This is a genomic window from Luteibacter sp. UNCMF331Sha3.1, from assembly GCF_900109915.1.
Classification (GTDB): domain Bacteria; phylum Pseudomonadota; class Gammaproteobacteria; order Xanthomonadales; family Rhodanobacteraceae; genus Luteibacter.
On record NZ_FOBU01000001.1, the window covers coordinates 408,976 to 523,328 of the forward strand.

The 114,353-nt window shown below is 66.9% G+C and carries 103 protein-coding genes and 1 tRNA gene (2 of these 104 only partly in view); 40 read left to right on the forward strand and 64 right to left on the reverse strand.

The genetic code is table 11. The annotated features are described in order from the left end of the window. A protein-coding gene (locus BMX32_RS01695; protein ID WP_089974088.1) for a hypothetical protein crosses the window boundary here: on the forward strand, positions 1-370 show its 3' portion. The gene continues 71 nt to the left of window position 1, outside the view; the window shows 370 of its 441 coding nt (coding positions 72-441); the start codon falls outside the window, past its left edge; its stop codon occupies positions 368-370. Between the two features lie 16 nt (positions 371-386). Here BMX32_RS01695 and BMX32_RS01700 read toward each other — a convergent pair whose 3' ends face one another. Together BMX32_RS01700 and BMX32_RS01705 are read right to left on the reverse strand one after the other, a co-directional pair. Continuing rightward, on the reverse strand, positions 387-614 hold the full coding sequence (locus tag BMX32_RS01700; RefSeq protein ID WP_089974089.1) for a hypothetical protein: 228 nt from the start codon (positions 612-614) through the stop codon (positions 387-389). After that, positions 611-799, reverse strand: a complete 189-nt coding sequence (locus BMX32_RS01705; protein WP_089974090.1) for a DUF3606 domain-containing protein — start codon at positions 797-799, stop codon at positions 611-613. Before BMX32_RS01705 ends, BMX32_RS01700 begins: the two co-directional genes overlap by 4 nt. A 199-nt stretch (positions 800-998) precedes the next feature. On the opposite strand from BMX32_RS01705, the gene BMX32_RS01710 reads away from it, so the two are divergent. Then, a complete protein-coding gene (locus BMX32_RS01710) occupies positions 999-1,664 on the forward strand; it encodes a hypothetical protein (RefSeq protein ID WP_139206652.1) in 666 nt (221 codons plus the stop codon). A 153-nt stretch (positions 1,665-1,817) separates the two neighbouring features. Here the strand turns inward: BMX32_RS01710 and BMX32_RS01715 are convergent, their stop codons facing one another. The 7 genes from BMX32_RS01715 to murJ form a co-directional block, all read right to left on the reverse strand. Next, on the reverse strand, positions 1,818-2,309 hold the full coding sequence (locus tag BMX32_RS01715) for an Hsp20 family protein (protein WP_343123845.1): 492 nt from the start codon (positions 2,307-2,309) through the stop codon (positions 1,818-1,820). A gap of 315 nt (positions 2,310-2,624) precedes the next feature. After that, positions 2,625-2,700: transfer RNA gene (locus tag BMX32_RS01720), tRNA-Thr, on the reverse strand. A 50-nt stretch (positions 2,701-2,750) separates the two neighbouring features. After that, positions 2,751-3,692 (reverse strand): 4-hydroxy-3-methylbut-2-enyl diphosphate reductase, encoded by a 942-nt coding sequence (gene ispH / locus BMX32_RS01725; RefSeq protein WP_089974092.1) that lies wholly within the window; start codon positions 3,690-3,692, stop codon positions 2,751-2,753. 94 nt (positions 3,693-3,786) lie between these two features. Then, on the reverse strand, positions 3,787-4,287 hold the full coding sequence (gene lspA, locus BMX32_RS01730; RefSeq protein WP_089974093.1) for a signal peptidase II: 501 nt from the start codon (positions 4,285-4,287) through the stop codon (positions 3,787-3,789). 76 nt (positions 4,288-4,363) lie between these two features. Next, positions 4,364-7,222: an isoleucine--tRNA ligase gene (gene ileS, locus BMX32_RS01735; RefSeq protein WP_089974094.1), complete on the reverse strand. Its 2,859-nt coding sequence runs from the start codon at positions 7,220-7,222 to the stop codon at positions 4,364-4,366. A 49-nt stretch (positions 7,223-7,271) separates the two neighbouring features. After that, positions 7,272-8,228 carry a bifunctional riboflavin kinase/FAD synthetase gene (locus BMX32_RS01740; RefSeq protein ID WP_089974095.1) on the reverse strand — a complete coding sequence of 319 codons (957 nt, stop codon included), beginning with the start codon at positions 8,226-8,228 and terminating at the stop codon, positions 7,272-7,274. Positions 8,229-8,316: 88 nt separating this feature from the next. Then, entirely contained in the window at positions 8,317-9,924 is a 1,608-nt protein-coding gene (gene murJ, locus BMX32_RS01745) for a murein biosynthesis integral membrane protein MurJ (protein ID WP_089974096.1), read from the reverse strand. A 230-nt stretch (positions 9,925-10,154) separates the two neighbouring features. Here murJ and rpsT point away from each other — a divergent pair, with 230 nt between their 5' ends. Further along, on the forward strand, positions 10,155-10,418 hold the full coding sequence (gene rpsT, locus BMX32_RS01750) for a 30S ribosomal protein S20 (protein ID WP_089974097.1): 264 nt from the start codon (positions 10,155-10,157) through the stop codon (positions 10,416-10,418). A 138-nt stretch (positions 10,419-10,556) separates the two neighbouring features. Here the strand turns inward: rpsT and cgtA are convergent, their stop codons facing one another. The 4 genes from cgtA to BMX32_RS01770 form a co-directional block, all read right to left on the reverse strand. Continuing rightward, positions 10,557-11,624, reverse strand: a complete 1,068-nt coding sequence (gene cgtA / locus BMX32_RS01755; RefSeq protein ID WP_089974098.1) for an Obg family GTPase CgtA — start codon at positions 11,622-11,624, stop codon at positions 10,557-10,559. An 87-nt stretch (positions 11,625-11,711) separates the two neighbouring features. Next, a complete protein-coding gene (rpmA, locus tag BMX32_RS01760; protein ID WP_072321611.1) occupies positions 11,712-11,969 on the reverse strand; it encodes a 50S ribosomal protein L27 in 258 nt (85 codons plus the stop codon). A gap of 20 nt (positions 11,970-11,989) precedes the next feature. After that, positions 11,990-12,304, reverse strand: a complete 315-nt coding sequence (gene rplU, locus BMX32_RS01765; RefSeq protein WP_089974099.1) for a 50S ribosomal protein L21 — start codon at positions 12,302-12,304, stop codon at positions 11,990-11,992. 302 nt (positions 12,305-12,606) lie between these two features. Continuing rightward, positions 12,607-13,116, reverse strand: coding sequence for a DUF2059 domain-containing protein (locus BMX32_RS01770; protein WP_089974100.1), 510 nt, complete (start codon positions 13,114-13,116; stop codon positions 12,607-12,609). 177 nt (positions 13,117-13,293) lie between these two features. Between BMX32_RS01770 and uvrA the strand changes: the two genes are divergently transcribed. From uvrA to BMX32_RS01790, 4 genes are all read left to right on the forward strand, one after another. Then, positions 13,294-16,242, forward strand: coding sequence for an excinuclease ABC subunit UvrA (gene uvrA, locus BMX32_RS01775; RefSeq protein WP_089974101.1), 2,949 nt, complete (start codon positions 13,294-13,296; stop codon positions 16,240-16,242). Further along, entirely contained in the window at positions 16,239-16,673 is a 435-nt protein-coding gene (locus tag BMX32_RS01780) for an acyl-CoA thioesterase (RefSeq protein WP_343123846.1), read from the forward strand. The genes uvrA and BMX32_RS01780 overlap by 4 nt, the downstream gene beginning before the upstream one ends. A 152-nt stretch (positions 16,674-16,825) precedes the next feature. After that, on the forward strand, positions 16,826-18,289 hold the full coding sequence (locus tag BMX32_RS01785) for a DUF4139 domain-containing protein (protein WP_244511369.1): 1,464 nt from the start codon (positions 16,826-16,828) through the stop codon (positions 18,287-18,289). A gap of 145 nt (positions 18,290-18,434) precedes the next feature. Then, the gene (locus tag BMX32_RS01790) at positions 18,435-19,193 is read left to right on the forward strand and encodes an enoyl-CoA hydratase/isomerase family protein (protein ID WP_089974104.1); all 759 of its coding nucleotides are present in this window, start codon (positions 18,435-18,437) and stop codon (positions 19,191-19,193) included. Positions 19,194-19,308: 115 nt separating this feature from the next. On the opposite strand, the gene BMX32_RS01795 is transcribed toward BMX32_RS01790, so the two are convergent. From BMX32_RS01795 to BMX32_RS18990, 3 genes are all read right to left on the reverse strand, one after another. Then, complete coding sequence (locus tag BMX32_RS01795; RefSeq protein ID WP_089974105.1) at positions 19,309-20,235, reverse strand: Nudix family hydrolase; 927 nt, start codon at positions 20,233-20,235, stop codon at positions 19,309-19,311. Then, complete coding sequence (locus BMX32_RS01800; RefSeq protein ID WP_089974106.1) at positions 20,235-20,723, reverse strand: dihydrofolate reductase; 489 nt, start codon at positions 20,721-20,723, stop codon at positions 20,235-20,237. The genes BMX32_RS01795 and BMX32_RS01800 overlap by 1 nt, the downstream gene beginning before the upstream one ends. A 123-nt stretch (positions 20,724-20,846) precedes the next feature. Continuing rightward, positions 20,847-20,975, reverse strand: a complete 129-nt coding sequence (locus BMX32_RS18990; protein ID WP_280140805.1) for a hypothetical protein — start codon at positions 20,973-20,975, stop codon at positions 20,847-20,849. A gap of 178 nt (positions 20,976-21,153) precedes the next feature. On the opposite strand from BMX32_RS18990, the gene BMX32_RS01810 reads away from it, so the two are divergent. Next, positions 21,154-21,714, forward strand: a complete 561-nt coding sequence (locus BMX32_RS01810) for a DUF4142 domain-containing protein (protein ID WP_170843537.1) — start codon at positions 21,154-21,156, stop codon at positions 21,712-21,714. Between the two features lie 55 nt (positions 21,715-21,769). On the opposite strand, the gene BMX32_RS01815 is transcribed toward BMX32_RS01810, so the two are convergent. Together BMX32_RS01815 and BMX32_RS01820 are read right to left on the reverse strand one after the other, a co-directional pair. Beyond that, positions 21,770-21,982, reverse strand: coding sequence for a hypervirulence associated TUDOR domain-containing protein (locus BMX32_RS01815; protein WP_089974109.1), 213 nt, complete (start codon positions 21,980-21,982; stop codon positions 21,770-21,772). 83 nt (positions 21,983-22,065) lie between these two features. Further along, entirely contained in the window at positions 22,066-22,638 is a 573-nt protein-coding gene (locus tag BMX32_RS01820) for a TetR/AcrR family transcriptional regulator (protein WP_089974110.1), read from the reverse strand. Positions 22,639-22,766: 128 nt separating this feature from the next. Here BMX32_RS01820 and BMX32_RS01825 point away from each other — a divergent pair, with 128 nt between their 5' ends. Continuing rightward, the gene (locus BMX32_RS01825; protein ID WP_089974111.1) at positions 22,767-23,303 is read left to right on the forward strand and encodes a hypothetical protein; all 537 of its coding nucleotides are present in this window, start codon (positions 22,767-22,769) and stop codon (positions 23,301-23,303) included. Between the two features lies 1 nt (position 23,304). Here BMX32_RS01825 and BMX32_RS01830 read toward each other — a convergent pair whose 3' ends face one another. Then, the gene (locus tag BMX32_RS01830) at positions 23,305-24,099 is read right to left on the reverse strand and encodes a thymidylate synthase (RefSeq protein WP_089974112.1); all 795 of its coding nucleotides are present in this window, start codon (positions 24,097-24,099) and stop codon (positions 23,305-23,307) included. A gap of 14 nt (positions 24,100-24,113) precedes the next feature. Beyond that, complete coding sequence (gene lgt / locus BMX32_RS01835; protein WP_089974113.1) at positions 24,114-24,941, reverse strand: prolipoprotein diacylglyceryl transferase; 828 nt, start codon at positions 24,939-24,941, stop codon at positions 24,114-24,116. Positions 24,942-25,094: 153 nt separating this feature from the next. Here lgt and BMX32_RS01840 point away from each other — a divergent pair, with 153 nt between their 5' ends. After that, positions 25,095-27,071 (forward strand): alpha/beta hydrolase family protein, encoded by a 1,977-nt coding sequence (locus BMX32_RS01840; RefSeq protein WP_089974114.1) that lies wholly within the window; start codon positions 25,095-25,097, stop codon positions 27,069-27,071. 138 nt (positions 27,072-27,209) lie between these two features. Then, the gene (locus BMX32_RS01845; RefSeq protein ID WP_244511371.1) at positions 27,210-30,077 is read left to right on the forward strand and encodes a TonB-dependent receptor plug domain-containing protein; all 2,868 of its coding nucleotides are present in this window, start codon (positions 27,210-27,212) and stop codon (positions 30,075-30,077) included. A gap of 94 nt (positions 30,078-30,171) precedes the next feature. Here BMX32_RS01845 and BMX32_RS01850 read toward each other — a convergent pair whose 3' ends face one another. The 4 genes from BMX32_RS01850 to BMX32_RS01865 form a co-directional block, all read right to left on the reverse strand. Next, on the reverse strand, positions 30,172-30,672 hold the full coding sequence (locus BMX32_RS01850) for a TPM domain-containing protein (RefSeq protein WP_343123847.1): 501 nt from the start codon (positions 30,670-30,672) through the stop codon (positions 30,172-30,174). After that, positions 30,672-31,562, reverse strand: a complete 891-nt coding sequence (locus BMX32_RS01855; RefSeq protein ID WP_089974117.1) for a TPM domain-containing protein — start codon at positions 31,560-31,562, stop codon at positions 30,672-30,674. The genes BMX32_RS01850 and BMX32_RS01855 overlap by 1 nt, the downstream gene beginning before the upstream one ends. Then, on the reverse strand, positions 31,562-32,185 hold the full coding sequence (locus tag BMX32_RS01860) for a LemA family protein (RefSeq protein ID WP_089974118.1): 624 nt from the start codon (positions 32,183-32,185) through the stop codon (positions 31,562-31,564). The genes BMX32_RS01855 and BMX32_RS01860 overlap by 1 nt, the downstream gene beginning before the upstream one ends. A 66-nt stretch (positions 32,186-32,251) precedes the next feature. Then, a complete protein-coding gene (locus BMX32_RS01865) occupies positions 32,252-32,626 on the reverse strand; it encodes a diacylglycerol kinase (RefSeq protein ID WP_029213619.1) in 375 nt (124 codons plus the stop codon). A gap of 316 nt (positions 32,627-32,942) precedes the next feature. On the opposite strand from BMX32_RS01865, the gene BMX32_RS01870 reads away from it, so the two are divergent. From BMX32_RS01870 to BMX32_RS01890, 5 genes are read left to right on the forward strand one after another with little or no spacing between them, the layout of a single operon-like run. Further along, the gene (locus BMX32_RS01870; RefSeq protein ID WP_089974119.1) at positions 32,943-34,478 is read left to right on the forward strand and encodes a peptide MFS transporter; all 1,536 of its coding nucleotides are present in this window, start codon (positions 32,943-32,945) and stop codon (positions 34,476-34,478) included. 53 nt (positions 34,479-34,531) lie between these two features. Then, entirely contained in the window at positions 34,532-35,812 is a 1,281-nt protein-coding gene (locus BMX32_RS01875; RefSeq protein ID WP_244511372.1) for an ATP-binding protein, read from the forward strand. Further along, positions 35,809-36,387, forward strand: a complete 579-nt coding sequence (locus tag BMX32_RS01880) for a response regulator transcription factor (protein ID WP_089974120.1) — start codon at positions 35,809-35,811, stop codon at positions 36,385-36,387. The genes BMX32_RS01875 and BMX32_RS01880 overlap by 4 nt, the downstream gene beginning before the upstream one ends. Before the next feature lie 2 nt (positions 36,388-36,389). After that, positions 36,390-37,589: a sialidase family protein gene (locus tag BMX32_RS01885; RefSeq protein WP_089974121.1), complete on the forward strand. Its 1,200-nt coding sequence runs from the start codon at positions 36,390-36,392 to the stop codon at positions 37,587-37,589. A gap of 17 nt (positions 37,590-37,606) precedes the next feature. Continuing rightward, positions 37,607-38,068 carry a TlpA family protein disulfide reductase gene (locus tag BMX32_RS01890; RefSeq protein WP_244511374.1) on the forward strand — a complete coding sequence of 154 codons (462 nt, stop codon included), beginning with the start codon at positions 37,607-37,609 and terminating at the stop codon, positions 38,066-38,068. A gap of 38 nt (positions 38,069-38,106) precedes the next feature. On the opposite strand, the gene BMX32_RS01895 is transcribed toward BMX32_RS01890, so the two are convergent. The 3 genes from BMX32_RS01895 to BMX32_RS01905 form a co-directional block, all read right to left on the reverse strand. After that, positions 38,107-39,099 carry a sensor histidine kinase gene (locus BMX32_RS01895; RefSeq protein WP_089974122.1) on the reverse strand — a complete coding sequence of 331 codons (993 nt, stop codon included), beginning with the start codon at positions 39,097-39,099 and terminating at the stop codon, positions 38,107-38,109. 26 nt (positions 39,100-39,125) lie between these two features. After that, on the reverse strand, positions 39,126-39,854 hold the full coding sequence (locus tag BMX32_RS01900) for a response regulator transcription factor (protein WP_029213612.1): 729 nt from the start codon (positions 39,852-39,854) through the stop codon (positions 39,126-39,128). A gap of 119 nt (positions 39,855-39,973) precedes the next feature. Further along, positions 39,974-40,525, reverse strand: coding sequence for an arylesterase (locus BMX32_RS01905; RefSeq protein ID WP_280140806.1), 552 nt, complete (start codon positions 40,523-40,525; stop codon positions 39,974-39,976). Between the two features lie 61 nt (positions 40,526-40,586). Here BMX32_RS01905 and BMX32_RS01910 point away from each other — a divergent pair, with 61 nt between their 5' ends. Together BMX32_RS01910 and BMX32_RS01915 are read left to right on the forward strand one after the other, a co-directional pair. After that, positions 40,587-41,273 (forward strand): ABC transporter ATP-binding protein, encoded by a 687-nt coding sequence (locus BMX32_RS01910; RefSeq protein WP_029213610.1) that lies wholly within the window; start codon positions 40,587-40,589, stop codon positions 41,271-41,273. After that, on the forward strand, positions 41,270-43,753 hold the full coding sequence (locus tag BMX32_RS01915; RefSeq protein WP_089974123.1) for an ABC transporter permease: 2,484 nt from the start codon (positions 41,270-41,272) through the stop codon (positions 43,751-43,753). The genes BMX32_RS01910 and BMX32_RS01915 overlap by 4 nt, the downstream gene beginning before the upstream one ends. Positions 43,754-43,832: 79 nt before the next feature. Here BMX32_RS01915 and rimI read toward each other — a convergent pair whose 3' ends face one another. Genes rimI through pssA form a run of 3 tightly spaced genes read right to left on the reverse strand, consistent with a single transcriptional unit; the run spans position 43,833 to position 45,565 of the window. Further along, positions 43,833-44,306, reverse strand: coding sequence for a ribosomal protein S18-alanine N-acetyltransferase (gene rimI, locus BMX32_RS01920; protein ID WP_029213608.1), 474 nt, complete (start codon positions 44,304-44,306; stop codon positions 43,833-43,835). 4 nt (positions 44,307-44,310) lie between these two features. After that, positions 44,311-44,775: a hypothetical protein gene (locus BMX32_RS01925; protein WP_029213607.1), complete on the reverse strand. Its 465-nt coding sequence runs from the start codon at positions 44,773-44,775 to the stop codon at positions 44,311-44,313. 4 nt (positions 44,776-44,779) lie between these two features. Further along, positions 44,780-45,565 (reverse strand): CDP-diacylglycerol--serine O-phosphatidyltransferase, encoded by a 786-nt coding sequence (gene pssA / locus BMX32_RS01930; RefSeq protein WP_029213606.1) that lies wholly within the window; start codon positions 45,563-45,565, stop codon positions 44,780-44,782. A gap of 176 nt (positions 45,566-45,741) precedes the next feature. On the opposite strand from pssA, the gene BMX32_RS01935 reads away from it, so the two are divergent. The 3 genes from BMX32_RS01935 (at position 45,742) to BMX32_RS01945 (ending at position 48,547) form a co-directional block, all read left to right on the forward strand. Further along, a complete protein-coding gene (locus tag BMX32_RS01935; RefSeq protein WP_029213605.1) occupies positions 45,742-46,161 on the forward strand; it encodes a DUF4124 domain-containing protein in 420 nt (139 codons plus the stop codon). A 73-nt stretch (positions 46,162-46,234) separates the two neighbouring features. After that, on the forward strand, positions 46,235-47,932 hold the full coding sequence (locus tag BMX32_RS01940) for a proline--tRNA ligase (protein ID WP_089974124.1): 1,698 nt from the start codon (positions 46,235-46,237) through the stop codon (positions 47,930-47,932). Between the two features lie 291 nt (positions 47,933-48,223). Then, on the forward strand, positions 48,224-48,547 hold the full coding sequence (locus BMX32_RS01945; RefSeq protein WP_089974125.1) for an H-NS histone family protein: 324 nt from the start codon (positions 48,224-48,226) through the stop codon (positions 48,545-48,547). Between the two features lie 45 nt (positions 48,548-48,592). On the opposite strand, the gene BMX32_RS01950 is transcribed toward BMX32_RS01945, so the two are convergent. From BMX32_RS01950 to BMX32_RS02010, 13 genes are all read right to left on the reverse strand, one after another. Further along, complete coding sequence (locus tag BMX32_RS01950; RefSeq protein ID WP_089974126.1) at positions 48,593-49,876, reverse strand: threonine/serine exporter family protein; 1,284 nt, start codon at positions 49,874-49,876, stop codon at positions 48,593-48,595. Then, a complete protein-coding gene (locus BMX32_RS01955; protein WP_089974127.1) occupies positions 49,869-50,321 on the reverse strand; it encodes an NfeD family protein in 453 nt (150 codons plus the stop codon). The genes BMX32_RS01950 and BMX32_RS01955 overlap by 8 nt, the downstream gene beginning before the upstream one ends. 4 nt (positions 50,322-50,325) lie before the next feature. Further along, complete coding sequence (locus tag BMX32_RS01960; RefSeq protein WP_029213600.1) at positions 50,326-51,288, reverse strand: SPFH domain-containing protein; 963 nt, start codon at positions 51,286-51,288, stop codon at positions 50,326-50,328. Positions 51,289-51,336: 48 nt separating this feature from the next. Then, positions 51,337-52,728, reverse strand: a complete 1,392-nt coding sequence (locus tag BMX32_RS01965) for a sensor histidine kinase (protein WP_029213599.1) — start codon at positions 52,726-52,728, stop codon at positions 51,337-51,339. Between the two features lie 13 nt (positions 52,729-52,741). Beyond that, on the reverse strand, positions 52,742-54,076 hold the full coding sequence (locus BMX32_RS01970; RefSeq protein WP_089974128.1) for a sigma-54-dependent transcriptional regulator: 1,335 nt from the start codon (positions 54,074-54,076) through the stop codon (positions 52,742-52,744). A 75-nt stretch (positions 54,077-54,151) separates the two neighbouring features. Continuing rightward, complete coding sequence (locus tag BMX32_RS01975; protein WP_089976818.1) at positions 54,152-55,363, reverse strand: ABC transporter permease; 1,212 nt, start codon at positions 55,361-55,363, stop codon at positions 54,152-54,154. Between the two features lie 5 nt (positions 55,364-55,368). Continuing rightward, entirely contained in the window at positions 55,369-56,673 is a 1,305-nt protein-coding gene (locus BMX32_RS01980; protein WP_089974129.1) for an ABC transporter permease, read from the reverse strand. Positions 56,674-56,683: 10 nt separating this feature from the next. Further along, complete coding sequence (locus BMX32_RS01985) at positions 56,684-57,898, reverse strand: ABC transporter permease (protein ID WP_170843539.1); 1,215 nt, start codon at positions 57,896-57,898, stop codon at positions 56,684-56,686. Between the two features lie 9 nt (positions 57,899-57,907). After that, on the reverse strand, positions 57,908-59,215 hold the full coding sequence (locus tag BMX32_RS01990; RefSeq protein ID WP_089974130.1) for an ABC transporter permease: 1,308 nt from the start codon (positions 59,213-59,215) through the stop codon (positions 57,908-57,910). Positions 59,216-59,243: 28 nt separating this feature from the next. Next, positions 59,244-59,954 carry an ABC transporter ATP-binding protein gene (locus BMX32_RS01995; protein WP_029213593.1) on the reverse strand — a complete coding sequence of 237 codons (711 nt, stop codon included), beginning with the start codon at positions 59,952-59,954 and terminating at the stop codon, positions 59,244-59,246. Between the two features lie 34 nt (positions 59,955-59,988). Next, positions 59,989-61,260, reverse strand: coding sequence for an efflux RND transporter periplasmic adaptor subunit (locus BMX32_RS02000; protein ID WP_029213592.1), 1,272 nt, complete (start codon positions 61,258-61,260; stop codon positions 59,989-59,991). Between the two features lie 323 nt (positions 61,261-61,583). Further along, positions 61,584-62,147 (reverse strand): hypothetical protein, encoded by a 564-nt coding sequence (locus BMX32_RS02005; protein ID WP_049808665.1) that lies wholly within the window; start codon positions 62,145-62,147, stop codon positions 61,584-61,586. Between the two features lie 90 nt (positions 62,148-62,237). Further along, entirely contained in the window at positions 62,238-62,435 is a 198-nt protein-coding gene (locus tag BMX32_RS02010) for a hemin uptake protein HemP (RefSeq protein WP_049808664.1), read from the reverse strand. A 277-nt stretch (positions 62,436-62,712) separates the two neighbouring features. On the opposite strand from BMX32_RS02010, the gene BMX32_RS02015 reads away from it, so the two are divergent. From BMX32_RS02015 to BMX32_RS02030, 5 genes are read left to right on the forward strand one after another with little or no spacing between them, the layout of a single operon-like run. Beyond that, complete coding sequence (locus BMX32_RS02015) at positions 62,713-64,521, forward strand: type IV secretory system conjugative DNA transfer family protein (protein WP_089974131.1); 1,809 nt, start codon at positions 62,713-62,715, stop codon at positions 64,519-64,521. A 17-nt stretch (positions 64,522-64,538) separates the two neighbouring features. Then, complete coding sequence (locus BMX32_RS02020) at positions 64,539-65,231, forward strand: hypothetical protein (RefSeq protein ID WP_089974132.1); 693 nt, start codon at positions 64,539-64,541, stop codon at positions 65,229-65,231. 56 nt (positions 65,232-65,287) lie between these two features. Beyond that, positions 65,288-65,998, forward strand: coding sequence for a hypothetical protein (locus BMX32_RS18380; protein WP_139206653.1), 711 nt, complete (start codon positions 65,288-65,290; stop codon positions 65,996-65,998). A gap of 24 nt (positions 65,999-66,022) precedes the next feature. After that, entirely contained in the window at positions 66,023-67,258 is a 1,236-nt protein-coding gene (locus tag BMX32_RS02025; protein ID WP_089974133.1) for a Tle-like phospholipase domain-containing protein, read from the forward strand. After that, complete coding sequence (locus BMX32_RS02030; protein WP_089974134.1) at positions 67,255-68,139, forward strand: hypothetical protein; 885 nt, start codon at positions 67,255-67,257, stop codon at positions 68,137-68,139. The genes BMX32_RS02025 and BMX32_RS02030 overlap by 4 nt, the downstream gene beginning before the upstream one ends. Before the next feature lie 12 nt (positions 68,140-68,151). Here the strand turns inward: BMX32_RS02030 and BMX32_RS02035 are convergent, their stop codons facing one another. The 7 genes from BMX32_RS02035 to pilG all read right to left on the reverse strand — a co-directional run bounded on the left by BMX32_RS02035 (position 68,152) and on the right by pilG (position 80,393). After that, positions 68,152-68,622 carry a chemotaxis protein CheW gene (locus tag BMX32_RS02035; RefSeq protein WP_089974135.1) on the reverse strand — a complete coding sequence of 157 codons (471 nt, stop codon included), beginning with the start codon at positions 68,620-68,622 and terminating at the stop codon, positions 68,152-68,154. Beyond that, positions 68,619-70,328 carry a chemotaxis protein CheB gene (locus BMX32_RS02040; protein ID WP_089974136.1) on the reverse strand — a complete coding sequence of 570 codons (1,710 nt, stop codon included), beginning with the start codon at positions 70,326-70,328 and terminating at the stop codon, positions 68,619-68,621. Before BMX32_RS02040 ends, BMX32_RS02035 begins: the two co-directional genes overlap by 4 nt. Beyond that, entirely contained in the window at positions 70,321-76,806 is a 6,486-nt protein-coding gene (locus BMX32_RS02045; protein WP_089974137.1) for an Hpt domain-containing protein, read from the reverse strand. Before BMX32_RS02045 ends, BMX32_RS02040 begins: the two co-directional genes overlap by 8 nt. Before the next feature lie 4 nt (positions 76,807-76,810). After that, complete coding sequence (locus BMX32_RS02050; protein WP_029213770.1) at positions 76,811-78,850, reverse strand: methyl-accepting chemotaxis protein; 2,040 nt, start codon at positions 78,848-78,850, stop codon at positions 76,811-76,813. Positions 78,851-79,025: 175 nt separating this feature from the next. Further along, the gene (locus BMX32_RS02055; protein WP_029213771.1) at positions 79,026-79,571 is read right to left on the reverse strand and encodes a chemotaxis protein CheW; all 546 of its coding nucleotides are present in this window, start codon (positions 79,569-79,571) and stop codon (positions 79,026-79,028) included. 10 nt (positions 79,572-79,581) lie between these two features. Next, positions 79,582-79,956 (reverse strand): response regulator, encoded by a 375-nt coding sequence (locus tag BMX32_RS02060; protein WP_029213772.1) that lies wholly within the window; start codon positions 79,954-79,956, stop codon positions 79,582-79,584. Between the two features lie 35 nt (positions 79,957-79,991). Then, on the reverse strand, positions 79,992-80,393 hold the full coding sequence (gene pilG, locus BMX32_RS02065) for a twitching motility response regulator PilG (protein WP_029213773.1): 402 nt from the start codon (positions 80,391-80,393) through the stop codon (positions 79,992-79,994). Between the two features lie 260 nt (positions 80,394-80,653). Here pilG and gshB point away from each other — a divergent pair, with 260 nt between their 5' ends. Together gshB and BMX32_RS02075 are read left to right on the forward strand one after the other, a co-directional pair. After that, positions 80,654-81,595 carry a glutathione synthase gene (gshB, locus tag BMX32_RS02070; RefSeq protein WP_029213774.1) on the forward strand — a complete coding sequence of 314 codons (942 nt, stop codon included), beginning with the start codon at positions 80,654-80,656 and terminating at the stop codon, positions 81,593-81,595. After that, on the forward strand, positions 81,592-82,452 hold the full coding sequence (locus BMX32_RS02075; RefSeq protein ID WP_089974138.1) for an energy transducer TonB: 861 nt from the start codon (positions 81,592-81,594) through the stop codon (positions 82,450-82,452). The genes gshB and BMX32_RS02075 overlap by 4 nt, the downstream gene beginning before the upstream one ends. A 122-nt stretch (positions 82,453-82,574) precedes the next feature. Here BMX32_RS02075 and BMX32_RS02080 read toward each other — a convergent pair whose 3' ends face one another. Next, positions 82,575-82,898 (reverse strand): hypothetical protein, encoded by a 324-nt coding sequence (locus tag BMX32_RS02080; protein ID WP_211664165.1) that lies wholly within the window; start codon positions 82,896-82,898, stop codon positions 82,575-82,577. 91 nt (positions 82,899-82,989) lie between these two features. Between BMX32_RS02080 and BMX32_RS02085 the strand changes: the two genes are divergently transcribed. The 3 genes from BMX32_RS02085 (at position 82,990) to BMX32_RS02095 (ending at position 84,987) form a co-directional block, all read left to right on the forward strand. Next, complete coding sequence (locus BMX32_RS02085) at positions 82,990-83,556, forward strand: YqgE/AlgH family protein (RefSeq protein WP_089974139.1); 567 nt, start codon at positions 82,990-82,992, stop codon at positions 83,554-83,556. Positions 83,557-83,570: 14 nt separating this feature from the next. Continuing rightward, the gene (ruvX, locus tag BMX32_RS02090) at positions 83,571-83,990 is read left to right on the forward strand and encodes a Holliday junction resolvase RuvX (RefSeq protein ID WP_089974140.1); all 420 of its coding nucleotides are present in this window, start codon (positions 83,571-83,573) and stop codon (positions 83,988-83,990) included. Between the two features lie 70 nt (positions 83,991-84,060). Then, positions 84,061-84,987 carry an aspartate carbamoyltransferase catalytic subunit gene (locus BMX32_RS02095; protein WP_089974141.1) on the forward strand — a complete coding sequence of 309 codons (927 nt, stop codon included), beginning with the start codon at positions 84,061-84,063 and terminating at the stop codon, positions 84,985-84,987. Positions 84,988-85,015: 28 nt separating this feature from the next. Here BMX32_RS02095 and BMX32_RS02100 read toward each other — a convergent pair whose 3' ends face one another. Then, the gene (locus tag BMX32_RS02100; RefSeq protein ID WP_089974142.1) at positions 85,016-85,519 is read right to left on the reverse strand and encodes a hypothetical protein; all 504 of its coding nucleotides are present in this window, start codon (positions 85,517-85,519) and stop codon (positions 85,016-85,018) included. Positions 85,520-85,588: 69 nt separating this feature from the next. Next, positions 85,589-86,623, reverse strand: a complete 1,035-nt coding sequence (locus BMX32_RS02105) for a hypothetical protein (protein WP_089974143.1) — start codon at positions 86,621-86,623, stop codon at positions 85,589-85,591. A gap of 300 nt (positions 86,624-86,923) precedes the next feature. On the opposite strand from BMX32_RS02105, the gene BMX32_RS02110 reads away from it, so the two are divergent. Both BMX32_RS02110 and BMX32_RS02115 read left to right on the forward strand, forming a co-directional pair. Beyond that, positions 86,924-88,684: a hypothetical protein gene (locus BMX32_RS02110; RefSeq protein ID WP_244511376.1), complete on the forward strand. Its 1,761-nt coding sequence runs from the start codon at positions 86,924-86,926 to the stop codon at positions 88,682-88,684. Between the two features lie 226 nt (positions 88,685-88,910). After that, entirely contained in the window at positions 88,911-89,282 is a 372-nt protein-coding gene (locus BMX32_RS02115) for a BON domain-containing protein (protein WP_089974144.1), read from the forward strand. A gap of 115 nt (positions 89,283-89,397) precedes the next feature. Here BMX32_RS02115 and BMX32_RS02120 read toward each other — a convergent pair whose 3' ends face one another. Both BMX32_RS02120 and BMX32_RS02125 read right to left on the reverse strand, forming a co-directional pair. Continuing rightward, a complete protein-coding gene (locus BMX32_RS02120; protein WP_089974145.1) occupies positions 89,398-90,561 on the reverse strand; it encodes a PilT/PilU family type 4a pilus ATPase in 1,164 nt (387 codons plus the stop codon). Between the two features lie 205 nt (positions 90,562-90,766). Further along, positions 90,767-91,804, reverse strand: coding sequence for a type IV pilus twitching motility protein PilT (locus BMX32_RS02125; protein ID WP_089974146.1), 1,038 nt, complete (start codon positions 91,802-91,804; stop codon positions 90,767-90,769). A gap of 116 nt (positions 91,805-91,920) precedes the next feature. Between BMX32_RS02125 and proC the strand changes: the two genes are divergently transcribed. Both proC and BMX32_RS02135 read left to right on the forward strand, forming a co-directional pair. Continuing rightward, complete coding sequence (gene proC, locus BMX32_RS02130) at positions 91,921-92,745, forward strand: pyrroline-5-carboxylate reductase (RefSeq protein WP_089974147.1); 825 nt, start codon at positions 91,921-91,923, stop codon at positions 92,743-92,745. Continuing rightward, positions 92,742-93,317: a YggT family protein gene (locus BMX32_RS02135; RefSeq protein ID WP_089974148.1), complete on the forward strand. Its 576-nt coding sequence runs from the start codon at positions 92,742-92,744 to the stop codon at positions 93,315-93,317. Before proC ends, BMX32_RS02135 begins: the two co-directional genes overlap by 4 nt. 59 nt (positions 93,318-93,376) lie before the next feature. Here BMX32_RS02135 and BMX32_RS02140 read toward each other — a convergent pair whose 3' ends face one another. Beyond that, positions 93,377-95,482, reverse strand: a complete 2,106-nt coding sequence (locus BMX32_RS02140) for a bifunctional (p)ppGpp synthetase/guanosine-3',5'-bis(diphosphate) 3'-pyrophosphohydrolase (RefSeq protein WP_089974149.1) — start codon at positions 95,480-95,482, stop codon at positions 93,377-93,379. 19 nt (positions 95,483-95,501) lie between these two features. Then, entirely contained in the window at positions 95,502-99,518 is a 4,017-nt protein-coding gene (hrpA, locus tag BMX32_RS02145; RefSeq protein ID WP_089974150.1) for an ATP-dependent RNA helicase HrpA, read from the reverse strand. 120 nt (positions 99,519-99,638) lie between these two features. Between hrpA and BMX32_RS02150 the strand changes: the two genes are divergently transcribed. From BMX32_RS02150 to BMX32_RS02165, 4 genes are all read left to right on the forward strand, one after another. Then, positions 99,639-100,106 (forward strand): Dps family protein, encoded by a 468-nt coding sequence (locus tag BMX32_RS02150; RefSeq protein WP_089974151.1) that lies wholly within the window; start codon positions 99,639-99,641, stop codon positions 100,104-100,106. 253 nt (positions 100,107-100,359) lie between these two features. Then, entirely contained in the window at positions 100,360-102,966 is a 2,607-nt protein-coding gene (locus tag BMX32_RS02155) for a glycosyltransferase (RefSeq protein WP_170843600.1), read from the forward strand. A gap of 332 nt (positions 102,967-103,298) precedes the next feature. Continuing rightward, positions 103,299-105,065: an autotransporter assembly complex protein TamA gene (locus BMX32_RS02160; RefSeq protein WP_089974153.1), complete on the forward strand. Its 1,767-nt coding sequence runs from the start codon at positions 103,299-103,301 to the stop codon at positions 105,063-105,065. 11 nt (positions 105,066-105,076) lie between these two features. Beyond that, on the forward strand, positions 105,077-108,823 hold the full coding sequence (locus BMX32_RS02165; RefSeq protein WP_089974154.1) for a translocation/assembly module TamB domain-containing protein: 3,747 nt from the start codon (positions 105,077-105,079) through the stop codon (positions 108,821-108,823). A gap of 51 nt (positions 108,824-108,874) precedes the next feature. Here the strand turns inward: BMX32_RS02165 and BMX32_RS02170 are convergent, their stop codons facing one another. Further along, entirely contained in the window at positions 108,875-110,107 is a 1,233-nt protein-coding gene (locus BMX32_RS02170) for a M35 family metallo-endopeptidase (protein WP_170843540.1), read from the reverse strand. Between the two features lie 169 nt (positions 110,108-110,276). After that, complete coding sequence (locus BMX32_RS02175) at positions 110,277-110,693, reverse strand: hypothetical protein (RefSeq protein ID WP_089974156.1); 417 nt, start codon at positions 110,691-110,693, stop codon at positions 110,277-110,279. Between the two features lie 65 nt (positions 110,694-110,758). Between BMX32_RS02175 and BMX32_RS02180 the strand changes: the two genes are divergently transcribed. Next, on the forward strand, positions 110,759-111,676 hold the full coding sequence (locus tag BMX32_RS02180; protein WP_089974157.1) for a TMEM175 family protein: 918 nt from the start codon (positions 110,759-110,761) through the stop codon (positions 111,674-111,676). Between the two features lie 31 nt (positions 111,677-111,707). Here BMX32_RS02180 and BMX32_RS02185 read toward each other — a convergent pair whose 3' ends face one another. The 5 genes from BMX32_RS02185 to BMX32_RS02205 all read right to left on the reverse strand — a co-directional run. Then, positions 111,708-112,268 (reverse strand): VOC family protein, encoded by a 561-nt coding sequence (locus tag BMX32_RS02185; RefSeq protein ID WP_089974158.1) that lies wholly within the window; start codon positions 112,266-112,268, stop codon positions 111,708-111,710. Positions 112,269-112,416: 148 nt separating this feature from the next. Further along, complete coding sequence (locus tag BMX32_RS02190; protein WP_139206654.1) at positions 112,417-112,824, reverse strand: DUF2802 domain-containing protein; 408 nt, start codon at positions 112,822-112,824, stop codon at positions 112,417-112,419. Between the two features lie 83 nt (positions 112,825-112,907). After that, positions 112,908-113,348, reverse strand: a complete 441-nt coding sequence (locus tag BMX32_RS02195) for a chemotaxis protein CheW (RefSeq protein ID WP_244511377.1) — start codon at positions 113,346-113,348, stop codon at positions 112,908-112,910. After that, a complete protein-coding gene (locus tag BMX32_RS02200) occupies positions 113,345-113,917 on the reverse strand; it encodes a hypothetical protein (RefSeq protein WP_089974160.1) in 573 nt (190 codons plus the stop codon). The genes BMX32_RS02195 and BMX32_RS02200 overlap by 4 nt, the downstream gene beginning before the upstream one ends. Next, on the reverse strand, positions 113,914-114,353 hold the 3' portion of the coding sequence (locus BMX32_RS02205) for a ParA family protein (RefSeq protein WP_089974161.1). The gene runs 349 nt beyond the window's last position; the window shows 440 of its 789 coding nt (coding positions 350-789); the start codon falls outside the window, past its right edge — the gene reads right to left on this strand; it ends in the stop codon at positions 113,914-113,916. Before BMX32_RS02205 ends, BMX32_RS02200 begins: the two co-directional genes overlap by 4 nt.

The window sequence follows — 114,353 nt, forward strand, 5'->3', positions numbered from 1 at the left end:
GTGGGAGCGCGCGCAGTCGACGGGCGTCGACCTCGTCTGGCGTCAGTGCGACACCTTCGACCAGCTAAGCCGGTGCCTTGCGACCCCGGACGACGACGCGGAACTCATCATGCTCGACGTGGATGCCGCGCGGATTCCCTCGTCCCAGGTCGACCCGATGCGCGAGGCGCTGTCGGCGTTGCCGATGCCCTACATCGAGATGCACGCGGACAGCGACGCCGTCGACGCGTCGACGCTCGCCCCCGGGCATCCGTCGGTCGTGAGCGTCGTCGTTCCCGGCAATGCGATGGTCAGCTACGACATGGCGCTGTCGATCGGACTGCGGCTACTGCGGAACCGCCCGGCCACCGGAATCAGACTCGCCGCGTGAGGCCGGCGGCCGGCCGTCAGGAGGTGGGCACGCGCACCGGCAGCCACCCGCCGGATACGGTTTCCTGCACGATCTCCACCATGCGCGAGCCGCCACCTTTCGCGGCGCAGGCCAGCGCGAATTCGACCGCCCGGCCCTCCGAGACGAAGGACTCGGTATTGCCCTGCCAGAGGACGCGCCACAAGCGCTCGTTGATCGCCGGATAGAAGATGAAGACCCGGCGGGGACGCCACTGCTCGGTCACGTTCTGCGCAGCCGGCGAATTTCCGCGCGGACATTCCACGACGAATCGCCGACGCTCATCACCGCCTTCCTCAGCGTGATTTCACTGACGCCGAGGACGCGAGTCCAGTAGCGCATGTCGGAGCGGAGGCAGATGTTCACCTTCGTCATGTCCGCAGGGGCGGACACGAGATGTTCGGCGGTCATGGCGGATGCCTCGGGGAGAAGATTCACCTATCGCACACGCTCGGTTACGCGCCCGTGAGTGTCCCGGCACTACGCGGTCGGCTCCAGCGCGGCGTTTCCGGGGTGCCCGCGGCGCGCCTCTCGTGGCACGATGCGCCGAAGTCGGCCGGGAGACGGGGCCCGGCCTTGCGTCGTCTACCTGGGGGCCACCATGGACTTCATGCGCATCCTGCAATCGCTGGAGGAATTCCTCTACGAAGCGATGAGCTGGATCGTGTTCTATCCGCGCGCGATCCTGCGGACGGTGCGACACCCGGTAGCCGTCGCCGTCTACACCCGCGAGCAACTGAAGCAGCCACGCGAACTACAGTTTACCGAACTCGTCAGCCCTCCCCTCCTGCTGATCCTCACGGTCGTCGTCGCGCACTTCATCGAACTCACGAGCCCGGGCGGCATGACCGCCGTGCATTCCGCGCTCGGCCGCGAAGTCTTCAGCAGCGAGCAGGGCGTGATCGCGACGCGCAGCCTCGCGTACTGCCTCTTCGCGCTGCTTGGCGCGTTCACGTGGCTTCGGCACGAGCGCAAGCCCATCGATCGCGACACGCTGCGCGAACCGTTCTACATCCATTGTTACCTGCTCGCCCCCTTCGCGCTCGGCCTCTCCACGTCGGTCACCGTGGCGACGAGCGTCGCCGCACCATGGAGCGCACTCGCCCTGCCCCTCGGACTCGTGAGCTGCCTCTGGTACGCCGTGGCGCAGACCGCCATCTACGCGAGGCTGCTCCGCGTGTCCCGCACGCGCGCGTTCTTCCTGGCGTGTCGGGCGAACCTGGCGGCCACGCTCGCGATGATCGGCGTGGCGATCGTCGTGTTCGGTACGCCGTGACGGCGAGGCATTCTCGCCAGCCGTAGGAGCGGTCCGCTTCCTCGGCTTACCGAGGGCATGCCGTGCCTGCTGCTCGCCGCCGCTGCGGAAACAGGCTCGCGGCCTTGCAGCCGCGAGCCAAAGGTCACCGAAAACCGACCTGCATCGGGCGGTTTATGCCGCCTCGGTGTGGATCTGCTTCACCGTGGAGGCGATACCTTCATCGCCGTTGATCGAGATCCTCCGGGGCTTCATGGCCTCGGGAACCTCCCGCTTGAGATCGATGGAAAGCAGTCCGTTCGCCAGACGCGCGCCGGTGACATAGATATGCTCCGCCAGTTCGAAACGGCGGTTGAAAGCCCGGCTCGCGATGCCACGATGCAGGAACTCGCCTTCCGGCTCGACCTTGTGCTCGCCGCTGACGAGCAACAGATTGCCCTGCGCCGAAATCGTCAGCTCGTCCTGGGTGAATCCCGCGACAGCCATCGTGATCCGGTAGGAATCGTCACCGAGCTTGATGGAGTCGAACGGCGGGTAGTTATCGGTCTGCTGCGTGCGCGCAGCCGATTCCAGCAGATCGAAGACGCGATCGAAACCGATGCTCGAGCGGTGAAGTGGCGAAAAATCGAAAAGAGTACGCATGGCCATATTCTCCTTAAGCAACATGGGAATGGGTTCTCTGGGCCGCCGATCTCGGACGGCCAGGCTGGTCCCGAAGCGACCAGCAACGCGAAAATAGGGTGTCCGCTGCGGCTTTCAAGCGGCGCGATTTAGCGATCGTTTATCCGTCGATGACCGGCTGCCGGAACGAAGCGGCTGCAGGTAGCGCCGGACATGCGCCGCTTCAGGGAGCCGGCTTTCGCGCTGACGAGTACAGCGTTGCGCACGCGCCACCCCAAATGCGCAGGCACAAAAAAACCCGCTCTTCAGCGGGTTTCAATGTGTCTCATGGACTCATGTTGACGTCTTCAAACAGGGATCTGGTGCCGGAAATAGGAATCGAACCTACGACCTCATCATTACGAATGACGCGCTCTACCAACTGAGCTATTCCGGCGAGAAGCGGAATTCTAGGGAACCTTGGGTCCGGGCGCAACCCTTTGGCGATCAGCCCGCGAGACGGAGTTCCTTCGGCAGGGCGAAGGTGATGTTTTCGGCCTCGCCATCCAGTTCGCGCACCGTGCCCGCGCCCCACGACTGCAGGCGGGCGATGACCTCCTGCACGAGCTTTTCGGGCGCGGAGGCGCCGGCGGTGACGCCGATGCGGTCCTTGCCGTCGAGCCAGGCGCGGTCGATGTGTTCCGCGCCGTCGATGAGGTACGACGTGACGCCCTGCTTTTCCGCGAGCTCTTTCAGCCGGTTGGAGTTGGAGCTGTTCACCGAGCCCACCACGAGCACGAGGTCGACCGCGTCGGCCAGGCGCCGCACCGCGTCCTGACGGTTCTGCGTGGCGTAGCAGATGTCGTCCTTGCGCGGCCCTTCGATCGTGGCGAACTTCGCACGGAGGGCGCCGATGATGGCGATGGTGTCGTCGACCGAGAGCGTCGTCTGCGTGACGAAAGCGAGCTTGTCGGGCTGTGCGGGGTTCAGTGCCTCGACATCGTCCACCGATTCCACGAGGTAGATGTTGCCGCTGTTGGCCGGGTTCCACTGACCCATGGTGCCTTCGACTTCGGGATGGCCGGCATGGCCGATCAGCACGACGTCATGACCCGCGCGGCCGAGGCGCGCGACTTCCATGTGCACCTTGGTGACCAGCGGGCACGTGGCGTCGAACACGTTGAGGCGACGGCGGTCGGCCTCTTCCCGCACGGCTTTCGGCACGCCGTGGGCGCTGAAGATCACCGTGGCGCCATCGGGCACGTCGTCGAGTTCTTCGACGAACACGGCGCCGTCGGCGCGCAGGCGCTCGACGACGTAGCGATTGTGCACGACCTCGTGGCGCACGTAGATCGGGGCGCCATAGGACTCGAGCGCGCGTTCGACGATGGCGATGGCGCGGTCGACGCCGGCGCAGAATCCACGGGGGTTGGCGAGGAGGATATCCAAGGGGACCTCGGGGGAAAGGGGTCGGCGGCGGACCGCCGGAGCAGCCGCATTATCGCACGGCGGCGGATCGGGCCGCTGGCCCTTACCTGGCCTGTCAGGCCGGCTTCTTCTCGCCGCTGAACAGGCTGAACACGATGAGCGCCACGGCGCCGACGCTGATGGCCGAATCGGCGACGTTGAAGACCGGAAACGGGTAGCTACCCAGGAAGACCTGGATGAAGTCGGTGACCCTGGCCGCGTGGAGGCGGTCGATGACGTTGCCCAGCGCGCCGCCGAGGATCAGCGCCAGCGGCGCGGCGGTGCGCCAATCGTGACGGGGGGTGCGCGAGAGCCAGACGCCGAGCGTGGCGCTGACGCCCACGGCGAGCACGACGAAGAACCAGCGCTGCCAACCGGCGCTGTCCGCCAGGAAGCTGAACGCGGCGCCCGTGTTGAAGGTGAGCGTCCAGTTGAGGATGCCGGGAATCACCGGGTGCGGCGTTTCGGCCGGCTGCAGCGCCGTGAGCGCCCACCATTTGCTGAGCTGGTCGAGCGCGATCATGGCGGCGGCGAGCCACAACCAGGAAAGCGCGTTGGGTTTGGGGCGTGCGGTCATTCGTGGTGGCGCCATGCGATTGCGGGGATCCGCGCCGCCGGCCGGCGGCGCGGAAGGGGTGGCGGACGTCGCCGGATCAGAACCAGCGGCGATCCTCGCCCTGCCCCGTCACGTTCTCGACGCAGCGGCCGCAGATTTCGGGGTGGGCCGGATCCACGCCGACATCGGGACGATGGTGCCAGCAACGAATGCACTTCACGTCGTCGCTGACGGCGGCCGACACGTAGACCTCGGCGCCGTCGATCTCGACGCGCTCCGCATCGGCGGGACGGCCTTCGAGCGGCGCCAGCGTCACCTCGGAGGTGATGAAGAAGAAGCGCAGCTCGCGTGCCGATTCCGCCAGCGCCGACTGGGTCGGCAGATCCGCGTGGATCGTGAGCGTCGCGTCGAGCGACGCGCCGATCTGCCCAGCCTTGCGCATGCCTTCCAGCACGCGGGACGCCGTTTCGCGAATGGCGATCAGCTGGCCCCACCAGCCGCGCGTGTCGCCGTCCTGGCGCACGTCGAGACCGTCGTAGAACGTATCGAACAGCACGGACTCGCTGCGCGAACCCGGCATGCGCTCCCAGGCCTCCTCGGCCGTGAACGTGACGATCGGGGCGAGCCAGCGAAGCAGCGACTCGAGGATCCGGTACATCGCGCTCTGCGCGCTGCGACGGCCGCGGCTGTCCGTCGGCATCGTGTACAGGCGGTCCTTCGTGATGTCGAGGTACAGCGCGCCGAGCTCGTTCGTGCAGAAGTTCTGGATGCGCTGGACGATCTCGGGGAAGTCGTAGCGCTCGTACGCCGCCACGATCGCCGCCTGGGTGTCGGCCGTCTGCTGCACCGCCCAGCGGTCGAGGTCGAGGCAGGCCTCCGTGGCAAGCAGGTGCTTGTCCGGATCGAAGCCGTCGAGGTTGCCGAGCAGGAAACGCGCGGTATTGCGGATGCGGCGATACGTATCGGCGACGCGCTTCAGGATTTCGTCCGACAGCGACATCTCGTTACGGTAATCGGTGGAGCAGATCCACAGGCGCAGGATGTCCGCGCCGAGGGTCTTCATGATGTCCTGCGGCTCGATGCCGTTACCCAGCGACTTCGACATCTTGCGGCCCTGCGCATCCACGGTGAAGCCGTGGGTCAGCACGTGGTCGTAAGGCGCGCGGCCGTTGATCGCCGCCGACGTGAGCAGCGACGACTGGAACCAGCCGCGATGCTGGTCGGAGCCTTCGAGATACATCACCTTGTATTCGCTGGCGTTGCCGGCCTGCAGCTCGGGACGCGCGCCCACCACCGCGAAGTGGCTGACGCCCGAGTCGAACCACACGTCGAGCACGTCGGTGACTTTCTCGTACTTGTCGGCGTCGTCACCGAGCAGCTCGCGCGCGTCGAGCGTGAACCAGCAATCGATGCCTTCGAGCGCGACCTTCGCGGCGATCTTTTCCATCAGCTCGACGGAATCGGGATGCGGCTCGTGCGTGGTCTTGTCGATGAACAGGGTGATCGGCACGCCCCAGGTGCGCTGGCGCGAGATGCACCAGTCGGGACGCCCGTCGACCATGCCGGCGATGCGTTCTTCGCCCCAGCCCGGCACCCAGCGCACGCCCTTGATGGACGTGAGCGCGGTGCGGCGCAGGTCGGCCTGCTCCATGCCGATGAACCACTGCGGCGTGGCGCGGAAGATCACCGGCGTCTTGTGGCGCCAGCAATGCGGGTAGCTGTGCGTGAGCTTCGCCGAGGCGAGCAAGACGCCGCGGTCGCGCAGCAGGTCGACGATCTGGTCGTTGGCCTTCCAGATGTGCACGCCAGCGAACGACACGTCGCCGGCCAGCGGCAATTCGGGGCGGTACACACCACGGCCGTCCACGTAGTTGAGCGTGCCGATGCCGTAGTGCTGGCCGACCGTGAAGTCTTCGGCGCCGTGATCGGGCGCGGTGTGCACGGCGCCGGTGCCGTCTTCGTCGGACACGTGGTCGCCGAGGATCACCGGCACGTGCCTGTCGTAGAACGGATGACGCAGCGGCTGGTTTTCCAGCACGGCGCCCTGAACGCGGCCCAGCACATCGACGGTGTCGACGCCGTAGCGCGCCAGCGCCTTTTCGGCGAGCGCCGCGGCGATCACCAGCAGCACGCGCTTGCCGCCGCGGGACGGACCGTCGACGAGCACGTAGTCGATCTCGCCACCGAGCGACACCGCCTGGCTGGACGGCAGCGTCCACGGCGTGGTGGTCCAGATGGGCACGGCGATGATGGCGTCGCCCGCGGCCACGCCGAACAGCGCGCCGAACGACACCGGGTCGGCGGCGTCGTAGGCGACGTCGACGGCCGGCGAGGTCTTGTCGGCGTATTCGATCTCGGCTTCGGCCAGCGCCGAGCCGCAGTCGAAGCACCAGTAGACGGGCTTCGCGCCGCGCACGACATGGCCGTTCGCGACGATGCGCGCCAGCGCGCGGATCATGTCCGCCTCGTAGGTGAAGTCGAGCGTGCGGTACGGCCGCTCCCAGTCGCCAAGCACGCCCAGGCGCTTGAAGTCGACGCGCTGCAGGTCGATCTGCGCGAGCGCGTACTCGCGGCACTTCTGGCGGAAGGCCGCGGCGTCGAGCTTGTCGCCCGCCTTGCCGAACTTCTTCTCGATCGCGATCTCGATCGGCAGGCCGTGGCAGTCCCATCCCGGCACGTAAGGCGCGCGGTAGCCGGCCATCAGCTTCGACTTGACGACGACGTCCTTCAGCACCTTGTTGACCGCGTGGCCCAGGTGGATGGCGCCATTCGCGTACGGCGGGCCGTCGTGCAGCACGAACACCTTGTCGCGGTCCGCGGTTTTCTCCTGGATCTGCGCGTAGCGGCCCACACGCTCCCACGTCGCCAGCCAGGTCGGCTCGCGCTTGGGCAGGTCGCCACGCATCGGGAAATCCGTCTGCGGCAGGTTGATGGTGTTCTTGTAATCCTGGGTCATCGCTTCGAACCGTGGGTTTTTCGGGCGTGACGCGCCGTCGGCGCGTCCGTCATGAATCGACAAGTATGGGGTTCATCCCAAGGGCCTGCCGGGCGGCGATCTCGTCCTTGCGCATCTGCGCGGTCAGGGCGTCGAGGCCGTCGAACTTTTCTTCGTCGCGCAGTTTCCGCACGAACTCCACGCCGATCCGCTGGCCGTAGAGGTCGCCGGAGAAATCGAACAGGTGGGCCTCCAGCAGGGGCTCCTGCACCGCGTTCACCGTCGGCCGGAAGCCGAGGCTAGCCACGCCCGGCCAGCTGCACGGACCGTCGCCGATCCCGATGCGCACGGCGAAGATCCCCTGGACCGGACTCACCCGTTCACTGAGATGGACATTCGCGGTGGGATAACCAAGGGTGCGGCCGAGCTGCTGCCCGTGCTCCACATGGCCGTCGATCACGAAGGGGCGCCCGAGCAGGCGCGTGGCACCGGCGAAATCGCCCTCGGCCAGCAGCGTGCGCACGCGCGACGACGACACGCGCTCGCCATCCACCAGCACCGCCTGCACGGCGTGCGCGGTGAAGCCGAGCCCGGCACCCATCGACTGCAGCAGCGCGAAATCGCCGCCACGGCGATGCCCGAAGCGGAAGTCCTCCCCGACCCAGACTTCGCGGGCGGCGAGCCGGCCCACGATGACGCGGCGGACGAAATCCTCGGCGGACATCTCGGTCAGCGCCTTGTCGAAGCGCAGCGAGAGCAATTCGCGGATACCGGCGGCGGTCATGCCCTCCGCCTTCTCGCGCATGCCGGACAGCCGCGGCACCGGCTCCTTCGAGAAGAACGCGCGCGGCAGCGGCTCGAAGCTGATCACCGCCGGCGCCAGGCCGCGGTCATCCGCGCGCCGGCGCACTTCGGAAAGAATCGCCTGATGACCCAGGTGAAGCCCGTCGAACGCGCCGATGGCGACGACGCTGCCGCCGGGGGCGAGACACGGGCCATCGACGTCGCGATGCAGTCGCAGCGTCATGCCGGGGTGTCCTCGAATCGAAGCGGAATAAAAGCCATCGGGCCAGTATAGCCGCCCCATTGCGCCGCACAATGCGGCGCCACGCCCGTTACCGGGCGCGCAGCTCGCGAAGGCGGAACCCCATCGCGAAGAGGGCGACGACGTACGTGCCGCCACCGGCGCCTACGAGCACGGCGAGGCGGCCGACCCGCTGCCACTTCTCCACGTCGCTCCAGTCCGGCCAGATCGCGAGGCCACCGACGAGCACCGCCACCATCGCGGCACAGGCCACGCCGAGGCGAACCAGGTGGCGCGACCACCCGGGCTGCCGCGTGTACACGCCGGCCTTGCCCAGCCAGCGCCAGAGCAGCAGCAGGTTGAGATAGCTGGCCAGCGCGCTGGCCATGCCCAGTGCCATGTGCAGGCCGGGGATCGTGGCGATCGCGTCCAGCCACGATCCGGCCTTCTGCGCCGGCGTGGCCCAGAGGAAGAACAGTACTGCAAGAAAGGCGACGTTGAAGACCATGTTGGCCACGAGCGACGCGACGCCCGCGCGCACCGGCGTCTTCGTGTCCTTGCGGGCGTAGAACGCCGGCAGCACGACCTTGACCAGCGCGAACGCCGGGAGGCCGAAGCTCAGCGCGGAAATCGACAGCGAGGCCATCTTCGTATCGAAGGCGGTGAAGCGGCCGTGCTGGAAGATCGTCGCCACCAGCGGCACCGACAGGATCATCAGGGCGAACATCGCCGGCACGGCGATAAGCAGCGTCGTGCGCAGGCCCCAGTCGAGCGCACGCGAGAAGCCATCCTTGTCGGTGGCGACGTGGTGGCGCGACAGCGATGGCAGGATCACCGTGCCCAGTGCCACGCCGAAAACGCCCAGGGGCAACTCGAGGAACCGGTCCGCCTGCGACAGCCAGCTCTGCGAGCCGGCGATCAGCAGCGACGCGATCACGGTGTCGAGCAGCAGGTTGATCTGGGCGACCGACGAGCCGAACAGCGTCGGCACCATCAGCGTCATGATCCGGCGCACGTCCGGCGAATTCCAGCCCCAGCGCGGCAGCGTCAGCAGGTCCAGCTGGCGCAGCGCGGGCAGCTGGAACGCGAGCTGCAGGATGCCCGCCACGAGGATCGCCCAGCCCATCGCCATGATCGGCGTCTGCAGCTTCGGCGCCAGCCACAGGGCGCCAGCGATCATGCACAGGTTGAGGATCACCGGCGTCAGGGCCGGCAGCCCGAAGCGGTGGAAGCTATTCAGCGCCCCGCCGCTCAGCGCCGTGAGCGAGACGAACAGAAGGAACGGGAACGTCAGTCGCAGCAGGTCGACCGTGAGGCCGAACTTTTCGGGGGTCTCGACGGCGCCGGGCGAGAACAGCGCCGTGACCTGCGGAGCGAAGATGATCCCGAGTGCGACGACCACGAGCAGGATGCCGCCGAGGGTCCCGGCGGTGAGCGACATCAGGCGCTTCAGGTCGGCATGGGGACGGATCTCCTTCACCTCGGTGAACACCGGCACGAACGCCGTCGAGAACGAACCCTCGGCGAAGAGGCGGCGCATGAAGTTCGGGATGCGGAACGCAACCCAGAAGGCGTCGGTGGCGGCGTTGGCGCCGAAAGAGGCGTTGATCGCCATGTCGCGGACCAGGCCGAGGACGCGCGACACCATGGTCATGCTGCTGAAGCTGAGCATGCCGCGAAGGAGGCTGGGGGTTTTCATCCGGTCGAGGGCTGCCTTGGGACGATCGGGGGCGGTTCGGGGGCCGCCGCAAACCCCTAGTTTGACAGCGCGGCCGGGGCGGAGGACAGTCCACCTTCTGGATTTGTGCGGGCGATGCCGCCCTGCCCGCCTCGCGGCCCTCGCGAGGCGCCCTAAGCTATTGACGCGCCCCGGCTTTGGCATCAGAATGGGCGTCTTTTTTAAAACCAACCGAACTCTGGAGCTTTACCTTGGCCAACATCAAGTCCGCGAAGAAGCGTGCGCGTCAGTCGGAGCAGCGCCGTCTGCGCAACGTCAGCGCGCGTTCCATGGTGCGTTCCGCACTGAAGAAGGTCGTCAAGGCGATCGACGCCAAAGATAAGGCTGCCGCTACCAGCGCCTACGCCATCGCCGTGCCGGTGATGGATCGCTACGCTGCCCGTGGCCTGATCCACAAGAACAAGGCTGCCCGTCACAAGAGCCGCCTGAACGCGAAGATCCGCGACCTGGCGTAAGCCTGCGCGACATCGCCGTTCTAAGAAAAAAGCCGGCGAAAGCCGGCTTTTTTTGTGCTTCGAAGCCCGAGGCTCGACGGGACGAGCTTTTTTTGGTGGGAGCCAGCAGGCTGGCTCCCACCAAACCGGCTACGCCGCTTACTCGCCGCGCATCCGTACGTCGTCGAGCGCCTCGGTGTGCTCTTTACGCTTGGCGCGTTCGGCGTCGAAGAACTGCTGCACCTTGAGGCAGACGTCCCATGTACCGACCTCGCCCGCCGCCGAAACGACGAACCACGGAGCGGTCCAGCCCAGGCGAGCGATGATGTCGTCGACCACCTGCTTCAGCTCGTGCTCGTCGTCGATCACGTCGGACTTGTTGATCACGAGCCAGCGCGGCCGCTCGACGAGCTCCTCGTCGAACTGCTGCAGCTCGGATTCGATGGCGCGCACCTGCTCCACCGGGTCGGACCCGTCGATCGGGCAGATGTCCACCACATGCAGCAGCAGGCTCGTGCGCGATACGTGGCGCAGGAACTGGATACCCAGACCCGCACCCTCGGCGGCGCCCTCGATGATGCCAGGGATATCGGCGATCACGAAGCTCTGGTCGGTGCCGATGCGCACGACGCCCAGGTTCGGGTGGAGCGTGGTGAACGGGTAGTCCGCCACGCGCGGCGTCGCGGCGGATACCGCGCGGATGAAAGTGCTCTTGCCGGCGTTCGGAAAGCCCAGCAGGCCGACGTCGGCCAGCAGACGAAGCTCGAACTTGAGGTCGCGCACTTCGCCCGGCGTGCCCGGCGTGAACTTGCGCGGCGCCCGGTTGACCGAGCTCTTGAAATGGATGTTGCCCAGACCGCCGCGACCGCCCTGCGCCACCTTCAGGCGCTGGCCGTGGGCGGTCAGGTCGCCGATCACCTCATCGGTGTCGACATTGGTCACCACGGTGCCGACCGGCACGCGGATTTCGATGTCCTCGCCACCCTTGCCGTACATCTGGCTGCCCATGCCGGCCTGCCCACGCTTCGCCTTGAAGGCGCGCATGTGACGGAAGTCGACCAGCGTGTTCAGGCCCTCGTCCGCGACGAGCCATACCGAGCCGCCGTTACCGCCGTCGCCGCCATCCGGGCCGCCGAACGGAATGAATTTCTCGCGACGGAAGCTGACGCAACCGTTGCCGCCGTCACCGGCCGAGACCCTGATTTGCGCTTCGTCGACGAATTTCATGGAGAGAACCTGGAAGAAAGATGATGCCGCGTTACAAACGAAAAGCCCCGCCTAGGGCGGGGCCTTCGCTATCGCGTCGGGCGAGGCTTACGCCTGGACGACGTCGACGAACTTGCGGCCCTTGTCGCCGCGGGTCTTGAACGACACGGTGCCGTCGACCAGCGCGAACAGGGTGTGGTCGCGGCCGAGGCCGACGCCCACGCCAGCGTGGAACTTGGTGCCACGCTGACGAACGATGATGTTACCGGCTTCGACAGCCTGGCCACCGTAGATCTTCACGCCGAGGTACTTCGGGTTCGAATCGCGGCCGTTACGGCTGGAACCTACGCCTTTTTTATGTGCCATGACTTATATCCTCCGGCGACTCAGGCGTTGATGCCCGTGATCTCGATTTCGGTGTAATGCTGACGGTGTCCCTGCGTGCGCTTGTAGTGCTTGCGACGACGGAACTTGACGATGCGGATCTTATCGGCGCGGCCGTGGGCGCGAACCTTCGCGCTGACGGTGGCACCGGCGACCAGCGGGGCGCCGACGGTGATCGATTCGCCTTCGCCAACGAGGAGAACCTCGTCGAAGGTGATCGTGGCGTCGACGTCGGCGGGGAGCAGCTCGACGCGCAGGACTTCGCCTGCCATCACGCGATACTGCTTGCCACCGGTCTTGATGACTGCGTAGCTCATGGTGATTTCCTGTTACTGATTATGTAGTTCTTTTTAGGGTCGTACGGGTGTTGCGAACTGCGAATTATAGCGGGACCCAAAAGGCAAGGTCAATCAGGCGGTTAAGCGCGGCGCCGCTCGCTCCGCCGGACCGCGAACCCCGATGAATCAATGACTTGCCTACCTTTGGGTGGGAGCGCGCTCGCGCGCGATGGGGCTTGTCGCGAGCACCCATCGCGCGCGAGCGCGCTCCCACCGGGGGCATCGGCCCTGAGCCCGGTGGGTCGGAAGAAGCATGACCCCGGACCCGACCGGGGCGGCGCTTACTTCTTCGGCGCCGGTGCGGGGGCCGGTTTCGCCGCGCCGCCCGTCGCCGGGCACTGGCCCTGCGGGTTGAGCGTGCCCTGGCTCTGCAGCTGCGAGATCATCTGCTTGCCACGCTCCTGGCCCCACTGCTTGCCGATCTGCATGCCCTCGGCCATGGTCGCGGGCATCTGCGTGATGACCTTCTGGCCCAGTGGCGAGCGGTAGAACTTCAGCAGGCCGTCGACGTCCTCGGCCGTGAAATGACGCTGGTACACCGGCACCATGCGACCGATCAGCTGGTTGGTGGCGTTGGCGTCCACGAAGCCCTGCCAGTAACTCGCCGGCACGCACGGCAGCGCGCCGGCCATCACGCCCGCCATCTGGCTGTTCATCTGGCTGAGCATCTTGCCCATGCCCACGGCCTCCATCAGCTGGCGCACCTGCTGCTCGCTCGGCTGCGCGGCCATCGCCTGGCCTGCGCTACACGCCAGCACCAGGCCGGCCGCGATCCCTGTCCACTTACGCATGCGTCGTCTTCCTCTTCGGATGAGTGGCTCCCCTCCCCGGGGCCGGGCCATGGTAGCCCGTGGCGAAGCATGCGTCCGCCCCGTCACGACAAATGTGATGAACGGTCAAAAGTCGACGCGGAATGAAGCCGGAAAACCCTTGGTATAGTCGGGGGCTTCCCCCATCTACGTCGGCACATGGACAGCATTCGCATCCGCGGCGCCCGCACACACAATCTCAAGAATATCGACCTCGACCTGCCCCGCGATCGCCTGATCGTGATCACCGGGCTATCCGGGTCCGGCAAGTCCTCGCTCGCCTTCGACACGATCTACGCCGAAGGCCAGCGACGCTACGTCGAGTCGCTGTCGGCCTATGCCCGCCAGTTCCTCTCGATGATGGAAAAGCCGGACGTGGATACGATCGAAGGGCTCTCGCCAGCCATTTCGATCGAGCAGAAGTCGACGTCCCATAACCCCCGCTCCACCGTCGGTACCATCACCGAGGTGTACGACTACCTGCGCCTGCTCTATGCGCGCGTCGGCACGCCCCGCTGCCCGAACCACGGCATTCCGCTAGAGGCCCAGACGGTCAGCCAGATGGTGGACACGGCGCTGGCGCTCGACGCCGACAAGCGCTGGATGTTGCTGGCACCCGTGATCCGCGAGCGCAAGGGCGAACACGTGCAGGTGTTCGACCAGCTGCGCGCTCAGGGTTTCGTGCGCGCCCGCGTGGACGGCGAGGTGTACGACCTCGACGCCGTGCCCCCGCTGACGCTGCGGCAGAAACACACCATCGAGGCGGTCATCGATCGCTTCCGTCCGCGCGACGACATCAAGCAGCGCCTGGCCGAATCGTTCGAGACCGCGCTCCGTCTCGGCGACGGCATCGTGGTCCTCGTCGACATGGACGACGCGAAGGCGCCCGAGCAGCTGTTCTCGTCGCGCTTCTCGTGCCCGATGTGCGATTACTCGCTGCCCGAGCTCGAGCCGCGCCTGTTCTCGTTCAATTCGCCGGTGGGCGCCTGCCCGACCTGCGATGGCCTCGGCGTGACCCAGGTGTTCGATCCGGCGCGCGTCGTCGGCCACCCGGAACTCAGCCTCGCCGGTGGCGCGATCCGTGGATGGGACCGCCGCAACGCCTACTACTACCAGATGATCATCTCGCTGGCGAAGCACTACGGCTTCGATCCCGAGACGCCGTGGCGCGAACTGACGAAATCGGCGCAGAACGCCGTGCTCAACGGCTCCGGCAAGGAAGTGATCCCGTTCCGCTACATCACGGATCGCGGCGGCAAGGTGACGCGCGAACACAAGTTCGAAGGCATCCTGCCGAACCTCGAACGCCGTTATCGCGAGACCGAGTCGACCGCCGTCCGCGAGGAACTGGCGCGCTACATCTCGGACCATCCGTGCCCGGATTGCGGCGGGCAGCGACTCAATCCATCGGCGCGCAACGTGTTCGTGGCCGATCGCGCGATCCCCGAGCTGACCTCGCTCGCGATCGACAACGCCCTCGCCTTCTTCGAGACGCTGGCCCTTCCGGGCTGGCGCGGCGAGATCGCGGTGAAGATCGTCAAGGAGATCCGTGAGCGCCTGACGTTCCTCAACGACGTCGGCCTGAACTACCTCACGCTCGATCGCCAGGCCGACTCGCTCTCCGGCGGCGAAGCCCAGCGCATCCGTCTGGCGAGCCAGATCGGCGCCGGTCTCGTCGGCGTGATGTACGTGCTCGACGAGCCGTCCATCGGACTGCACCAGCGTGACAACGAGCGTCTGCTCGGCACGCTGACCCGCCTGCGCGACCTCGGCAACACCGTGATCGTGGTAGAGCACGACGAGGATGCCATCCGCGCCGCCGATCACATCCTCGATATCGGTCCCGGCGCCGGCGTGCACGGCGGCGACATCGTCGCCGAAGGCACGCTGGAACAGGTGCTCGCCTCGCCGCGATCCGTCACGGCGAAGTACCTCACGGGCGAGCGCGGCATCCGCGTGCCCGAGACGCGCCGCCAGCCACGCGACGACAAGTGGATCGAGATCAGGGGTGCCAGCGGCAACAACCTGAAGGACGTCGACGTGCGCATCCCGGTGGGCGTGTTCACGGCCGTCACCGGCGTGTCGGGCTCCGGCAAGTCGACGCTGATCAACGACACGTTCTATCGCCTCGCCGCGATGGAGCTCAACGGCGCGAGCGAACAGCCCGCCCCGTACGAATCCATCGAAGGACTCGAGCTGTTCGACAAGGTGGTCGACATCGACCAGTCGCCGATCGGGCGCACGCCGCGCTCGAACCCGGCGACGTACACGGGCCTGTTCACGCCGCTGCGCGAGCTCTACGCGCAGGTGCCGGAGTCGCGCCAGCGCGGGTACACGCCGGGACGTTTCAGTTTCAACGTGCGCGGCGGACGCTGCGAGGCGTGCGAAGGCGACGGCATGATCAAGGTCGAGATGCACTTCCTCCCGGACGTGTACGTGCCCTGCGACGTCTGCCACGGCAAGCGCTACAACCGCGAGACGCTCGAGGTGCTCTACAAGGGCCACACCATCGCCGACGTGCTCGACATGACGGTGGAGGACGCGTTCCGCCTGTTCGAGAACGTGCCGGTCATCGCGCGTAAGCTCGAGACGTTGCGCGCCGTCGGCCTCGATTACATCAAACTCGGCCAGAGCGCGACCACGCTGTCGGGCGGCGAAGCGCAGCGCGTGAAGCTGTCGAAGGAACTGTCCAAGCGCGACACGGGCAGCACCCTCTACATCCTCGACGAACCGACCACCGGCCTGCACTTCCACGACATCGAGCAGCTGCTCGACGTGCTGCATCGCCTGGTCGACCACGGCAACACCGTGGTCGTCATCGAGCACAATCTGGACGTCATCAAGACCGCCGACTGGCTCGTCGATCTCGGGCCCGAGGGCGGCTCCGGTGGCGGGCGCATCCTGGTCAGCGGCACGCCGGAAACGGTGGCCGCGACGAAGGCGTCGCATACCGGCCGCTTCCTGCTGCCTCACCTGACGCCCGCCGCGCCGGCGGCGAAGGCACCGGCGAAGTCCGCGGCAAAGGCATCGACGAAGTCCATCACGAAATCCGCCACCACCAAGGCGGCCGCGAAGAAAACGGCCGCAAAGAAGAAAAAGACCGCATGAGCACCGAAGCCAGCCTGACGCCGAGCCCCGCGCCGATCTTCATCACGCCGATGGACGTTCGGTGGCAGGACCTCGACGCCTACAACCACGTCAACAACGCCAACTACCTGGTCTATCTCCAGGAGGCTCGACTGAAGTGGCTCAAGGAGCTGCCCGGCGACTGGTACAGCCCGTCGGCGGCGCCGGTCATGGCGCACAGCGAACTCAACTACCGCCTGCCCATCGAATGGCCGGCCGACATCGAGATCGAGCTGTTCGTCAATCGCATGGGCAACAGCTCGATGACGATCGGCCATCGCATCGTCGACGCCAACGATGCCACGCGCATCCACTGCGACGGCAGCATCACGATGGTCTGGATCGACACGAAGACCGGCCGCCCCGTCCCGCTGCCGCAGGTCATCCGCGACGCGGTGGCGGGGCAGATATAACGAGCGCCCCGGTGGGAGCCAGCCTGCTGGCGATGGGTACGCGCCGCGACCGCCCATCGCCAGCAGGCTCGCTCCTAAAAGAGGTACCGCAAGAGAACGCGGACGTTCATTTCTCCCCGGTATGATCCGCGAGGATCTTCATGGAGAGCATCATGCAACGTACCCTCGTTCTTGCCATCGCCTGCGCCGTCGCCTTTCCCGCGTTCGCCGCCGACGAGCGCACCGCGCTCACGCTCTATCGTGCCGACAGCGATGCGCTGTTCTCCACCGGCGGCGACGCCGTTTCGGGCGATGGCTATGCGGTGGTGCACGAGCGCCGCACCTTCGCTCTGAAAGGCGGCACGCAGGATCTCGCCATCGACGGCCTCCCCTCCGCGCTCGACAGCGAGGCGCTCTCGCTGCGCTTTCCCGGCAAGGACACCCGCCTCGTCTCCCAGCGCCTGCTCCTCGGCCAGGGCTTCGACGGCGCGGTGGCCGGCCTCGTCGGCCGCAACGTCGAGGTCCTCGGCGACGGTGGCCAGCCGCTCGCGAGCGGCACGCTGATCCGTGGCGGCGACGCACTCGTGGTGCGCGAATCAAGCGGTCGCGCCACGCTCGTCCGTCAGTACGCGGCGCTCCGGGCCGCCGACGGTTCGGACTTCGCGCGCGGCTCGACGCTGCAGGTCCGCGTCACCGGCGGCAGCGCCGGGTCGACGAACGCCAACCTCGACTACCCCACGTCCGGCCTCGGGTGGCGCGGCGCCTATGTCGCCACGCTGGCACCGGGCCAAGCCTGCCGCATGACGTTCGACGCGGCGGCGAGCATCGCCAACCGTAGCGGACGCGACTGGAAGGATGTCTCGCTGAAGCTGGTGGCCGGCGACGCACGGCGGGCGAAAGCGCCGCCGCAGCCGAAGATGTTCATGGCCCGCGCCGCGCCGGCCCCCGCCGCGATGGACGCCGTCGCCAGTGCGCCGGAACAGGCGACGCTCGGAGACCTGCGCACCTACACCCTGCCTGCCGCCGTCGACCTGCCCGACGGCAGCGTCACGCAGACGCCGCTCTACGATCGCCATACGCTCGACTGCGAGCGCGAGGCCCTCTACGACGCACAGGGCGGCGGCTGGTTCCCGCCGCGTCCGAACCTCGAGCGCCAGATGAACGCGCCGACCGCGGGCACGCCCATCGTGTCCAACCTGCGCTTCAGGGCGTTCGACAGCCTGCCCGCAGGCTACGTTCGCGTGCTGACCACCGACCGCGATGGCAACGCCGAACTGCTGGGCGAAGGCCGGATCGATGACACGCCGAAGAACAAGGACACGACCGTATCGCTCGGCAACGCGTTCGACCTCTCGGCCACGCGCGAGCAGACAGCGTTCACCGCCGACGCGAACGCGCATCGCATCGACGAGAGCATCCGCATCGTCCTCGCCAACGCCGGCGCCACGGCACGCACGATCACCGTCCGGGAGCACCCGAACCGCTGGCGCGCATGGGCGATCACCTCGTCCTCGGTCAAGCCGGCGAAGGTGTCGCCCGAGCTCGCCGAATTCCGCGTCGAGGTGCCGGCCAACGGCAGCGCCACGCTGGACTACGCGGTGCGCTACACCTGGGTGGACGCCGACCTGCCGCAGTAAGCGGAGAGTCGCCAGCAGGCTGGCTCCCGCCTGCCTCTGGTGGGAGCCAGCCTGCTGGCGATCCCGCGGCAGCGGGCACAATGCCGACGACGCCGCACCTCCGGGCACGCCATAATCCACACAACTCACCGACGGACTAGCGACCATGCTCGATATCCTTCCGCACGACGGCGGCATCCACGAGATCCGCATGGCCCGTGGGTCCGTGAACGCGCTCGACATGGGCCTGGTCGAGGCACTGCGCGAGGCGATCGTCGACGCTCCGGCCAACGGCGCCCGGGGCATCGTGCTGTCGGGCGCGCAGGGTATGTTCTCGGCCGGCGTCGACGTACCCGCCCTGCTCCAGCACGACCGCGCGGGCGTCGAGGCGTTCTGGCACGCATTCTTCGGGCTCTGCGGCGCGATCGCCGCGTCGCCGGTACCCACCGTGGCGGCCATCACGGGTCATAGCCCGGCGGGTGGCGCGGTGCTGTCGCTGTTCTGCGATTACCGCATCATGGCGCACGGCATGTACAAGATCGGCCTCAACGAAGTGCAGGTCGGGCTCTCGGTGCCCGAGCCGATCCAGTTCGCGATGCGCCGCATTCTCGGCAACTACCGCGCCGAGCGCCTGCTGGTCGCCGGCGCCATGGTCGACGCCGAACAGGCGCACGCCATCGGTCTCGTCGACGAACTGGCAACGGTGGAACAGGTCGTCACGCGCGCCGCCGCGTGGCTCGCCGACCTGCTGAAGCTCCCGCCGAAGGCGATGCTACGCACGCGCGAGATCGCGCGCGCCGATCTCGTCGCGGTCTGGGGAGACACCACCCACCTCCTCGATCCCGGCTTCATCGACGACTTCTTCGGCGAGGAAACCCAGCGCGTACTGCACGCGCTCGTCGCACGGCTCAAGTCGAAGGGCTGACCGCACCACGGCGAGCAACCTTCGCCAGCAGAGCGGCTCCCCTCCCGACACAGCCGCTGATGGTGGGAGCCCGCCGGCCGGCGACCCCGCACCCGCGGGAACGACGGCCCGCGTTTCAGCCTGTGCCGAACGCGCCAGCGACACCCTGCGCGGCATGCATGCGCGCCTCGGCCAGTTCGTCGGGCCCCACGCCGCCTCCCGCGTAGACGGGCAGCGAGGCCGCTTCCGTCAGTCGGGCGAAGCGAGGCCAGCCGAGGGGCTCGGCGTCGGGGCGATCCCTGCTCGGCAACACCGGGGATAGCGTCGCGAAATCGCAGCCAACAGCCGAGGCTCGTTCAAGGTCGTCGGCGTCATGGCACGACGCTCCCACGGCGAGTGTCGACGGCAGCGGTCGTTCCGTCAGCCCGCGCAATTGCGCCGGGGCGAGATGAACCCCGATACCGAGCGCCAGCGCTCCGGCGATGTCGCGGTCCAGCAGGAGCGTCGCGCCACATGCCTGGATCTCGGCGAGCACGGACGCGGCCGCCTCTCGAACGACGTCGGGCTCTCCACCCGTCGTGCGCAACCGGAGCAGCCGCTCGCCACGAGCCAACGTCGCGCGCACGACATCGGCCGTCGCCGCCGGCGTCGCCTCCGGAGCGATCGTGACGTAGCGGGCGGGAAGCCGCACCGCCGCGAGTATCGGCCGATCGGCCGGCGCGAGGATGGCGGGATCGATGTCCTGCGGCGGATGCCACGCGATGGCCGCCGCGTCGAGCGCTTGCGGCCTGCCCGTCCAGCCGCGCACGAGCATGGCTTCGAGCAGCATCGACCGCTCCCCGTAACGCCATGGCACACGGATACATGCTTCGAAGGACGCGGGGTCGACCCGGATGCCCAGCTCTTCGTCGAGCTCGCGCTCCAGTGCGACGACCGCGGATTCACCGGACTCGAGCTTGCCGCCGGGGAACTCCCACATACCCGCCAGATGCTTGCCGGCCGGACGTTGCGCGATGAGGATGCGACCTTGTTCGTCGACGAGTACGCCGGCGACGACGTGCATCAGACGTTCCGGACGTATTCGACCATGTCGAAAGCATGGGCGTGATCGGCATCAGCCTTATGGTGCACTCGCGCCACTTCCGTCCATTCCTTGAAATCGACACCCGGAAAGAACACGTCGGCACCGTCGACGGCGGTGAAGACCCAGGTCAGGTACAAGGTACGCGCGAGGGGCAGCGCTTCGCGGAAGATTTCGCCGCCACCGATGACCATCAGGCCCTGGAAGTTGCAGCTGGCCTGCGCTTCCTGGATCGAACGCACGGTGATCTGACCCGGAAACGGCGCCTCGCCCTTGCGCGAAAGCACGTAATTGGTGCGGCCCGGAAGCGCGCGGCCGATCGATTCGGCCGTCTTGCGGCCCATCAGCACGTGCTTATCGAGCGTCAGCTTCTTGAACTCGCGGAGATCGTCGGGGAGATGCCAGGGCAATTCCCCCTGCTTGCCGATGGCAAAATTTTCGTCGAGCGCGGCAACCAGGTGTACGGACATGAAACTTCCTTCGCGGGTCGGTTGAAAACGGGCGGGCGTAAGCGCCCTTGCGCCCGCCATAGTAGTCCTGTCCACGCGACGGTGGAACTAACGACCGTTTCAACGATCCGCCGAGGGACTGCGTCAGCCCTGGTCTTCGTTCTCGTGCTCCTGTTGCGGTGACTCGGGCTTCTCGGGCTTTTTTTCCACTCGCTGACCGGTCGACCGGTCGTATTCCTTCGGGTCGGTGATGGGTACGTCGTCTTTGCTCATGGCGTTCTCTTGGTGAATGCACAGGATGGCGCCCCGCACGTCGACGCTCACCGTGAACGTTGTGAGCGCGTCTGCACACCGGTGAAGGATTCGGTTCTTGATGTTCGCTGCACACCCCGTTCATGGCACTGGTGCGCATCTTGCCCGCCACCGTTTCTCACGAAGCAAGGAGCCACCGATGAATCGCATGCCCCGTCGCCTGCTCGCCGCCGCGCTTGCCGCTGCCGTCCTCCTTCCTGCCGCTGTGGTTGCGCAGGATGCCGCGTCCTCGTCGATGAAGGCACCCGCCGCCGACGCCGCGTTCGTCAAACAGGCCAGCGCAGCCGGCCTCGCCGAAGTTGCGCTCGGTCAGCTGGGCGCCGACAAGGGCCAGTCGCAGGATACGAAAACCTTCGGTCAGCAGATGGTGACCGATCACACCAAGGCCAACGACGAGTTGACCCGCATCGCCGGCACGAAGGGCCTGACGCCGTCGAGTGAACCGATGCCCGCCGATCAGAAGGCCGCGAAGGCCATCGAGGCGAAGTCGGGCGACGCGTTCGACAAGGCCTTCGCCGCGAAGATGGTGGCGGACCATAAGAAGGCCGTCGCGCTATTCACGAAGGAATCCACCAGCGGCAAGGACCCGGAACTGAAGGCCTTCGCGACCCAGACCCTTCCGACGCTGAAACAGCACCTCGAGATGGCGCAGCAGCTTGGCGGCGGCAAGGACGCGGGCAAGGCAATGGCCAGCCATTAACCCAAACGCTGGAAGGCACGAGCGGGAGCGGCCGTTGCCGCTCCCGCTCGTTTCATTACCGGGTCTTCTTCAGCGAACCGGGCTTGTGCGCAGCCTTTTCACCGCTCTTGTCGCTGACCACGAGGTACTCCGGATTGTCCTTCGAGGCCGCCGCGCGGTGACCCTTGATCTTCGTCGGCGCGGTGAGTTTTTTTTCCACCTTGCCCGACGTCGTTCCCTGCGAGGTTTTCCAGCGAACGGTGTCGCCACGCTTCAGCGAAGTTGCCATGAGCCGCTCCGGTTACGAGATGGCATCAACCTGCGACGGTCGCCGTGAACGCCCTGCGACAGGGCGATGATGAACGTGTCCCGTCAGCCCGGGGCTGCGAGACGCCGGAAGACGCCCTCGACGATATCGCAGAAGACCTTCGGATCACGGAACGCGCGGGCCATCATCATGCCGCCGTAGACGGTCGCCATGAAGGTCTCCGCTTCCTGTCGGGCGGAGCGCTCCAGTACGAAGCAGCCCTCCTGCGCACCCCTCGTGAGCACGAGTTCCACCCAGCGGGACAGATCGCGGAAATGCTGGTGCACGCTATCCGCGAGGTCGTCGGGCAGGGTCGGGAGTTCGCTGGCGAGCATGCCCGCGACGCAGAACGGCGCGGAATCGTCGACGATGCATTTTTCCCAATAACCCGTGTACATCCGCAACTGCGTCATGGGATCGAACGGGCCGCTCGCGAGTGTCTGCACCGCATCGACGAAGTAAGCGCGCGACTCTTCGATCACCGCCCTCGCCAGATCGGACTTGGCCGGAAAGTGGTGATGGATGCTCGCCTTGCGGACCTGCACTTCGTCTGCCACGTCCGCATAGCTGAAGCCGTTGTAGCCGCGACTCTGGATGAGGCGCCGTGCCGACTCGATCAGTTTTTGCTGGGTGCTCATGGCCGCAGTCTACCACTTGGTAGGCGCTGGCGTCGCCTGAACGGCGCAGGCCCCACGCGCGAATGTCCGCTTGACTGCTAGTCTACCTACTAGTAGGTTTGCATCGGACTTACCTTCAGGCCTTTCCCATGAACACCCTCCGCAACTTCTACTACCTCCGTGCCACCGTCGCCTTCGTCTGGGTCTTGCTCGCCGCGGTGTCCGCCGCGGCGCCCGCGCCCCTCGTCGCCGCGCTGCTTTTTCTCTATCCCGCATGGGACGCCATGGCGAACGTGATCGACGCGCGGCGCAACGGCGGCCTGGCGGTGAATCCGGGACAGAAGTTCAATGCGGTCACGAGCACCGTCACCGCGGTGGCGATCGCGGCAGCTTTTTCGCTCTACGGCAACCAGGGCGGCGTGCTCGTCTTCGGCATCTGGGCGCTGCTCGCCGGCGCGTTTCAGCTCGGCGTGGGCATCCATCGCCGCAGGCTCGGCGGGCAGGCCTTCATGATCATCAGTGGCGCGCAGTCGGCACTCGCGGGTGCCCTCTTCTGCCATCGCGCGCTGCACGACGCGCCGGGCATCGCCCAGCTCGCGCCATACGCGGCGTTCGGCGGTTTCTATTTCCTGCTTTCGGCGCTCTGGCTGACGTTCCGCAAGCCGCGCGTCCACCGCGCGGCCTGACTCACACCGCCACCGGCGCCTTGATGGCCGGGTGCGGGTCGTAATCCACGATGCCGACGTCTTCGAAACGGAAGTCGAAGACGGAGCGGACGTCGGGATTGAGCACCAGCTTCGGCAGCGGACGCGGTTCACGCGAGAGCTGCTTCGTCGCCTGCTCGATGTGGTTCGAGTACAGGTGCGCATCGCCGATGGTGTGCACGAAGTCGCCCGGCTCGAGGCCCGTGACCTGCGCCACCATGTGCGTCAGCAGCGCGTAGCTCGCGATGTTGAACGGGATGCCGAGGAAGATGTCGCCGGAACGCTGGTACAGCTGGCACGAGAGCCTGCCGTTGGCGACGTAGAACTGGAACATCGTATGGCACGGCATCAACGCCATCTTCGGCAGTTCGCCGACGTTCCATGCCGAGACGATCAGACGACGCGAATCCGGATTGCGCCTGATCTCGTCGACGACCCACGCGATCTGGTCGACCGCCTTGCCGTCCGCCGTCGGCCACGCGCGCCACTGGCGCCCGTAGACCGGGCCCAGGTCGCCGTGCTCGTCGGCCCATTCGTCCCAGATGCTGACGCCGTTGTCCTTCAGGTACGCGATGTTCGTATCGCCCTGCAGGAACCAGATGAGCTCGTGGATGATCGAGCGCAGGTGCAGCTTTTTCGTGGTGACCAGCGGAAAGCCGCGGGAGAGGTCGTAACGCATCTGCCAGCCGAACACGCTGCGCGTGCCCGTGCCGGTGCGGTCGGATTTCTCGGCGCCGTGCTCGAGGACGTGGCGAAGGAGATCGAGATAGGGCTGCATGGCGAGGGACGATATCAGGTGGCGGTCGCGGGGACGGTCGCGACGGGCGCATAGGGCGCGCGGCGGGACATCGCCAGCAGCAGGATGCCCACGGCGATCAACGGGAGCGACAGGATCTGCCCCATCGTCACCCAGCCGAACGCGAGGTAGCCCAGCTGCGGATCCGGCACCCGCACGAACTCGATCGCGAAGCGGAAGCAGCCATACAGCAGCCCGAACATGCCCGACACCGCATAGCGCGGACGCGGCTTCATCGAGAAGACCCACAGCACGACGAACATCACGACGCCCTCGAGTGCGAACTCGTAGAGCGGATTCGGATGGCGCGGCAGCGCGTCCGGCGCATGCGGGAAGATCATGCCCCAGGGCAGGTCGGTCGGCTTGCCCCAGAGCTCGCCGTTGATGAAGTTGCCGAGGCGGCCGAGACCGAGCCCGAGCGGCACGAGCGGCGCCACGAAGTCCACGGTGTCGAAGAACTTCACGCCGTTGCGGCGCGACCACCAGAGGCCGGCCGCGAGAACGCCGAGCAGACCGCCGTGAAACGACATGCCGCCGTCCCAGACGCGAAACAGGGCCAACGGATCGGTCCAGATCCAGTCGATCGACGTATAGAACAGCATGTAGCCGACGCGCCCACCGAGGACGACGCCCAGCATCGCGTAGAACATGAGGTCGCCGAAGCGTTCGGACGTCACCGGGAGGCGGCCCTGGCGACGGCGGTATTCGCCGAGCGCCCAACCGCCGAGGAATCCGCCGAGATACATCAGCCCGTACCAGTGCACGGCGATGGGGCCGAGCGAGAACGCGACGGGTTCGATTTTGACGACGAACGGAGTGACCATGGGGTGCCCGGATCGAAAAGCGCAGCGGCGATTGTACCGCCCCGGCCCATGACGCAGGTCGCCTTGTCGCGAAAGCCGGGATCGGCTATATCCGTCCGGGGGCTGTCCGGGGGGACGGCCTGATCAGGACGTATCGAAACCAGGGGAGCATCCATGTCCAACCGTCTTGCCCGGCCGTTGCTGGCCGCGCTTTGCCTTGCCTCGACCGCCGCCACGGCCGCCGACCTCGTACCCGTCGCCGACTTCGCGCGCCGCATGCCGCTGACCAGCCCGCGCCTGTCGCCGGACGGCCAATATGTATCGCTGGCGTTCCACGACCCCGATGGCAAGACGCATGGCCTTGCGATCTACCGCGTGGGCGACATGACCAAGGCCATCTCGCTCATCCGGATGCCTCCCTACGAACTGCCGGCCGACATGGTCTGGGCGAGCCCCACGCGCCTGGTGGTCGCCCGTGGCAAGGTCGATGGCTCCATCGGACAGGCGCGCTATACCGGCGAGATCATGGCGATCGACGTCGACGGCAAGAACGCCGATTACCTCTTCGGCTACGAGGCCTTTGGCAAGCGGGCCGCGACGCGTGCGACCGACCGGGGCTGGGGCACCATCGAAGGCCTCCCGGTGGAGAGCAACGGCCACTTCTACATGCGCGCCACGTCGTGGACCGACGACAACCGCAGCACGCTGTACGACGTGGACGCGAAGACCAGCACCCGCAAGCAGATCGCCGACATCGGCCTGGGCGACATGAACTTCATGATCGCCCCCGACGGTACCGCCCGCTTCGCGTTCGGCACCGACGACAACTTCCGCTGGGTGGTCTTCCACCGCGAAGGCAGTGGCTGGAACAAGCTCGCCGGTAGCGACGCGCAGCAGAACTTCACGCCGGTCTCGTCGGTCATCGGCAGCCAGCGCATCTACGCGAAATACAGCCCCGACGGAAAGGGTGGCGCGTTCGTCGAGCAGGACGAAGGCGGCGGCAACGCGCGGGTCATCCGCCAGGACGATTTCAGCGAGGTCACCGCGAGCGGCCTCTGGACGCCGGCTCCGTTGCGTCCGTTCGGGACGATCGCGGCGACGGGCATTCCGAAACCCACCTACATCGACCCGGAGGCCCCGATCGCGAAGCTGCACATGGCGCTCTCGCAGAAATTCGCCGGTCAGTTCGTCAGCTTCGTCGACTTCAGCCAGGACGGCGGGCAGCTGATGTTCAAGGTATCCAGCGACCGCGAGCCGGGCCGCTACATGCTCATCGACACCAGGACTTACAAGGTGAGCAAGCTGTTCGACGCGCTGCCCTGGATCGATCCGGCGAAGATGGCCGAACGCCGCCCGATGCGCTTCAAGGCGAGCGACGGGATGGAGCTCGAGGCGATCCTCACCTTCCCCAAGGGACGGCCGGAAACGAGCCTCCCGATGGTGCTCATGCCCCACGGCGGTCCGCACGGCATCGCCGACGACTGGTTCTACGAGGACGACGCCCAGTTCCTCGCCAACCGCGGGTACCTCGTGCTGCAGGTGAACTATCGCGGCTCGGGCGGACGCGGCAGCCGTTTCGAGCAGGCCGGGTACCTGCAGTGGGGCACGCGCATCCAGGAGGACCTGATCGACGGCGTGAAATTCGCCATCGCGCAGAACTTCGCCGATCCGCAGCGCGTCTGCGTCTTCGGCGCGAGCTTCGGCGGCTACTCGGCGATGATGACGCCGGTGCGCGCGCCCGGCATGTTCAAGTGCGCGGTCGGCTACGACGGCGTGTACGACCTGGGCATGATGTACAACAAGGGTGACATCAAGGATCGCAAGGCCGGCCGCAGCTATCTCACGACCGTGATCGGCAAGGACGACGCCGCGCTCGCCGCGAACTCGCCGACCCACCTCGCGGACAAGATCGACGTGCCCGTCTTTCTTGTCCATGGCGAGGACGACGAGCGCGCGCCGTTCGCCCAGTTCAAGGCGATGCGCGCGGCCCTCGACGCGGCCCACAAGCCCTACGAAACCCTGACCAAGCCCGATGAACGGCATGGATTCGTCAAGCCCGAGAACGTCGAGGAGTTCTATAACCGCCTGCAGGCCTTCCTCGACAAGCACATCGGTGCGGGGGCGGCGAGCCCCGCCAGGGCGGCGCCCTGACGTCGGCGGTTGCGCCCGCCGGGGCGCAGGCGCTATGTTGGGCCGATCGTCGGGCCCGGGTGGGGTGAGGCGGGGCTTGGGAGGTTTCGGGGTATGCACGTGAGTACAGGGCACACGCGCCAGGTCGCGAGGCGACGTATGGCGCTCGCGAGTGCGCTCCTGTCCGCGCTGTCCGGAACCGTCGCCTACGCGCAGCAGACCGCGCCAGCCGAGATGCTGGCGCCGGTCAACGTGACGGTCACCGGCTCGCGCATCCGCGGTACCGACGTCGAGACCGCGCAACCGGTGTTCACCATGGACCGCGCGGCCATCCGCGCGACCGGCCTGTCCGACCTCGGCACCATCGTCGGACGCATGCCGTCGGCCGGCACGCCCGAGGTGACGCCGCAGGACACTCTCTCGTCGAGCGGCGACGCGGGCGGTCGTTACGTCAACCTGCGCAATCTCGGTGCCGTGCGTACCCTCGTGCTCGTCAACGGACGTCGCTGGACCACGAGTCTCGGCGGTCTCACCGACCTCTCCACGATTCCCGTGTCGATCGTCGAGCGCATCGAGGTGCTGAAGGACGGCGCGTCGTCCATCTACGGTTCCGACGCCATCGGCGGCGTGGTCAACATCGTCACCACCGACCGTTTCGAAGGCGCCTCGGCCGACGTCCTCTACGGGGTCAACGGCCGCGGCGACGGTGCCACGAAGCACGGCACGTTCACCTGGGGCCGGAGCGGCCAACGCGGGTCGCTGATCCTGGGCGCCAGTTACGACGACGGCGACGACATGCGCGACGCGAAGCGGTCGCTCACGCGCGATCCCAACGGACCGCGACACCCCGACGACGGCTTCGGGATGGGCCCGTGGGGCGGCGTGGTCGATCCGCGCGCGCCCGGCACGCCCGGTGCCGGCAGCTTCGGCGCTGACGGCAGCTGGATCGCCAACCGATACGTCGTCAACCATCCGGGCGTCGTCGATACGGCGAACCTGGCCGACTATCACCCGTACGACGTCGACAGCAACGCGGACAAATACGCGACGACGCGCGACATGACGTTCCGTGCGGGCACGAAGCTGCGCAACCTGTTCGCGACGGGGCGCTACAACCTCACCGACGACATCGCATGGCGCGGCATGGCCGGTTACGGCGTGCGCGACACGCGCTGGCAGGCCGCGGGCTACCCGTTGCAGAGCGGCTCCGGTCGCGACGGCGGGTTGCTCATCGACGCCGGCAACGCATACAACCCGTTCCCTGGCGAGGACACCGCGTTCTTCCGGCGCACCACCGAAGTACCGCGCGTCAGCTGGGCGAAGAGCAAGACGCTGCATCTCGACACGGGGCTCGAAGGCACGTTCGAGTGGCTCGGCCACGGCTGGAACTGGGACGTCACGTACGCTTACTCGGAAGCCCGCGGCAGACAGACGAGCAGCGGCAACATCGATCTGGTCAACGCGCGCAAGGCGCTCGGTCCGACCGCCATCGTCGATGGGCAGGTCGCGTGCGCCAGCGCCGCCGACCGCGCGGCGGGCTGCGTGCCGTGGAATATCCTCGCGGGCCCGGGCGGCACGCCCGACGCGGTGTGGCGCTACGTGACCTCCACCGGCACGGCGCACCAGACCACACGCACCAACGACATCATCGCCAACGTCACCGGCGGGCTGGTCGACCTGCCCGCCGGCACGCTCCGCGCGGCCGGCGGTGTCGAGCACCGGCGCGAGAACGGGCGTTACGTGCCGTGGCCCGCCGATTCCGCGGGCCTCACGACACAACTCGCCAGCGCCCCGACGAGCGGCGATTACATCGCGAACGAGGCCTACGTCGAGTTCGACGTCCCGTTGCTGGCCGACCTGCCGATGGCGCGCGAACTCGCGGCGAACGTCTCCAGCCGTTACTCGCATTACTCCGCGTTCGGCGGACGCACCAACAACAAGTACAGCCTGCGCTGGAAGCCCATCGACGACCTGTTGCTGCGCGCCACCTACGCGGAAGGGTTCCGCGCGCCGACGATCGCCGACCTGTACGCCGGCGCGAGCGAAAGTTTCGAGAGCTTCCTCGACCCCTGCGACAGCGTGTACGGCGCGGCGGCGACCGACGCCGGCGTGCGCTCCCGCTGCGGTGCCGCCGGGGTGCCCGCGAACTACCGGCAGATCGACCAGTCCGGCGCGCAGATCGCGTCGGCCACCGGCGGACAGAATCCCACCGCGTTCACCACGGGATCGAATCCGGCGCTGAAACCGGAATCGTCGATCACGCGCACGGCCGGCCTGGTCTACAGCCCGGGTTACATGGATGGGCTCGACGTCACGCTCGACTACTACAAGGTCGACATCAAGGACGTCATCACGCCGATCCTCGCTGGCGACATCCTCAACTTCTGCTACGTGCGCAACGATCCGACGTTCTGCGGTCGCTTCACCCGCGCGGCCGGCGGCCGGATCGCCTCGCTCGACGAGAGCCTCGCCAACCTTGGCTCCCTGCGCACCGAGGGCTACGACCTCGGCCTGCACTATCGCTTTCCCGAAACGCGCTACGGCGAGTTCGTGGTGCTGTCCGATAGCACCTATCTGAAGGATTACACGCAAGTCAGCGGCCCCGGCGCCGCGCCGCGCCATCTGGCCGGATACATGAACGGCGTGCAGGGTCTGTATCGCGTGCGCTCGAACCTCTCGCTCGACTGGTCGTTCCGTCGCTTCGGCGCGACGTGGACCACGCGCTATTTCTCGGGCCTGAAGGATTCCTGCTGGTCGAACGACGTCGAATGCAACCGTCCGGACCGGGTCAACGCGCTCACGGGCGTGACCGGCCTGAGCCGCAAGGGCGGCGTCGCGTTCAACGACCTGCAGGTGCGCTGGCAGGCACCCTGGAACGGCAGCCTGCGCGTCGGCGTCAACAACGTCTTCGGTCGCAAGGGCCCGCTCTACTACAACGTCACGAGCGCCGGCGGCGGCAGTCCGCCGTACAACCCCGCGTTCGACATCGACCGTTACTGGTACGTGGGATACCAGCAGAGCTTCTGATCGCGCCGCATTCCGGTGGGAGCCAGCCTGCTGGCGATGGGTGCTTGCCGCGAGCACCCATCGCCAGCAGGCTGGCTCCCACCAACGGCAGGAATCAGAGGACCAGCGGGCGATCCGGTAGCTGGTTTCTGCGCGGTTCGCCGTTGGCCGGGAAGTGTCGGGCGAGAAGCTCGCCCGCTTCCGCGACGCCCGTCTGCACGGCCTCGCGATAACGCCCCTGCGCGAATTCGTTGCGCATATGGTCGGTGATCGCCGCCCATTCGGACGGTGCCACGACCTTCGCGATGCCGCGGTCCGCCACGATCTCGATCCGGTGCTCCGCTAGCAGCACGTAGAGCAACACGCCGGAGTTGTCTTCCGTGTCCCACACGCGCAGGTGGGAGAACAGCATCGTCGCCCGGTCGCGCGCCGTCATGCCCGCGGCCACGTCGGACACGTAAAGGCGCGACTCGATCGCCACGCGCAGTTCGCCGCGATGACGACCCTCGCCCTCGCCCACCGCCGTCGTGATGGCGTCCAGGGTAGTCCTGGGAAAGTGCCGGCCGATGTGGAACCACGCGCCGAACAGGTTGCTGAGGATTCGTTTGATGTCCATCACCAGTTCCCCGACGCGCCGCCGCCACCGAAGCTGCCGCCGCCACCACTGAAGCCCCCGCCTCCGCCACCGCCGAAGCCGCCGCCACCGAAGCCGCCACCGCCGCCCCAGCCACCGAATCCGCCCCAGCCGCCACCACCGATCGACCGTCCGGCGCCTGCCGGAATGGCCATCAGCAGCGCGCCGGCGACGAGCCCGACGATACCGCCGAGGATCGAATGCAGGAACAGCCAGCCGAGACTGCCGGCGATCGCACCGCCGACGGGCATCCGCAGCCCGAGCGGTGCCCGGCCCAGGACACCGCGCATGACGAGCGCACCGATGATCAGCGGCACCAGCAGGCTTCCGCCGCCCCGACGCTTTTCGTGGCTTTCGTCGGGCGCGACGGGAGGCGGCAGCGCCTCGCCCTGCACGATCTGCGTGATCGCATTGAGCGCTTCGGTGATGCCGCCGTAGTAGTCGTTGACGCGCAGTTTCGGCGCCATGTACTCGCGGATGATGCGCGAGGCGATGGCGTCGGGAATCGCGCCTTCCAGGCCGTAACCCACCTCGATGCGCACCCGACGATCGTTCTTCGCCAGCAGTACCAGCACGCCGTCGTCGGGCCCTTCGCGTCCGACCTTGTTCGTTTCGGCGACCCGTAGCGAGTAGCTCTCGAGGTCGTCCGGCTGCGTGGTCGGCACCATCAGCACGACGACCTGCGAACCCTTGGTCTTTTCGAGGTCGGCAAGTCGCGTGTCGAGTTGCGACACCTGCTCGGGCGTCAGCGTGCCGGTCAGGTCGGTGACGTGACGGGCGAGCTTCGGCACGGCGGCCTCGTCCGCCCGTGCCGCCGGCGGCGGCACGAGCAGCGCGAGGGCGAGCAGGAGCCCGGCCGCGAAACGACGCATCAGCGCGCGGCCGTGGAAGCCGGGGCCGGGGTGGTGCCGAAGTCGACGGTCGGCGCGGTCGAGATCGCCTTCTCGTTCTCGACGCTGAAGTTGGCCTTGACCTTGTAGCCCATGACCTTCGCGGTGAGGTTGTTCGGGAACGAGCGGATCAGCGTGTTGTAGCTCTGCACGGCGGCGACATAGCGATTGCGCGCCACGGTGATCCGGTTCTCGGTGCCTTCGAGCTGCGCCTGCAGGTCGCGGAACGATCCGTCGGCCTTCAGCTGCGGGTAGTTCTCGCTGACCACCATCAGGCGCGACAGCGCGCTGGTGAGCTGGCCCTGGGCGGCCTGGAACTTCGCCAGCGCCTCGGGATCGTTGAGAAGTTCCGGAGTGATCTGCGTCTGGCCGACCTTCGCACGGGCGTTGGTGACCTCGGTCAGCACGCGCTCTTCGTGCTGGGCGTAGCCCTTCACGGTGTTGACCAGGTTGGGTACGAGATCGGCACGGCGCTGGTACTGGTTGAGCACTTCGGACCAGGCGGCCTTGACCGCCTCGTCCTCGCGCTGCATGGCGTTGTATCCGCAGCCGCTGAGGAAGCCGGCGAAAAGGACGAGGGCGAATGCGCGGACGAGTGTCTTCATGGCGGCGGTTTTCCTTGAGGTATGCCGGCGACAACTTACCTCAAAGACGGCCCGCCGTATCGCCCCTCAACCGAGGAGGCGCGGTCCGAGGATCATGGCCCAGCTGAGCAGCACCATCATCATCAGCAGGAAAACGGCAGCGGAGCCCATGTCCTTGGCGCGCCCTGCCAGTTCGTGGAATTCGGGGCTCACCTTGTCGACCACGGCCTCGATGGCCGAATTGAGGAGTTCGGCGGACAGGACCAGCACCGGGAAGGTCACCAGCACGAGCTTTTCGATCGCCCCCTGCCCCAGCCACAGCCCCAGCGGAATCACCACGATGGCCATGAAGACCTCGAGGCGGAACGAGGCCTCGTGGCGGAAACACGCCCGCAGGCCCTTCATGGACCACAGGAAAGCGAGGTAGATCTGGCGGGGCCCCCGTCGTTCTGTCGATGCCATGCGTCAGGCCGCCGGGGCGGGGGCCGGGCGTTCGCGCCAGGCGACGAGAAGGAAAGTGCGGTGCGGCATGGCGGGCGACGTCGGGGGCTCGGAAACGGCCCGTATCATGCCACACGCGGCCCGGCGCACGGCTTCGTAACCGCTTAGCCCGCCCATCCGCGGCGGCCGTGGCGTATCGCCGCGCCCCTCTGGCGCCGCAGCACAACCCGGCGGACCATTTGTATTACGCTTGAACGGTTGTGCGTCCGTTCAGGAGCACGGCGACGGGAGCCAGGCTTCGATCTGCGCTCGCTGTTCCAATGTGTCCGGAAAATACATGGCAATCCAGAACCCGCCCGTTTCACAGACCAAGTCCTTCAGCACGGTCTTCCTCATCGAAATGTGGGAGCGCTTCGGCTTCTACGGCATGCAGGTGCTGATGGTCACCTACATGGTGAAGAAGCTCGGCTTCGCCGACGTCGACGCCAACCTCGTCTGGGGCGCGGCCGCGGCCCTCATCTACGCCACTCCCGCCATCGGCGGCTGGATCGGCGACAAATTCCTCGGTACGCGCCGCACGATGCTCACCGGCGCCGTGGTCCTCATGATCGGCTACGCGCTGCTCTGGATTCCCACGAACAACACCTACGCACTGTATTTCGCCCTCGGTGTGATCGTGCTCGGCAACGGCCTGTTCAAGCCCAACGCCGGCAACCTCGTGCGCAAGATCTACGAAGGCGACGACGTGCGCATCGACAGCGCGTTCACCATCTACTACATGGCGGTGAACATCGGCTCGACGGTCTCGATGCTGCTCACGCCGTGGATTCGCGATTATGTCGGCGCCCACTACGGCGATGCGCTCGGCTGGCATACCGCCTTCGGCGTCTGCTCGATCGGCCTGGTGCTCGGCCTCGTCAACTACTACTTCATGCGTCATACGCTGGCGCACATCGGCTCGGATCCCGACGAACGTCCGCCCGTGGCGAAGAACGTGATCGCCGCCATCGTCGGCGGCCTGGTCATCATCGCCGCGTCGGCGTACATCCTGCAGAGCCAGTCGGTGGCGAAGGCCTGCGTGTACCTTGCCGGCGTCGTGGTGCTCGGCATCTTCGTGCACCTCATCCGCTCGAGCGAGCGCGGTGAACGCGCCGGCCTGATCGCCGCGCTGGTGCTGACGGTGCAGACGATTTTCTTCTTCATCTTCTACCAGCAGATGTCGACCTCGCTGAACCTGTTCGCGCAGCGCAATGTCGACCTGTCGTTCAACGTGTTCGGCTTCGAGCTGTTCCGCTGGATCCCCGAGCAGTTCCAGTCGCTCAATGCGATCTGGATCGTGATCCTGTCGCCGGTCCTCGTCTGGCTGTACAACTCGCTCGGCAAGCACGGCAAGGATTTCCCGGTGGCCGCCAAGTTCGCGCTGGGCTTCGCCGCCGTCGCCGCCGGATTCTTCATGTACGGCCTCGGCGCGCTCAGCGCGGTGAACGGCGCGATCTCGTCGTGGTACATGGTCTGGGGCTACGGCCTGTATTCGCTGGGCGAAGTGCTGGTGAGCGGACTGGGCCTCGCCATGATCGCCCGCTACGTGCCGGCGCGCATGGGCGGTTTCATGATGGGTGCGTATTACGTGGCCGTCGGTGTCGCCCAGTACATGGGCAGCGTCGTCGCCAATGTCGCGGCGATTCCGGAGAATCTGACCGACCCGCTGGAGTCGCTGCAGATCTACACCAGCCTGTTCAACAAGCTCGGCTTCGTGGGCCTGGGTTGCACGGCCATCGCCATCGCCATGCTGCCGCTGATGAAGAAGCTCTCGCTCGATCATGCGCTGGCCAACGTGCCCCCGGTGCCGCCCGTACACAACGAAGACCTGTAAACGGCAAAGGGCCGCCCCGCGATGGGCGGCCCTTTCGCCATGAAGAGAACGCCGTGAGCGACAACCTGCATACGCCATCGTCCCGCTCCGGCCCCTTCGTGCTCGCCCGCACACTCGCCTGGCTGCGCCTCTGCGCCATCGCCGGTCAGAGTGTCGCCATCCTCTCCTGCGTCACGCTGCTCAAGCTCGACGTTCCCCTGCTCCCGCTAATGCTCGGCGTGTGCGTGCTCGCGGTATTCGCCGCCGCCGCGTCATTCCGCCTGGGCATGCCATGGAAGGTCACCGAAGTGGAAGCGGTGGTGCACATCGCCGCCGACACGCTGGTACTGGGCTACCTCCTGTATTTCACCGGCGGTGCGGCCAATCCGTTCGTGACGCTGCTGCTGGTGCCCATCGCGTTGTCGGCCGCGGCGCTGTCCATCGCCGGTGTGTCGCTGGTCGCGATCCTTACCGGCGTCGCCTACGTGCTGCTGGTGCCCTACCACCTGCCGCTGCCGACGCTGGGCAACAAGAGCCTCGATTTCGATCTTTACGTGGCCGGCATGGGCGTCAACTTCGTCATCATGGCGATCCTGCTCGGCGTGTTCATCAGCAACCTCGCCAAGGCCATCCGCCTGCAGCAGGGCGAAGTGCAGCGCATCCGCGAACGCGCGTTGCGCGACGAGGGCATCCTGGCGATCGCCACGCAAGCCGCGGGCGCCGCCCATGAACTCAACACGCCGCTGTCGACGATGCGCACGCTGCTGCCGGAGATTCGCCGCGAACACGCCACCGACAACCTGCTCGGCGAGGATCTCGACCTGCTCGATGGCCAGGTGGAACGCTGCCGGACGATCCTGCGCGAGATGGTGGCGTTCGGGCAGGCGCAGCTGTCGCAGGTACCCGAGCGGATCACGCTCGACGAGTTCGTGCACGTGTGCCTCGAGCGCTTCCAGCTGCTGCGGCCGGAAGCCGATGTCGACGTACGGCTCGAACCCGGCGCGGGGCGTATCGCGCTGCGTTCGCCGCCCGGTTTGCGCCACGCGCTGATCAACCTGCTCAACAACGCCGCCGATGCGTCGGCGCTGAACGAAAGCACGGCCGTGGGCCTGCACGTCGGTATCGTGGGCCCATGGCTGGAGCTGGCGGTGACCGACGAAGGCCCGGGCTTCGACGAATTCGACGAACTCGGCACCCTCGGTCTGTCGCAGAAGGACACCGGTCTCGGCATCGGCCTCGCGCTGGCCGAGGCCACCGCGGATCGCCTCGACGGCGAACTCGCGGCGAGCAATACGGGCCATGGCGCGCAGATGCGCCTTCGCCTGCCTCTTTCGGTCATTGGAGACCATGCATGAACGACGTCGCTCCCCCCACCGGCCGTCCGCTGCTCATCGTCGACGACGACGCCACGTTCGCCCGCGTGCTCGGCCGCGCGCTGACGTCGCGCGGTTTCGACGTGATCGCCTGCGACAACGCGGACGACGCGCGGGCACTGTCCCGACGCCATCAGCCGCGTTACTGCGTGCTCGACCTGAAGCTCGGCGACGAGAACGGCCTGCGCCTCATCCCCGAGCTGCAGACGCTCGTGCCCGACATGCGCGTGTTGCTGCTGACCGGCTACGCGTCCATCGCCACCGCCGTGGAAGCCATCAAGCGGGGTGCCCACGATTACCTCGCGAAACCGGTGGACGCCGATGCCGTCGTGCGCGCGCTCCTCGACGGGGACACCGGTCCGGACATCGACGACCTCGTCGACGCTCCCGATGCGCCGTTGCCGCTACGTCGCCTGGAGTGGGAGCACATCCAGCGCGTGCTGACCGAATGCGAAGGCAACATTTCCGAGACTGCACGCCGCCTTGGCATGCACCGTCGCACGCTGCAGCGGAAACTCAGCAAGCACCCCGTCCGCGAACGCCCCGACGAGCACTGATCATGCGCCGACTCCTCGCCTTTTTCTCGCTGGTGGCCTGCGCGACCGTCGCGCACGCACAGCACGACATGGCCGGCATGACCATGGGCCACGGCGCCCCGCTGGGTTTCGACGCCGCGATCGACCCCGCGGGCAACCTCTGGGTGGTCGATACCGTGGGCGAGCACGTGCGCGCCCGGCGATCGGACGACATGGGCCGCACGTTCGCCCTGTCGACGATCGTGAACGCGACCGGCGAGCCCCTGTACGCGGAGGGCGAGAACCGTCCCAAGATCGCGCTGGGGCCGAAGGGCGAGCTCTACGTCACGTGGTCGCAGCCGCGGAAGCTGCCGTGGACCGGTTTCGTGCGGTTCTCCCGGTCGCTCGACGGCGGCGCGCATTTCGACCCGCCGAAGACGGTGCACACCGACCGCGCGGAGATCACGCACCGGTTCGACTCGCTCGCCGTCGACGGCAAGGGTGACGTCTTGGTCGCGTGGATCGATAAACGCGACCTGGAAGCGGCCAACGCACGGAAGAAACCCTATGCCGGTGCCGCCACCTACTACAGCTGGTCGACCGACCGAGGTGCGACGTTCGCCCCCGAGCGCAAGATCGCCGACCAGAGTTGCGAATGCTGCCGCATCGCGCTCGCGCGCGCGCCGGATGGCCACATCGATGCGTTCTTCCGCGCGATCTATGGCGACAACATCCGCGACCATGCATTCGCCGCGTTGCCCACCGACGGCTCCGCGCCGAAGGTCGAGCGGGCGACCTTCACGCAGTGGCACATCGAAGGTTGCCCGCATCATGGTCCCTCGCTCGCGATCGACGCGAGAGGCACGCGTCATGCGGTCTGGTTCAGCGCCGCCGACGGCAAGGCGACCGTCTGGTACGGGCAACTCGCTCCCGGCAAGGAGCCGGCACGCGTCCTGTCCCTCGCCGGTAACGGCGCGTCGCATGCGGACCTCGCCGTCGCCGGCGACCACGTCTGGGTCGCGTACCACCAGATGACGGCGCAGGGCCTCGATCTCGTGCTGCGCGAATCGAACGATGGCGGCGCGCATTTCGGCGAGCCACGCACCCTCGCGCACACCGACGGTCCGTCGGGTTGGCCGAAGCTCGTGCTTTGGGACGGCCGCGCGTTCGTCGCGTGGAACCCGGGTGGCACGTTCCGGCTCGTGCCCACGGAGGCGCTGCTTTCGAGTGGGAGCCAGCCTTGACGCTTCGGAGGCTTGTCGTGAAGCCATTCATGTTTCTTCTCGCTGCCGCGGCGTTCGCGATGCCCGCCTTCGCGACGCCGCCGGTCGCGTTGACCGCCGCGGACGTGCCCGCCCTGCTCGCGCCCCCATCGAAGGGAGTGCGCGTCATCGCGCTGTGGGCGCTCGATTGCGCGTACTGCGAGGCGAATCTTTCGGCGCTGGCGGACTTCCGCGCCGGGCATCCCGACGTGGATCTGGTCATCGTGGCCACGGACCCGGTCAGTCAGGCGGCAACGCTCGATGCGCGCCTGAAGGCCGCGAAGCTCGACGCGCTCCCGACACGGGCGTATGCCGACGCGACGCCGGACCGTCTGAATTTCCTGATCGATCCCGCATGGGGCGGCGAGACGCCCCGCACGATGATCATCCGCGCCGATGGCACGCGCCGCGCGGCGAGCGGCATGCTCGACAGCGCGCACATCGCGACGCTGGTGCGGTGATGCGGACGACCGGCCGACGGCCGGTCGTCACTCCGGTATCAGGCCTCGACCGGCTGCGGATGCGGGAAGCGCACGCTCGCCACACGGCTCGCACCGTTGAGCGAGCGCAGTTCCAGTGGCCACTGGAAGCGATCGGACAAACGCCTCGCGATCGCGAGATCGAAACCATGGCGATCGACCGCGGCATGTCGGCGACTTCCCTCTTCCGGCATGTCGAGCGCAGGATTGATGACGCTGACGCTGCCGGGCATCACGGTGACGACGATGGTGCCCTGATCCGTCTGCTGCAACGCGTGGCGGATCAGCTGCCCGCATAGCACGGCGAAGACGCGCGGCGACGCGTGCAACGCGAAGCTCGCGGGTTCGTCGAGGATCAGTTCCACCGGCCGTCCCGCGATGAGCTCGCGGGCGTAATCCACTTCCTGTCGCAGCACGGCGTTCACCACGAAATCTTCTTCCGCCAGCCCTTGATCGGACTCGCGGGAGAGGATGAGGAAAGCTTCCACCAGGGCTTCGAGCTCGCGGGTGGAGCGCCGGATACGCTCCAGCGAACGGTGCCCGAAGTCCGAGAGCTCCGTTTCGTCGGCCAGCATGTCCGACGACATCTTGATCACCGTCAGCGGGCTGCGCAGTTCGTGGCTGGCGTCGCGGGTAAAGTTGCGCTCGCGCTCGCCGAAGCCCTCGATGCGACTGGCGAGCCCGTGAAAACCGCGGATGAGGCTGCCGATGTCGCCGTCCCTGTGCTTGCTGCCCTCGCGATCGAGACCGGCCATGTCCTGCCGGTCGGGGTCCCAGTCGTTGAGCAGACGCGCGAGCGCCGCCACAGGAAGCCATTCCCGCGACACGGCGATCCACGCAAGACCGCCCGAGCAGAGGATGATCGCGATCACCGCGCCCACCGGGGCGACATTGTTCGCCCCCATCACCGAAGCGATGATCATCACCGCCATCTGCAGAAGGAAGACCACGGTGATCCGCGCGCGGAACGATCCGCGCCGACGCCGGCTCTCTTTCGGTTCCCTGCCTTCCATCGATCAGTTCCGGGCTCTGCTCCGCATCATGCGGTCTGCGACGCGGCGACTTCGGAGTCGAGGTCGGCCAGACGATAGCCCGCAGAATGGATCGTGTGCAGCAGCGGGCGATCGAACGGCTTGTCGATCACGCGGCGCAGGTTGTAGAGGTGCGAGCGCAACGTGTCCGAATCGGGCAGCGTGTCGCCCCAGATCTCGCGTTCGATGTCGCGGCGGCTGACAACCCGCGGCGACTCGCGCATGAGGATCGCGAGCAGCTTCAGGCCGATCGGCGAGACGGTCAGTTCCTGCCCGCCGCGGGTGAGACGCAGCGTCGCGGTGTCGAGCGTCATGTCGCCGACGTTGAGCACTTCGGACGACACCTGGCGGCGGTCGCGACGGATCAGCGCGCGCAGGCGGGCTTCCAGCTCCCGCACTTCGAACGGCTTGACCAGGTAATCGTCGGCACCGGCTTCGAGGCCGACCAGCTTGTCTTCCAGCGTGTCGCGCGCGGTCAGCATCAGCACCGGCGTCGACTTCTTGCCGTCCTTGCGCAGCTTGCGACAGACGTCGAGTCCGTCCATGCCCGGCAGCATCAGGTCAAGCACGATCACGTCGTAGCTGTTGGACACGGCAAGGTGCAGGCCACTGACGCCGTCGGCCGCGTAATCGACCGAGTAACCCCGGCGCTCCAGGAACTCGCCGACCATCTCGGCGATCTGGCGGTTGTCTTCGACCAGAAGAATCAGGCCTGCCTGCTCGTCGCGTGTGCTCATCGCTCCACTCCTTTCGCGGATTCACAAATGTGAAGAGTTAACGGCCGGACCGGTGAGAACAGCGTGAAGACCGAAAACGAGTATTCATTCTGAGTAGGGATACGTGCAGGAAGCGTCGATTAATGCAGCATCGGGCTAAGCGCTTTCCATACATTCTCCGCGACACGGGGCTCTCCGGCGGCCTTGGGATGGAGCCCGTCGTCCTGCATCAGCGCGGGATCCAGCGCCACGCCATCGAGGAAGAACGGCACCAGCGCCACACGGTGCTTCGCCGCCGCGTCGGCGTACACCTTTCTCAGGCCGTCGCGGTACTGCGGGCCGTAGTTGACCGGCAGCTCGATGCCGAGCAGCAGTACCTTCGCCCCGGCCGCCGTGGCCGCGCCGATCATGGTGTCCAGGTTCTCCGCCAGCTTCGGCAGCGGCAGGCCCTGCAGGCCGTCGTTCGCGCCCAGCTCGATCACCACGACGCCGGGCTTCTGCTTTTCGAGCAGCGCCGGCAGGCGGTTGCGCCCGCTCAGCGAGGTCTCGCCGCTGATGCTGGCATTGACCATCGTCCACGGCGTCGCCATCTTCGAGGTGCGCGCGTCCAGCAAACGCACCCAGCCGGCCTCCACCGGAATGTTGTGCGCCGCCGACAACGAGTCCCCGAGCACCAGCACCTTGCGTGGCATCTCCGCCGCCTGGGCGATGGCGCATCCGACGAACAGCAGCAACAGGACAAGGCAACGGCGCATGAGCGATTCTTCCCGGGTTCTTCTCGAAGTGACGGATGTTAGCAAGTCGGTTTTCGGACCGGAGGGCCGGCTCGACATCCTGTCCGGCGTCAACCTGCGGGTGGCCGAAGGCGAGAGCTTTGCCATCGTCGGCGCTTCCGGGTCGGGAAAAACCACCCTGCTGGGCCTGCTCGCCGGTCTGGACGTGCCCACGGCAGGCCACATCGGCCTGGACGGGCAGGCGCTCGAGGCCATGGACGAAGAGGCCCGCGCTGCGATTCGCCGCCGGCTGGTCGGCTTCGTCTTCCAGTCGTTCCACCTGCTGCCGGCGCTCACGGCCGAAGAAAACGTGATGCTGCCGCTGGAACTTGAAGGCGACGACCGCGCACGCGAACGCGCCCACGCGGCCCTCGACGCCGTCGGGCTGGCCGCCCGTCGCCGGCATTATCCGGCGCAGCTCTCCGGCGGCGAACAGCAGCGCGTGGCGCTCGCGCGCGCCTTCGTCCATCGACCGCGCATCCTCTTCGCCGACGAGCCGACCGGCAATCTCGACCAGCACACGGGCGAGCACATCGGCGACCTGCTCTTCGACATGAATCGCCAGCATGCGACCACGCTGATCCTCGTCACCCACGACGCCCGGTTGGCCGCCCGGTGCGCGCGCTCGGCCGAACTGCACGAGGGCAGGCTCGGGGTGCCCGCATGAACGTGTTTCGGCTCGCGCTGCGCACGCTGCGGCGGGAGTGGCACCTCGTCGAGCTGCGCACGCTCGCGGCCTCTCTGGTGCTCGCTGTGATCGCGCTCGGCGTCGTCGCCACGCTTTCCACACGGATCGAACGCGGGATCCTCGCCAGCGCCGCCGAACTGATCGGCGGCGATCTGGGCGTGTCGGCACCAGCGCCCTTGCCCGATCCGCTGCTGCGCTCCGCGCAGGCCGGCGGCCTGACGGTGACGCAAGGCGCCGCGTTCCGCAGCGTCGCATTCGTGGGCGATCACAGCCAGCTCCTCGACGTGCTGGCCACCGATGGCGCGTATCCGCTGCGCGGCACGCTCGAAATCCGCGGTACCGACGGCCGCGATCGCAACGCCCAGGGCCCCGCCCCGGGCCAGGTATTCCTCGACCATCGCGCGATGGTCGGCCTCGGCATCCAGGCCGGCCAGACGATCCAGATCGGCGGGCGCGACCTGACGGTCGGCGCCGAGCTGCTGCGCCAGCCCGACGGCGGCGAACTGTTCGCGCTCGCGCCACGCGCGCTGATGAACCTCGACGACGCGACGGCCGCCGGCCTGCTGTCGGTCGGCAGCCGTGCGCGGCATCGCCTGCTGGTGTCCGGGGCGCCGGCCGCGATCGCGGCATGGCGTGGCACGGTCGAACAGAGCGCACTGCCGCCGGGTGCGGAACTGATCACGCCCGAGAAGATGCAGGAGCGCATGCGCACGGCCTTCGATCGCGCCAGCAGTTTCCTGCGCCTGACGGCGCTGCTCTCCGCGCTGCTGGCCGGGGTGGCGATCGCGCTCGCTTCCGCGCGCTACGCGCGGCGCAAGGCGGCGGAGGTCGCTCTGCTGCGCGCGCTCGGCACGCCCCGACGGCGCGTGGCCGCGTTGCTGGTGACCACGCTCGCCGCACTCGCCCTGCCCTCCGCCGCGCTCGGCATGGCCATCGCGCTCGGCCTCGCCCAGGGCGCGTGGTACTTCGCAAGCCAGCTGTTCGATAACATTCCGACCACCCTGCCGCTGGGCCCCGCCTTCGCCGCCGCCGCGATGGGCCTCGCCGTGCTCGCCGGCTTCGCACTCCCGCCGCTGGTCCGCCTCGCCGAAGTGCCGCCGGTCGCCGTCTTCCGCGAGTCGATGCAGCGGCGCGTGCGCCGCTTCGACGTCCTCTACCTCGTGCCGTTGATCACCGCGATCGGCCTGCTTTGGGTACAGAGCGATTCGGCGAAGCTGGCCGGCATCCTCGCAGCAAGCCTTGCCGGTGTGGCCGTCGTGGCCGCGCTGCTTTCCTTGCTGCTTCTCGTGATCGCGCGACGCGTCGCACCCGGCGCGCATCCCGCGCTCCGGCTAGGGCTGGCCGCGCTGGCGCGTCGCCGCGGTCTGTCGCTGGTGCAGGCCACCGCGCTGTCGCTCGGCCTCTGCGCGCTGCTGCTGCTCGCGGTGATCGCGCCGTCGCTGCTGGAAGGCTGGCGTAGGGAGCTCCCGAGCGACACGCCGAACTGGTTCGCGCTGAACCTGCAGGACGATCAGCGCGACGCGTTCACGACGGCACTCGGGCAACTGGGCGCGAGCCGTACCAACATGATGCCGCTCGCCGTGGGCAAGCTGACCGCGATCAACGGGCAGCCCATCGACCGCATCGCCTTCGCGAACGACGAGGCGAAGGATTCGGCGGACCGGCAGCTGCGCCTGTCGTGGAGTGCGGACCTTCCGCCGTCGAACGAGGTGGTCGCCGGTCGATGGGCCGGCGCGTCGCCGGCGCAGGCGGAGGTGTCGATCGATACGTCGTGGCGAGACCGCTACCAGCTGAAGCTCGGCGATACGCTGCGCTTCGAGATCGGCGAAGGCACGATCGACGCGCGCGTCACCAGCGTGCGCAAGGTGGACTGGAGCTCGTTCCGCGTGAACTTCTTCCTGCTGCTCGATCCCGCGCATGCCGGCGAACTGCCGCACACGTGGCTTACCAGTTTCTACCTGCCTCGCGGACACGGCGACGACCTCGCGAAGGTGTCCCGCGACTTCGGCAACCTCAGCCTGATCGACGTCGACGCCCTGCTCGACCGCGTCCGCGACATCGTGGACCGTGTGGGCGGCGCCGTGCGATGGGTGCTCGGCTTCAGCCTTCTGGCCGGGGCCCTCGTGCTCACCGCCGCGCTCGCCGCCAGCGCACAGGAACGGCGCAAGGAAGCCGCGCTGCTGCGCACGCTCGGCGCCACGCGAGCGCAGCTCCGCGCCGCGGCGGCGTGCGAGTTCGCCTTGCTGGGGCTGGTAGCGGGACTCACGGCGGCGCTGGGCGCGATGGGTGCGGGTCTGTGGCTGGGCAACGCCGTCTTCCGCATCGAGAACTTCGTCCCGCCCGTCTGGCCACTGATCGCGGCGGCCGCGATCGCGGCATTCGTGGTGATGGTCATCGGCCTGTTCGGTACGCGGCGCGTGCTGCGCACATCGCCCATGGCCCTGCTGCGCGAGGGGTGACGGGTGGGAGCCAGCCTGCTGGCGAAGGGTGCTCGCGGCAAGCTCCCTTCGCCAGCAGGCTGGCTCCCACCGCAGAACGTCAGTCGGCCGCGTGCATGTCGAGGGCCATGACGATGGCATCCTCGCGGCCGCTCTTCGCCGGGTAGTACGACGGGCGGCGGCCGATCTCCGCGAAGCCGAGCGAATCGTAGAGGGCCTTGGCGACCGGATTGGACGGTCGCACTTCGAGGAAGATGCGCTCGGCACCGTACCAGCGGGCGAGATCGAGCAACCGGCGCATCATGCGGCGACCGTAGCCGAAACCGCGATGCGCCTCGCCGATGCACACGTTGAGCACGTGGGCTTCGCCGGCCGCGACGGACAGGATGCCGTAGCCGGCGATCGCGCCGTCGTGGACGATCACCCAGCAGTTGTGCCCCGCCTGCAGGCAGTCGCGGAAGATCCCCGCGCTCCAGGGAAAGTCGTACGAGGCGTGTTCGATGGCGACGACGGCGTCGATGTCCTCGCGACGCATCGCGCGGACTTCGGTCGAGGGGCGAGCGACGGCGACCACGGGATTACGCCCGGCGCAGCGCGCGTCCGATCGCGCGCAGTCCATGCCAGAGGCGACGCTTGGCGGCCGCGTCGGCGACGATCGCCGCGGGGGTATCGACCAGCACGATCTGCGCCGCGCTCATCACGGCGGCGGGCAGCTGATGGCCGAGCGCACGGGCCTGCGGTTCGCCGAACACCAGATAGGCGCGCGCCACGGGAACGGCCGGCAGGCCCTGTGCCTCGACGTGCAGGCGCGGCGCGCGCCCCAGCACCGGGCCACGCGCGCGCAGCGCACGGCCGACCAGTTCGAGTTCGCGCTCATTCGCCCCGCCGGGAAGGATCACCACGCACTCGACGTCGCCCGTGGGCGCGGCGTCGTTCGCCGGTTCCCGCGCCGCGACCGGATCGACCGGGCCGGCACGCAGGCGCCAGGGCGTGACGCCCATCACCCCGAGCAGCCGCTGACGACGTTCGGCCCCTGCGACCATCCCCCTACTCCGACGCCTTCGCGTGTCGACGGACGCGACGACGATGCGCGGCGCGTCCCCACAAGGTGTGGATCGGTCCCGAAATCGTGTAGATCACCGCCACGGCGAACAGCACGCGCGCGGTATCGATGAGCAGCAGCACGACGACCAGCACCGCGGCGATCAGCCAGATGAAGGGAACCCGGTCGCCCTTGGGCCACGCCTTGAAGCTGTAATAGCGGACGTTGCTGACCATGAGCAGTCCGGCGATCACGGCCAGCGGCATGGCGAAGAACGCCACCGACGGACCGGGTATGTCGAACTTCTCCATCGTCCAGACGAACGACATGCAAAGGCCCGCCGCCGCCGGGCTGGCGAGACCCTGGAAATAACGCTTGTCGGCGACACCCACCTGCGTGTTGAACCGGGCAAGACGCAGCGCGGCGCAGACGGCGTAGATGAACGCGGCGGCCCAGCCGATCTTTGCCCAGACGGGGCCGTACGCGGCGAGCGACGAAAGCGCCCACGTGTACATCACCAACGCGGGAGCGAGGCCGAAGCTGACCAGATCCGAGAGCGAGTCGTACTGCACGCCGAATTCGCTCTGCGTGTTCGTCATGCGTGCGACCCGGCCGTCCATGCCGTCCAGGATGCCTGCCACGAACACCGCCAGCGCCGCGGTCGCGTAATGCCCACCGATCGCGGACACGATGGCGTAGAAACCGGCGAACATCGCGCCCGTCGTGAACAGGTTCGGAAGCAGGTAAATGCCGCGGTGACGCGGCGCCCGCACTTGAATCGGATCGCTCATGGGCCATTCCGTGACATGGGCCGACAGTGTAGCCCAGGCCGGGTGAAGCGTCAGTGCGCCATGGCGGAGCGTCGCGAGTCGCCCCCTCCGCCCGAACCGCGACCCAGGTCGCTTGCGCGGCCGCCGGGTGGGTGATACTTGTGTCGCCCAATCCACCCTGCCCGCCGGAAACGCCCATGCGCCGTTGCCTTGCCCTCGCCGTCCTCCTGTCGATCTGCCCGCTCGCGTTCGCACAGGCCTACAAGTGGAAGGACGCCCAGGGCGTGACCCACTACGCGGATGCGCCGCCGCCGGGCAAGGTCAGCTACGAGAAGATCAAGACGACCGGCACGGTCGAAGCGCCCGTGCCCGCCGCCGCGCCGGCCGCCGCGGCGACCGCGGGAAACAAGGGGGCGACCACGCCCATCGTGTCCGACACACCGGCCAACCGCGCCAACCTGTGCGATGCGCTGCGCAAGAACAACGAGATCCTCAACAACGAGAAAGTCGTCACCATGGACGACGGCAAGGGCGGCCGGAAACAGGTCGACGAGGCGACCCGCCAGCTCGAACTGAAGAAAACCCAGGCCCAGATGACGCTCTATTGCCCGAGCTGATCGACGCGGGGCGCACGGGCGGGACAGGCGAAAGCGCCTATAATCCCGCCTTTACCGTCCGGACCGCTCGCCGATGCGCCTCAGCCAGTTCCACCTCGCCACCGTCAAGGAAGTGCCCGCCGACGCGGAGATCCGCAGCCACCAGCTGATGCTGCGCGCGGGCATGATCCGCAAGCTCGCTTCCGGCCTGTACACGTGGACGCCGCTCGGCCTGCGCGTGCTGCGCAAGGTCGAGAACGTGGTCCGCGAGGAAATGGTCCGGGCCGGCGCCGTCGAGATGCTGATGCCTTCCGTGCAGCCGCGCGAGCTGTGGGAAGAAACCGGCCGCTGGGAAAAATTCGGCGGACAGCTGCTGAAGATCCGCGACCGGAAAGAGCAGGACTTCTGCTACGGCCCGACGCACGAGGAGGTCGTGACCGACTTCGCGCGCAACGAGCTGAAGAGCTACAAGCAGCTCCCGCTCAACGTCTTCCAGATCCAGACCAAGTTCCGCGACGAGATCCGGCCGCGCTTCGGCGTGATGCGCGCCCGCGAATTCCTGATGAAGGACGCCTACTCGTTCCATCTCACGCCGGAATCGCTCGACGAGACCTACCGGGTGATGTACGACGCGTACTCGCGCATCTTCACGCGACTCGGCCTCGAGTTTCGCGCCGTGGACGCCGACACCGGCGCCATCGGTGGCAGCGCGAGCCATGAATTCCAGGTGCTGGCCGATGCCGGCGAAGACGCCCTCGCCTTCTCCGATGGCTCCGCCTACGCGGCCAACATCGAACTGGCGGAAGCCCTTGCCCCGGCAGGCGAGCGTCCGGCGCCGTCGGCATCGCTGACCCGCGTCGACACCCCGACGCAGCGGACCATCGACGAGGTGACGAGCTTCCTCGGCGTGCCCGCGACACAGGTCGTCAAGACGATCCTCGTGCGCGGTCGCGAGGGTCTCGTGGCGCTGTGCGTGCGCGGCGACCACGAACTGAACGAAGTGAAGGCGGCCCACCTGCCGGAACTGCCGGACGAGTCCGAGCTCGCGAGCGAGGCCGAGATCCTCGCCGCCACCGGCACGCGCCCCGGCTTCATCGGCCCCGTCGGTCTGCCCGACACCATCCCGGTGATCGTCGACCGTAGCGCCGCGGTGCTCGCCGACTTCGTCTGCGGCGGCAACCAGGACGGTACGCATTACACGGGCGCCAACTGGCAGCGCGATGCGCGCATCAACCGTATCGCGGACATCCGCAAGGTCGTCGACGGCGACGCCTCGCCGGACGGCAAGGGCACGATCCGCCTGGGTCGCGGCATCGAGGTCGGCCACATCTTCCAGCTCGGCCAGAAGTACGCCGAAGCCATGGGCGCCGGCGTCCTCGACGACCAGGGCAAGATGCGCACCATGTTCATGGGCTGCTATGGGGTGGGCGTCAGCCGCATCGTCGCCGCCGCCATCGAGCAGCGACACGACGACGCCGGCATGATCTGGACCGACGCCATGGCGCCGTGGCGCGTCGTGGTCTGCGTGATCAATCCGAAGAACGATCCGGTCGTCGCCGAAGCCGCCGAGTCGCTCTATCAGGCACTCGGCCAGGAAGGCATCGAAACCGTGCTCGACGATCGTGGCCTGCGCCCCGGTCCGATGTTCGCGGACATGGAGCTCATCGGCATTCCCCATCGCGTCGTGGTCAGCGGCCGCGGGCTCGAAGCCGGCACGTTCGAATACCGCGCGCGCACCGACGCCGAAGCGCGCAACGTGAGCCGCGAAGAGCTCTTCGCACTGCTGGGCTGACGGGACGAACCAGGGGGGCGACGGACGCCCCCCCTGGTTCGCGCGCCGGTGAGGTGGCGACCGCCACTCGCAACGAATCATTTAGGGAATGAACGCTACAAGGCGTATCGCCGTGAAACGCGATGCCGTTGTAAGGCTATTCCTGTATTACAGCCGGATTCCGCAACGGTGTCCGTTAATGGCTGACATGAATTAGCCAATTGGGTCACAATTCGATAGCGCCGTCATTAGCACGCGCCGTTCGGCTCGATAATCAGCCGGCGATAATGAGATTCCCACCGGGAGATGCCAATGGCTGTCGATATCAAGAACCTCAACCATAACCAGCTCGACGAGCTGATTTCCAAGGCACAGTCCCGCCAGACCGAATTGCGCAAGGAAAAGGTCGGCAAACTGCGCGAAAAGATCAACGCGCTCATCAAGGCCGAGGGTTTCACGTTCGACGACGTATTCGGTGCCCGCGCCCCGAAATCGAAGCGCGCAGGCACCACGGTCGCTGCGAAATACCGTAATCCCGCCGATGCGACCCAGACCTGGTCCGGCCGCGGCAAGCGCCCCCGCTGGTTCAACGAGGCACTGAAGGCCGGCAAGAAGGAAAAAGACCTGCTGGTCTGACCGCCATCCGATCGCTCTGATTAATGCCGATCAGAGCGATTCCGATCAGAGCGATCGTCGCGGCGCTACCAGAAGGTCGCCAAAAAGCAGCCCGGCTACCAGCGAGACGAGCAGGGTCATGCCGAGCAATCCGGTATCCACGCCCAGCGAGGCGTCGCGATCCAGCAGGTACGACACGCTGCGGAAACTCACCGAGCCCGGCACGAGCAGGATGATCCCGGGCTCCCGCACCACGGCCCCCGGCTGCTTGGCGAATCGCGCGTAGACATTGCTGAGCGACCCCAGCAACACGCCGCCGATGAAGACGCCGAACGGCGCCCCGGGCAGCGACCCGGAAATGCTGCCGCCCCAGGTCGTGGCGAGGTACCCGAGGATCACGGCCCCCATCACCACGAGCCAGTCGCGCCGCGCGGCGCGGAACAGGATGGCGAACGAGAACGCGCCAAGGATCAGGATCGGCACGTCGGACCACGACGGCAACGGCGGCAACGCGTAATTGCGCGCCTCGATACCGAACGCCTCGCAAAGCTGGCTGGCCGCGACCGTGCCGAACGTCAGCTTGAGCAGCGTGGCGACGGCGCCACCCATGCGCGCGACGCCCGATACGAGGTGCTGGCTGGAAATCTCGCGCACGGCCGTCGTCAGCGCCATGCCGGGCATGAGCACGATCAGGCTGCCGAGGATCACCGACTTCACCGCGAGCGGCACCACATACGCGCTGACGACGATCGTGATGATGGTGGCGACCATGGCGCTGATCGCCTCGCTCGCGGCCGCCAGGCGCGGTCGGCTGCCCGACGCGACGGTGATCAGGCCGATGATCACGCCGATGACGCCGGCGGTGACCAGATCGGGCCACGAGCTGTGCAGCAGGAGCGCGACGACCATGGCCGCGCAGAGTCCGTAGCTGGCGATGACGCCCAGTTCGGCGCGAAAGGTTTCCGGCGCGCCCAGCTTGCGCAGCAGGTGGAACCCTTCGCGAAGGTCCATCTGGCCGTCGATCACGGCGTCGGCGATACGATCGGCCTCGCAGAGGCGCCCGAGGTTCACGTCGCCGGGCGGGAGCCGCATGACCTGGGTCACCTGCGCGACGCTCTCCTCGCCCTGCCCCAGATCCGAGAACGAGACGATGATCGCCGTGGGGCTCGACCAGACTTCGGCCGACAGGCCGAGCCGCTGTGCCGAACGGGCCAGTGCGGTTTCCAGTCGCGGCGCCGTGGTGCCGTATTGGTGGAGCCGGCGCGCCAGCTCCGTAAGGAAAGCGATACGAGTGTTGATCGCCGTCGTGGCGAAGCTCACCGGTACCGCGAGCGGCGCGACTTCAGCCAACGTCCACCGCCTTCACCTTCAGGGTCGTGCCGTCGATGCCCACCACTTCCACGGTCGCGCCGAGCGGCAGGTCGGGCCCGGTGACGAGCCACATGCCGTCGCCTACCTTCGCCTTGCCGCGGCCGTGCACGATGGCTTCGCACAGCACGAAGCGCTGCCCGACCAGCTGCTCGCCGCGGCGGTTCAGACGTTCGTTGCCGGGTGGGATGCGGTCGAGCCGCGGCCGCACCACCTTCCAGTAGACGAAGCAGGAGACGAACGCGAACACCGCGAAGACGACGGCCTGCGTCAGCGCGCTCAGGTCCGGCGCGGCGAGCAGCACGATGCCCATCGCGGCGGCGGCGATGCCGATCCAGAGCATGAAATAGCCGGGCAGGATCACCTCGCCGCCGATGAGAAGCAGCGCGACGATCCACCAGAGGTAATGCAGGGCGACGTCGTTCATGATGTCAGCGCGGCAGCGGCGGCGTGCGAACGACGGTGGGCTCCGCCGGTGGACGCTGCTGCGTGGCCAGCGAATCCTTCGCCAGCTCGGCGATGCCCGCCAGCGAGCCGAGGATGCCCGTGGACTCCATGGGCAGGAGCAGCATCTTCTGGTTGGGCGACTTCGCGATTTCCTTCAGCGCGTCGACGTAGTTGTTCGCGACGAAGTAGTTCAGCGCGTTCACGTCGCCGCCGGCGATCGCCTGCGACACCATGGTGGTCGCCTTCGCTTCGGCTTCGGCGAGGCGTTCGCGCGCCTCCGCTTCCCGGAACGCGGCTTCCTTCTTGCCCTCGGCTTCGAGGATCGCCGACTGCTTTTCGCCGTCCGCCTTGAGGATGGCGGCCTGACGGAAGCCTTCGGCGTCCAGGATGTTCGCGCGCTTTTCGCGCTCGGCCTTCATCTGGCGCGCCATCGCGTCCACCAGGTCGCGCGGCGGCGAAATGTCTTTGATCTCGATACGCGTGACCTTCACACCCCAGGGGTGCGTGGCTTCGTCGATCACGCTCAGCAGTTTGGCGTTGATCGCGTCGCGCTGGCTGAGGCTCTCGTCGAGATCCATGGAGCCCAGGACGGTGCGGATGTTGGTCATGATGAGCGCCAGCGCCGCGGTTTCGAGGTTGGCGACCTCGTAGGCCGCCTTGGCGGCGTCCAGCACCTGGTAGAACACCACGCCGTCGACGCGCACGACCGCGTTGTCCTTGGTGATGACGTCCTGCGAGGGGACGTCGAGCACCTGCTCCATCATGTTCATCTTGCGGCCGATCGCGTAGACGAACGGGATCAGGAAGTGCAGGCCAGGCGTGAGCGTGCCCGTGTACTTACCGAACATCTCCACCGTCCATTCGTAGCCCTGGGGCACGATACGGATCAGCTTCGCCAGGACAATGACGACGACCACGACGACGACCAGTGCGACAACGCTTCCCATGACCCGCTTCTCCCTTCCCGATGTATGTCGGGAGTATAGGCGAAGCGCTCAGGCACTACCGGTCGGCAATACCAGGGTCACGCGCAGGCCGCCGCCGTCGCGGTTGGCCAGCGCGATGCGGCCACCGTGGGCCTCCGAAATCTCGCGTGCCAGCGCCAGGCCGAGGCCCGTGCCGGACCGTTTCGTCGAGTAGAAGGGAAGCAACGCCTGCGCCAGCACCGTCTCGCTCATGCCCGGACCGCGATCGGCCACCTCCACCAGCATCTCGCGCCCGACATGATGAACGCACAACGTGACTTCCGTCGCTTCGCCCCCGGCTTCGTGCGCGTTCTTGATGAGGTTGATCAGCACCTGCTCCACCTGAGTGGGATCGAACCAGCCCGGGTGATCGGGAACGGGGGCGGCGAGACGGAACGACGCGTGAAGGGCCAGCCCTTCGAGAAACGGACCCCACGGCACCTCGCGCGCCTGCGGCGACGGGAGCTTGGCGAAACTGGCGTAGCCGGCGATGAAACTGTGCAGATGCTTCGCACGATCGCCGATCGACGCGAACACGCCGGGCAGCCGGGCGAGATCGCCGCGCCGCGCCAGCTCGGCGCCCGAGTGCGACAGCGACGAGATGGGTGCCAGCGAATTGTTGAGTTCGTGGCTGATGACGCGGATCACGCGTTTCCAGGTATGCACTTCCTGACGCGACAGCTCGCGCGTCATGCGCCGGTAGAGCTGCAACCGATGCGGTCGCCCCTGCAGTCGGAAGCCACGCTGGGACAGGTGGAAGGTTTCCTCGCTACCGTCCATCTCGACCGAGAACAGCGCGTCCTCGCCACCTTCCGATGCGACACGGAGGCTCTCGGGCATCGCCGAGAGCACGTCGCCGAAATCGAGGCCTGCCAGGGCACGGCCTTCGTTGAAGAGGTGCCGGGCGGCGATGTTCGCGTAGGTGACCTTGCCTGCGGCGTCGGTGAGCACGAGCGCCACGGGCGTGTTCTGCACCACGGTGTCGAGCAGCAGTTCGCGCTGGGCGAGGTGCTGCCGCTGGTCGCGCAGCGTCTGGCCCAGCGTGTTGTGCATGCGGATCAGGTCGCCCAGCTCGTCGGTTCGCGTGGTGCCGATCGACATGCTGAAGTCGCCGTCGCGGTAACTCGCCACCGCGCTTTCGAGAGCACGCATGAGGCGTCGCAGCGGCTCCACGAGCGCATGGGCGACCCATGCGGACAGCGGCAGCAGCACGAGCAGACAGATGACGAGTGCCGTGCCGCCGTCGAACGTTTCGACGACGTGGATCGTGGGCGCCCTGCCCGCCTTGTCCGGCGTTTCGCGAATCCACGCGAGCAGTTGCGGAAACGGCCAGATCGACACGCCGGCGAACACGAGCGCGCCGACGATCGCGGAGAACGCGACGACGATCGTCATCTTGCCTTCCAGCGACACCGCCTTCATGGGTGCGGCCGCCTCAAACCGCGAGCCCGTAACGTTCCATGCGCCGGTACAGCGCCTGTCGCGAGAGACCCAGCGTGGTGGCGGCGCGACTGACGACGCCGCCCGCCGAGGCGAGCGCCGCTTCGACGGACTCCCGGCTGGGCTCGTCGAGATTGCGGTTCGCGACCGCGACGGGCGGTGGCAGGTTGAGGTGCGCGGGCTCGATGCGTCCGTCGCCCGCGAGCAGCGCCGCGCGGGCGATCGCGTTCTTCAGCTCGCGCACGTTGCCCGGCCACGCATGCGCGAGAAGCGCCTCGCGCGCCTCTTCGCTGAGCGTCGCCCGACCGTCGAGAAACGATTCCGCGAGGGGCAGGATGTCGTCGGTGCGCTCGGACAGCGGCGGCAGGTTCACGTCGATGACGTTGAGGCGGTAGTAGAGGTCCTCGCGGAAGGTGCCCGCCGCGATCATCGCTTTCAGATCGGCGTTGGTGGCGCTGAGCACGCGCACCTTCGCGTGACGCGTGCGGCCGGAGCCGAGCCGTTCGAACTGGCCGGTCTCCAGCACGCGGAGCAGTTTCATCTGGCCCGGCAGCGGAAGGTTACCGATCTCGTCGAGGAACAGCGTACCGCCGTCGGCCATTTCGAAACGGCCTTCGCGCGCCTTGTTCGCGCCGGTGTACGCGCCCGCGTCGGCACCGAAGAGCTCGGCCTCGATCAGTTCGCCCGGCAGCGCGCCGCAGTTCACTGCGACGAACGGCCCGCGCCGTACGGCCGAATTGGCGTGGACGATGGCGGCGATGCGCTCCTTGCCGGCGCCGTTCGGACCGGTGATCAGCACCGGCACGTCCGAGCGGGCGACCTGGCAGGCGAGTTCCACCGTGCGGCTCATCCCTTCCGATGCGAACACGAGGCCGTCGAGATCGTAGCGGCTCTCCAGCGCCTCGCGACGACGACGCCGTTCGACGCGGGCTCGCGTGACTTCGCGCGTCGATTCCGCCAGTTCGAGCAGGTTCTCGACCGTGGCGAGCAGCTTGGTGTCGTCCCACGGTTTGGCGAGATAATCCGCCGCACCGGCCTTGACCAGTTCCACCGCGGCTTCGAGGTGCGTCCACGCCGTCAGCAGGATGACCGGCAGGTCGGTGTACCGGGCGCGGATCTGCCTGAACAGGGCGGCGCCCTCCTCGCCCGACGTGGTGTCGGCGGTGAAGTTCATGTCCTGGATGACCACGTCGATGCGCTCGTTCGCGAGCATCGCCAGTCCGTCATCGGGGGTCAGCGCGACGAGCGCCCGGATGTCGCGCAGGCTCAGCGCGAGCGAGAGCGCCTCGCCTACCGCGGGGTTGTCGTCGATGATCAATACGCTGCGCATCTTGTCCCTTCGCATGGCCGCTTGGATGCTTCACCCGGCGAAAGGGTTGCAACCCCGCCGGCACATTTCTTCATTCTATCCACGGGTGGCGACCACGGGGGGCACGGAGGCCGCGCGAAGCGCCGGGGCCAGCACCGCGACCTGGCCCAGGATCCAGAGCGCCACCGCGCCCACCGGCAGGTAGAGCAGCGGCAGGCGCGGCAGTTCGTACTGGCGCATCAGGATCAGGTTGACGCCGTAGGCCAGCACCATGCCGAGCACGATGCCCATGCTGGCCAGGAGGAAATTCTCGGTCTGGAAGTAGCGGAGAATGTCCGCCCGACGGGCGCCCAGCGCGCGACGGATGCCGATCTGGCGCCGGCGCTGTCCCACCCAGAAGCTCGCGAGCCCCACGATGCCCAGCGCGGTCACGACCAGCAGCGCCATCGACACGACGCCAAGGGTGAGCGCCATGGCGCGGTCGGTCGCGAAATAGCGGGCGCGGATCTCCGGATACAGGCGCGCCTCCACCACCACGCGCCGCGGATCGACCGCCTTGAGCGCGGCGACGGCGTCGGCGAGCACGCGTGCCGCCCGCTCCGGCCGCGCACGAATGAAGTACCCGCCACCATAGGCGGGAATCATGCGCCAGGGCAGCACGACGGTGTCGTTCAGATCGTCTCGCGCCGACACGGAGGCGGCCGCGAGCCGGTCGATGATGCCGACGATCCGCATCGTATCGGTGCCTATCACGACCTGCCGTCCGAGTGCGCTCCCTTCCGGGAAGAGACGCTTCGCCAGGGCACTCGTCACCATCGCGACGTTCGCACCGGCGGCGCGTCGGGTCACATGGTCGTCGACCCAGACGTATTCGTCGGGCGTGAACCGCCTGCCCGCGACGAGCCGGAGACCGAGCACGTCCGAAAGGCCTTCGCCGTAGAACAGACCGACGTCGATACTCGGCGATTTCTGCGCCTTGTCGAGCCGGAGGCCCGACGTCCACGAACTGCTGCCGAACGGCAGCGAATTGCCGACCGTGACCGCGTCGACACCCGCCACGCGGCGCAGTGCCGCGAGATCGGTGACGGTGCGCGCGTGCACGTCGCCGCGCGCTCCGATATCGGACACCGTGATGCGCATGAGCTGCTCTTCGGGGATGCCGCTCGGCATCAGCATGCGACTCAGGCGATCGCCGATGAGGAACGTCGCGTTGCAGACGATCGCGCAGGTCAGCGCGATCTGCAGCACGAGCAACGTCGCCGTGAGCCGATGGCGGCGCAGCGTCGAAAGAATGGGGAGCACGTCGATCGACATCACTGGCTCTTCAGCTGCAGCGCGGGAGGGATACGGCAGGCGCGCCACGCCGGTACGACGCCCGCGAGCGCGGTCGCGGCGATCGACACCGCGAAGGTGGTCGCGAGCATCGTCGCGTCGAGGTGCGCGAGATGCGCCGCCGCCGACGGCTGCTGGCGGACGAGCGCCAGCCCGGCCAGCGCGACCAGCAGTCCGCCGACGCCGCCGGCCACGCCGATCGCGACGGCCTCGGTGAGCAGCTGCAGGAAGATGCTCCGGCGCGACGCCCCCATGGCACGCCGCACCCCCACCTCCCCCGCCCTGCGCATGAATTTCGCGAGCATCAGGCCCACGGTGTTGACCAGGCAGACGACGAAGAACCCGAGTGCGAGCCATACCTGCAGCCTGACGTCGCCCGGCACCACGCGCCGTTCGTCGAGGTACTGCATGACATCCGGCAGCTCCGAACGTGCCGGACGCAGGAACCGGCCCCGGGCGACCTGCTCGTGTACGTATCCGTCGAGGAACGTCCGGTACGCGGCGACGGCGCCGGCGTCGTCGAGCTGCACCCAGAACTGGAGCCACACGCACGACGCCGTTTCCATCCCGTCTTCGTCGGCCGAACCGCTGCCCCAGCACTCGACGCCGCCATTGCGTTTGAGACGGAGATCCCGGGCGGTACGCAGCGGCACGTACACCTGCTCGGTCGTCGCATAGTCGCCCGTGCTGAGATCGTAGAAATGGGGCACGACGCGCCACGGCGCCAGCACACCGACGATGCGAAGGTCGACGCCGTCGATGTGCAACGTGCGCCCCACGCTGTCGCCGCCATGGAACAGCCGGTCGTTGAGCGCGTCGCTGATGACGGCGACGCGCGCGCGGCCTTCGTCGTCGCCGTTACTCCACGCGTTTCCGTAGCGGAAGGGAACCCCGAACATCGGGAAGAAATCCGCCGTGGTGAAGCGCGCCGGGACGAAAAAAGGATCGAGCGATGCGTCGTCGGATTGCACCGCGGTGGCGCCGCCGACCATCAGCGCCTGGCGATGCGCACGACCCGCGCGGAGCAGGTTCATCCCGTCGGCCCACGTGACCTGCGTCGGCAGGGCCGCCGACGCGTCGTAACCGTCCAGGTCGCGCGGGTCGAGCCGCGGCATGAAGACCGACCCGCTGCGGCCGGGCAACGGGTCGCCGGACAACACGTGCAGCACGGTCAGCGTGGTCATGCTTGCCCCGATACCCAGGGCGACGGCGAGAACCATCAGCGCCGTGAGCGCCCTGCTTCGCCGGAGGCTGCGCAGGGCGAGTTCCACGTAATACCCGAACATCGACGATCCTTTAGACGCTACGCGTCGCCTCGACGGGCGATACCTTCGATGCCTTGAGTGCCGGGGCGAATACCGCGGCCTGACCGAGGCCGAGAAGCACCACCACGCCCACGATCACGTAGGTGAACGACAGCCGCCGCATCTCGAAGTGGGTGAACATCCACTGGCTCAGACCCACCGCCAGGATCACGCCCACCACGACGCCCGCCAGGGCGATGAGGAAGTTTTCCGTCATGAAATAACCGAGGATGTCGCTGCGTCTTGCACCCAATGCGCGCCGCACGCCGATCTGCTTGCGGCGCTGACCGACCCAGAAGCTCGACAGACCCACGATGCCGGCGGCCGTGATGGCGAGCAGCACGCCGCACACGATGCTCATGAGGATCGCCATGCCGCGGTCCTTCTCGTACGCGCGGGCCCGCACCATCTCGAACGTGCGGACGCCGAAGTTTTCCGGCAGCACGCGCATGCGGTTCACGCCGTAGAGCGTATCGGCCACGGACTTGTACACGGCATCCTGTTGTCCGGCCTTGGCGCGTACCAGAAAGATCTGGTAGCTGCTGTTGAACGTGAGCGGCATGATCGTGACGTTGTCCGGATACTCCCAGTCCGTCCACGGCACCGTCAGCTTCGCCACGATGCCGATGATCGTCGAGGGGCGGCCCTTCGAGTAATAGATCGTCTTGCCGAGCGCGTCGCCGTCGGGAAACAGCTTGTCGGCGAGTATCTTGGTGACGATGACCTGGGGCGGGGCCGGCCTGTCGTCGCGGTTGATCGAAACGATCTCGTTAGACGTGAAGTTGCGGCCGGCGATCAGCTTCACGCCGAGCGTCTTCAGCGTGTGCTCGTCACCGAAATAGAGCGCCGACGACACGCCTTCCTTCTGTCCGTCGGGCTTGAGCTGAATCCCGGTGGACCAGCCGCCCTGCCGGAGCGGAAAGGCGTTGGTCACATAGGCGTCTTCCACGCCCGGCATCGACCGCAGCGCCTGCACGTCGGTCTTGACCAGAGGGATGTACGACTCGGGCGTGCCAACGTAGCGGTTCTGGATCGCCACCACGTTGGATTCGTCCATGCCGGTGACGCGGCTCACGTGCTCGACGCGCTCGTGCACGATGAACAGCGCGTTGCAGACGATGGCCAGCGTGAGCGCGATCTGCAGGGCGATGAGGATCGTGCCCGCCTTGTGGCGGCGCAGCGCCGAGAGAATGGGTTTGATCTGCATGACGATTCCTCAGTTCGACTTCAGCTGCCAGGCCGGCTGGACCTGGGCGGCGCGCCACGTGGGATAGAAGGCGGCGATGACCGCCGCGGCGATCGAGACCACCAGCGTCAGGACGACCAGCATCGGATCCAGCGTGGCGAGGCGTGCGATCTGTTCGGGAAAAACCAGTCCGACACCGAGCACGCCGAGGCCCGTCAGCAGCAGCCCGAGCAGGCCACCCGCGACGCCGATCGTGCCGGCTTCGATGAGGAACTGCGCGTAGATTTCGCGGCGCGATGCGCCGAGCGCACGACGCACGCCGATCTCGGGGGCCCGGCGCATGAACTTCGCCAGCAGCAGTCCAACGGTGTTGACCAGGCAGATCGCGAGGAAGCCGAGCGAAACGATCAGCGACACCTGGGACTCGGGCGGCACCACCTTCTGCACCGATAGCCAGTCCATGACATCGCGAACGCGAACATTGGGAGCCCAGCTGAAACGTCCGGCCCGCTGTTGCTCGGCGGCATAGCCCGTCAGGTACTGGCGGTACGCATCGGCGTCGGAACGCGTGGGCAGCTCCGCCCACAGCGACAGCCAGATGCATTCCGATCGAAGGTAGGCATCCCAGCCCTCGGCCGGTTCCTTGTTGCAGTTGTTGTTGCCGTCGTTGGGCAGCTTCAGGTCCACCGCGCGATTGAACGGCACGTAGATCGAAGCGCCTTCGTCGAAGCCGGACGTGTTCGGCACGTCGAAGAACAAGGGCTGGGGGGCCCAGTCTTCGATGACGCCGGTCACACGGAACAGATGACCGTCGACGTTGATCTGCTTGCCGACGCTCTGCCCGCCATTGAACAGCTTCTCGTTGAGCGACTTCGTGATCACCGCGACGCTCGCATGCTTCTCGTCGTCGTCGAGCGTCCATCCGGATCCCTGGATGAACGGCACGTCGAACATCGGGAAGAAATCGGCACCGGTGGCGTAGGCGCCCTTGCGCACCGGCAGGCGCGACGGGTCTTCCGGGATGATCGAGATGCCCACCGGATAGGTCACCGTCTGTCGCTTGGCCTTGTGCGCCCGCAGGAGCGTGGTGGCGTCGGTGTACGAAAGCGCCGGCGGCGGTTCGTCGTCCTTCCTGCCTTCCGGACCCCAGTTGTCGAGCTGCACGTTGTAGAGCACGTCGGACCTCTGCGGAATCGGATCGCGCGAGGTCGCGCGAAAGACCGAATACGTCGTCATCGACGCCGCGACGCCGAAGCCGATGGCCATCACCATCAGCGCGGTGAGCATCGGATTCCGGCGCAGGCTGCGCAGGCCGAGCTGGAGGTAGTAAGCGAACATGAAGGCCCCCGGGACGTAGGCGCGGTGATCAGGAGTGGGCGACGTGCGCGTGGGCGTGGAAGCGCGGTTCTTCCGCGAGATCCACCACCTGGCCGTCGATCACGTGCACGTTGCGCTGGGCGCGTGCCGCGAGCTCCGGGTCGTGCGTGACCATGACGATCGTGGCGCCCTCGCGATGGATCTCCTCGAGCAGCTCCATGACGCCGCGCGCCATTTGTGTATCGAGGTTGCCGGTCGGCTCGTCGGCCAGGAGCAGCCGCGGCGAGCCCGCCAGCGCGCGCGCGATGGCCACGCGCTGCTGCTGGCCGCCCGAGAGCTCGGCCGGATAGTGCTTCGCGCGCGAGGCCAGGCCGACGCGCTCCAGCGCATCCATGATCCGCTGCTTGCGTTCCGCCGCCTTCATCCCGCGGTAGCGCAACGGCACTTCGACGTTGTCGAACACGTTGAGGTCGGGGATCAGGTTGAACGCCTGGAAGATGAAGCCGATCTTCTCGTTGCGGATGCGCGAACGGGCGTTGTCGTCGAGCTGGCTCACTTCGACGCCGTCGAGGTGGTACTGGCCACCGGTGAAGGTCTCCAGCAGGCCGGCGATGGTCAGGAACGTGGTCTTGCCCGAACCGGACGGCCCGGTGACGGCGACGAACTCGCCTTCCTTCACGTCGATGTTGAAGTCGCGCAGCGCGTAGGTCTCGACGACTTCCGTGCGGTAGACCTTGGCGAGATGGGTCATCTTGAGCATGGGTTGTCCCTCGGTAAAAGTGAAGACGTGTGGGTCAGCGGCTGATGGCGACGTGTTTCGCGTCGCCGAAGGTGTCGGCACCCGAGATGACGATCTTGTCGCCTTCCTTGAGCCCGTCCAGGATTTCGACCTTGTCGATGCTGCTCGCACCGACGCGGATGTCGCGGCGGTCCGCCATGCCATCGTTCACGACGAAGGCGTAGCGGCCGGCACTTTCGTCGACGAACGAGCCGCGCTGCACGGTGAGCACGTTGTCGCGTTTGTCGAGCAGGATGCGCACGGAAAGGCGCTGGCTCTGGCGCAGCTGTTTCGGCGTCTCGCCATCGAAACGGAGGCGCGCCGACACTTCGCCGCTGACGACTTCGGGCGACACGGCGCTGACCTTTCCGTTCCACTGCTTGCCGTTGCCGCTGATCTCGCCCGGCATGCCGATGGCGAGGTCGCGCGCGAAGCTCTCGGGCACCTTCATCTCCACTTCCAGCGCGGACAGGTCGATGACGCTGAGGAGCTGCGCATCCTTTGCCACCGTCGCACGTTCGGCGATGAACAGCTGGCCCACCTGGCCGTCCACCGGCGACTTCACGTCGAGGTCGCCCACCTGGCGCTCGAGGTCCTTCACCAGAAGCACCTGACGGTCGTGCGCGAGCTTCTTCGCCTGCACGTCGAAGGTGAGGCTATCGTTGTCCATCGCGAGGTCCGTCGTCGCGTGCTTCGTCGTGATCTGCGCCTTGTCGAGCGTGGACTTCGCCTTGTCGACATCGGCCTCGGGCACCGCGCCCTTGCTGAAGGCACCCTGGTAGCGCTTGAGGTCGCGCTCGGCCGTGGTCTCGTCGACACGGGCGTTGTCGAACGCCTTCTGCAACTCGGAGCGCTTCTTCTTCGCCTCGATCTGCGCGCGGAGGTATTCCACTTCCATCGCATCGGCGGCGGACTTTTCCTGCGCGAGCTTGCTGGTCAGCTCCGGGCTGGTGATCACCGCGAGCACCTGGTCCTTCTTCACCACGTCGCCCGCATGCACCTTCAATACGACGGCACCGGCCGATGCGGCGTACATGGTCGGGCTCACCGCTGCGACAACCTTGCCCTCGGCCGCGATGTCGCGCACGAACGGGCCGCGGGTCACGGTGCCGAAGTTGAGGCGGGAGGCGCTGACGGACGTGTCCGCCGAGAACATCGTGGCGACGCGAGGCGCCGCCAGCGCGATCAGCGCCACGGCGGCGACGCCGCCACCGATCAGCAGCAGCTTGCGCCGACGTTGGGGGCGAACTTCGACGAGACGGTCCTGTGCGGAGGTATCGCGGATCATGGTGGCTTCCCTGAGTGCTTGCCGGTCTATCGAGCAAGCGCCGTGCCAACCACGGAAGTAGCGTTATTTCAGAGAGTTACCGCCATCCCGATTCGCCAGGGCGGTGTCCGCGGACAATGTGTCCGGACAGTTTCAGACGCGGACACCCCAGGCTGGAACGGGGCACCTGGGAGTACAGGGAAGGTACCGGGCGCTCTGTAGCGGTTGTGGGAAACCAGCAACCCCTGTGGGAGCGCGCTCGCGCGCGAAGGGTGCTCGCGGCAAGCACTCCTTCGCGCGCGAGCGCGCTCCCACAGTGACCCGACGCCGCCGGGCGATCTGGACTAGACCGCAATTCCGACCGACTCGGAGACCGCGATATCCCGCGCCACCCCCCGCCCCAGTGACGAAATCGACGCATCGCAGGTCCCGAGCACCGTGAAGCCGACCATGCGGCGACGGGTGAACGAGAGAACGCGTGCGCGCGAGGCGCGCAGCCAGTCGCGATCGGGAGCGCGTCGCGCAGGCGCATCGGCCGGCAGCGCGCCGGCGAAGAGGCCGTCCCATGCGAGGTAGTCGGTGTCCGGCAGCAGATAGATGCGGGCGACGGTGTCGCCATCGCCACTCACGCAATCGATCCATTCGCGGGGACCTTCGGCCGTGATGGCGCAGGTCAGCCCGACGTGTCGCGTAGCGAGCAACGGAGCGAGCTCGGCGGATTCCACGAGGCAACCATGGGGACGCGATGTGTCGGACGCTTTCGCTGGCGCCTCGGGTGCGAGGTAGAGCACGCCGCCGAGTTGTCCGAGCCCTTCGAACAGGGTGCGCGGCGCGAGTTCCAGCCAGCGCGTGCTGGCCGTGGAGCGGGCGCGCGTCTGCACGCCGAAAGATGCGAGCCAACCGAACATGGGGCGTCTCCCGAAGACGAAAGCGATGGGGGGTGCCTGGCTGGGCGGTCCGGGGAGAACCCGCGTGGCTTGGCGTCGGGGAGCTGGGCGTTACTTGGTCAGGATCAGCTTGTCGTTGCGCGTGAGGCGCAGGTGGTACTCGCTGCCCTGGTGTTCGATGACGAGTTCGCGGGAGCCGTCGAGCAGGTTCTTGCTCTCGATGCGACGGGTGGCGACCGGGGCCGCACGGAGGGCGACGACCTTGTCGCGGCCGCCGTTGTCGGTCAGGGGAAGCGTGCGTAGCAGCATGACTTTGACTCCGCTGGTTGGGGTTCGTCGTTGATGATAATGATTCTCACTTAGCAGTCAAGGGCAATGGCGATCCGAATCATAATGACACCCAGTAATTGCTAATATTGTCATCCCATAGGTGATTTATCTCAAGCCAGATGAGCGCGGTCGCGCGACGGCCGGCATTCCAACTTCTTTGCAGATCAATGCCTTCAGAGTTCATCCGCTTCATCCGATTGCCAACGGCGCCCTGCCTGCACCAGCATCCGCCGCTCATCACAAGGAGCGTCACCTCATGCAGGCCTGGAAGGCGATCGCATCGCTCGTCGTCACATTGTTCGCTCTCGCCGGCGCCGCTTACGGCGCCGGCTACGCGGTCCACCTGCTGCTCGCGGTCGAGGGACCGGTACAGTGGAATACCGCCTGGCGCTACGCCCAGGTCCTCGACCTGCCGGCGTACCGACCCTACGCATTGCGTATCAAGCTCGGCATCGTCCTCGGGTGTGCCCCGCCCCTTCTCGTCTGGTGCGCGACGATGTGGCGAATCGTCGTCTCGATGTTTCGCGCGGACACGGACAAGGCCTCCACGCACGGTGACGCACGCTTCGCGACTCTCGCCGACCTGAAGAAAGCAGGGCTGTTGACGCGCACGAAGCAGGGCATCCTGATCGGCAAGTTCAAGGGCCGGGAGCTGTGGCTGGGCGGTGCCCAGCACGTCATCACCATCAGCCCCACACGCTCGGGCAAGACCGCGAGCGTCGCCAAGCCGGTCGCTCTGTCGTACGAAGAATCGATGGTGGTGCTCGACATCAAGGGCGAGCTGTTCGCGGATACGAGCGGCTGGCGCGAGGCGCAAGGGCAGCTGATCCGCGTGTGGGCGCCCTACGACGAAGGGGGCAATACCCATCGCTTCAACCCGATGACGGTGCTCGCCGACATGAACGCCGGAAAGCGCATCGGCGAAATCCAGACCATCGCTGCCATCCTTTATCCCGATGCGCCGGGACAGGATCCCTTCTGGACGTCGCAGGCGCGTGCCGCGTTCACGGCATTCACGTCTTACATGTTCGAGGCGTGGGACCACGAAGTCGCGGCGACGCATGGCGCGCGCCCCGACATCAACGCATCCGACGCCTTCCCCTCCTTCGAACGCATTCTGCGCTTTTCCAGCGGCGATGGCGAAAGCACCACCAAGGCGATGCTGCAGACGATCCTCGCCAAGCCTTCGCTGCGTTTCATGAGCCCGCAGACCCGCACGGTGTTCACCAACCTCGCTGGCCTTGCCGACCAGACCTTCTCGTCGGTCATCGCATCGATGCAGGCGCCGCTCCAGCAGTTCCTCAGCCCGGTACTCGCCGCGGCCACCAACGCCACGGACATCGACGTGCAGAGCCTGCGCCGGCGTCTCACGACGCTCTACGTGATCATTCCCACCAACAAGCTCGACGAAAGCGCGAAGCTGCTCAACATCTTCTTCAGCACCGTCATCGGCAACAACCTCGACAAGCAGCTGGGCGCGGAACCCGATCTGAAGCATCAGGTGCTGATGATGATGGACGAGTTCACCGCGATGGGCCGCGTCGATGTCTGGGCCAAGCGCATATCGATCTCGGCCAGCTACGGCGTGCGCGACCTCTGCATCATCCAGAGCCGCGCCCAGCTCAACGGCACCTACGGCGACAACGACGCGCAGAACTTCATCACCAACCATGGCGCGCAGATCGTCTTCGCCCCGCGCGAACAGTCCGACGCCAACGAATACAGCGAAATGCTGGGCTACCGAACGGTGCGCAAGAAGCAACGCAGCACCAGCCGCGGCGGCGGTGGCAACCAGGTATCCACCAGCTACGCGGAAGAACGCCGCGCATTGCTCCTGCCGCAGGAAATCAAGGAGCTGCCGGCGGACGACGAGCTCATCTTCTACGAGGGCTGCAAACCGATCCGCGCGAAGAAGAACTGGTTCTTCAAGGACAAGGTGTATCGGGAGCGGGCGAGCATGCCGCCGGCGCGGATCGTGCGGCCGAAAGCAGCTGAAATCGCACCGAGTCCCATGGCACGGGCGAAGGCAAACAATCACGTGGCGGCTGCCGCCCTTGCCGAGTGAGCGGAAGAAGGAATCACATGAAGGTTCGCACATGGGCGCTAGTCCCACTGCTTTGCCTCGTAGTCTCGGAGGGTGTCGCCGAAACACGGCGGCTCGATGCACCACCACTCAACCCGCATCCCACGCAAGCCATACATATCACCGTGTCCTTCGTTCATCAGGAGGACGCGAGGCGCTACAGCATCAACATGACCGCGAACTATAAAAATCGGCAGAGCGAGTGTGGCTATGTTAGTCAAGACTGGAGCTCCGATCCCGTCTACCTCGAAACCAACTTTACTGTCCCCAATAAGAGCCTCGACCCGCGGACAGCGAAGTTCGACATCTACTGGGACCGATACAACGAGAGAACCTGCAATTGGGCGCTCTTCAAGCCAGACGTCGAAATTCGCGACCGATATTCGCTGAACACCGCCGTGGTGGACTGGGGATACGACGACGATCTGATTCCCGGCAGCGAGTTCAGAACAACATGTCCGTTCCCGGACGAACTCTTTACACCGGTGCCTTGCTTTGACAGGGGGAAACGGATCCCGGATGTGGATTTCTTTAATCGGATCCCAGCAAACAAGCACATAGAGTTGACGATTCAGGTGTCGAAGGATTCCACACCACCCGGAAAAGTGCGGCCCGATTATTTCAGCGACCTCCCGCTGCCAGTGTTGCCGACGACCGGCCCCAAGCGACTCTCGCAGCACGGTACGGAATAAGAACTGGATCCAACAGACACTTGGCTATGCCCTTTCTCAATCACAGGTACATGTCGATGGAAACAGGTCGATCGATCGCCCCCTTCCGATGGACTGCATTTCCGCTTTTGTTCCTTCCGTCGATTGCTTTCAGCGCTGAAACGAAGGACTTCAGCCCACCGTCACTCAATCCCCACCCTAAAGAAACGCTACACGTCACAGTTTCTTTTGATCGGCCGGAAGATGGCAAGCGTTACGCAATCGTCATGAAGGCGCTCTATCAGAATCAGCAAAGTGAATGCGGCTACGTCGAACCTGGCTGGAATCGGCGCTTTATCTATCCCAAGGCCACCTACGATATTCCGAACATGAGCCGAAACTCACGAGTGGCAGTGTTCGACATCTACCTTGACCGATACAAGAGGGATACGTGCAACTGGGAACTTGCCAAGCCACAGGTGCGAGTTCGCGATGCAGATAGCGGAACTGATGTCGTCGTTTTCTGGGGTATGCGTGAGAGCCTTTCTGCGGGCACGGAATACCGCGCCATCTGTCCATTCCGAAGAAGCGACCATGCGTTGCGCTGCTTCAGTAATGAAGAGAAAGTGCCGGATACGACGTTCTATAGCGACATCCCCGATAGCAGACGCATACCCATCACCATCCGCGTCTCAGCTGACTCCGCACCGCTGCACTCGCCTTTACCTAGCCACTTCAGCAAATCTGTTGAGCCAATGCCGTCCGACGCCGCGCCCATCGCGCGGCCAGCAGGCAGCAATAACCAGTAACAACAACTATCCAAGGAATCGGACATGCCTCTCCCGCGAGAACAATATGCCTTTCTTTCCCAGAGTATCTACGATCCCCTGACCGTAGAGAGTGAACTTACGAGCGACACACGTAGCTTCGTCGTTAGATATGTCTCGCCGCCGTCGACGACCAACTATCGCGGTGCTGTAGTGCAGGACTCCGCGACAAACCAGCTAGTTGTGGTCAACAAGGGCACCGATCCTGCCGATATCCATGATCTCGTCGCCGATCTCGGCATGGGCATGATGGGTGCACCCACACAATGGCCCGAAGCGGCGAACACGATGCGCGAAGCACTTCGTATCGCGAAGGCAGACCATCTTCCATCCAGCTATATCAGCATCACCGGTCACTCCCTCGGCGGCGCTCTTGCGCAGCTGCAAGCGAGCCTGCCCGAAGCGGCCGGCATCCATGCGGAAACCTTCAACGCCTATGGCGCTCGCGCCATGGCGGAATCACTGAGCCGCATTCAGCCCCTCGACGTTGAGTCGGCGACACACCGCGTAGTAAACCACCGCATGCACCACGACCCAGTCTCTCGCCCGTCGAGGCACATTGGCGAAAAGGTGCATTACATGGATTATCACGACTACCAGAACCATACGCCGGGGAGCGTAGCGCCCCTCGGCGAGGCCCGAGCCCTCGCCGCGGCACACGGTATTGGCAACTTTTGGGATAAGGGTCTCAATCGGCCCGGTGCGGTGTTCGCGCAGAACTATTTCCCCGAATTCGAGAAGGAGCGCAAGCAGCGTCCCAGTCGACCTCTGGAGCATCTGCCACCTGGCGTACCGCTCGACCTGTCGGCACCGTGGAATCTATTGGGCGAACACCAGCGAGGACCGTTGTCACCCGCTGCGGCGACGGCACTTGGCGCCACTGCGCCCGACCGCAACGGCGTGGAACTACTCGGCCGCGATACGCAGGCGCTCTACGGCGCCCTGCAGGACCGCGTCCCCGACGCCGGCCCGAAGCGACTCATGCAGTTCACCGCGACATGCCATGAGAACGGGATCACCGCCTGCAATCTCGACCGGGTGCATCTCAACGAGGAGCGCATGACGATCGAGTTTCACGGCAAGAGCTGGCTGGCGACGCCCGCCGTCATCGATCTGGCCCGACAGGCACCCGAACCTGGGCAGTCGATGCAGCAGATACGGCAGGTCGACCAGCAGCAGATGGAAATCTCTCGGCAGATCGCGCAGTCGGCGCAGCTCGCCCAGCAGGGGCCGGTACGATGAAGTGGCCTTTCTTCACGCATGACGACAGCAGCCAGCGTATTGCCCGGTACGAGACGCGGGCCGTGGATCTCATCGGCCTGCGCCGTCACCTACCCGCCATGCGAACGACAGCGGACGAACTGGCACACAGTACCACTCACTTCCAGATCGAGGAGTGCAAGGCGTTCGTGCTGTATTCGATGCAGGGGCTGGCGGCCCTGGGCGATCTGCACTTGGCCGCCATGGCCGATCTCGAACAGGGACGCCATTTCGGCGCCATGGTCCTGGCGAAGGAAAGCATCCGGCTGGCGGTGGACACGATCTACGTGCTCTGCGATCCGGAGGCGGACCGGCTGGAGTCGCTGGTGCGCCGACACCTCGACGCGCAGCGCGAGCGGGTTTCCCGCTGGCACCATGCTTTTCCGGACGATGCCCAGCCCGGGCCGTGGCTCGCGCGACTGGACGCTCGCTGTCGCCTGTCGCCCTTCTATGACCGAGCGGCCGAATGGCCGACGCTTACCTCGCGAGCGGCATCCGTCGGCCTCGATTCATGGGTTCACCCCATCCTCTCGAAGACGAGCGACGCGGGCGAGATGGCGACGGAGCAGTTCATCGACGCGCTGGATTCCGGGCGCATCCCCGAGCCCGAGCGATCGTCGGCCGACACCTATCGCAGGGCGCGAGGCCTGTCCGACACCCTCTATACCGAAGCGGTGGCGTTGAACCTGTTTGCTCACGTGCTCCACCAGTTCGCCGTGTGCGTGAACGACACCGTTGCGATCACCGTCGCAGAATCCGCGAAGGAACGCATGCTCAGCCTCATCGGCGAGCATGATCGGCTCGGCGAGGCGCACCTCAACGACACCAACGTGTACGTGGCAGTTCGCTCCACGCCGTCCTGACGATCGTCGCCGTCAGGCTTCGGCGAGCATGTCCACCAGCGTGCTCTCGAGTTCCTCGAGATCCGGGATCACCGCCGTATCGTCGCGCACCAGCACGCGGGCACGCACACCGAACGGCAGTTCGTGCCCGTCGTGCGTGGGCAGCAGAAGCTCGGCGTTGAGCGTGGTCAGCTTCGGGAAGCCATGCGTGAGCACCGCGACATAGGGCATGTCGGGGTGCTGCCCCACCGCCTTGAGCACGGCCACGCGCGAGGCCTGCGCCGGCGCGTCGTCCGGCAGGCTGGCGACGTGGTCGAAGCTCACCAGCGGAATGCGCCAGCCGCGCCACGCGATGCGACCGAGCAGCCACGACGGCGCATCGGCGACCGGTTCGACGCCGGCGAGCGTGATGACTTCCGCCACCGCCGCATTGGGCAGCAGCAGGCGCACGCCGCCGCTGGGAATCAGGACGCAGCGGATTTCGCGCGGTAACGGCTCGCTCATGGGAATTCCTCGATCAGTTTCTGCGCCAGGGTGCGCGGGTCCCCGGCGAATCCGGCGACGCGCTCCTCGCGGATCCCGGTCACCATCTGCCCTGCTTCGAGCTCGGGCGCGACGGTTTCGACCCAGACCCGGCCGCCGGCGTCGTAGATCGCCTGCGAGCCCGCCACGGCGTCGTTACCGCGGCCGGCGAAGACGATCGCCAGCGCATCGCTGCCGAACCCACCGGCCAGCGTGCTGAAGATGCCGTCGATCGACGGGCCGGCCGAACTGGACGCGCTGCCGTCGTCGCGCACGGTCACGCTGCCGTCGCGGCGGACCTGCACGTGCGAACCGCGCGGCACGATCAGGCAATCGCCGTGATCGACGTGGCTGCGATCGTTCGCGACCCTGCCGCGGCCGAGGCGCGCGGCGAACGCCGCGGTGTCACCGTCGTGATGGGCGGCCACGAGCAACACGCCCGGCACGCGGGCCGGCAAGGCGGCGAGGAAAGCCGCGATGGATGCCTCGCTTTCCATCGTGCCGCCAAGGGCGATCACACGACGCACCGCACGCGGCGCGTCGCCGAGGAACATTTCGTGCGCGAAGTCGCCATCCGTACGTGGCGCGACGGCTTCTTCGATCGACACGAGCTCCAGCGACAGGCCGGCTTCCAGACCATGCGTGCCGTCGTCGACGACATCGTGGGCGAGGTATTCGACGGCGCTCAGCGTCTCGATACCGAACGCGGCAGGCTCCGCGCGCGACACGGGCTGGACGATCACGGCGTCGTGGTCGAGCAGGTCCCATTCCGGCACCGGCGGCGGTACGTACTCGGTCGCCCGGTGCTCGATCTCGAGCGACGGCGTGTCGTCGGCGGGCACCGCCGGAGCGTCGTCCATCGAAGCCAGGCTGAACTGGCTGACGTCGAACTCGCGTTCGACGGCCACGGGCGCGACGACGTCGTCCTCGATGACCTCGAATCCCGAAAGATCGAGCGAGGCCAGTTCGGTGAGCTCCACGGGCGTGGACGGCACGCCGTCGATGCCGTCGTCGTCGAGCGGGCCGGAACCCGTGTCGGCGAGGAGCGCTTCGAGCTCGGCGGCGAGTTCGACGGGATCCGCCTCGCCAGCCTCGTCGTCTTCCAGCTGCAACGCGGTGGAGAAATTCAGGTCGTCGATGCGATCGGCGTCGATACCCGACACTTCGTCGAACGCCGTGTCCGGCGTTTCCTCGACGGGCATCGGCGTCTCGGGATACCCATGGCTACCGGTGATCGCCAGATCGTCGACGATCGGTTCGGCGAAGGCTTCTTCGGCGGGCGCCGCCACGCCGGCGATGGCCGCGACGCGCGGCTCGATCGCACGTGCGTCGTCCGGACGCGGAGGATCGAGCGCGATCTCGCCGACGAGCTTGGCGGCCAGATGGCGCGCCCAGCGGGCGCGATCCCAGCCCTCCAGCTTGCGGCTGGCATCGGCGTCGTTGAAGACGAGCCGCGGATGCCCGCCTTCCACCGTGTCGTAGAGACGATCGAGGTCCTCGTCGCCGGGATTGTCCAGATCCACGACCACGACGTCGGCCGACGAGCCGACCAGCTCGGCCGGCGCGAACGTGCGCAGGTCCGCCTCGTAGACGATCCGCGCGCCCTGCGCGACGAGCGCCTCGCGCAGGTGCGCCGAAAGCGCCTCGTCGTCGAATAGCAGCGCGACCGTCGCCTGCCGGTCACCCATGGTGGACTCCGAGCACGTCGTTGATCTGCACGATGAGGTCGTTCTCCTGGTACGGCTTGCCGATGTAACGGTCGACGCCGATGTCGAACGCGCGCTGGCGATGCTTGTCGCCGGTACGCGACGTGATCATGATGATCGGCACGCCGGCCAGGCGCTCGTCGGCCTTCATCAGCGTGGCGAGCTCGTAGCCGTCCATGCGCGGCATCTCGATGTCGAGCAGCATCAGGTCGGGCACGCGTTCGTTGAGCTTCTCGATCGCATCCACGCCATCCTTCGCCGTCATCACCTCGAACTCGTGGCGTTCCAGCACGCGGCCGGTGACCTTGCGCATGGTGATGGAATCGTCCACCACCATCACGAGCGGCTTGACGCGAACTTCGTCCTGCGCGCGCGGCGCATGCGGAACCAGCGCCTCGGCTTCGAACGCGCGGCGGGCCACGCCGTGGCGCACCAGCGGCGCGAGGTCGAGAATCATCAGCACCGAACCGTCGCCCATGATCGTCGCGCCGAGGATGCCCGGCACCGAGCTGACCTGCGGGCCGACCGGCTTGACCACGATTTCGCGCGAGCCGAGCACGGCGTCCACGCGGATCGCGGCGCGCAGGTCGCCCGAACGGGCGAGCAGCAGCGGCACGTCGCCTTCGTCCGGCGACGACACCACGTGCACGCCGAGGAGCTGCGGCAGATCGTGGATGTCGTAGTCCTCGCCGGCGTATTCGAAGCTGGGTGCCTCGTCGGCCATGCGATGGGCGAGCTCGTTCGGCTCGACGCGGGCCACGCCGTGCACCGACGTCATCGGGATGGCGAAGTTCGTCTCGCCGATGCGCACGATCAGCGCCTGCGTCACCGCGAGCGTGAATGGCAGGCGCATCACGAACGTGGTGCCCGCACCCTGCTGCGATTCGATGCCCAGCGTGCCACCGAGCTGTTTGATCTCGTTGGCGACGACGTCCATGCCCACGCCGCGGCCGGCCACCTGGGTAACCTTCTCGGCGGTCGAGAAGCCAGGCACCTGCGTCAGCTGGTAGATCTGGTCGTCGGACACGCGCGCATCGGGACGCAGCAGGCCGCGCTCGATCGCCTTGGCGCGGATCGCGTCGCGATCCATGCCCGCACCGTCGTCGGACAGACGCACCACGACCTCGGTCGCTTCGCGGGCCACCTGGATCCGCACGGTGCCTTCGGGATTCTTGCCCGCGGCCTCGCGCGTCGACGGCGACTCGATGCCGTGCGCCACGGCGTTGCGCAACATGTGCTCGAACGGCGCCTTGATGCGGTCGAGCATGTTGCGGTCCATTTCGCCGTTGGCACCCTCGACCACGAGCTGGGCACGCTTGCCCACGTCCGAGGCCGCCTGGCGCAACGTACGACGGAGGTTCGGCACCATCGCGTCGAACGGCAGCATGCGCGTCTGCATGAGACCTTCCTGCAGTTCCGCGTTGACCTTCTGCTGCTGGAGCAGGAGGTTCTCGGACTGACGGGTCAGCTCGTCCAGGATGGTCTGCAGCGAGACCAGATCGGAGACGGACTCGGCGAGCGCACGCGAGTACTGCTGCAACTGCGAGAAGCGGTCGAGCTCCAGCGGATCGAAGCTCGTGGCACCCGTGTCGCGATGCTCCTGGTGGTAGCGCGCGATGATCTGCGCTTCGGTTTCGATTTCCAGCATGCGCAGCTGGCTGCGCAGGCGGCTCACCGTCTGCTCGTGCTCGGTGAGCGCGGAGCGGAAGCTCGCCGTCTGCTGTTCCAGGCGCGAACGGTAGATCGACACCTCGCCCGCGTGGTTCACGAGCGTGTCGAGCATGTCCGCGCGGACGCGGATCTGTTCCTGCGACGCGCGCTGGAGTTCTTCTTCCTCGAACTCCGGCAACAGATCCGGCAGCTCGCGATCGAGTACCGGCGGCTCCGGCTCGGCGTGCGCTTCGATGGCCGGCGCGGGCACGACGATGGCGGCTTCGCGCTCTTCGCGATACGCCTCGGCGGTGAGGGTGTCCGGTGCGATCGGCACGCCCGTGAGGCGCGCGAATGGCTCGATGTCCGCTTCGACGAGGCCGATGGCCCGGCCCTGCGCGATGCTCTGGATCATGCCGTGCAGGCGATCGAAACCGACCTCCATGGCTTCGATGGCCGCACGGTCGCTCTCGCGCTGGCCACCGGCCACGGCGTCGAGCAACGCTTCCATCGCGTGCGAGAGGTCGCCAACCGCGGCCATGCCCGCCATGCGCGCACTGCCCTTGAGCGTGTGCAGATCGCGCTGGAGGGCGGCGACGTGCTCGGACTGCTCCGGCTCGATGCGCCAGGACGCCAGTGCGGCGTCCGCGTGATCGAGGATCTCGCGACCTTCCTCGATGAAGACCTCGAGAAGGTCCGCGTCGATATCGGCGTAAGGCGACAGCTCGGGTACGAGCGCGGCGACGGGCTCGTCGATCGGCGTGTGCACCGGTTCGGCGACGGGTTCGTGCGACTGGTCCTCGATGACGACGGGCTCGTCGTCGAACGCGGCGTCGGTCGCGATCGCCGCGTCGGCGCCGACTTCGGCGCCGACTTCGGCTTCGGCTTCGGCTTCGGCTTCGGCTTCGGCTTCGGCTTCGGCTTCGGCTTCGGCTTCGGCTTCGGCTTCGGCTTCGGCTTCGGCTTCGGCTTCGGCTTCGGCTTCGGCTTCGGCTTCGGCTTCGGCTTCGGCTTCGGCTTCGGCTTCGGCTTCGGCTTCGGCGGCGTCGTCGTCGTCGGACATCGATTCCGTTCCGACGAGCTCGTCCGCGAGGAAGCCTTCCTCTTCGGAGACGGTCTCGTCGATCGGCGCTTCGTCGACACGCGGTTCGACCAGGCCGTCCTCGACATACAGGACATCACCGTCGTGGGACATCGGCTGCGGCAAGGCAGACTGTTCCACCGCCGTCGCCTCGCCTTCGATCTCGCCGACGAGAGCGCGCCAGGCGGCCTCCTCGCTCGGATCGTAGTTGAGGATCGGCTTGACCTCGCCTTCCGGCTTGTCGATCTCGAAACGCTCGAACGATGCGAGGAGTTCCGCCGTGAGATCGTCGGTGGAGGCGATCGGTTCCACGGCGGACAGGTCGATGACCGGTAGTTCGTGGGTCGCGTCGTCCAGTTCGTCGTCGGACGGCTCGGCATCCTCTGCGGCCTCCTCCATCGTCGACTCCGCCGTCGACGCCACGACCGGTTCGTCGGCCGTTTCCACGACGGGCTCGTCGATGGTTTCCGGGAGCCACGCCTCGGCCATGTCGGCCGGCACGTCGTCTTCCGGCTCGATGGCTTCCGGCTCGATGGCTTCCGGCTCGTTCGCTTCCGGCGCGATGGCTTCCGGTGCCGCGGCTTCTTCCGCGAAGACGTCCGGCGTCGCGTCGAGCGACGGTTCGTCCTCCGGCAGCACGGGATCGGGCTCGTAAAGAATATGGGCGACCGTCGCTTCCGGCTGCGCATCGCGCAGCGCGGCGATGCGTGCCGCGAGCGCGGCGACATCGGGAACGCGCGGATCCGGCGTGTCGAAGAGCGCCATCACGTGGTCGACGAGGTCCGCGGCATCCGTCAGCACGGCGACGCCATCGGGGCCGAGCGGCAGGCCGGTCGCGCGCACGCGCTTGATCAGGCCCTCGAGCGGCGCCAGCACCTGGATGAGCACCGGAATGTCGACCATGCCGATGGCGCCGTGCAGCGTGTGCACGGCACGGAGCAGGCCATCGTCGACGGGCAGCTCTTCTTCGTCGGCACGCGCGAGATGCGCGCGGATGACATTGAGGTACTGCGCGACTTCCGTGCGCAGGATGTCGAGCAGCACGGCGTCGACCGGCGGCAGCGACGGGGCGGTGAACACCGGCTCGGCAGCCGCGGCGTCGACCGCCGCGACGTCCGCGCCATCGACGTCGTCGCTCGCGTCGACCGACGCGTCCGCTGCGACGTCGGCGGCGGATTCGGCCACCGGCTGACCATAGGCGGCGAAACCCGCCGTCGGCACGGCCGCGATCGTATCGCGCGGCACGCGACGCTTGACCTTGCTGCGCACGCGATGGATCGAATGACGGGCGACGTCTTCGACGAACGCGGTGTCGCCCATGGCGAGGCGATCGGCCGTCTCCATGATCGCGGCGATCGGTGCCGCCGGGGTGGCGTCGCCTTCGAGCGCCGCCTTCAGCTGCGGCAGCGCGTCCACGGCGTGGCGCACGAGCGCCTGCACGCCGTCGTGCGGCGCGATGGTGCCGTCGAGCACGCGGTTGAGCATGTTCTCGACCTTCCAGGCGAACTCGCCCAGCAGGCGTGCTCCAACCAGGCGGCCGGAGCCCTTGAGGGTGTGGAACGAGCGACGGATCGGCACGAGCGCGTCGCTCCGCTCCGGCTCGGCGAGCCAGTGGCCCAGCGCGGTGCGCAGGTTGCCGATCTCTTCCTCGGTCTCCTCGAGGAAGATCTCGCGGATCTCGTCGTCGATGCCGTCCACGGTGATCTGGAAGCCCGCGAACTCGGCCATGCCGGCGCCGCCGACTTCCTGCTCGACTTCTTCTTCGATCTCGATCCAGTCGTCGTCGGCATCCGGTCCGGAAACGTCGGCGACGGCAAGCGGCTCCTCGGCGGCGGAAGCCTCCACGGGCGGCTCGTCCACGAGGTCGAACGTCTCGGCGAAGCTCGACACCGTCTCGCCCGCGTCCGCGCTGGTCGACGGCACCGCGATGTGCGCGATGGCCTCGGCTTCGATCTCGTCGAGCGCGATCTGGCCGAGTGCTTCGCCGTCCTCGTCGTGAGCGACCTCCTCGTCCACCGGCACGGGCCAGTAGCCGAGCTCGGCCAGGCTCTGCTGCGTCACGTCGAGGATGTGCTCCAGACCGCCGCGATGTTCGCGCGCCGCCTCGAGGTAGTACTCGAGCGCGGCGAGCGCGTCGGCGAGGCGGTCCATCTGCGTGCCGTTGGGCACGCGGCGGTCGCCGAGCAGTTCGCGATGGATGAACAGGCCGATGCCATCGGCCAGTTCGGCCGGACGACCGGCACCCAGCATGCGCATCGCGCCGCCGATCTCGGCCATCAATTCGGGCGTGCCCGCCAGCTGTTCGTGGTCCCACGACGATTCGACGAAGCCGACGATCGCATCCTTCACCCTGGAGGTGTTGGCGGTCGCCTCGCGCATCAGCGTCGAGAGAATGTGGCGTGCTTCGCTCCGGGGCAGCGGCGACGGACCGAGGTCCGCCGGTTGCATGTGTTCGCCTTCGGCGCCCAGGCGTTCGATATGGTCGTCAAGGGACGCTTCGACGTAGAGCAGCGCGCCGGCGACGTCCAGCAGCGACTCTTCGTCGGGATCGCGCGTGCCCGTGGCGATCTCGCCGAGGATCCGGCGCTGTTCGCCGACCACGCGGCGCGGCACGCCGAGCGCGAGCATGCCCAGCGTGTCGCCGACGCGATCCAGCACGTCGGTCTGCGCGCCGAGCTGGGCGGGATCGCCGTCCGGCCGGCGCAGGAACAGGTCGAGGGCTTCCTTCACCCGCAACAGGTCGTCCTTGATCGCGGCGGACACGGTATCGAGCAACGCGCGGTTGTGGCCCGACATCGATCCACGTGCATGCTCGACTTCGGCCGCCTGCGGCAGCAGGCCGTCGAGGCGATAGGTTTCCCGCAGTTCCTCGATGCGCTCGCTGCCCGGCTTGGCCTGCGCGGCGTAGTACAGGAGCTTGCGTGCGAGTTCGTCGGAGTCGCCGCTGAGCAGTGCGTCTTCGCCGCCGTCCACGAGTTCGCGAATGGAGCGATCGACACGGCCGATCAGCTGGCGCACGTCCTTCTCGTGCGCGCGCAGCACGCCGCGCTCGAGGCCTTCGAGCACGCCTGCGGCGATCCACCACAGGCGACGGCCCGCAATGGTGTAACAACGCGCGGCCAGGCTATCGAGCGTGGCACGCATGCCGAGGAGCTGGCGCTCGTTGCCCTGCCCGCGGAACCATGCCAGCAACTGCTGCTGGAAGCGCACGCGCAGCTCGGCCACCTCCGCGCGATTGGCTTCGGCCATCGCGGGATCGCTGGCACCCGGTGCCGCCTGCGGCAGCAGCGTGTCGAGATTCGGGGTGAACAGCGCGGACTCGTGCAGCGACTGTTCGCCACGGCTCGCACGCAGGTCGTTGAGCAGCGGCAGCAGCACGATCGGCACGTCGCGGTGGCCACTCTGCAGGCGCTCGAGGTAATCCGGCATCTGCATCATGCCGCGCATCAGCGCGGCATACGCGTCGTCGCGATGGGCCACGCGGTCGTCGATCAGCGCGGCGACCAGCTGCTCCATCTCGCCGACGACCATCGCGGCGCCGTAGAGCTCCACCATGCGCAACGTGCCGTGGACCTGGTGCAGGTCCGCGGCGCAGGTGTGCATGACGTAGGCGTCGCGCGAGTCCTCGACGTACGACTCGAGGGCCTGGCGTGCCTTGGACAAGGCGTCGTCGAGCTCGGCCTTGACCCAGTGCAGCGTGGTGAAATCGTTATGGTCTTGAAGTCTCACTGCATCAGCCCGGCAGCTTGAAGTTCGCAACGGACAGGCGCAGGTCGTTGGCGAGCTGGGCCAGGTTGCCGATCGATTCGGCCGTCTGGCTGGCGCCCAGCGATGTCTGCGAAGTGATCTCCTGGATGACGTTCATCGTGGCCGACGTATCGGTCGCCGCGGCGGACTGCTGGCGTGCCGCGGCCGAGATGTTCTGAATCAGCGCGGAGAGGTCGTTCGACACGCGTTCGATGTCGCCCAGCGCCGTGCCCGCGTCCTCCGCGAGTCGCGCACCGGCCACCACTTCCGCGGTGGTCTGTTCCATGGAGCTCACCGCTTCGTTGGTATCGGACTGAATGGTCTGCACCAGCGTTTCGATTCGCTTCGTCGCGCTCGCCGAGCGTTCGGCGAGGCGCTGCACTTCGTCCGCGACCACCGCGAAGCCGCGACCCGCCTCACCGGCGGAAGCCGCCTGGATGGCCGCGTTCAACGCGAGGATGTTCGTCTGTTCGGCGATGTCGTTGATGAGTTCCACGATCGAGCCGATTTCCTGCGACGACTCGCCGAGGCGCTTGATGCGCTTCGAGGTTTCCTGGATCTGGTCACGGATGGAGTCCATGCCCTGGATCGTCTCGCGCACCACTTCGGCACCGCGCGACGCGATCTGCACCGAGCGCTGCGCCACGTCGGCCGATTCGGCGGAATCCTTCGACACCGTATCCATCGAGGTCGCGATCTGGTTGATGGCGGAGGTGGCGGAGGTGATCTGCTGCGCCTGCTGCTCCGCGGCGTCCGCGAGGTGCATGGCGGTCGCCTGGGTTTCCTGTGCCGCCGCGGAGACGCGCACGGCCGTCTCGTTGATGGTGGTGACGAGGTTGCGCATCTCGTCCACGGCGGAGTTCATGGCGTCCGCGATGGCGCCCGTGATGTCCTCGGTGACCGTGGCCTTGATGGTGAGGTCGCCTTCGGCGAGCGTGCCCATCTCGTCCAGCAGCCGCATGATGGCGGTCTGGTTACGCTGGTTGAGCTCGGACGTCGTCTCGAAGCGGCGGCGCTGGTCGCGCACGAGGTTGTAGACGAGCAACAGGGCGAAGAGCACCGCGCCGATGGCGCCGAGCAGGCCCCACCAGACGTTCGGGAACAGACGCGTGAGCGGCAGCTTCGCGATCTGGTCGGCGGATTCGTTGGCGCGCAGCAGTACCGTCTGCGAGTCGAGGGACGCCTGGTTGCCGGCGCGCTTCACGTCCTGCAGGTTGGGCGACGCGGCGACCAGCTGGGTCACCGGATCGACCAGTTCGCCCCACGAGGTCTGCATGCCTTCGAGGATCTTGCGGGCGTTGGCGTCGCTGATGGCGCGGACGCCGCCGTCGGCGTTGCCGTCGACGAGGCCCTTGAGCACGGCGCCGTAGAGCTGCGCGTCGCGGGAGAGGCCGTCGGCGGCGGACTGGGCGGCGTCGCCGCCCTGCAGGATTTCCTGCACGCGGCGGATCATGCGGTCGGCCATCAGCATCCAGCGCGCGATGGTGAAGGTCTGCTCCACCGACGCGTTCTTCTGCTGGACGATGTTCAGCACCTCGTCGGTGCGTGCGTTCAGCAGGGGCATCTGCTTCGAGAAGACGTCCGCGCGCTCGCCGGACGACAGCACGAGGTCCTTGTTCGACAGGATCTTGCCGATGTCGGCATCGAGCTGGTGCCAGGCGTTGGCGAGCGCGCCGATCGAGCGGCCCGACTGGGTGCTCCGGCCATCCGCATCCGCGTAGGCGGGCATGCCCGTCTTGTCGTCGCCCTTCACGAGGCGCTGCACGGCCGAATCGATGGTGTTGCGCGTGGCCGACAGTTCACGGAAGGAATCGCGATTGCCGTCCGATGCTTCCAGTGCGTACTTCGCCGTCTGCTGCGAAAGCACCTGCACCTGGGTCGTCAGCGCGATGGCTTCGCGATCCTCGCTGTTCTTGTTGTTCAGCCACCAGAAGTCGACCGACGCCAAACCGATCGCCAGGAGCAGGAACACGATGACGATCGTGTAGCCACGTTCCCGGCCTGCGCCGCCTGCTGTCGTGCTCATATCCACCTCACCCAAACCTGGCAAAACCAGCCGCCGTCGCCTCGACGAGGTCGCCGGCATGACGAAGCGGTCGGACGACCGCCCCTCCGTTCCCATCGCGAAAGCGGCCATGCCGCCTTCGCCCATCCTGTGAGGGGCCGGCCCTGCGGCCTTCCCCCTCCCCCTTGAAGGCGCCCTACAGCGCCGCCTGCCGGAAGTCCGGCGCACGAACCAGACGGCTCATGCTGAACATCCCGAACGCCTGCTCGCCGAGCTGGACGTTCCCCGTGACGAAGCGCGCCAGGCGCGGATCCCGCTCGTCGTCGCCGGTCTCGCGCTGGTCGTCGGCCATCGTACGCTGGCCGAACACCTCGTCGACGAGCAATCCCACCGTGCCTCCGTGCTGGCGCACGAGCAGCAGCCGGGTACGTTCGGACGACGGCGTGCGCTCGTCGAAAAGGAACCGGCCCAGATCGATGGCCGGCACCAGGTTGCCGCGCACGTTCGCCACGCCCATCAGCCAGGGCTGCGTGCCCGGGACGGTGGTCAGCGGCGGTACGGCGAGCAGTTCGTTGATTTCCTCGATGCCGCTGACGAACGCACGGCGTCCGACGCGGAAGCCGATGCCGCGCCAGAGGCCCAGGGATTCCACACGCTCCGGCGCGTCGGCCGAGTGCGCCAGGCAGGCGCGCTCGTAGCCGGCCAGCAGCTCGAAGGGCGAAAGGGTCGCGTTCTCGCTCATGGCGGCCGCCTCAGTGCGTCTTGTTCGGCAGGAGATCGGCGATCGTCGTGAGGAGGTCTTTCTCGTTCACCGGCTTGGTGATGAAAGCCTTGGCGCCCTGACGCAGGCCCCACACGCGGTCCGTTTCCATCGATTTCGTGGTGATCATGACGACCGGCACGTCGGACGTGGCCGGATCGCGGCTCAGGGTACGGGTGGCCTGGAAGCCGTTCATGCCGGGCATGATCACGTCCATGATCACGAGGTCCGGCTTGCTGGCGCGGATGCGCTCGATGCCCGCTTCCGCGTTGTCCACGCTGGAAACGGAAAATCCCGCCTTCTCGAGCAGCGTGGTGAACACGCGTACGTCGGTGGGCGAGTCGTCGATGATGAGGATATTTGCCACACGTCCCCCTGGACGCCTTGAAGCGGTGATGACGGTCAGCTCGCCTTCGCGTAGCGATGGATCGCGCCGAGGAGCTCGTCGCGGGTGAATGGCTTGGTGAGATACTGCTCCGCCCCCACGATGCGGCCGCGCGCCTTGTCGAACAGGCCGTCCTTGGAGGACAGCATGATCACGGGCGTGCCGCGGAAATGAGCGTTGTTCTTGATCAGCGCGCAGGTCTGGTAGCCGTCCAGCCTGGGCATCATGATGTCGACGAAGATGATGTTGGGCTTCTGGTCCGAGATCTTGGCCAGCGCCTCGAAGCCGTCGACCGCCGTGAGCACGTCGCAGCCTTCCTTCTTCAGCAGCGTTTCCGCGGTGCGTCGGATGGTTTTGGAATCGTCGATGACCATGACCCGCAAGCCGGTCAGGTCGTTACCACGTCCGTTTTCGTTCACTGCGCCCCCGTAGCCACGCACAAAAAACCGCAAATCCCCTCGCAGGATAGCCGGTTTTGCGCCAGCTATTCCGTGCGCCAGGTCGATGTCCGGGACGAGGTGCCCCGGTCGAACGCTCTTCGGCGTTCCTACCGTTCGCTGTTTAATGGTTGGCCGGTGTCCCGTCAAGATGAATTGTTCTTAAAGGGCTTCTTCACATTTCCGAACGGGGGGCCCGACGTCTAGACTTGGCACCTTTCCTGCCTATCGGGACACACCCCATGTCGCTTTCCGTTGCCGTCCTGATGGACCCGATCCGTGCCATCAAGATCGCCAAGGACACCACGTTCGCCATGCTGCTGGAGGCCTCCCGGCGCGGTCATACCCTGCTCTACATGGAGCAGGGCGATCTGGCGCTCCGCGACGGCGAGGCCTGGGCCCGCCTCCGCCCGCTCACCGTCAAGGAAGATCCGTCGGGCTGGTTCACCCTCGGCGAGCCGCAGTGGCGCCCCCTGGCCGACGTCGACATCGTGCTGGCGCGCAAGGACCCGCCGGTGGATGCCCAGTTCATCTACGACACGATGGTGCTGGAGCGCGCCCAGCGCGCCGGCTGCAAGGTGGTCAACGACCCGAGGTCGCTGCGCGACTGCAACGAGAAGCTCTTCGCCCTCGACTTCCCGCAGTGCATCGTGCCGACCCTGGTCTCGCGCGATCGGGGGGAGCTGAAAGCGTTCGTGGCCGAGCATGGCCAGGCGGTGCTCAAGCCGCTGGACGGCATGGGCGGCCGCGGCATCTTCAAGGTGGCGGCCGGCGACAGCAACCTCAATTCCATGCTCGAAACCCTGCTGGACGGCGGCACGCACTTCACCATCGCGCAGAAGTTCATCCCCGAGATCACCGCGGGCGACAAGCGCATCCTGCTGATCGACGGCGAACCCGTGCCCTATGCCCTCGCCCGCATCCCGCAGGGCGACGAATTCCGCGGCAACCTCGCGGCCGGCGGACGTGGCGACGGCATCCCGCTCTCCGACCGCGATCGTTGGATCGCCGCCCAGATCGCACCGGAGCTCGTCCGGCGCGGCCTGCGCTTCGTCGGCCTGGACGTGATCGGCGACTACCTGACCGAGATCAACGTCACATCTCCGACGGGCGTCCGCGAACTCGACGCCCGCTTCGGCATTAACATCGCCGGGCTGATGTTCGACGCGATCGAGGCCCGATGACGACCCGCACCACGGGCGCCGACCTGTTCGGCGCCACCCTGCTGTTTTCGCTGCTGCTGCACGGCGTCGTCATTCTCGGCATCACGTTCGAGATGGAGAAGCCGCGCCCGAGCGTGCCTGCGCTAGACGTCACGCTCGTGGACGTCGCCAATCAGGAGCAGCCGGACAAGGCCGACTTCCTCGCCCAGGCGAACAACGCGGGCGGCGGCGACCAGGACAAGGCCGCGCGCCCGTCGGAACCCGTATCGGGCCTGCTGCCCACGCCGAACGCCACGGGAGCCGCCGAGCCGAAGGAAGCCCAGGCACCGGCACCCCGCGAGGCCTCGCCCGACCAGCTGCTGACCAGCACGGGCGAGACGACCTTCGCCGTGGATACGACACGGCAGCAGACGGCACAGAAGGAACGTCCCGCGCCGGTCTCGGACGAGGAAGTGCAGCGGCGCATGGAGATGGCGCGGCTCGCGGCGGAAGTGCGCGAGCAATCGCAAGCCTATGCGAAGCGCCCGAAGAAGAAATTCATTTCCTCCAACACGCGCGAATATGTCTACGCGGCCTACATGAAAGGCTGGGTCGGTCGCGTCGAGCGCGTGGGTAACCTCAACTATCCGGACGAAGCCCGTCGTCAGGGCGTCTATGGCGAACTGGTGCTCACCGTCGGGCTGAACCGCGACGGCTCCATCAAGAGCATGGACGTCATCAAGAGCTCGGGTCACAAGCTCCTGGACGACGCCGCGCAGCGCATCGTGCGGCTGGCGGCGCCCTTCCCCGCGCTACCCGCCGACAAGACCAGGGTCGACGAGCTCTACATCACGCGCACCTGGCAGTTCCTGCCCGGCAACGTGCTGCGGAATTACTAAGGCCGCGCCGCTGCCAGAGTCAGGCCTCTGTGGGAGCGCGCTCGCGCGCGAAGGGTGCTCGCCGCAAGTACCCTTCGCGCGCGAGCGCGCTCCCACAACAGCATCTCTCTGAAGATTGGCGGTTACTTCGGCAGCAGCTGATCGGCTTCGCTGACGTAGGCCTTGTTCGCTTTGCGATCCCACACGCACAACTCGCGGCCGGGCCGGTTGTTCATGTGCTTCTGAGGGTACCGTCCGGCCAGCACCAGCGCGGTGACGGGCACGCGATCGTCGTACTGGATCGGGCCGCCCACCGGCTTCGCGTCCTTGAGGCCGCTCGCGGCGACGCAGGCCTGGGTCAGACGTTGGTTGTAGTCCTTCCAGGCGGAAGGCGACGAGGCCGACGCGGCGCCCGCAATGGCCAGCGTCGCGACGACAAAACCCTTTACAAACATGTCCTTCTTCATGGAAATGCCTCCTATGAACGGATGCACAAAGTAAGCACCGCCGGCTGAACGTTCGCACACGCCACACGGCCGGAGCGGCTACAATGCAGCCATGACGTTCGCCAACACCTTCGCCGGCCAGTTCCTCATCGCGATGCCTTCGCTCGCCGAGCCGCCGTTCGCCCGGGGTGTCGCTTTCCTCTGCCAGCATGGCGAGGACGGCGCGGTCGGCCTGCTGATCAACCAGATCTCCGAATACCGCCTCGGCGACGTGCTCGCGCAGATGAAACTCTCGTGCGACGACCCGGAGATCGCCGACAACCCCGTGCTGATCGGCGGGCCGGTGCAGCAGGAGCGCGGTTTCGTGCTTCATCGCGAGCCCGGCAACTGGGATTCCAGCTATCGCGTCAACGACGACTGGTCCGTGACGACCTCGCGCGACATCCTCGTGGCCATGGCCAAGGGTGAGGGCCCGCGTCGTGCGATCGTGACGCTCGGCTACGCGGGCTGGGAAGCCGGCCAGCTCGAGCAGGAAGTCATGGACAACGCCTGGCTCACCACGCGAGCCGACGAGCGCATCGTGTTCGATACGCCGCTCGAAGACCGCTGGTTCGCCGCCACGCGAACGATGGGCGTGAGCGACCCCACGCAGCTGACCGGCTACGCCGGCCACGCCTGAGCGGCTCCTGCAAGATGACCTGCCTGTTCGGCTTCGATGTCGGCACGAAGATCGTGGGTGTCGCGGTGGGCAACCGTCTGACGGGCACCGCGCGTGCGCTCGCGGCGATTCCCGTTCGCGACGGCGAGCCCGACTGGCAGGCGCTCGACACGCTGCGCCGCGAATGGCTACCGGCCGAGCTCGTCATCGGGCTTCCCCTAGACAACGAAGGCAAGGAACAACCGATGACGCGCACGGCACGTCGCTTCGCCCAACGCCTGGGCGAACGTTACGCGCTGCCCGTGGCGTTCGCCGACGAGCGCATGAGTTCCCAGGAAGCCGCCCGGCGCTTCGCCGCGGGCCGCGCCGCCGGCACGCGCAAGCGCTCCGATGCGAAGTCGATCGACGCCGAAGCCGCCGCGGTCATCCTCGAAGGCTACCTGCTTCAGTCATGACCGCGCCGCGTTCCGTGTATCGTCTGCACACCGCATCGCCAACCGCCACGCTTATCCGCTTGAGGACGTCATGTCACAACGCCTGCGCCATCTGACCACCCTCGAGAACCTGCCCCGCGAAGCCGTCGAACGGCTGCTCGACCGCGCCAACAGCATGCGCGAAGCCACCGCGCATGGCACGCGCAAGCTCGACCTGCTTTCGGGGCGGACGGTGCTCAATCTCTTCTTCGAACCGTCGACGCGCACGCGCACTTCGTTCGAACTCGCCGCGCGCCGCCTGGGCGCCGACGTGATCAACTTCGACATCGGTTTCTCGTCCACCGCCAAGGGCGAAGAGCTGTTCGACACGCTGCACACGCTCGAGGCGATGCACCTCGACGCGATCGTCGTGCGGCACAAGGAATCGGGCACGCCCGAGTCGCTGGTGAAGCACGCGATGAGCGGCGTCGCGGTGGTCAACGCGGGCGACGGCAACCGCGCGCATCCCACGCAGGGCCTGCTCGACGCGCTGACCATCCGCAACCATCACCCCGATTTCCGCAAGCTGCGCATCGTCATCTGCGGGGACGTGCGGCACTCGCGCGTCGCCCGTTCCGACGTCCACGCCTTCACCGCGCTCGGCGCGAAGGACATCCGCATCGTCGGTCCGGCCGCGCTGTTGCCGACCGAAGGCGAGCTGTCGAACGTGAGCTATCACGAGGATTTCGACGAGGCGATCAAGGGCGCGCACGCCGTCATCATGCTTCGCCTGCAGAAAGAGCGCATGGCGTCGACGGATCTCCCCGACGAAGCCGCCTACTTCGACCGCTACGGCCTCTGCACCCGCCGCCTGGCGCTCGCGGAAAAGGGCTGCCTCGTCATGCACCCGGGCCCGATCAACCGCGGTATCGAGATCGCGCCCGATGTCGCCGACGGTGCGCAGTCGCGCATCCTCGAACAGGTAGGCAACGGCGTGTTCGTGCGGATGGCGGTGCTGGCGGAAGTGATGGGCCGCTGATCGGCCCCATCACCCTCCTCGGCAGTTCTCAGGCGATGATCCGGAACGGCGCCAGCCACAACGCATCCGGCCGCGGACCGGCACCGGCGCGTCCACAGTAGTACTCGACGATGCCAATCGGGCCGACCCGCCGCAGATTGACCGTGCGCAGACCGAGTTTCCAGTGCGGCACCCAGCCGGTCTCCGGCGAACCTTCGATCGGCGCGCCGTCGGACGTCAGGCAATTCAGTTCGTGCTCGGAACCGGATAGATAAGTGAAGGCGACCGCCTGCACCGCCGGCTTGAAGAGCACTCGCACATACCAGATCCCGGGAGCCGAGAGCCTCATCAGATCGACACCGGGGAAACCGTTGTCGCGATCGAGCCGGACGGGTTCGCTGGCGTAGGCCTCCAGGTGGATGGCGACGCCTCCACGGGTGGCCTCATAAAGCGTCTGGGCCTCGCCCGTTGGTCGACCGCCGGATCCCGACGCGCGTGCGGCCGTTTCGGCAGCCCCGTCGACCAGGAACATGTTATCGAATGCTTGGCTCATGACTATCTCTCCTTGATGATGTGTCGTCCCTTTGCCGGCCCGCGCGGGCACGGCGCTCGTCGTCAGGCATCACACTCGCCACGGCGACATCGTCCATGGTGGATAGATACCGACCTTTTCCGGTCGTTCGCCTTGTCCGCTGGCCGGCGTGACCGCTATCGAGGTAAAGAACGCGGCGTCGCCGCGCGCGTTCTCAAAAATGCAGCGCAGGCTGCGTATGCCGACGTCGCCCGCGTTGCGTCGTGCGACGCGAAGGCCGCGGAGATCGTCGGCGGACACGACTTCGCACTCCGACAACGCCTCGTTCGCGTAGGTCCATTCGAGGCGATGAGGGATGGTGGCGCAGTAGGTCAATGCCACCGCCGTGACCGGTTCGGCGAACACGACGGCGTAAGACTGCATGCCTTCGCTGACCAGGCGCAGGAATCGCACGTCGTCCGTCGCGGTGGGAAAGTCCGCCTGCGCGCCCCTGGGTCCCGGCACGTCCACCTGGATGGCCACCCCTGCGCCGCCGCCATCGTAGACGGCCCTCCCCTCGACGATGCTCACCAGCACGTCGTCCCATAGATCGAGGCAGATTTTCTCCGCCGCCCATGGCGCCGGCGGCACCCTCCGATGCCGTCGGGCTTCACGCCACTCGCGCCACCGCGCCCTCAAGCGCGACGTCGCTCCGTGCCCCGGCAGCTCGAGGCGCGTCAGAAACACCGCGCCCGGCAGCCGCAGGGGGAATTCACACCGGAGCCGTTTGACGCAGAGCTTGCCGACGGCCCATCGGGCGACACGGAAGCCGGTCAGCGCTTCGGGGCCGACCTCCTGCGGATGCACGACGTCGTTTTCGTCGGTCCAGTACAGCTGATGCCGGACGTCCGCGAAATAGGTCAGCGCGACGTCCGGCACCGGCTCGTCGAACACGAGCTCGAACGCCCACAGGTTCTCGCGCATCAGCCGCATGACCGGCACGGCGTCGACGGGCGGCGGGAAATCGATCCGGGCCCGCGGATCGCCGATCTCGTCCACCCGAATGGAAAAGCCGGGAGCCCCTTGGTGCGAGGCCTCGCCACCCGTCACACGGAACAGGGCTGGGTTCCACAACGCGATGTGCATGTCGTCGTCCTTGACGATGGGAGAGACGCGCCCGGGCACCTGCTCCACAGGCCTGGCCGCCCCGGCAAGGCTACCCCGGGACCTACCGCCCACACATCGGCCGATGGTCGTAGTCCGCGAAGGCGGAGTGCCGGGCGAGGAAGACCATGCCTGAGCGCGCGCGGCGATACGTACCGGATGACGACCACGAAGCCTCCGACAACGCGGTCGCTGCCGGCCCGATCCGACAGGCGGCTCGTCCGCCGCCGGCAGCCACGGCCGGTCCGATCCGGCATAATGGCCGTTCCAGGGACCAACTCAATGGGATACATGATGCGACCGACGAAGCGACTCATCGCGCTCGGCCTCGCCAGCGTGCTGCTGGCGGCCTGCGGCCACAAGGACAAGGATGCCCCGTTGGCGTTCGTACCGGCGGATACGCCGTACGTGTTCGCCAATCTCGACAAGCTCGACGACGACGCCTACGAGGCGATGGTCACCCAGGCGAACAACGAGCTGCCGGGCCAGGTCGCCCAGATGAAGTCGGTCGCCCAGGATCTCGAGACGAAGGGCAATGTGGAAGGCGCCCGCCTCCTGCGTGCCTTCGCCGCCGAATTCGACGGCAAGACCGCCGAGGCCACGCTGAAGAACCTCGGCCTCGACGTGAAGACGGGGTCGGCGTTCTACGGCCTGGGCCTCAGCCCGGTCGCGCGCGTCGCACTGGCCGACACGGCCGCCTGGGACGCCTTCGTCGGCCGCCTCGAAACCGCCTACGGCAAGAAGCTCGACACGGCCGACGCCGGCGGTCAGGCGTATCGCCATGTGACGCTCGGCGACACCGGCGTGCAGCTGATCATCGCCACCGTCGGCAAGCAGGCCGTGGTCTCGCTGCTGCCGGCCGATGCCGCGCAGCCGACGATCCGCCAGGCGCTCGGCGCCGACCGGCCGGAGAAGAACCTGCAGGACGACGGCCGCCTCGCGGACCTCGCCAAGGACAAGGGTTACAAGAACTACGCGGTCGGCCAGGTCGACCTCGTTCGCCTGCTGCCGCTCGTCGCGTCGGGCAAGGATCCCCTCTTCTCCACGTTCCTCAAGCATCAGTCGGCGAAGACGGGCGAGCCCATTCCGCCGCTGCCGGCGAGCTGCGTGCCCGAAGCGAGCCGCGTCGCCGCGCGCGTGCCGTCGATCAGCTTCGGTTACACGCGCCTCGACATGCACCACCAGGAGCAGCGCGTGGACGTCGCCCTCGCGGACGACGTGACCAAGGCGTTTTCCGGTCTGAAGGTCGAACTCCCGGGCCTGGGTCAGGAAGCGAAGGGACCGTTCGACGTCAGCATCGCGCTGCCGGTCGAGCAGATCCGCACGTTCTTCACGGCGCAGGCCGACGCGGTGGCCGCCAAGCCGTTCACCTGCCCCGCCTTCACCAATCTGAACGACAGCTTCGCCAAGCTCGGTTCGACGATGCAGCAGGCGGCGATTCCGCCGTTCGGCGATATTCGCGGCGTTCGTATCGTGCTCGATTCGTTCAAGCCCGCCGCGGCAGGTCAGCAGATGCCGGCGATCACCGGCCGCGTGCTGCTCGCTACGCGTAACCCCGCCGGTCTGCTCGCCATGGGCCAGGCCATGCTCGGCGGCGACTTCAAGGTCGCGGGCGACGGCAAGCCCTCCGCCTTGCCGCAGAACATCACCGCGATGCTCGGCATGCCGGGCTGGGCCGCGATGAACGGCCAGGCGATCGTGGTCGGCGTGGGCGAAGGCGAAGACGGCAGGCTCGATGAACTGCTGATGGGCTCGGTCGGCGACGCCGGCCGCGTCAGCCGCTTCCATCTGAACGGCGACATGTATCGCGCCTGGGTCGACGTGATGGCCGACAAGGCGCAGTCGTTCGCCAGCAACATGGCCGAAGCCGCGGGTGCCGACGGCGCGCCCGACGATCAGCAGGCGCAGGCGGCGGCCGCCGAACGCTCTAAGGCGCAGTTCGAGGCGATGAAGGCGCAGGCTGCCCGCATCGTCGACGTGTCGGGCGAAGCCCATGTGGACGACAAGGGCCTCGTGATGTCGGGCGCCGTCGAATACAAATAAGGCATAAGCGCGTACCGGAAAAAGGCGCCCATCGTGGCGCCTTTTTCTTTTCCGCCTCGTTCCCGCGCGCGTTCTCCTTCCCGACGTCTTGACGATGCTGAACGGGCCGGATTTCCACGCACGAATCGTTCACGGATGCGCTGTTTCCATTGGCCCCGCGATCCGGCAGCCACGACGCGTGGCGCCGTCGCCAGACCCATTCAGCGCGTAACAAAGGAGTTCGATCATGATCAACGCCAACCTCCGCAAGGCCCTGTTCGCTGCCGCTCTCGTCGCCGGTCTCGGTACGGTGCCGTTCGCGCAGGCATATGCTCAGGACTCCGCCGCCGCCGCGTCCAAGGGCGATAACCAGACGGTCGCCGGCAAGGCGGACGACACGTGGATCACCACCAAGGTGAAGAGCGAGTTCGCCGCCAACAAGTCGGTGAAGGCGACCGACATCTCCGTCAGCACCACCGAAGGCGTCGTGACGTTGACGGGTACGGTCGCCACGGCCAAGGAGAAGAGCCACGCCGAAATGATCGCGAAGAAGATCAAGGGCGTGAAGAGCGTCGACGCCAGCGGCCTGACCGTTTCGGCGGCTGCCGCCGACAAGTAAGACGTAGCACGAGCTGGAACCAAAAAGGGGAGCCTCACGGCTCCCCTTTTCTTTGCGTCGTATGTCGGAGCATCATCGAGGCGGAATGCCCGGCGACGCGAGATGTCCAGAACCGTCAGCGATGCAGCATGCCGCCGAACGTGTTCCGGTCGTTGGCCTTGTCGATCTCCACGCCATCCAGACCCTGCGACAGCGTATGCGCGTCGCCGCCCTGCGCCAGCTTGATGCGCAGACGGACCTCGTTCGAGCTGTCGGCGTGACGTAGCGCGTCCTCGTACGAGATCTCGCCGGCGTGGTACAGCTCGACGAGACTCTGGTCGAACGTGCGCATACCCAGCTGGTTGGAATCCCGCATCAGTTCCTTGAGCTTGTGGATCTCGCCCTGACGGATGTAATCCTGCGCGAGCGGCGTGCCGAGCAGCACCTCCACCGCGACGCGACGCGCCTTGCCGTCGGGCGTGGGGATCAGCTGCTGCGCGACGATGCCCTTGAGGTTGAGCGACAGATCCATGAACAACTGCTGGCGACGGTCTTCCGGAAAGAAGTGCAGGATGCGGTCGAGCGCCTGGTTGGCGTTGTTCGCGTGCAGCGTGCACAGGCACAGGTGGCCCGTCTCGGAGAAGTTGATCGCGTGCTCCATCGTCTCGCGCGTGCGTACCTCGCCGATCATGATGACGTCGGGCGCCTGGCGCAGCGTGTTCTTCAGCGCGTTTTCCCAGCTGTCGGTGTCGATACCGATCTCGCGCTGCGTGATGATGCAGCCCTCGTGCTTGTGCACGTATTCGATCGGGTCCTCGATCGTGATGATGTGACCCGTGGAATTCTGGTTGCGGTAGCCGATCATCGACGCCAGCGAAGTCGACTTACCGGTGCCCGTGCCGCCGACGAAGATGATGATGCCGCGCTTGGTCATCGCCAGCTGTTTGATGACGGGCGGCAGCGTCAGTTCTTCGGGTGTCGGGATCTTCGACTCGATCCGACGCAGCACCATGCCGACGCAGTTGCGCTGGTAGAAACACGATACGCGGAAACGTCCGATGCCCGACGCGCTGATCGCGAACTGGCACTCGTGGGTCTTTTCGAACTCCTCGCGCTGGGCCGGCGTCATCACGTTCAGCACCATGTCGCGCGACTGCTGCGCGGACAGGGGGCTCTGCGTGATGGGTACCACGCGCCCCTGCACCTTGAGCGACGGCGCCACGCCAGCGGTGATGAACAGGTCGGACGCCTGTTTATGCACCATCAGCTTGAGGAAGGAGGTGAAATCGAAGTCGCTCATGGCCTGTATCCCAATGCCGGACCGGGCCGGCGTCCCCTGTGGGGCCGATCATATACCCATGCCTCCTCGGAGGCCGAGACCGCCTTCACACGCGCCGGATGGGCGCCTGCGGATCCGCGTGAAAGCCCGGGGGCCTGTTGTCACCGCCCTGAAGGCTTCGCGCCTGGGTGGACTCCTGCAAGAAGGCCTCCAGGCGCAGGCCTTCCTACCGGAAGCCTTCCTTGTTCTTCGCGTACATCATGGCTTCCGGACGCGTGATCAGGCCTCGTTTGACCAGGTCGGCGAGGTTCTGGTCCAGCGTCTGCATGCCGTACTGCTGGCCCGTCTGGATCGACGAGTACATCTGCGCCACCTTGTCCTCGCGGATCAGGTTACGGATGGCGGGGATGCCGACCATGATCTCGTGGGCCGCGGTACGGCCGCCGCCGACCTTCTTCAGCAGCGACTGCGAGATAACCGCGCGCAGGGACTCCGAGAGCATCGAGCGGACCATCGGCTTCTCGCCGGCGGGGAACACGTCGATGATGCGGTCGATCGTCTTCGCGGCGGACGACGTATGCAGCGTGCCGAACACCAGGTGGCCCGTTTCCGCGGCGGTCAGCGCCAGGCGGATGGTCTCGAGGTCGCGAAGCTCGCCGACGAGGATGTAGTCGGGATCTTCGCGGAGCGCGGAACGCAGGGCTTCGTTGAACCCGTGGGTGTCGCGGTGCACCTCGCGCTGGTTGACCAGGCACTTCTGCGAGGTGTGGACGAATTCGATCGGATCCTCGACGGTGAGGATGTGGCCGTATTCGTTTTTGTTGATGTGGTCGACCATGGCCGCCAGCGTCGTCGACTTGCCCGAACCCGTAGGGCCCGTGACGAGGATGAGGCCCTGGGGCTGCTCGATCAGTTCGCGGAAGATGCGGGGGGCGCCCAGGTCTTCCAGCGTCAGGACCTCCGACGGAATGGTACGGAACACGCCGCCCGCGCCGCGGTTGTGATTGAACGCGTTGACGCGGAAGCGCGCCAGACCGGGAATCTCGAACGAGAAGTCGACTTCGAGGAATTCCTCATAGTCGCGCCGCTGCTTGTCCGACATGATGTCGTAGATCAGCGAGTGGACCTGCTTGTGCTCTAGGGCCGGGATATTGATACGCCGGACGTCGCCGTCGACACGGATCATCGGCGGAAGACCCGCGGAAAGGTGCAGGTCGGAGGCCTTGTTCTTCACGGAGAAGGCAAGGAGTTCGGCGATATCCATTGGGGTCCCCTTTCTTGGTGGGCATAGGTAACCATGCCCGGGGGTCGGCGGCAAGGCGCGGCTCCATATATGCTTCGGCGTTGTGAACATCGTCCGCCTACGGAGCCCCTGAACCCATGAATCGGATCGCCTTCATCGGCGGCGGCAACATGGCATCCGCGTTGATCGCCGGCATGATCCGCCACGGTGCCCAGCCGGGTGGTATCGCCGTCGCCGAGCCCCGTGCCGAATCGCTGCACGAGCTGTCCCGCGAGTACGGCGTCGCCACCTACACCGACAACCTCGACGCCGCCGAGGGCGCGTCGATCCTCGTTCTCGCCGTGAAGCCGCAGGTGCTGGCCGACGTATGCCGCGACCTGCGTCCCGCCGTGCAGAAATACCGCCCGCTGGTGATCTCGATCGCCGCGGGCATCCGCATCCACCAGATCGAACGCTGGCTGGACGCCGCGCTGCCGGTGGTCCGCTGCATGCCCAACACCCCGGCGATGATCGGTGCCGGCGCCACCGCGCTGTTCGCCAACGGGCGGGTCAGTGCGCCCCAACGGGCCGAAGCCCAGCACGTGCTCGATGCCGCGGGCCTTACCGTCTGGGTGCCGGACGAAGACCAGCTCGACATCGTCACCGCCCTGTCCGGCTCGGGGCCAGCCTATTTCTTCCTCATGGTCGAGGCGCTCGAGAACGCGGCGTTCTCGCAGGGGCTTTCCCGCGAGACGGCGCGCGCCCTCGCCGCGCAGACGGCCCTCGGCGCCGGCCGCATGCTGATCGAGAGCGGCGAGAGCGCGGCGACGCTGCGCGAGCGCGTCACCTCGCCGAACGGCACCACCCAGGCCGCGCTGGACAGCTTCCGGCTCGACCACTTCCCTGCCATCGTGGCGCGCGCGGTCGATGCCGCACGTCGCCGCGGCGTCGAACTTTCCGAAGACATGGAATCCAGAACGTGAACTACCTGACCAATGCCGGCGTGCTGATCCTGCAGTTCGCCTTCGGCGCGCTCGTCACCCTGTTCGTGCTGCGGCTGCTCGCCGAAGCGTGGCGGGCCGACTTCAACAACCCCATCTGCCAGTTCCTCTACCGCTTCACCAACCCGGCGGTACGCCCGCTGCGCAAGGTGCTGCGGAACATCCGCCGGGTGAACACCGCCGCGCTGGTGATCATCCTGCTGCTGGAATGCCTGAAGGTCGTGCTGATCGTCGCGCTCGCCGGCGTCGCGCCGGACGTGCTCGGCGTGATCGTGGCGGCAGTGGCCGAGACGGTCGACTTCTTCCTGCTCACATGGATCGTGCTGGTATTCGTGTGGTCGCTGCTGAGCATGCTGTCGACCGATCGCTACCACCCGGTCGCGCGTTTCGTCTCCAGCCTCGCCGAGCCGCTCGTCCGCCCGCTGCGCGGCCGCATGACACTCGGCGGCCTCGACTTCTCGCCCACCGTCGTGCTGCTCGGCCTGTTCCTCCTCCGCATCCTGGTCGCCCAGCCGCTGTCGGACTGGGGCACGCGCCTGCTGATGGGCGGCTGAACCCCGCTGACCAAGCCTGCTGTGGGGCGCACCTGCGGCGGCACGGGCCGCCCCGGGTGTCATCTGCCGCCGAGCCGCCTTGCGTCCGTCACGTTCGGCAGGGCGCTCAGGCGACCCAGCAGGGTCGACAGCTGCTCGTAATCCTTCACCCGTAGCGTGAAGCGCATCTCCACCTCGCCGGTGCGCACCTGCACGCGGCTCGACGACGCCACGATGTGCGGTCCGACGTTGTTGATGGTGGTCGCGACGTCCTTCTGCAGCCCCTTGCGGTCGTAGCCGCGCAGCTCGACGTCCACTTCGTAATTCTGCACGTCCACCCGGCCCCAGTTGACGTCGATCACGCGGTCGGGGTCGCGGCGGGCGAGGCGCGCGAGCGACGCGCAGTCCGCGCGATGCACGGACACGCCGCGACCGCGGGTGATGAACCCGCGCACCGGATCGCCGGGCAGCGGCTGGCAGCAGCGCGCCAGCGTGGTGAGGAGGTTGCCCACCCCCTCGATCGACAGCGCGCCCCTATCGTGTTGCGCGGCGCGCGACGCGACGGGATTGCCGGACTGCGTGATCTCCGTCTCGGCGGGCTCCTGCAGCGAACGCGCGATCTGACCGAGCGTGACTTCGCCCAGCGCTACCGTCACGTAGAGATCGTCGATGCCCTTCAGGCGGAAATGTGTCGCCAGTTTCGCAAGGTCGACGTCGTCCAGCGCGAGGCGACGCAGTTCCTTTTCCAGCGTCGCCTTGCCGGCGAGGATGTTGGCGTCGTGCGCTTCGCGGCGAAACCACGCGCGCACTTTTTCCTTCGCGCGCGACGTCTGCAGGTAGCCGTGGTGCGACGATAGCCAGTCGCGGCTCGGCTCGGAAAGCTTCGCCGTGAGGATTTCCACGCGATCGCCGCTGCGTGGCGACGTCGTCAGCGGCACGATGCGGCCGTTCACCTTGGCGCCACGGCAGCGATGCCCGACCTCGGTATGGATGTGGTACGCGAAGTCGAGCACGGTGGCGCCCCGCGGCATGTCGATGACTTCGCCCTTCGGCGAAAGCACATACACGCGGTCTTCCATCAGCTCGGTTTCGAAGCCCGCGGCGAGCTCGCTTTCGTCTTCGCCCCGGGGCTCGAGCAGCTTGCGCATCCAGGCGATCTTCGCCTCGAACTCCGCGTCGGCGCCACCGCCTTCCTTGTAGCGCCAGTGCGCGGCGACGCCCAGTTCGTTGGCGCGGTGCATCTCGTGCGTGCGGATCTGCACCTCCAGCGTCTTGCCTTCCGGCCCGATCACGGCGGTGTGCAGCGACTGGTAGCCGTTACCCTTGGGCCGCGCGACGTAGTCGTCGAACTCGCCGGGAAGATGCGGCCAGAGGCTGTGCACGAGCCCGAGCGCGGCGTAGCAGTCGGCGACGCTGTCGACGAGGATGCGTACCGCCCGGATGTCGTAGAGATCGGAGAACTCCAGTCCCTTCTTCTTCATCTTCTTCCAGATGGAGAAGATGTGCTTGGGCCGGCCGGCGAGGTCCGCGCGGATGCCCGCGCCCTCCAGCGTGTCGCGTAGTTCCGCGAGGCTCGATGCGATGAAGCGCTCGCGGTCCGCACGCCGCTCGTCGAGCAGGCGCGCGATGCGGCGATAGGTGTCGGGTTCGAGATAGCGGAAGGCGAGGTCTTCCAGCTCCCACTTGAGCTGCCAGATACCGAGGCGGTTCGCGAGCGGGGCATGGATGTCGGACGTCAGCTGCGCGAGCTCGCGTCGCTCGTGGTCCGGCAGCGCCATGGCGGTACGCATCGCCGCGAGCTGCCGAGCGAGCAGTACGAACACCACGCGCAGGTCGCGGATGATCGCGAGCAGCAGGCGCCGCAGGCCTTCGGCGCCGCTGCGGCTGCCGCGCTGGGCGTGGAGATCCCAGACCTTCTCGGCCTCGCCCTGCCCTTCGACCAGCCGGCGCAGCGACGCCGGCCATTGCTTCGCGGCCTCGTCGGCGGCGCCCGGAAGTCCGCGCGTCAACGCGAACCACAACGCCGACGCGCAGGTTTCGTCATCGCAGCCCAGCAGGCGCAACAGCTCGATGACCGTTTCGCCCTCGGCGCGCGCGGACAGCGGCAGCGATACGCAGGCGGCGCGCGCGAGCTCCGTCAGCGGCATCGCCTGCGCCTTCGCGTCTGGGGAGCGAACCTCGCTCATCGCCGAGCCTCCGGGTGGTTCATCGAGCCGCCGCCTGCGCGACTTCCAGCGCGCGTGCCAGCCGTTTCGCCGACACGGGCTCGGCGGTTTTCAGTTCCTGGGCGAACAGCGAAACCCGCCATTCCTCGATCAGCCAACGCAGTTCGTCCCACGTCGCATCGTTGAGGCCGGTGCCGCCCGCATTCAGCAGCGCGCGCCAGTACGGCAGCACCTGCAGCATACGCGACTGGTCGCGCGCGGGATCCTGCCGGAGCCGTTCGCCGCGCAGGCGCATCGCCTTCAGGTAGCGGGGGTAATGGCCGAGGCGCGCACGCGACAGCTCGCGCAGGAAACCGGGCTGCAGCAGCGCCGCGAGCTGCTCGCGAAGGTCGTCGTAGCTCGCCTTCGCGAGGCCCATCAGGGGCGGCTCCATCCACGGTTTTAGCTCGGCCTGCGCTTCGATGATCGGCTCGGCCAGCTTTTGCCGCGCCATCGCCGCGCCGAAGAGTTCGCGTCCCAGCTCGACGCGCAGGGCTTCGAACTGGCCCTGCGTGCGGGCGTCCAGCCGCCGGTCGGCGATCAGGTCGGCGAACCCGCCTTCCACCAGGTCGTCGCGCAGGCCGTCGACGCTGCCGAGCGGCGCGTATTTCAGCGACAGCGGATTGGCGATCGGCAGCTGGCGGCGCGCCCGCTTGATCTCCGGGGCGAGGGCCTGGCGCAACAGGCGCTCGACCCCGCCCAGGTGCGCCTCCGCGGCTTCGTCCGCGCGCTCGAAGACGCGCAGCGCCACCGCCTCGCCGAGATCGACGAGGGCCGGATACGCCTTGAGGCCGCCCTCCGAGCGGACCACGTCCGGAATCGCTTCGAAGTCCCACGCCACGATGTCCTCGCGCGTGAGTTCGACGTCGGTCTTGCGCGAGAACGCCTCGCGCGCCTTGCCTTCCCATTGCGCGCGTATCGCACCGAGGTCCCGACCGTCCGCCACGGTGCGGCCATTCTCGTCGTGCACCCGGTAGCGCATCTGCAGGTGCGCCGGAATCTCCGCACCGTCGAAGGCCGAGGCGTCGATGTCGACACCGGTCGTGCGCTTGAGGAACGCTGCCAGCGCGACCGGCAACGACTGGTCGCGCGGCGTCTCCGCCTCGGCGAACGCGCGGGCGAAATCGGGTGCCGGCACGAAATTGCGACGCAGGGCCTTCGGCAACGTGCGGATCAGCTCGGCGACCTTGTCGGGCAGCAGGCCGCCGACGAGCCAGTCGCCCCGGGCGGCCGGCAGCGCGTTGAGGAACGCCAGCGGCACGTGGATCGTCACGCCGTCGGCCGGATCGCCGGGCACGAAGCGGTATTCGAGGCGATACGCGTGCTGGCCGATGTCCAGCGACGCGGGAAACGCCTTCGGATCGAGCCCGCTGCCGGTGTCCATGACGTCGGCCAGCGTCCAGCGCAGCGCGGCCTGCTCACCCGGCGACGCCTTGCGATACCAGGCGTCCAGCGCACGCGTGTCGGCGATGCTCTCGGGTAGCTTTCCGTCGAAGAACGCGGCCAGCTCCTCTTCGGAGCGCAGCAGACCGGCGCGGCGTTGCTTCGCCTCGATGTCGTGCGCCTGCTCCAGCACGCGCGCGTTGGCGCGCACGAAATCGGCGCGGCTGTCGAGATCGGCGCGCACGATGCCTTCGCGCACGAAGATCTCGTGCGCCAGCCGCGGATCCTGGCGCTGGAACGTCACGGGGCGACGTTCCACGAGCACCAGGCCGAACAGCGTGACCTGCTCGTAGGCGACCACGGTGCCGCGTTTCCTCGACCAGTGCGGATCGCGCGCGGTCGCGCGCACGAGGTGTGCCGCCTGGCTCTCGATCCACGCCGGATCGACGCGGGCGTTCATCATCGCCCACACCTTTCCGCCGATATCGAGGATCTGCGACGCAAAGATCCACGCCGGTGGCGCTTTCGCCAGCGCCGAACCCGGAAAAACCTGGAAACGACGCTCGCGCGTGCCGCGGAACAGCCCCTTCTCGTCCTTGTGACCGACCTGCGTCGGCAGGCCTGCGAGCAGGCTGCGGTGGACGGCTTCGAACAGCGCGTCGCCTTCGGGCTTCGTGACTGCCGCCCCCTTGCCCGGCACCGACGCCTCCCTGTCGGAGCGCGCCGCGCCGGCATCGCCTGCGCGCTTTCGCGAAAGGCTGCCGCTCGCTGGCCGCGCCCGTGCAGGCGCGGCGGTCGCATCCGTCGTGGCGTTCCAGCCGATGTCGCGAATGACCAGCACCAGCTGGCGATGCAGCTCGCGCCATTCGCGCATGCGCATGAAGCTCAGGAAATGCCGCGAACACCAGTCGCGCAGCTTCGACGAGGTGAGCTCCTCGGCGGCGTCGAGATAAGCCCGCCACAGATTGAGCACCCCGACGAAATCGGATTTCGGATCGGCGAACTGCGCGTGCGCGGCGTCGGCCTGGCCGCGCGCCTCCGGTGGACGCTCGCGCGGATCCTGGATGCTCAGGAAGGCGACGATGGTCGTGAGTTCCGCGACGCTGCCGAGACGGTGACCCTCGACCAGCATGCGCGCGAGCTGGACGTCGATCGGCAGCCGGGCGACCGTGCGACCGATGCCGGTCAGGCGACGGTCGTCGTCGATGGCGCCGATTTCGGCGAGGCGACGGTAACCGTCGGCGACCACGCGCGGATCGGGCGCTTCGAGGAACGGGAAATCCTCGACCTCGCCGAGATCCAGCGCGAGCATCCGCAGGATGACGTTGGCGAGCGACGAGCGCAGCAGCTCAGGGTCGGTGAATTCGGGCCGCAGCATGAAATCCGCCTCTTCGTAGAGGCGATAGCAGATGCCCGGACCCACGCGTCCACAACGGCCCTTGCGCTGGTTCGCGGCCGCCTGCGAAATCGGCTCGATGTGCAGCCGTTCCAGCTGTCCGCGCTGGCTGTAACGCTTGACGCGCGCCGTTCCGGGGTCGACCACGTACCGGATGCGCGGCACGGTGAGCGACGTCTCGGCGACGTTGGTCGCCAGCACGATGCGCCGTTTCGGACCCGGGCGGAACACGCGGTCCTGCTCGTTCGCCGACAGGCGCGCATACAGCGCCAGCACTTCCGTCTCGCGGTACTGCTTGCGCGAGAGCAGGAGGTGCGTGTCGCGGATCTCCCGCTCGCCGGGCAGGAACACGAGCACGTCGCCGCGTGGATCCTCGCGCGTGATTTCGTCCATCGCATCGGCGATCTGCTGCGCGACGTTGCCCTCCACGCGCTCGCCCGCGGGGCGATAGCGCACCTCGACGGGGAACGTGCGGCCTTCGACCTCCACCACCGGCGCATCGCCGAAATGCTCGGCGAACCGCCCGGTGTCGATCGTGGCCGAGGTGACGATGATCTTCAGCTCGGGACGGCGCGCCGCGAGACGCTTCAGGTAGCCGAGCAGGAAGTCGATGTTGAGGCTGCGCTCGTGGGCCTCGTCGATGATGATCGTGTCGTACGCGGACAGCCACGGGTCCGACTGCGTCTCCGCGAGCAGGATGCCGTCCGTCATGAACTTGATCAGCGCCTGGTCGGACACCTTCTCGCTGAAACGGACCTGGAAGCCGACCTTGTCGCCGATCGGCGTACCGAGCTCCTCGGCCACGCGGGTGGCGACCGACCGCGCCGCCAGGCGCCGCGGCTGGGTGCACCCGATCAGGCCGGCTTCGCCCCGACCGGCCGCCAGGCACAGCTTGGGCAGCTGGGTGGTCTTGCCCGAGCCCGTTTCGCCCGCGAGGACCACGACCTGGTTCTCGCGGATCAGCTTCACGATGTCGTCGGCCCGGGTCGCGATCGGCAGCGAGGCGTCCACGGCGATGACCGGCTTCGACGCCTTCCGGGCGGCACGGCGCGCCGCGGACACGGCGACCTCGGCGGCCAGGGCGTCCAGCTTTCCGGCGTCGGCCTTCCGGGAGAGGTTGCGCCAGCGCGCGAGCAGGCGGCCGAAATCGCGGCTGGACACGTCGTCGAGCGCGGCGCGCAGCTCGCGCAGACGCGGATCGGGCGAGGAGGAACGGGCGGGGGTTGTCGAGGTACTCATGGGAACGCCAATAATAGCGTGGGCCTATCGACGAGATCGGAACGTTTCATTTCCCGGGCGCTCCGGCCCTCGTTAAGATTTCAATCAACGAAACGCAAAAAAACCAAGGAGAGTCGTCACATGGCCATCGATATCGGCATCGCCAAGAAGGATCGCGAATCGGTCGCGAAGCATCTGTCCAAGCTGCTCGCCGACACCTATTCCCTCTACCTGAAGACCCACAGCTTCCACTGGAACGTGACGGGCCCGCAGTTCAACAGCCTGCACGCCATGTTCGAGACCCAGTACAACGCCCTCTGGCTGGCCGCCGACGAGGTCGCCGAGCGCATCCGCATCCTCGATATCTTCGCCCCGGGCTCGTACAGCCAGTTCGGCAAGCTGACGTCCATCAAGGAAGAGACCGGCGTGCCGGAGTGGAAGGACATGGTCGCCCAGCTGGTCGAAGGCCACGAGATCGCCGCCGCGACGTCGCGCGACACCATCAAGGCCGCGGAGTCCGTGGGCGACGACGGCACCGCCGACATGGTCACGGGCCGCCTGAAGGACCACGAGAAGACGGCCTGGATGCTTCGCTCGCTGCTGAAGTAAGCCGGCGACGCCTCCGGATTACCGCCCCCCCTGTGGGAGCGCGCTCGCGCGCGATGGGTGCTTGCCGCTAGCACCCATTCGCGCGCAAGCGCGCTCCGACAAGGCTTTCGATCGGACATCGCACCCGCAGGGCTCACCCCACGCTGAGGCCAGCCTGACCGGATATGCCTTCGTGCGTTGAGCCATCACGCCCCGTTCGTTAAGCTCCCCCGGTTACCTCATTGATGCCACTCGGGGGCCGACCGGTCCGGGGATTGTTTTGAGCGCTGCCACGAAGACCGAAAGAAGCCACCCGATCCTCGCCGCGCTGATCCTCGCGATCCTCGTCGCGGCCCTGAACGTGGGGCTCTGGTTCGTCGCCAACCTGCCCAACGGTCCGGACGACTGGCATGGCCCGGTGCCCGGTTTCGCGTTCACCGCGTACCAGCGCTACCAGAACCCGATGAAGGGCGACGTCTCCACGGATCCGGAAATCGACAGCGACCTGCGGCTGATCAAGCGGTACTCGCCACGCATCCGCACCTATTCGATGCTGGAGAATCCTCAGGTCATCCGTCTCGCCGAGAAGAACGGGCTGGACGTGATGGCGGGCGCCCTCATCGACGCTCGCCTCGAGAGCAACGAGCGCGAAATCGAAGCCCTGATTGCCCAGGCGCACCGCTACCCGAAGACGATCAGCCGGGTGATCGTGGGCAACGAGGTGCTCTTCCGCGGCGATCTCACGCCCGATCAGATGATGTCCTACCTCGACCGCGTCCGCGCGGCCGTGCACCAGCCGGTATCGATCGCCGAGCCGTTCCACATCTGGCTGCTCTATCCCGAGCTGGCCGACCACGTCGATTTCATCACCGTCCATCTGTTCCCCTACTGGAACGGTATCGAGGCGCGCGGTGGTGTCGACGATTCGATCGCGAGCTACAAGGCGCTGCGCCAGCAGTTCCCCGGCAAGCATATCGCGATCGGCGAGATCGGCTGGCCGTCGAACGGCGACCGGTTCAAGTACGCCTATCCGAGCGTCTCGAACGAGGCGATCTTCCTGCGCATGTTCTTCAACAAGGCGAAGGCGAACGGCATCGACGACTATTACGTCCTCGAGGCCATCGACCAGCCCTGGAAGGAAAACCTGGGCGAAGGCCGCACCGGCGCCTACTGGGGCATGTTCAACGCCGATCGCCAGCTGAAGTTCCCCTTCACCGGCCCGGTGACCGAGGACGTGGGCTGGCCGTGGAAGGCGTTCGCCGCGTCCGTGCTGGCGTTCTTCCCCATGCTCTGGTTCGGCATGCGCTTCAGCCGCTTCAAGCTGACCGGCCGCCTGTTCTTCATGGCGCTGATCCAGCTGGCCTGCGGCCTGATCGTGTGGTCGGCCACCCTGCCCTTCAATTTCTATCTCAGTCCGTTCGACTGGGCGATGCTGATCCTGCTCTTCCCGGCACAGATCGCGATCCTGGCGATCCTGCTGATCAACGGCTTCGAGTTCACCGAGGTGCTCTGGCGACGCAGCTGGATTCGCCATGCGGGCATGCTGCCGCCGGATCCCGTCGAGCGGCAGCCGTTCGTGTCGATCCACCTGGCGTGCCACAACGAGCCGCCGGAGATGGTGCAGATCACGCTCGACTCGCTGGCCGCGCTCGATTACGAGAATTTCGAAGTCCTGGTGCTGGACAACAACACCAAGGATCCCGCGGTGTGGAAGCCGGTCGAGGAGTACTGCAAGCAGCTCGGCCCGAAATTCCGCTTCTTCCACCTCGAGCCGTGGCCCGGTTACAAGGCCGGCGCGCTCAACTTCGGCCTGACCGCGACCGACGAACGCGCCGACGTGGTGGCCGTGATCGACGCCGACTACGTGGTTCGCGAAGACTGGCTCGCCACGCTGACGGGCTACTTCCACGATCCCAAGGTGGCCGTGGTGCAGTGTCCCCAGGCGCACCGCGATTTCGAGAAGAACCGCTTCCGCCGCATGACCGCATGGGAATACGACGGCTTCTTCCGCATCGGCATGCACCATCGCAACGAACGCAACGCCATCATCCAGCACGGCACGATGACCATGGTCCGTCGCTCCGCGCTCGAAGGCACCGGCGGGTGGTCGGAGTGGACGATCTGCGAGGACGCCGAGCTCGGCCTGCGGCTGATGCACGCCGGCTACGAGCTGGTGTACGTCGACGAGCTGATGGGCAAGGGCCTCACGCCCGCCGATTTCAAGGCGTACAAGAGCCAGCGCTACCGCTGGGCGTTCGGTGCGATGCAGATCCTGAAGGGTCGCTGGAGCTGGATGACCCGCAAGGGACCGCTCTCCGCCGGCCAGCGCTTCCACTTCCTCACGGGCTGGTTCAGCTGGTTCGCCGATGCGCTGCACTTCGTCTTCACGATGATGGGCCTGCTATGGACGGCAGGCATGATCTACGCACCGGAATACTTCAACCTTCCGATGCAGCTGTTCCTGATTCCCGTCATCGGCTTCTTCTTCGCCAAGGCGATCTTCGGCGTGGTGCTGTATCGCGCGCGCGTCCCGTGCGGTTGGTACGACACCATCATGGCCTCCGTCGCCAGCATGGGCCTGTCGCACGCCATCGCGCGCGGCATCCTCCACGGCCTGACCCGTGAGAAGACCGCGTTCGTGGTGACGGCGAAGAGCCGTCGCATGGGCGGGAGCAGCTTCGCCGCGTTCGCGCCGGTGCGTGAAGAAGGTCTCATGGCCATCGCGCTGCTGTGTGCGGTGATCGGCATGGCCCTTCACTACGGAACGAACTACGTCGAGAGCACGTTGTGGATGTTCATCCTGGCGGCGCAGTCGATCCCGTACGTATCGGCCCTGGTGGGTGCCTGGATCGCCCACCGCGCGGGTGACGAGGCGGGCTGAGGCCCTTACTCGTCCTTCCTCGGGGTGCTTGGCGCGAGCACCCATCGCGGCCAAGGCCGCTCCCACACAAGCCGGCCACGGCAGCCCTGCGGGCCCTGTCGTGGGAGCGCGCTCGCGCGCGATGGGTGCTTGCCGCGGGCACCCATCGCGACCGAGGCTGCTTCCACACCGTCAGCCGACGCATCAGCCTGACCGGGCGTTCACGTTCGTGTATCGACCTCTCACGCGTCGCGCGGTAAGTTACGCCAAGACGTTATGTCAGGGGACGCCGGAGGCCTCCCCGCAAGTGGCCGTGACGCACGGCCTTGGATCTCGACCGGAACGGGACGCTCATGCGCCGAACCAGACGCCATGGACTGCTGCTTCTGCCGTGGTTCCTCCTGCCCGCGATCGCTCATGCGGGCATCGTCCTGAACGTCGATGGCGTGGATGAAAGCCTCCGGGGCGCCGTCGTCGCGGGCGTCGAGTTGAGCCAGTACACCGCGCGCGACGTCACCGCCGCGCAGGTCCGCCGCCTTTACGAAAAAGCGCCGGACGAAGTCCAGGCCGCCCTCCGCCCCTACGGTTACTACGAGGCGACAGCCACGGGCGACATGCAGCAGGTGGGCAACGACTGGCACGTCACGCTGCACGTGCTGCCCGGCGTGCCCGTGAAGGTCACGGCCGTCACGGTCGACATCGACGCCGACGCGGCGAAGGTGCCCGCGGTCCGCCGCGCCGTGCGCGGCGTGCAGAATCTCAAGGACAAGACGCTCAACGATGGCGTCTACGACGGTGCGCGCGACGCGGTGAGCGGCGCGCTGACCGCCACCGGTTTCCTCGACGCGCGCCTCGTCACGCGACGCGTCGAGGTGAACCGCGCGGAACACACCGCCGTCGTGAACCTGAAATGGACCGCCGGCGAACGCTATCGCTACGGCACGATCCACTTCAAGAATTCGCAGTTCCGCGACGGATTCCTCGACCGCTACGTTCCCTTCAGGCAGGGCGATTACTTCTCGCAGAATCAGCTGCTCGAACTCCAGCAGGCGCTGAACGGCGCGGACTATTTCGCCGTGGTCAACGTCATTCCGGATACCGACGAAGCGAAGAACGGCACGATCGACATCGACGTGGAACTCGCGCCGGCCAAGCGCACCATCTACACCGGCGGCCCGTTCTTCGGCACGGATACCGGCGCAGGCCTGCGCGGCGGCATCGAGAAGCGCTGGATCAACGACCGCGGCCACAAGTGGAAGAACGAACTGGTGATGGCGCAGCGATTGAAGACCGTGTCCACGCTGTACCAGATACCGATGCCGGGCCCCAACCAGCGCAGTTTCAACTTCGGTGCGAATTTCCGAGACGCCAACACCGTGACGTCGAAGTCCCGCACGGTGCAGCTCGTGGCCAACGAAACGCGGCTGTGGCACGGATGGACCCGCACGATCGGCGTCAACGTGCTCTCGGGCACGTTCACCGTCGGCAAACGCGGTGGCGAGGGCGACAACGCCGAAGGACTCGAGCGCGGTCGCAGCACCCTGCTCTACCCCGAGGTAACGCTCAGCCGGAAGAAGGGCGACAACCCCACGTTCGTGCGCAACGGCTGGTCGCTGACGCTGACGGGCCGCAGCACCGCTGGCACGTTGCTTTCCGACGCCAGCTTCTCGCAGGTGATGGGCGACGTGAAATGGATCCGCTCGTTCTGGGGCCAGAATCGCCTGATCCTGCGCGGCACGGCAGGCAAGATCTGGACCGACAACTTCAGCGACCTGCCACCGCAGCTGCGATTCTTCGCAGGCGGCGACCGCTCGGTGCGCGGTTACGACTTCGAGAGCATCGGCCCGCGCAACGCATTCGGCCGTGTGATCGGTGGCGAAGGCCTGCTCGTCGGCAGTACGGAGGTCGAGCACTACTTCACGCGTAACTGGGGCATGGCGGCGTTCGTCGATGCCGGCAACGCGTTCACCGGCACCAACTACAGCCCGCGCGTGGGCGCCGGTCTCGGCGTGCGCTGGCTGTCCCCCGTGGGCATGATCCGCGCCGACATCGGCGTGCCGGTCGGCGACAAGAACGAACACGGCATCCATCTGCATGTCGTCATCGGGCCAGACCTGTGAGGAGCGCCGGCATGACATGGTTGATCCGCACCGGTGTGGCCATCGCCGTCCTGCTGCTCGTCGTCACGCTCGGCCTGTGGTGGCTCGTGGGGAGTGCATCGGGCCTGCGCTTCGCCCTCGCCCGCGCCCAGGCGTTCACGGACAACGCGCTCACGGTGGAGAACGCCGCGGGGCGCCTCGCCGGGCCGCTCGACCTCTCCGGTGTGCGCTATCGCGACGGCAAGGGGATGGACGTACGCGTCGCGCGCGCGCATGTGGACTTCTCGTTCGGCTCGCTGCTGCGCAAGCGGGCCCACGTGTACGACCTGACCGCCGATGGCATCGACGTGGCGCTCGGTCCCAGCGAGCCGGAGCAGACCCCCAGCGAACCGTTCTCGCTCAAGCCGCCGCTCGACATCGTTCTGGACCGGGTCAAGGTCGGCCATGTGCGCGTGACCCAGGCGGGCAAGCCGGTCTTCGAGTCGAACTCGCTCGACCTCGCGGGCTCCTGGACGGACGCGGGCATCGCGCTGAAGTCGCTCGCGCTGCGCGCACCGGACGGTCGGGCGGACCTCGGCGGCACGCTCGCGGTGGGCGATGGCTACAAGGGCGATGGCAAGGCCAGCTTCCGCTGGAAGGTCGGCGACATCGACTATGCCGGCGATGTGGAAGCCCACAGCGACGGTGCGAAGGCCCATACCATCGTGAAGCTCTCCCTGCCCTTCGTGGCGCAGGTGGACGCCAACCTCGTGCAGAGCGGGGATTACGCCTGGAATGCTTCGATCGACGCCCCTCGGTTCGATCCGACGCCCTTGCTCGGCGAGGGCACCCTGACGTCGCTCGGGCTCGCCCTCAAGGGCAGTGGCGACCGTTACAGCGCGGATCTCACCGGCGACGTCGACCTCAACGATTATCGCGTACGCCTGACGCCCATCAAGGCCGCCTTCGATCACGAGTACAAGCGGCTGACCCTCGACGAACTCACGATTGGTTCGCCGCAGGTCAAGGGCACGCTCACGGCGAAGGGGACCGTCGAGATCGCCGCACAGCCCGTCGCCGCCGACCTCGCGCTGCGCTGGAAGGAGGTTCTCGTGCCCGCGAACGTCGCCGGACAGGATCTCGCCACCGCGGGCCAGCTTCGCTTCAAGGGGAGCGCCGATGCATACCATGCCGACGGCGACGTCGACATCGGCCCGCCAGGCAACATCGGCAAGTTCACGCTCGATGTCGACGGCACGCCCGATGTCGTGACGCTCCGTTCGGTGAAGCTCGCACAGCCGAAGGGCAGCCTCGCTGCCAGCGGCACGCTCACGTTGCAGCCCGCGCTCGCGTGGAAACTCGACGTCAAGGGCGATCGCTTCGACCCCGGCCAGCTCTTCGCCGAATGGCCCGGCGCACTCGATCTCGACCTCGGCACCGAAGGCCACATGGATCGCGACGAGCCGCTCGGCACACTCGCTGTGCGCAAACTGGAGGGCACGCTGCGCAAGCGCCCCCTGCGCGGCAACGGCGAACTCACACTGAAGCCGAAGCAGGTCGTCAACGGCCAGCTCGATCTCGCGTCCGGCAGCAGCACGATCCGTCTCGACGCGCGCGGCGACACGGCGAACGACGCCACGCTGAAGCTCGCGATCGCCTCGCTCGGCGACTGGCTGCCCGACGCGGGCGGACGGGTCGCAGGCGATATCACCGCCAAAGGCAACGTGCCGAAGCTGGCGGTCACCGCGGCCCTGCGCGGAAGCGCCATCGTCTACGGCGGCCAGAAGATCGACACCCTCACCATCGATGCCGACATCCCCGACGTCACGACGCCCGGCGGCAAGGCCGACATCGTCGGCACCAACCTCGTGAGCGGCGGGCTCGTGTTCGGCAGCGTCGCGATCGTCGCCAACGGCACCGAGGCTCGTCACCAGCTGAGCATCGACGCGAAAGGGCGGCCCCTCGCCGCCAACCTGAAGCTCTCCGGGACGATGAAGGACGGCGCCTGGAACGGCACGCTGTCGTCGCTCGACATCGACTACCAGGGCATTCCGCCGTGGCGGCTGCAGAATCCCAGCCAGCTCGCATGGAAGGACGGGGCAGCCAGCATGAGCGATCTCTGCCTCACGGCGGGCGATCCCCTCCTCTGCGTCGCCGCGAAGCAGGACAAGGGAGGCAACCTCGATGCCACCTATCGCCTGCGCCGCGTTCCGATCGCGCTGCTGATGACGGCCGCCGAAGCCTCCAACAGCCCGATGCGCGCGGAAGGCATCCTGGAAGGCGACGGCAGCATCCGTCGCACGGCCGCGGGCGCGCTGTCGGGGCAGGCCAGCATCACCTCGGCGCACGGCTCGGTCGCTTACGCGGACCGCATGGACCAGCCGCTGCTCGTCTACGACAACCTGTCGGCCAACGCGCAGCTGACCCCGGACAACCAGCGGATCACACTGCACGCCTCGCTGAACGACGGCGGCACGCTCGACGGCAACGTCTCCGTCAGCGGTGCACGGCAGGCCCTGGGCGGAAACATCGCGCTGCACCTGAAGAACCTGTCGCTCATCGAGTTGTTCACCGCCGAACTCGCCGAGGTCAAGGGTGCGCTCGACGCAAACTTCAACCTGGGCGGCACGGTGGCTGCTCCCGCGATCACAGGACAGGCGATCGTCGGTGGTTTCGCGGCGGAGGTGCCGAGCGCCGGTCTCAAGCTGAAGGACGGGCGTATCAGCATCGATACCACCGATGCGAAGAACTACCTCGTCGACGGCAGCATTCGTTCCGGCGAAGGCACGCTTTCGATCAAGGGCAACGCCGCGCTCGGCGAGGGAGCGCAGATGCGCCTCGGCATCGAAGGCTCGAAGTTCACGGCGGTCGACATTCCGGCTGCGAAGGCGGTGATCTCGCCGAACCTCACCATCGTGCAGGACGCCAAGGGCATGAACGTCGGCGGCAAGCTCAACGTCGACATGGCCGACGTCAACGTCGAACGCCTGCCCGGCGCCGGCGCGACGAAGGCATCGCCCGATGTCGTGGTGGTAGACGACAAGGAACGCGAAGCCGCCGAAGCATCCGCCCCGATCACCGCGGACATCCGCGTCGACCTCGGCAACAAGGTTCACCTCGTCGGCTTCGGCATCGACGGCCGCATCACCGGCCAGCTCGACGTGCGCGAACGCCCCGGCCGCGCCACGACCGGCCAGGGCCAGATCGGCGTCGACGGTACCTACAAGGCGTACGGCCAGGACCTCCGTATCGAGCAGGGCCAGTTGCTGTTCGCCAGCACGCCCATCGATAACCCTGGCATCAACATCCGCGCGGCGCGCACGCTCAACCCGAACGCCACCATCGACGACGGCCAGAAAGTCGGTCTCTACGTATCGGGCACCGCCCGCCGACCGATCCTCACCGTGTTCTCCAACCCGGTGATGGAACAGTCCGACGCCCTCTCCTACCTCGTCACGGGCAAGCCGCTCTCGCAGGTCAAGGGCGGCGAAGGAAACATGGTCGGAGCCGCGGCGCAGGCACTCGGCTCGGCTGCCGGCGATCTTCTCGCTAAGAGCGTGGGCAGCAAGATCGGCGTGGACGACATCGGCGTCAGCAACAACGACGCCCTCGGCGGCACCTCGGCCTTCACGGTCGGCAAGTACCTCTCGCCGAGGCTATATCTCAGCTACGGCGTCGGCCTGTTCGACCCAGGCCAGGTCATCACCCTGCGCTACCTCCTCAGCCACCGCTGGAACTTCGAAGCGCAGAACGCAACGGACTTCAGTCGAGCGAGTCTGAATTATCGGCTGGAGCGTTGACCCGCGCACCGGGTGCCCGGATGTACGTTCGGTGCCCGGTGACTCACGATGCTACGGACGACCGGTCCGGGTCGTATCCACCGTAGCCGCCTGAAGGGACGCTTTCTCGTCATAAGGCGTCGTGTCGACGATGAAAAATTCGAAGTTGTCCGCGTTCCTGACGGCCAGTGAACGATTTTCCTTTGCTAACTTTTCCGCAGCCGAACGTCCGTAGACGTAGTCTTCCGTACCCTTCATCCCATCGTCGAAATGGGAGAGTTCGTGAATGACCGTACCCATGCGTGACGAAGGGAGGCCCATCTCCGGTAGCTCGAAGAACGGGTCGCAGAAATGAACCACGTAAGTGGTTTCGACCTCGGCCCAGGCAGGCGTCGTCGGTGGGTACCCAGGGCAACCACATCTTGGCTGAAGCTTTTTCGCGGCGCCGCCTACAAGTCGGGCGAATACTTCCCATGGCCGCTCGTACGCGAGTCCATTGTCACTAGCCGAGAAACCCTCCTCATGGAGACTGGGCTCTGATCCGCTGTGCGCCCCAAGCCACCGTTCGTACCGTGGATGAGGAACGAAGACGAATTGCGAACCGCCAGCCCCATCGTCCCGGCGCTCGTACCGTGCCGACATATAGCTATCCGTCTTCCACAGTGCATCGAACGCCCTGGACTTAGCCGCGCGGATTACGCCTTTCTGCGGCTCGCTACAGTCATCGTCGGTCACCGAAGCGACGGGTTGGACGGGCCCGTCTATGTAAATGGTGGTGACGTTCGATCGGGTGTTCTTCTGCTCGTTGTGACGAAAGGCCTCGTACTGCTCGCGCGTCACCACGTCCCGGTCGGGTTCCCTGTCCAGGGGCAAGACATATTTTACCGAGAACGCGCCTCCCAAGCCGTAGTCGTATTCCACACGGAGATCCACGTCGGCCTCGCGGCGGTCGCCAGGATGCATGACGATGAACTGGTTCGCCAGGATTCGCCCCGTATTGACCCACCGGCCTCGGTACCGCACTTCGTTGCCGAAGGCATCTTTCACCTGGAAAAGCCGCTTGGCAAGTCGTCCTGCCGATTGAACGAAGGGCGTGTCCCATTCGTAGATCGCGACGTCCCGGTCGCCTTCGTTGACCATTTCGACATGAACGATCGACGATTTGAGAGGATCGCTCAGCCCCGGGGTGGATAACGTCACGCGCAAGCGCTCCTCGGCAAGTGCGCAGGATGAAAAAGCCAGCGCTCCGGCCATCAGGGGATAGGCGATAGCGGCGACCGACCATCGGAATCGATATGCGTGCATGTCTGGCTCCTGCCTTTGAAGGCGCAGCAGGCTATGCATCCCGCGTACCGCCGGATATGGAACTTTTCTGAGTTTGGATCGATTCGGTTCGAATTGTGATCCGGTTGGCAAAAGCCCGACATGGTTCCGACGTGACTCGCGGGCCGGCGGCGTGGAAGGAAATACCCGCTCACTTCACCGCGGAAATGGCGGCGATCGAAAGGACGTTGCTTTCGACGCTCTCGCTGGGCACGTTTTCAGGCTCGCCGTATTCGTCCAGGGCGGGAATCCGGTCCAGTACCTCGATACCGGACTGCACGTTCACGTTCACGTTCACGTTCACGTTCACGGTCGCGGTCGCGGTCGTGGGCAACGCGTACTCGCGCGACAGGTCGATGTCCGCGCTGATGCTCTCCCCACTCGGTATTCGCGTGTAGCTCGCAGGACCCGGGCTACGGATCAGAACGGAGCGTCCGGTATAGGCCACGTCGTTCCCGGACGCGTCCGTTACATGGATCCAGCGACCGGTGGTGCGGCCGTCGGGTAGTGCGAAGACCGAATGATAAGCAAGAATGTAGGCGTCGGCGGGCCCGAAGTTGGTCGCCACCAGACGTATTCCATTCGGCGTTCCGTTTGGCGATATCGACAGTTCGACATGCGGCACGGAGGCGAATGCCGTCGTCAGGCCCGACATGGATAACGCAAATCCCAGCAGCTTTTTTCTGCTCATCACTCGATGCCGTTAGCGTCGCACCCTGCGACAGTCGAACGGTAATCAAGAGTGGCAGTGCCCGGGAATACGGCGAATCTGAAAACGCGGCCGAGGTGACGCTCTCCCGTAACACGATTTTCGACATCGCTACTCGCCCGAGAGCGATCGGGTCGCGCACCCCCTTCCCCTCCATCCGAAGGCGCGCCATCATCGGCGAAGGGCCAAGGGGGAGTTATCGCATGTCGCACGCTCAGGAACAGCAGCTGGAACGGCTGACGTTTTTCTCGGATGCGGTGTTCGCCATCGCGATCACGTTGCTGGTGATCGAGATCCATGTACCTCATCCGGTCGACGCGTCGGATGGGGCATGGGCCCACGCGCTGCTGGAACTGGTGCCGCACTTCATCGGATTCGTGCTGAGCTTCTTCGTCGTGGGGGCGTTGTGGGTGGCTCATCATCGCGTCTTCGGCCTGCTGCGCCGCTACGATCCAGGGATCGTGTGGCCGAACCTGCTCCTGCTCATGGCCGTGGCCTTCATGCCGTTCTCGTCGTCGCTGATGAGTACGCACCCTACCGAACGCGTGCCGGAATGGTTCTACGCCGGAAACCTGCTGGTGGCCGGATTGCTGCAGCATTGGCTGTTCCGGCGCGCGCTGAAGGCCCCGTTCCTGCGCGAAGACGTCGAGGAGGAAACCGTCGCGACGACCTTGCGCCGGACCCTCGCCCTTCCGCTGATGGCGACGATCGCCGCCCTGCTCGCCATCCGCTGGCCGGGGCCGAGCAATCTTCCGCTGATGCTGATGCCGTTGGCGGTCCGGTGGTTTGCACGGACGGCCAGGCGTCGCCCGGTGAAACCCGTTCCCGATCAGGCGACGTGACCTCGAGCGGTCGCCCGCCCGGCGGCCGCTTCTACAGATGCGTGTTTCCGATGGCCCGGAGCACCTCGGGCGTGAAGCGCGGATCGTCGGGTGCGAGACCCGGGCCGAGGCGCGCGGTGATTTCCTGCAGCACCCAGCCGTTCCCATCGGGGTCGCTGAAGGAAAGGTAGGAACCGTAGCTGCGACGCTGCGGATTGGGGCCAGTCGCGATCTTCAGGCGATCCACGTGGTGGAACACGCCGCCCTCGTCGTGAAACGGACCGAAGACCTCGACGCCTCGTGACGACAGGTCCTCCCGGGCCGCCTCGATGTCGGGGACGATAAGATGCACGGCCTGCGTCGATCCGGGCGCGGCGTTCGTAATCCCGCGGCCGATCATGATCGAGCAGTCCGAATCCGGCGGCGTGAACTGGATGACGCGATAGCCATCCTCGCCGGCGAAATCGATGTCGAGTCGCCAGCCGAGTCGCGCGTAGAACCGCTTCGATACGTCCGGATCCGCCACCGGCAGCACGACGATTTCGATACGCATACTTGTTCCGGGCGCCGGCGCGACCGCCGGTGATTCGTTCGATGCGGTGCGCTCGCTCATGTCCCTCTCCGGCGGAAAGTCGTCAGACCCGACCGCCGACGCTACGCCGTCATGCGCAGGATGTCGCTAAACTTTGGCGTGGAAAGGCGGTCGACGCACACCGACGCGAGCGCTGCGGCCAAACGGGGTCACGCATGCGCAAGTGGACTCAGCGGGGCGAATGCAGCCGGTGGAGCAATTCGGCTTCCGTCAGCGAGATACCGCAGGTATCGGCGATGTCCTGCGGGCTGGCACCCTGTCGCGCGAGGCGTTGCGCTAGCGCGAGGGCGCGATCGTTCGTGGCGCCAGCGTCGCCGGCGACGCTGACCGTCGGCGTGCGGCGCACCTGATCTTCGATGTCGCCCAGGCGATGATCGAGGCGACGCAGCATGCCGGCGAGGGCTTCGGTGGACATCGCCACCTCGGAGGCCGGCGTCTCGTCTTCGGCCGGGGGCTGCGCGACCGGCTCGGCGCGCGGAGCCGGCGCGGCGCGGCTCATCCGCCGGAAGACCAACAGCAGGCCGACCAGGTTCAGGACCGCGAGGGCGATCAGCACATATCCGATGGCGGCGTTCATGCAGGTGGCACTCCGTGGGTTCGCGGCACACGGTAACGTAATGGGCGAGATTTTCGAAGGGTAGCCGTACCCTGCGACGAGACTCAGGCGCGGCAGAGCTTCGGGACGTCGACGAGCGCGATGAACCCGTCGTCGCGCGTGATGACGCCGCTGACCGGATCGTCGCGTCGTTCGGCGCGTCCGGGCGGCGGAGGCGCGACGTCGTCGGGCTCGAAAGTGAGCATGTCGCCGATCACGTCGATGCGCATGCCGACCACCGTGCCGGCATCGTCGAACACGATGACGCGATGGGCGTCTTCCGCGCCGTTCTCCTGGGCGCCCTCGAGCCCGAAGCGGCGCCGGCCGTCGAGCACGGGCACGATCTGGCCACGGAGGTTGACGATACCGAGCACGTCGTCCGGTGCACCCGGCACCGGTGTGATGTCGCCGGGCTTGATCACTTCGCGCACGCTCGCGAGGGACACCGCGTAGCGCTGCCCTTTCAGCGAGAAGCCCAGCCAGGCGCCGCGTTGGATGTCGGTCACGGACCCAGTTCCTTTTCCAGCCATTGGACGAGCGCCGTGGTACCGACCACGCCGCATTTCGGTTCGAGTGACATGCCGGCGAGCCACGGGCGCGTCGCGGCGCCGTGACGCCACTGGATCGCCTCGGGGGACAGCTCCACGGGTTCTTCGTCGACGACGCAGGCGAGTGCCCAGACGCGGTCGCGCAGGATCACCAGTGTCGATACGGGAGCGCCCCCCATGTCGGGCGACAGCACCGCGGCAAGGTCGGCCACGCGGGCTTCGCCGCTGGGATGCCGCCAGCGACCCAGGCAGATCGGGTTGTTCGAACTGGGCGGCGACAACGGCGGCATCGGCAGGAGATGCGTCACGTCCGCCATCGGCACCGCGAGCTTGACGCCCGCCGCGACGCAGAGAAGGTATCGGGCATCGGCCGAGGTGGTGCTGCCTTCGTCGGCGGCGTTGCGCCACGGATCGATCGCCACCACCCGCACGTCGGCCACCTCGGCCTGCGCGACGGCCACGGGCGTCAGCATCTCGGCGAGATAGTCGGCGACGATCTGCTCGGCGTCCTGCATCGCGCGCATCATGCCGCCGCATCCGTCACGGCGATGGCCGGCAACGCGAGCAATTCGTCGAGCAGCTGCCGATAGGCCTGGCCGCCGCGTCGGGCGGCCGGCCACGAGGCCAGCGGCACACCGGCCGCGCTGGCTTCGCGAATCTGGGTATCGGTGGGGATCACCGCCGTACTGACCGCGTCGCCATACTGCTCGCGCAGCTGCGCCAGGCACGCACGCGACGCATGCGTGCGTGCATCGAACAGCGTCGGAACGATCGTGCGCGGCATCGGTTTGCCACGCGAACGCTCGATCATCGAAAGACTGCGCAGCATGCGCTCGAGGCCCGCGAGCGCGAGCGCCTCGGTCTGTGTCGGCACGAGCAGGCGATCGCTCGCCGCCAGCGCGTTGACCATCAGCACGCCGAGCGTCGGCGGGCAATCGAGCAATACGTGATCGAAATCGCCCG

Excerpts from the sequence above, each read along its gene's own strand:
- BMX32_RS01705 (WP_089974090.1), bottom strand. The coding sequence starts at position 799 with ATGACCGCCGAACATCTCGTGTCCGCCCCTGCGGACATGACGAAGGTG.
- BMX32_RS01710 (WP_139206652.1), top strand. The coding sequence starts at position 999 with ATGCGCATCCTGCAATCGCTGGAGGAATTCCTCTACGAAGCGATGAGC.
- BMX32_RS01715 (WP_343123845.1), bottom strand. The coding sequence starts at position 2,309 with ATGTTGCTTAAGGAGAATATGGCCATGCGTACTCTTTTCGATTTTTCG.
- lspA (WP_089974093.1), bottom strand. The coding sequence starts at position 4,287 with ATGACCGCACGCCCCAAACCCAACGCGCTTTCCTGGTTGTGGCTCGCC.
- ileS (WP_089974094.1), bottom strand. The coding sequence starts at position 7,222 with ATGACCCAGGATTACAAGAACACCATCAACCTGCCGCAGACGGATTTC.
- BMX32_RS01740 (WP_089974095.1), bottom strand. The coding sequence starts at position 8,228 with ATGACGCTGCGACTGCATCGCGACGTCGATGGCCCGTGTCTCGCCCCC.
- murJ (WP_089974096.1), bottom strand. The coding sequence starts at position 9,924 with ATGAAAACCCCCAGCCTCCTTCGCGGCATGCTCAGCTTCAGCAGCATG.
- cgtA (WP_089974098.1), bottom strand. The coding sequence starts at position 11,624 with ATGAAATTCGTCGACGAAGCGCAAATCAGGGTCTCGGCCGGTGACGGC.
- rpmA (WP_072321611.1), bottom strand. The coding sequence starts at position 11,969 with ATGGCACATAAAAAAGGCGTAGGTTCCAGCCGTAACGGCCGCGATTCG.
- rplU (WP_089974099.1), bottom strand. The coding sequence starts at position 12,304 with ATGAGCTACGCAGTCATCAAGACCGGTGGCAAGCAGTATCGCGTGATG.
- BMX32_RS01770 (WP_089974100.1), bottom strand. The coding sequence starts at position 13,116 with ATGCGTAAGTGGACAGGGATCGCGGCCGGCCTGGTGCTGGCGTGTAGC.
- uvrA (WP_089974101.1), top strand. The coding sequence starts at position 13,294 with ATGGACAGCATTCGCATCCGCGGCGCCCGCACACACAATCTCAAGAAT.
- BMX32_RS01780 (WP_343123846.1), top strand. The coding sequence starts at position 16,239 with ATGAGCACCGAAGCCAGCCTGACGCCGAGCCCCGCGCCGATCTTCATC.
- BMX32_RS01785 (WP_244511369.1), top strand. The coding sequence starts at position 16,826 with ATGCAACGTACCCTCGTTCTTGCCATCGCCTGCGCCGTCGCCTTTCCC.
- BMX32_RS01790 (WP_089974104.1), top strand. The coding sequence starts at position 18,435 with ATGCTCGATATCCTTCCGCACGACGGCGGCATCCACGAGATCCGCATG.
- BMX32_RS01795 (WP_089974105.1), bottom strand. The coding sequence starts at position 20,235 with ATGCACGTCGTCGCCGGCGTACTCGTCGACGAACAAGGTCGCATCCTC.
- BMX32_RS01800 (WP_089974106.1), bottom strand. The coding sequence starts at position 20,723 with ATGTCCGTACACCTGGTTGCCGCGCTCGACGAAAATTTTGCCATCGGC.
- BMX32_RS18990 (WP_280140805.1), bottom strand. The coding sequence starts at position 20,975 with ATGAGCAAAGACGACGTACCCATCACCGACCCGAAGGAATACGACCGG.
- BMX32_RS01810 (WP_170843537.1), top strand. The coding sequence starts at position 21,154 with ATGAATCGCATGCCCCGTCGCCTGCTCGCCGCCGCGCTTGCCGCTGCC.
- BMX32_RS01815 (WP_089974109.1), bottom strand. The coding sequence starts at position 21,982 with ATGGCAACTTCGCTGAAGCGTGGCGACACCGTTCGCTGGAAAACCTCG.
- BMX32_RS01820 (WP_089974110.1), bottom strand. The coding sequence starts at position 22,638 with ATGAGCACCCAGCAAAAACTGATCGAGTCGGCACGGCGCCTCATCCAG.
- BMX32_RS01825 (WP_089974111.1), top strand. The coding sequence starts at position 22,767 with ATGAACACCCTCCGCAACTTCTACTACCTCCGTGCCACCGTCGCCTTC.
- BMX32_RS01830 (WP_089974112.1), bottom strand. The coding sequence starts at position 24,099 with ATGCAGCCCTATCTCGATCTCCTTCGCCACGTCCTCGAGCACGGCGCC.
- lgt (WP_089974113.1), bottom strand. The coding sequence starts at position 24,941 with ATGGTCACTCCGTTCGTCGTCAAAATCGAACCCGTCGCGTTCTCGCTC.
- BMX32_RS01840 (WP_089974114.1), top strand. The coding sequence starts at position 25,095 with ATGTCCAACCGTCTTGCCCGGCCGTTGCTGGCCGCGCTTTGCCTTGCC.
- BMX32_RS01845 (WP_244511371.1), top strand. The coding sequence starts at position 27,210 with ATGGCGCTCGCGAGTGCGCTCCTGTCCGCGCTGTCCGGAACCGTCGCC.
- BMX32_RS01850 (WP_343123847.1), bottom strand. The coding sequence starts at position 30,672 with ATGGACATCAAACGAATCCTCAGCAACCTGTTCGGCGCGTGGTTCCAC.
- BMX32_RS01855 (WP_089974117.1), bottom strand. The coding sequence starts at position 31,562 with ATGCGTCGTTTCGCGGCCGGGCTCCTGCTCGCCCTCGCGCTGCTCGTG.
- BMX32_RS01860 (WP_089974118.1), bottom strand. The coding sequence starts at position 32,185 with ATGAAGACACTCGTCCGCGCATTCGCCCTCGTCCTTTTCGCCGGCTTC.
- BMX32_RS01865 (WP_029213619.1), bottom strand. The coding sequence starts at position 32,626 with ATGGCATCGACAGAACGACGGGGGCCCCGCCAGATCTACCTCGCTTTC.
- BMX32_RS01870 (WP_089974119.1), top strand. The coding sequence starts at position 32,943 with ATGGCAATCCAGAACCCGCCCGTTTCACAGACCAAGTCCTTCAGCACG.
- BMX32_RS01880 (WP_089974120.1), top strand. The coding sequence starts at position 35,809 with ATGAACGACGTCGCTCCCCCCACCGGCCGTCCGCTGCTCATCGTCGAC.
- BMX32_RS01885 (WP_089974121.1), top strand. The coding sequence starts at position 36,390 with ATGCGCCGACTCCTCGCCTTTTTCTCGCTGGTGGCCTGCGCGACCGTC.
- BMX32_RS01895 (WP_089974122.1), bottom strand. The coding sequence starts at position 39,099 with ATGGAAGGCAGGGAACCGAAAGAGAGCCGGCGTCGGCGCGGATCGTTC.
- BMX32_RS01900 (WP_029213612.1), bottom strand. The coding sequence starts at position 39,854 with ATGAGCACACGCGACGAGCAGGCAGGCCTGATTCTTCTGGTCGAAGAC.
- BMX32_RS01905 (WP_280140806.1), bottom strand. The coding sequence starts at position 40,525 with ATGCCACGCAAGGTGCTGGTGCTCGGGGACTCGTTGTCGGCGGCGCAC.
- BMX32_RS01910 (WP_029213610.1), top strand. The coding sequence starts at position 40,587 with ATGAGCGATTCTTCCCGGGTTCTTCTCGAAGTGACGGATGTTAGCAAG.
- BMX32_RS01915 (WP_089974123.1), top strand. The coding sequence starts at position 41,270 with ATGAACGTGTTTCGGCTCGCGCTGCGCACGCTGCGGCGGGAGTGGCAC.
- BMX32_RS01925 (WP_029213607.1), bottom strand. The coding sequence starts at position 44,775 with ATGGTCGCAGGGGCCGAACGTCGTCAGCGGCTGCTCGGGGTGATGGGC.
- pssA (WP_029213606.1), bottom strand. The coding sequence starts at position 45,565 with ATGAGCGATCCGATTCAAGTGCGGGCGCCGCGTCACCGCGGCATTTAC.
- BMX32_RS01935 (WP_029213605.1), top strand. The coding sequence starts at position 45,742 with ATGCGCCGTTGCCTTGCCCTCGCCGTCCTCCTGTCGATCTGCCCGCTC.
- BMX32_RS01940 (WP_089974124.1), top strand. The coding sequence starts at position 46,235 with ATGCGCCTCAGCCAGTTCCACCTCGCCACCGTCAAGGAAGTGCCCGCC.
- BMX32_RS01945 (WP_089974125.1), top strand. The coding sequence starts at position 48,224 with ATGGCTGTCGATATCAAGAACCTCAACCATAACCAGCTCGACGAGCTG.
- BMX32_RS01955 (WP_089974127.1), bottom strand. The coding sequence starts at position 50,321 with ATGAACGACGTCGCCCTGCATTACCTCTGGTGGATCGTCGCGCTGCTT.
- BMX32_RS01960 (WP_029213600.1), bottom strand. The coding sequence starts at position 51,288 with ATGGGAAGCGTTGTCGCACTGGTCGTCGTCGTGGTCGTCGTCATTGTC.
- BMX32_RS01965 (WP_029213599.1), bottom strand. The coding sequence starts at position 52,728 with ATGAAGGCGGTGTCGCTGGAAGGCAAGATGACGATCGTCGTCGCGTTC.
- BMX32_RS01970 (WP_089974128.1), bottom strand. The coding sequence starts at position 54,076 with ATGCGCAGCGTATTGATCATCGACGACAACCCCGCGGTAGGCGAGGCG.
- BMX32_RS01980 (WP_089974129.1), bottom strand. The coding sequence starts at position 56,673 with ATGTTCGGGTATTACGTGGAACTCGCCCTGCGCAGCCTCCGGCGAAGC.
- BMX32_RS01985 (WP_170843539.1), bottom strand. The coding sequence starts at position 57,898 with ATGCAGATCAAACCCATTCTCTCGGCGCTGCGCCGCCACAAGGCGGGC.
- BMX32_RS01990 (WP_089974130.1), bottom strand. The coding sequence starts at position 59,215 with ATGTTCGCTTACTACCTCCAGCTCGGCCTGCGCAGCCTGCGCCGGAAT.
- BMX32_RS01995 (WP_029213593.1), bottom strand. The coding sequence starts at position 59,954 with ATGCTCAAGATGACCCATCTCGCCAAGGTCTACCGCACGGAAGTCGTC.
- BMX32_RS02000 (WP_029213592.1), bottom strand. The coding sequence starts at position 61,260 with ATGATCCGCGATACCTCCGCACAGGACCGTCTCGTCGAAGTTCGCCCC.
- BMX32_RS02005 (WP_049808665.1), bottom strand. The coding sequence starts at position 62,147 with ATGTTCGGTTGGCTCGCATCTTTCGGCGTGCAGACGCGCGCCCGCTCC.
- BMX32_RS02010 (WP_049808664.1), bottom strand. The coding sequence starts at position 62,435 with ATGCTGCTACGCACGCTTCCCCTGACCGACAACGGCGGCCGCGACAAG.
- BMX32_RS02015 (WP_089974131.1), top strand. The coding sequence starts at position 62,713 with ATGCAGGCCTGGAAGGCGATCGCATCGCTCGTCGTCACATTGTTCGCT.
- BMX32_RS02020 (WP_089974132.1), top strand. The coding sequence starts at position 64,539 with ATGAAGGTTCGCACATGGGCGCTAGTCCCACTGCTTTGCCTCGTAGTC.
- BMX32_RS18380 (WP_139206653.1), top strand. The coding sequence starts at position 65,288 with ATGGAAACAGGTCGATCGATCGCCCCCTTCCGATGGACTGCATTTCCG.
- BMX32_RS02025 (WP_089974133.1), top strand. The coding sequence starts at position 66,023 with ATGCCTCTCCCGCGAGAACAATATGCCTTTCTTTCCCAGAGTATCTAC.
- BMX32_RS02030 (WP_089974134.1), top strand. The coding sequence starts at position 67,255 with ATGAAGTGGCCTTTCTTCACGCATGACGACAGCAGCCAGCGTATTGCC.
- BMX32_RS02035 (WP_089974135.1), bottom strand. The coding sequence starts at position 68,622 with ATGAGCGAGCCGTTACCGCGCGAAATCCGCTGCGTCCTGATTCCCAGC.
- BMX32_RS02040 (WP_089974136.1), bottom strand. The coding sequence starts at position 70,328 with ATGGGTGACCGGCAGGCGACGGTCGCGCTGCTATTCGACGACGAGGCG.
- BMX32_RS02050 (WP_029213770.1), bottom strand. The coding sequence starts at position 78,850 with ATGAGCACGACAGCAGGCGGCGCAGGCCGGGAACGTGGCTACACGATC.
- BMX32_RS02055 (WP_029213771.1), bottom strand. The coding sequence starts at position 79,571 with ATGAGCGAGAACGCGACCCTTTCGCCCTTCGAGCTGCTGGCCGGCTAC.
- gshB (WP_029213774.1), top strand. The coding sequence starts at position 80,654 with ATGTCGCTTTCCGTTGCCGTCCTGATGGACCCGATCCGTGCCATCAAG.
- BMX32_RS02075 (WP_089974138.1), top strand. The coding sequence starts at position 81,592 with ATGACGACCCGCACCACGGGCGCCGACCTGTTCGGCGCCACCCTGCTG.
- BMX32_RS02080 (WP_211664165.1), bottom strand. The coding sequence starts at position 82,898 with ATGAAGAAGGACATGTTTGTAAAGGGTTTTGTCGTCGCGACGCTGGCC.
- BMX32_RS02085 (WP_089974139.1), top strand. The coding sequence starts at position 82,990 with ATGACGTTCGCCAACACCTTCGCCGGCCAGTTCCTCATCGCGATGCCT.
- ruvX (WP_089974140.1), top strand. The coding sequence starts at position 83,571 with ATGACCTGCCTGTTCGGCTTCGATGTCGGCACGAAGATCGTGGGTGTC.
- BMX32_RS02095 (WP_089974141.1), top strand. The coding sequence starts at position 84,061 with ATGTCACAACGCCTGCGCCATCTGACCACCCTCGAGAACCTGCCCCGC.
- BMX32_RS02100 (WP_089974142.1), bottom strand. The coding sequence starts at position 85,519 with ATGAGCCAAGCATTCGATAACATGTTCCTGGTCGACGGGGCTGCCGAA.
- BMX32_RS02105 (WP_089974143.1), bottom strand. The coding sequence starts at position 86,623 with ATGCACATCGCGTTGTGGAACCCAGCCCTGTTCCGTGTGACGGGTGGC.
- BMX32_RS02110 (WP_244511376.1), top strand. The coding sequence starts at position 86,924 with ATGGGATACATGATGCGACCGACGAAGCGACTCATCGCGCTCGGCCTC.
- BMX32_RS02115 (WP_089974144.1), top strand. The coding sequence starts at position 88,911 with ATGATCAACGCCAACCTCCGCAAGGCCCTGTTCGCTGCCGCTCTCGTC.
- BMX32_RS02120 (WP_089974145.1), bottom strand. The coding sequence starts at position 90,561 with ATGAGCGACTTCGATTTCACCTCCTTCCTCAAGCTGATGGTGCATAAA.
- BMX32_RS02125 (WP_089974146.1), bottom strand. The coding sequence starts at position 91,804 with ATGGATATCGCCGAACTCCTTGCCTTCTCCGTGAAGAACAAGGCCTCC.
- proC (WP_089974147.1), top strand. The coding sequence starts at position 91,921 with ATGAATCGGATCGCCTTCATCGGCGGCGGCAACATGGCATCCGCGTTG.
- BMX32_RS02140 (WP_089974149.1), bottom strand. The coding sequence starts at position 95,482 with ATGAGCGAGGTTCGCTCCCCAGACGCGAAGGCGCAGGCGATGCCGCTG.
- hrpA (WP_089974150.1), bottom strand. The coding sequence starts at position 99,518 with ATGAGTACCTCGACAACCCCCGCCCGTTCCTCCTCGCCCGATCCGCGT.
- BMX32_RS02150 (WP_089974151.1), top strand. The coding sequence starts at position 99,639 with ATGGCCATCGATATCGGCATCGCCAAGAAGGATCGCGAATCGGTCGCG.
- BMX32_RS02160 (WP_089974153.1), top strand. The coding sequence starts at position 103,299 with ATGCGCCGAACCAGACGCCATGGACTGCTGCTTCTGCCGTGGTTCCTC.
- BMX32_RS02165 (WP_089974154.1), top strand. The coding sequence starts at position 105,077 with ATGACATGGTTGATCCGCACCGGTGTGGCCATCGCCGTCCTGCTGCTC.
- BMX32_RS02170 (WP_170843540.1), bottom strand. The coding sequence starts at position 110,107 with ATGCACGCATATCGATTCCGATGGTCGGTCGCCGCTATCGCCTATCCC.
- BMX32_RS02180 (WP_089974157.1), top strand. The coding sequence starts at position 110,759 with ATGCCGTCGTCAGGCCCGACATGGATAACGCAAATCCCAGCAGCTTTT.
- BMX32_RS02185 (WP_089974158.1), bottom strand. The coding sequence starts at position 112,268 with ATGAGCGAGCGCACCGCATCGAACGAATCACCGGCGGTCGCGCCGGCG.
- BMX32_RS02190 (WP_139206654.1), bottom strand. The coding sequence starts at position 112,824 with ATGAACGCCGCCATCGGATATGTGCTGATCGCCCTCGCGGTCCTGAAC.
- BMX32_RS02200 (WP_089974160.1), bottom strand. The coding sequence starts at position 113,917 with ATGATGCGCGCGATGCAGGACGCCGAGCAGATCGTCGCCGACTATCTC.